This is a genomic window from Curvibacter sp. GW821-FHT09D12 (genome assembly GCF_059416245.1).
On record NZ_JBWKOU010000015.1, the window covers coordinates 1 to 111,881 of the forward strand.

Below are 111,881 nucleotides of genomic sequence, written 5' to 3' on the forward strand. Positions count from 1 at the left end.
GAAGGTCTGCGTTTCGCCATCCGTGAAGGTGGCAAGACTGTGGGCGCCGGCGTGGTTGCGACCATCATCGAGTAATTCTTGATAAGAAAATAAGGAGAATTACCATGTCTACCAAGCAAAAGATCCGCATCCGTCTGAAGGCTTTCGATTACAAGTTGATCGACCAATCGGCCGCTGAAATCGTTGATACTGCCAAGCGCACCGGCGCGATCGTCAAGGGTCCCGTGCCCCTGCCGACCCGCATGAAGCGCTTCGACATCCTGCGTTCGCCGCACGTCAACAAGACCAGCCGTGACCAGTTCGAAATCCGTACCCACCAACGTCTGATGGACATCGTGGACCCGACGGACAAGACGGTTGACGCTCTGATGAAGCTCGACCTGCCGGCTGGCGTCGACGTTGAAATCAAGCTGCAATAAATCCAGCTGTACTGGTATCTGCCTGCAGTGACGCGGGTGGATAGCTGATCAAATAATGCGGACTTGTCCTATGGACAAGTTCGCGTTATACTTTTGGGCTCGGCTGCATTTGTAGTCGAGAATTTATCAACTCTCTTTCACACACAAGCGTCGCGGCCAATTGAAGTCGTGGCGGTGGAAGTTTTGGAGAACTACATGAGTCTGAGCAACTCCCTCGGGTTGCTGGGTCGCAAGGTGGGCATGATGCGTCTGTTCACCGATGATGGGGATGCAATCCCTGTCACGGTGGTGGATGTGTCCAACAACCGCGTGACCCAGGTCAAATCCCAAGAGAAAGACGGCTACGTCGCCCTGCAAGTGACGTTCGGCTCGCGCAAAGCATCGCGCGTGACCAAGCCCGTTGCCGGTCACCTTGCCAAGGCAGGTGTTGAAGCCGGTGAAATCATCCAGGAATTCCGCGTGACCGCTGATACTGCTGCTCAGTATCAAGCTGGTGCTGCCGTGCCTGTGACTGCTGTGTTTGCTGTGGGCCAGAAGGTGGACGTGCAAGGTACGACCATTGGTAAGGGCTTCGCCGGCACCATCAAGCGTCACCACTTCGGTTCGCAGCGCGCATCCCACGGTAACAGCCGTTCGCACAACGTTCCGGGCTCCATTTCGATGGCGCAAGATCCGGGTCGTGTGTTCCCGGGCAAGCGCATGTCGGGTCACCTCGGCGTCGATCTGGTTACCACTCAAAATCTCGACGTGATTCGCATTGACGAAGCACGCCAACTGCTCTTGATCAAGGGCGCTGTTCCGGGCTCCAAGGGTGGCTTCGTGACGGTGCGTCCGGCGATCAAGGCCAAAGCTTCCAAAGGGGCGAACTGATGCAGCTCGAACTCCTGAATGACCAAGGCCAGGCTGCTTCGAAGTACGAAGCTCCTGAAACCGTGTTCGGCCGTGACTACAACGAAGACCTGGTTCACCAGATCGTTGTGGCTTACCAAGCTAACGCCCGTCAAGGCACCCGTGCCCAGAAGGATCGTGAGCAGGTCAAGCACTCGACCAAGAAGCCTTTTAAGCAAAAGGGTACTGGTCGCGCTCGTGCTGGTATGACTTCCTCGCCTCTGTGGCGTGGGGGCGGTCGGATTTTCCCGAACCTGCCGAACGAAAACTTCAGCCAGAAGATCAACAAGAAGATGTACCGCGCTGGTATGGCTTCGATCTTCTCGCAACTGGTGCGTGAAGGCCGTCTGGCCGTGGTGGACACCCTGAAGGTGGACGCTCCGAAGACCAAGCTGCTCGCTGCCAAGTTCAAGGCGATGAACCTTGAATCGGTGATGGTGATTGCCGACGAAGTTGACGAAAACCTGTACCTCGCTTCGCGCAATCTGCCGAACGTGCTCGTCGTTGAAGCCCGTTACGCTGATCCGCTGTCGCTGGTTCATTACAAGAAAGTGCTCGTCACCAAGGGCGCAATCGACAAACTCAAGGAGATGTTCGCATGAGCACCGTGAAGTTTGACGAAGGCCGTCTGATGCAAGTTCTCGTCGCTCCCATCGTGTCCGAAAAGGCCACCCTGGTTGCAGAGAAATCCAATGCTGTGACGTTCAAAGTGCTGCAGGACGCTACCAAGCCCGAAATCAAGGCCGCTGTGGAATTGATGTTCAAGGTTGAGGTCAAGGGCGTGTCTGTGGTGAACACCAAAGGCAAGACCAAGCGTTTTGGCAAGTCCATCGGCCGTCGCGACAATGTTCGCAAGGCTTATGTGACCCTGAAGCCCGGTCAAGAGCTCAACCTCTCTGGGGAGGCTGCGTAATCATGGCTGTCATCAAGATGAAACCCACCTCGCCTGGCCAACGTGCCGTGGTGAAGGTGACGCGTGATCACCTGTACAAGGGTGCTCCGCACGCTGCTTTGCTGGAACCTCAATTCCAGAAGGCCGGTCGCAACAACAATGGTCACATCACCACCCGTCACAAGGGCGGCGGTCACAAGCACCATTACCGTGTTGTCGACTTCCTGCGCAACAAGGATGGCATTCCTGCCAAGGTTGAGCGCGTTGAATACGATCCGAACCGCACGGCCCACATCGCTCTGGTGTGCTACGCCGACGGTGAGCGTCGTTACATCATCGCTCCCCGTGGCGTTGAAGCTGGTGCAACTCTGCTGAGCGGTTCGGAAGCCCCGATCCGTGCTGGCAATACGCTGCCGATCCGCAACATCCCCGTGGGTTCGACCATTCACGCCATTGAACTGCAACCCGGCAAGGGTGCGCAGATCGCTCGCTCGGCTGGCTCGTCTGCCACCCTGCTGGCCCGTGAAGGCGTGTACGCTCAGGTTCGCCTGCGCTCGGGTGAAGTTCGCAAGATTCACATCGAATGCCGTGCCACCATCGGCGAAGTCGCCAACGAAGAACACAGCCTGCGCCAATTGGGCAAGGCCGGTGTGAAGCGTTGGATGGGTATTCGCCCGACCGTTCGCGGTGTGGCTATGAACCCGATCGATCACCCGCACGGTGGTGGTGAAGGTCGTACCGGCGAAGGCCGTCATGCTGTCGATCCTTGGGGCAATCTGACCAAGGGTTACCGTACCCGTAACAACAAGCGCACTCAGGTCATGATCGTGTCGCGCCGTAAAAAGTAAGGGGTAACAAATGACTCGCTCTCTTAAAAAGGGTCCGTTTGTTGACCATCACCTGGTTGCAAAGGTTGAAAAGGCCGTTGCTACCAAGGACAAGAAGCCAATCAAGACCTGGTCGCGTCGTTCCATGGTTCTGCCCGAGTTCATCGGCTTGACCATTGCTGTGCACAACGGCAAGCAACACGTGCCTGTGTACGTTACCGACCAGATGGTGGGCCACAAGCTGGGCGAATTCGCCCTGACGCGCACCTTCAAGGGTCACCCCGCGGACAAAAAAGTCCAGAAGAAATAAGGAATGACCATGGAAACACGTGCAGTCCTCCGGGGCGTTCGTCTGTCGGTCGATAAAGGCCGTCTGGTGGCCGACCTGATCCGCGGCAAGAAGGTGGATCAGGCTCTGAACATCCTGACGTTCACGCAAAAGAAGGCCGCTGGCATTGTCAAGAAGGTTCTTGAATCTGCCATCGCCAACGCCGAACACAATGACGGCGCCGACATTGACGAACTCCGCGTCAAGACGATCTACGTTGAGCAAGGTGCCACGCTGAAGCGTTTCACTGCTCGCGCCAAGGGTCGTGGCAACCGCATCAGCAAGCCCACGTGCCATGTGTACGTGACGGTTGGCAACTGAAAGGCTGGTCAGAAATATGGGACAGAAAATCCATCCTACTGGCTTCCGCTTGGCGGTCAGCCGTAACTGGGCCAGCCGCTGGTACGCGAGCAACCGTGACTTCGCTGGCATGCTGGCTGAAGACATCAAGGTTCGCGAGTACCTGAAGGCCAAGCTGAAGAATGCCGCTGTGTCGCGCATCCTGATCGAGCGTCCTGCCAAGAATGCCCGCATCACGATCTTCTCGGCTCGTCCGGGTGTTGTGATCGGCAAGAAGGGCGAAGACATCGAGAACCTCAAGAAGGAACTCGCAACTCGTCTGGGCGTGCCGGTTGCTGTGAACATCGAAGAAGTGCGCAAGCCTGAAATCGATGCCAAGCTGATCGCTGACTCGATCACCCAGCAGCTCGAAAAGCGCATCATGTTCCGTCGTGCCATGAAGCGTGCCATGCAAAATGCCATGCGTCTGGGTGCTTTGGGCATCAAGATCATGTCTTCGGGTCGTCTGAATGGTATCGAAATCGCTCGTTGCGAGTGGTACCGCGAAGGTCGCGTGCCTCTTCACACCCTGCGTGCGGACATCGATTACGGCTTCTCTGAAGCCAAGACCACCTACGGCGTCATTGGCGTCAAGGTGTGGGTGTACAAGGGTGACACGCTGGGTCGCAATGATCTGCCCGCCGTGACTGAGCCCCGTGCTGAAGAAGAGCGTCGCCCCCGTGGCCCGCGTCGTGATGGCCGCCCAGGCGACCGTCCCGGTGCTGATCGCCGTGGTCCCCGTCGTCCGGTCGGTGGCAATACTGCCCCAGCCGACGGCAGCGACAAGCCTGCTGAAGCCGGTGGTGCTGATGCTAAATCTGCCGTTAAGCGCGTCCGCAAGGTCACCGCGCCCGCTACAGCAGCGGACGGTAAAGGAGAATAACTATGCTGCAACCTGCTCGCCGCAAATATCGCAAGGAGCAAAAGGGTCGCAACACCGGTATTGCCACCCGAGGTAACTCGGTGGCTTTCGGTGACTTCGGCCTGAAATCCACGGACCGTGGCCGTTTGACGGCCCGCCAGATCGAGGCTGCACGTCGTGCAATCTCCCGTCACGTGAAGCGTGGTGGCCGCATCTGGATCCGCGTGTTCCCCGACAAACCAATCTCCCAAAAGCCTGCTGAAGTGCGTATGGGTAACGGTAAGGGTAACCCGGAGTACTACGTGGCTGAAATCCAGCCCGGCAAGGTGCTGTACGAAATCGTTGGCGTGCCCGAAGAGCTCGCTCGCGAAGCGTTCCGTCTGGCCGCTGCAAAGCTGCCCTTGCGCACCACGTTCGTGGCACGCATGCTCGGCCAGTAATTCAGGAGAAATCGAAATGACGAAAGCTGCTGAACTGCGCCAAAAAGACGTTGCCGGCCTCGAAGCTGAAGTGAAGTCCTTGCAAAAGGCCCACTTCGGTCTGCGTATGCAAAAAGCCACGCAACAACTGAACAACACGTCGACTCTGCGCACGACCCGTCGTGACATTGCTCGTGCCAAGACCATTCTTGCTGAAAAGCAAGCCGCCAAGTAAGGAGCCAACATGACGGAAGCTAAAAAATCCCTCAAGCGCACCTTGATCGGCAAGGTTGTCAGCGCAAAGCGTGCCAAGACCGTGACTGTGCTGGTTGAGCGTCGTGTGAAGCACGAGCTCTACGGCAAGATCGTGGGCAAGTCGAGCAAGTACCACGCTCATGATGAAGCTGGTACTTATCAACTGGGTGACGTGATTGAGATCACTGAAAGCCGCCCCATCTCCAAGACCAAGAACTGGGTTGCTACCCGTCTGGTTGAAAAGGCTGGCATCGTTTAAGTCTTATTTGACTTTGACGGTGAGAGTTTGAGAAACGACCCACAATGTGGGTCGTTTTTCTTTTTGGGCCGTGTTTTCATGGCCTCCCCCCAGCGCTTAAGGAGCAAGCATGATCAAAGTTGGCGATACCCTGCCGTCCACCACATTGATGGAGTACTCGGAAGTCGAAGGAGAAGGCTGCAGCATCGGTCCGAATCCGGTGGACGTTGCGAAAGCCGTTTCGGGCAAGACCATTGCCCTGTTTGCACTTCCTGGTGCCTTTACGCCGACCTGCTCGGCCAAACATGTTCCCGGTTACGTGGAATTGGCAGATGATTTCAAGGCAGCAGGTGTCGATGAAATTTGGTGCCTCAGCGTCAACGATGCATTCGTCATGGGCGCATGGGCGCGCGATCAGAAGGTGGCCGGCAAAGTTCGCATGCTCGCCGATGGCAGTGCCGACTTCGCCAAGGCCACTGGCTTGACATTGGACTTGACCGGCCGCGGCATGGGGCTTCGTAGCAATCGCTATTCGATGCTGGTCAAGGATGGAAAGGTCCAGACTTTGAACATTGAAGCACCTGGAAAATTCGAAGTCAGCGATGCGCAGACCCTGCTCGGTCAGGCCAAAAACTGATAGCTTTCAAAGCGTTGCGACCCTCCAAGTCCGCAATGAAAAAGGCGCCTATCGAAAGATAGGCGCCTTTTTTCTCTCAAGATGCCTCAAAGATCTGCCTTGAGATAGTGAGACCCGGCAATAGGGTTGTGATAGTACGGTGGGATTTCGATGAAACCGAGCTCTGCGTAGAGCGCCCTGGCGGACTCCATGTCATCCAGAGTGTCCAACAAGACACAGGCGTAAGCAAGTTGGCGGGCGCTGTCCATGATGGACTCTGCCAACATTCGTCCGAGACCGAATCTACGAAATGCCTTGCGAACGTACAAACGCTTCATCTCTGCTGCGTTAGGGTAGTCTGCTGCATCCAGCGGGCGAAGCGCACAGCAACCAGCGATCGAGCCTTCTACCAAGGCCAGTAGAAGCGTGCCACGAGGTGCTGCGTACTCACCCGGAAGGTTCAGCAGCTCTTGCTCGAAATTCTGAAAGCAAAGATCTACAGCCAGGCTCGCCGCATACTCGCGAAAGATGTCACGAGCGCACTCGATTTGCTGTGGAGTTTCGCAGACGATGATCTGGATATCGGGACGATTCACGGACGGCGCATCAACAAGCTTTGTTGCATGCATTATGACTTGGAGGACCGACGCGGTCTTCGGTGTCCCGCACACTTGCGAGTGGCCTGTGCGGGCGATAAGGTGTCAGAAACGCGTTTTCAGGCCTCGATCAACAACTTTTCGATCAGCTGTTGAAGCTCATTGAAATCTGGCTCACCGATGTAGCGCTTGACGATCTGCCCCTGTTTGTTGACCAGATAAGTGGTGGGCGTCAGTTGCACATCGCCCCAGGCTTTGGCGATGGAGCCGGTGTTATCGATGGCTACTTGAAAGGGTAGTTGCCGTGTTTGCGCAAAATTCACCACATAGGCTGGCGGGTCATAACTCATGGCCACGGCCATCGTGTTGAAGCCTTGAGGATGGTATTTCTGGTACGTCGCAATCACCTTGGGCATCTCCGCGACACACGTGGTGCAACTGGTTGCCCAAAAGTTCACGAGAGTGACCTGTCCCTTGAGGGAGGACGAACTCTTGCTACTACCATCCAGCAGAACAAAAGTGGATTCGGGTGCTTGAACGGGCTTGGCACTCCACCAAGTAGCGCCGATGGCCAACGCCAAAGCGAAGGCGCCAGCCGTCACAAGAATAGCCTTTTTCATATTAAGGATGAACTCCATGCATCGTCGACAGTTTAATTCCAACGCGTCAGCCATGCTTGTCTTGGCACTTGCCGGCGTCTCGGATTTGGCGCAGGCCATCAATCTCTCGGGGCTGAGCAATGCGGATGCTACGGCTGGCCTGAAGGCGACCTTGGAGAAGGGGGCCAGTGCTGCCATCAGTTTGCTCGGTCAAGAGGATGGATTCATGGGCAACCCGAAAGTTCGAATTGGTTTGCCAAAACCTTTGGATGAGGTCGCTGGCATGCTGCGCCGATTTGGCCAAGGCCGCCAACTTAATGAACTGGTCACGGCCATGAATCGCGCGGCCGAACAGGCCATCCCACTTGCCAAAAGCCTGTTGCACGACACCATACAGTCGCTGTCCATCCAGGACGCCAAAAGCATTTTGAGTGGCGGCGACAATTCGGTCACCCAGTTTTTTGAAAGCAAGACCCGTGAGCCCCTCAGTCAGCGCTTTTTACCTGACGTGAGCAAGGTGACAGCCAGGGTCGGGGTCGCAGAGAAATACAAGCAAGTGGCAAGCAAGGCTGCCAGCGTTGGCTTGCTGAAGCAGGAGGATGCCCAGCTTGACACCTATGTCACCGCAAGAGCGCTGGATGGTCTGTATTTGGTGATTGGTGAGAAGGAGCGGGAGTTTCGCAGCAATCCCTTGGCAGCAGGCAGCGCCGTGATCGAAAAGGCCCTGGGTGCGCTCAAACCCTGACTGATGACGCAGGGCGGCGTGTCATGTGTTCTTGCTGAGCAACCTGGCAAGTACAGAAGGCAGCTTGTTGGTGAGGTTGTCCCTGTTGATGCGTTCAATCGCATCGTCAGCCCAACTGGTCATCGTGAGGGAGTGCTGATCATCCGTCACCTCAAGTACCGGCATCTGCGGGTCTGCTGCTAGCAGCTGTCGCCGGATGCTTTCAAGGCCCACACCGTTCAAGCGTTGGTCGAATATCAGCATTTGCGGGCGCTCGGCTTCACAGCGAGCCTTGGCTTGTTCTGGTGAGCTGACGCTCTCGAGGATGACTTGGCCGGAGCGGCACAAGGGGGTCATGACGTCCACCAAACCGGCGTCTGCGGTGACCAGGAGAATGCGTTGACCCGCCGGGAGTCTGGAATGGCTGCTGGCCCAGGAGTCCATGCCGCTGCTCAGGTCCACGGGGTTGGCCTTTTCCAATTGTTTCACCGTGCGCCTGAACTCTAGGACCAAGCTGAGGCTCTGCGCCGACTCGGTGTGTTGAATTGGAATCTGAGCCAGGGACGCCGACTCCACCAGAAGCCACCAGCTCAGACGATAAGGCGCGGGCGCATGGGTATGCTCAGGGTTTGAGTCCGACACCGTGGGGCGGGCTTTGAAGCTCAAAAGTGCATGTTCGGGCATGCTCTGCATTTCAAGCGTGATGTTCAGTCTGTAGCCGGGGCGCGCCATCCATGAAAGCGCTGCGTGCAACACAGTTTCGAGAAGGCTGGGGTCCAGAATCACCTCCACGGCCTGCAATCGATGCACCAGATCGACCGCCCGGCTTTGCAGCATGCCTGCGTTGTCGGCCAGTGCCTGGCGCAATCGGGCGTCGAGTGCCACATGCTCGTGGGATTGCCTGATCGGACTGTGTGCCAGGTGGTCCAACAATTGACTCTGAGCTGCAATGCGCCTGGCCGTGCCCAACGAGCTCATCAACGCATTGACTTGCGGTCGAGACAATTTACCCGTCGTAAGCAATTGCTGGACGATGTGCTCCATTTCAAGCAAAGGGCCAGACAGCTCCGCACCGATGGAGGCTGCCAGCAGGTACTCTGGCCGTGGTGGTGGCGTGGCTCCTGCGTTGGCTTGGGGGGGGCTGCTTTTGACGGGTTCCATTGAAAACGAGCGGTTGGGTCGGCCAGGAAAGGACGGCATCGATCAAGGGTGTCTGGCCGCAGGTTTCAAGGCCAAGCGCTTCCATCATCGGGCGTATCCTTCACCGATCAAGTGAACGGTAACACCGATTCTGATCGTTGGGTTTGTGCCATTTGGCAATCTGCACGTCAAGCGCTTGAAACAGCACATTCCTGCAGCACTGCCGTCAACTCCTCGGGTGCACTGATCATCGGGTCGTGACCCGTGGCCATGTCGACACGTCGTGATCCAGGCAGCCAGGCGCCATCCCAAAAGCGAGGATCTTGCACACGGGTACGAATCACATCGATCGTGGCCAGTGTGGGGCGAGTGCAGTTGATGAAGGTTCTCGGCGTTTGAGCCACTCGTTTCGCATCGAATTGCAACGGTGCTTCGTAGGTGTGCCCGGGATGGGGTGTCTGGCGCCGCTTGACCCACTGATAGTCAGCATCTGCCAAGCCGAAAATCGCCGGATCGGGTGCCGGAAAACTGTAATCTGGATGGCTCTGCGCAGCGACCAGTCTGGCCTGTCGCGTGGCGCTGGCGTGGGTCGAACTCCAGCTTTCGCCCACTTTGGGCACCACCGCATCGACGTACACCAGGTGTTTGAGTCGGTGCGGCAGGCGATCTGCCACCGCCGTTCCAAGCATGCCCGCATAGGAGTGCACGACCAACACCACGTCATGCAATTCCTCGGACTCCATGGCGTTCACCACGTCGCTGATGTGGGTCTCCAGGGTGATGGCGGGTGACATCAGATGCGCGCGTTCCCCCAGGCCCGTCAAGGTGACTGCGTGCGCCCTGTGCCCATCGCGAATGAGGGCTTGCGTCACGTGCTGCCAGCACCAGGCGCCATGCCAGGCGCCGTGAACAAGTAAGAAGTGGGCCATGGGTCGATCTCCTGAGCGTCAAAAGAGTGCGTTGCAAACACTGCTTTGCTGAGCAGTGCACCAAGCTGGTGGTGCGGCTGATAATGATGACATGAGTTCACTGAAGTCGATCTGGCCCTTGGGCGTGTTGATGTCGTTGCTGGCCTGCAGCCCGGCCCTCAATTGGCGCAGTGTGCGCATCGACGACCTGTCGCTGCAGGCAGCGCTGCCTTGCAAGCCAGAGCGAGCCGCTCGGCAAGTGCCGTGGGCCGAGCAAGCCGTTGACATGAAACTCGTCGGCTGTGAGGCGCGGGGGGCGATGTGGACCATTGCGTCTATGGCGCTACCCCAGAACATGTCTGTCGGCGAGGGCTTGGCCCATTGGAGGCAAATCACGCTGGCGCATCTGCGATCCGACGCTGCCGCAGCAAGCCGTTCGTTTGTGCCCCGGGGCGCCTTGGAGGTACCACAGTCAACAAGGGTGCATGTGCGAGGGCAAACGCCCGATGGGGCCGCACTGGAGGTTGATCTGGCCTGGTTTGCCCGGGTCTCGTCGGGCGGGGCCTATCTTTACCAGGCGGGGGTCTATGCGCCAGCGTCTGAGGCGGAAGGTGCGGAGACGCTTCTGGCCGGACTGCATTTCGAGTGAGGTGCTCTTGAACACAGCACTCAAGCGCGGTCGCTTGATCGCCATCTTCCTGGCATTCGCATTTGCGTATTTTTTCTCGGCACTCATCCGGGCGGTCACGGCCACTTTGTCGCCGGTGCTCACCCAGGAACTGGCTTTGCAGGCGCGTGATCTGGGGCTGCTTGCCGGTGGCTACTTTCTGGGCTTCTCCGTGACCCAGCTTCCCCTGGGTGCCTGGCTTGATCGGCATGGACCACGCAAGGTCATCTTGTGCTTTCTTTCCCTGGCCGTATTGGGTTGTCTGGCCTTCTCCATGGCGACCAGCTTCTCGGGCTTGATGGCCGCCCGTGTGTTGTGTGGCGTGGGTGTCAGCGCCTGCCTGATGGCACCGCTGACGGGCTTTCGGCGCTGGATGGCGCCTCAAACCCAGTTGCGGGCTAACTCGTGGATGCTGATGACGGGATCATTTGGCATGGTGGCCTCCACCTTGCCTGTTCAGTGGTTGCTGCCGCAAATCGGTTGGCGGCCTCTGTTCTGGGGCCTCGCCGCATTGACCGCTCTGGGCATGGCCTTGATCGCTTGGCTGGTTCCTCATTGGCACTCAGGCCAGCTCATCAGGCCGGTTGAGGTGGGGGCTCAGCCGCCTGTCATGCCGAAGGGCTACGCAGCAGTTTGGTCAGATCCTTATTTCAGAAGAATGACCCCCATCGGCTTCTTCAGTTACGGCGGCATGGTGGCCATTCAGACGCTGTGGGCGGGCCCCTGGATGGTGAAAGTGGCTGGCTACAGTGCGGCCGAGGCCGCCACGGGCTTGTTTGCGATCAATCTGTGCATGCTCTGCACCTTCTGGTCTTGGGGCATGTTGACCCCCTGGCTGTTTTCAAGGGGCGTTTCGGTAGACCGGCTCATCACCTTTGGACTGCCGGCCAGCCTGCTGACCTTGTCGGGCATTCTGTTGGCGGGTGAGCGTGCCGGGGCTGCGGCCTGGGCTTTGTTCTGCGTCACTTCAACTGTGATTTCGTTGGCCCAGCCGGCCGTGGCTTTGGCGTTTGCACCGGCATTGGCGGGGCGTGCGCTGTCCGCCTACAACCTGGTGGTCTTTGCCGGCGTCTTTGTCTTGCAATGGGGGATTGGCCTGGGGGTGGACCTGTTCTCCTCGCTGGGCTTTTCATCAGTCGATGCATTTCGTGCTGCCATGGGGGTATTCCTGTCCCTCAGTGTCCTGAGTTACGGCTACTTCCTGGCCCTGAAAAGCCATAATGCACGGCAACCAAATTCCCCATGAGCAACAGTATTCTGATCATCGCCCACGCGCCCTTGGCCCATGCCTTGCGTCAATGTGCGCTGCACGTGTTTCCAGACTGCGAGCGTGACATCGTCGCCGTCGACGTGCAGCCCAACATCTCTCCGGAAGAGACCTTGGCTACTGCGCGCATCGCGATGACTGAGCTTTCAGCCCGTGACACGCTGGTGCTGACGGACGTGTTCGGTGCCACGCCTTGTAACGTGGCCCAGCGGCTGGTGGATGGCGTGCATTCCCGGCTTGTGGCCGGTGTCAATTTACCCATGCTGCTGCGCACGGTGACGTATCGGCATGAATCCCTGGATGCCCTGGTGTCACGGGCCGTGGTGGGTGGCACGCAGGGCGTCCTGCAGGTGGCCATCACGGCGCCCCAGAACCAGGCAAGGAGAAGAAATGATCAAATCCACCACGACCATCAGCAATAAGCTCGGCCTGCATGCGCGGGCCTCGGCCAAGCTCACCAAGCTCGCAGGCAGTTTCCCCTGCGAAGTCTGGATTTCCAAAGGTGAGCGCCGCGTCAATGCCAAGAGCATCATGGGTGTGATGATGCTGGCAGCCGGTCTGGGCAGCACGGTCAGCCTCGAAACCGAGGGGCCGCGAGAGCAAGAAGCCATGGACGCCTTGTTGGCGTTGATGGCCGACAAATTCGGGGAAGGCGAGTGAGCTGCCCGGGGCATCTCCCGGACTCACTTTCCCTGCAACGGAGACATCCATGACATTCACCGTCCATGGTCTGGCTGTGGCCCGGGGCATTGCCATCGGGCGGGCGGTGCTGGTGGCATCCAGCCGCATCGATGTGGCCCACTACTTCATCGATGCGTCGCGCATACCTGAAGAAATCGACCGCATCCGCGTCGCCCGCAACGCGGTGGTGGATGAGTTGCAGCGACTGCAACAAGGCCTGTCCCAGATGGGGCCCAACGATGCGCCGCAAGAACTGACGGCCTTGCTGGACGTGCACCTCATGTTGCTCCAGGACGAGGCCTTGACCTCGGGTGTGAAACACTGGGTGACCGAGCGCCTGTACAACGCCGAGTGGGCCTTGACCACCCAGCTTGAAGTGATCGGCCGCCAGTTTGATGAGATGGAGGACGAGTACCTGCGCGAACGCAAGGCCGACCTGGAGCAGGTGGCCGAGCGCATCCTGCGGCACATGAAAGGGGCCGCGTCACCGGTCTCGCCGCCCCCGCCCTCGCCGCGTCGCAATCAGCAGGAACTGCTGCTCGACGACACCGTCGACGTGCCGCTGGTGCTGGTGGCCCATGACCTGTCGCCGGCGGACATGCTGCAGTTCAAACAAAGCGTGTTCGCGGGTTTCGTCACCGATGTGGGGGGCAAGACCTCTCACACGGCCATCGTCGCGCGAAGCATGGACATCCCGGCCGTGGTGGGGGCCCGCAGTGCCAGCCAGTTGGTGCGCCAGGACGACTGGGTGATCATTGATGGCGACGCCGGTGTGATGATCGTCGACCCTTCGCCCATCATTCTGGCTGAGTATGGTTTCAAACAACGCCAGGGTGAGCTTGAACGTCAGCGCCTGTCGCGCTTGCGGCACACCCCTGCCGTCACCATGGATGGTGAAAAAGTCGAGTTGCTGGCCAACATCGAGATGCCCGATGATGCGCCCGCCGCGCTGGCTGCCGGGGCACTGGGGGTGGGGCTGTTCCGCAGCGAATTTCTGTTCATGGGCCGTCAGGGCAAGCTGCCCGGCGAAGAAGAGCAGTACCAAGCCTATCGGCGTGCCGTCGAGGGCATGCAGGGGTTGCCCGTCACCATCCGCACGGTGGATGTAGGGGCTGACAAGCCCCTGGACTATGCCCACCGCGATGACGCTCACCTCAACCCGGCGTTGGGTTTGCGGGCCATCCGCTGGAGCCTGGCAGACCCCGCCATGTTCCGAACACAGTTGCGCGCCATCTTGCGGGCCGCCGTGCATGGCAAGGTGAAATTGCTGATTCCGATGTTGGCCCACGGTTCCGAGATACGCCAGGCCCTGGCGCAGATCGACCACGCCCGTGCCGAACTCGACAACCTGGGGGTGGTTCATGGGCCGATTCAACTGGGGGCGATGATCGAGATACCGGCGGCCGCGTTGTCGGTGCGCATGTTCCTCAAGTACTTCGACTTTCTGTCCATCGGCACCAACGACCTCATCCAGTACACGCTGGCCATTGACCGTGCCGACGAGTCGGTAGCGCACCTCTACGATCCCCTGCACCCGGCGGTGCTCAAGCTGGTCGCCGAGACCATTGCCGAGTGCCGGGCACAAGGCAAGGACGTGAGTGTGTGCGGTGAAATGGCGGGCGATGTCAGCGCCACGCGTTTGCTGCTGGGCCTGGGCCTGCGCAGCTTCTCCATGCATCCTTCGCAGATCCTGGCGGTCAAGCAAGAGATCTTGCGCAGCGATACGCGCAAGTTGGCAAGCTGGGCTCAGGCCGTGCTCAACGACGATGAGCCGTCACGCTTGATGCCCAACTGATTTTCGTCGCCAGCGCCGCTGCCACGCCCATTGCGGGTGGGCAGGGCGGCCTGGCGTTTCAGGCCTTGGATTCGAGCACGTGCCCGGCTTGCTGGTCTGCGTGGTAGCTGGAGCGGACCATGGCCCCCACAGCGGCGTGGCTGAAGCCCATCTTGTAAGCCTCGGTCTCGAACATTTTGAAGGTGTCCGGGTGCACGTAGCGGCGCACCGGTAGGTGGCTGTTCGTGGGGGCCAGGTATTGGCCGATGGTGAGCATGTCGATGCCGTGTTCGCGCATGTCGCGCATCACTTGCAGAATTTCTTCATCGGTCTCGCCCAGACCCACCATCAGGCCGCTCTTGGTCGGCACGTTGGGGTGCAGTGCCTTGAACTTCTTGAGCAAGTTCAGGCTGAAGGCGTAATCCGAGCCTGGACGGGCTTCTTTGTAGAGGCGCGGCACGGTTTCCAGGTTGTGGTTCATCACGTCCGGCGGGGCGGCCTTGAGGATTTCTAGCGCCCGGTCATCACGCCCGCGGAAGTCGGGCACCAGGATTTCGATCTGGGTGGTGGGGGACAGCGCCCGGGTCTGACGGATGCACTCCACAAAGTGGCCGCTTCCGCCGTCGCGCAAGTCGTCCCGGTCCACGCTGGTGATCACCACGTACTTGAGCTTCAGGCGGGCAATCGTCTTGGCCAGGTTTTCGGGTTCGTTGGTGTCCAGAGGGTCTGGCCGGCCATGACCCACGTCGCAAAACGGGCAGCGACGTGTGCACTTGTCGCCCATGATCATGAAGGTGGCCGTGCCCTTGCCAAAACACTCGCCGATGTTGGGGCAGGAGGCCTCCTCGCACACCGTGTTGAGTTTGTTCTCGCGCAGGATCTGCTTGATCTCGTAGAACCGGGTGGTGGGGGAGCCTGCCTTGACTCGGATCCATTCCGGCTTTTTCAGCACCTCAGCCTGCTCGACCTTGACAGGGATGCGGGACAGCTTGGCCGCAGCTTTCTGCTTGGCCAGCGGGTTGTAGGCGTCTACGCCCTGTGCTTCTCGAACGACTTCGTTGGTGCTCATCTGATTACGGCGCGAGGAAGGTCTGGAGCTTCTGGCCCAGGACCGCTGCTGCGTCTTCCCAAGTGGATTGAACCCCGATTGTAGAAAGGTCCACGGTTTGCAGACCCGCGTAGCCACAAGGGTTGATGCGTTGATAGGGCGACAGGTCCATCGCCACATTGAGTGCCACGCCATGGTAAGTGCAGTGGCGGCTCACCTTGATCCCCAGCGCCGCGATCTTGCCCAGGCCCCGGAAAGGGTCGTGCTCGGGCATCGGGCCGTTCAGTGCCGCATGGCTGAAGGGGTCATCCAGGCGCACATAGATGCCCGGCGCTCCGGCAACCCGGTGCCCTGTTACACCGAAGTGGATCAAGGTGCGTAGCACGGCCTCTTCGATGCGGTACACATACTCCTTGACGTAGTAGCCCGCCCGCCTGAGGTCGATCAGCGGGTAGGCCACCACCTGGCCCGGTCCGTGAAAAGTGACCTGCCCCCCGCGGTTGGTGGCTACCACGGGGATGTCGCCCGGGGCCAGCAGGTGGCTGTCCAGCCCTGCCAGTCCTTGGGTGAAGACAGGGGGGTGTTCGCACAGCCACAGTTCATCGGGCGTGCTCTCAATGCGGCCGTCCGTGAAGGCGCGCATGGCCTCCAGCGTCGGTTCGTAGGGTACCTGACCCAGGGGGCGCAGCTGCATGGGGTCTCAGAGCACGTATTTGGCCAGGGGGTGGGCGGTCAGTGCCCGGTACAGGTTGTCGAGTTGCTCGCGGCTGGTGGCCGTCACGGTCAGGGTCACGCTGAGGTACTTGCCCCCGGAGCTGTCGCGCAGTTGCACGCGCGTCATCTCAAAGCTGGGGTCGTGCTCGGTGGCGATCGCGGTCATGGTCTCGACAAAGCCTTCCACTTTCGGCCCCATCACCTTGATCGGAAACAGGCTGGGAAACTCGATCAGTGATTCCTGTGCAGGAGGCGTGACGGCGGTTGGGGCTGCCGGCACTGCATCGATGGCGGGCGCCGCAGGGGCGCCTTGCTTGGCGCGTTGGTAGCCGGCATAGAGCTGGGCGTACACCGGCCCAGGGCGACCGCTGCCCACTGGTTGGTCGTCAAGGCGTGACACCGCCAGCACCTCCTTGGTGGCCGACGACAGCAGTACCTCGTCGGCGTTGCGCAATTCAGCCTCGCTGATGCGACGCAGTTCGAAGGGGATGTTGGCTTCTTTGCACAGGGTCTCGATCAGACCGTAGCGGATGCCTTCCAGTACCAGGCCATCGCGGGGCGCGCCCAGCACACGGCCATCCTTCACCACCCAGACATTGCTGGACGAGGCTTCGGTGAGGTAACCGTCCCGTAACAGGATGGTCTCGGTGGCGCCGGCTTCGACGCTGATCTGGCGCGCCAGCACGGCGCTGAGCAGGCTGGTGCTCTTGATGTGCCCTTTCTTCCAGCGGAAGTCTTCGGCTGTCACGCATGTCACGCCGTTTTCGCGGGCGGCGGCTGATTGAGCTTTCAGCGGGTTGATCATGGCGAACACCGTAGGGGTGATGCCTTGGGGCATGGCGTGATCGCGCGGAGCCACACCTCTGGAGACCTGGATGTAGACGGTCTCTTCGCCTGTGGCACTTGCGGCGTTGCGTTCGACCAGCGCATCTGCGATCTGGCGCCACTGTTCAGGCGTGTGGGGGTTGGGAATTTGCACCTCGGCCAGCGAGCGGAACAGTCGAGCCAGGTGTTCATCGAAGCGGAACAGGCGGCCCTGATAGACCGGAATGACCTCATAGATGCCGTCGCCAAAAATGAAGCCTCGGTCAAGCACGCTGATGCGGGCATCTTGGAGGGCGGTATAGTCGCCGTTGAGGTAGCAGAGGGTGTCGGGTAGTGCTTGCATGGTGAAATTATCCCCGCAGGCCTGAGGCCGTGCAGACGTGGCTGACCCAAGCTTGCCCATTCGCTCGACCTAAGTCAAAACACCTTTGACCTAGGGCCTTTCCCGAGTGGACTGCTTTACAAGCGTTGACGTTGCGGGTTTTTACTTATAATCAATGGCTTTGCTGAAATTCAGGCGTGTAACCCTGGCGTAACCAAGAATGAACACAATCGCGCCAGTTCCTGAAGATGAGGCGGAAGAGTCTGATTTCAAGCCGCTGACTGCTGAAGAAGCGCAGCAGCTTCGTGCAAGAATTGCGCCCGTTTCATTGGGGCGTGTTCTGGCGGTTCAGGCTCTGGTTGGGTGTCTGGTGGCAATGGCCGCCTGGGGCCTGACTGGACGGCCAGCAGCCGGTTGGACTGCTGCCTACGGCGCGATGGCGGTGGTGATTCCTGCCGCACTGTTCGCCCGAGGGGTGCGCAAGCACATGTCGTCTGGCAATCCGGGTACTGCGGTCACCGGGTTGTTTGGGTGGGAGCTCGTGAAGATCGTCCTGACGGTGGCCTTGCTGGCTGCTGCACCTTGGGTGTTGCCTGAGGTGGTCTGGCTGGCGTTGTTGGCCGGCATGGTCGTCACGCTGAAAATGTACTGGCTTGCACTGTGGGTGCAGACCAGGTCTGTTAAACCGACTTGACTCTTCGTTTGAAGAGTCAAAAGAAAGAGTTGAAAGATGAGCGCAGCAGAACACGGTCCGACAGCGAGTGAGTACATCGTTCACCACTTGCAGCATCTGCAGAACGTCCAGCAGAAGGCGATTGTTGATTTTTCAGTGATCAACTTTGATTCGTTGATCGTGGCCGGTCTGTTGGGCGTCGTCGCGCTGATCTTGCTCTTGACTGCTGCGCGCAAGGCCACCTCGGGCGTGCCGGGCCGTTTTCAAGCTGCTGTCGAAATCCTGGTTGAAATGGTCGACAACCAGGCCAAGGCCAACATCCACAGCGCCGAAAGCCGCAAGTTCATCGCTCCCCTGGGTCTGACGGTTTTTGTCTGGATCTTCCTGATGAACTTCATGGACATGCTGCCGGTCGATTTGCTGCCCGCACTTTGGGGCAAAGTCTACGAAGCCAATGGCGGTGAAGCCCATCATGCTTTCCTGCGCATCGTTCCCACGGCCGACCTCTCCACCACCCTGGGCCTGGCTTTTGCCGTCCTGCTGCTGCGCTTCTGGTACAGCATCAAGATCAAGGGCGCCGGCGGCTGGGCTCACGAACTGGTGTCTGCGCCTTTTGGCACCAGCAAGAACCCCATCTTTGCCCTGGTTCTGGGCGTGATCAACCTTTTGATGCAAATCATCGAATACGTCGCCAACACCGTGTCTCACGGCATGCGACTGTTCGGCAACATGTACGCTGGCGAGCTGGTGTTCATGTTGATCGCCTTGATGGGCGGCGCCGCTGCGCTCTCGCTCTCTGGTGTTCTGCTGCCTGTCGGCCACATCATCGCCGGCACCATCTGGACGCTGTTCCACATCCTCGTGATCACGTTGCAAGCCTTCATTTTCATGATGCTCGCGCTGATCTACCTGGGTCAGGCGCACAACGCCCACTAAGCGCTCACCAGGCGCCCTCTGATTTCGTTTCGTTTTTTCTTTCCTCAACCATCCGTTTCTTAATTAGGAGTCATCATGGAAAACATTCTCGGTCTCGTCGCTCTGGCTTGTGGTCTGATCGTTGGTCTGGGCGCTATCGGCGCTTCTATCGGCATCGCCCTGATGGGTGGCAAGTTCCTCGAATCGTCGGCTCGTCAGCCTGAACTGATCAACGAACTGCAAACCAAGATGTTCATCTTGGCCGGTCTGATCGACGCAGCCTTCCTGATCGGCGTGGCTATCGCTCTGCTGTTCGCCTTCGCCAACCCGTTTGCTTCGACCTTCTTGGCCAACCTGCCCAAGTAATTCCCGTTCAACGCCACTCTAGAAAGGTGTTGCCGTGAGTATCAATGCGACCCTGTTCATTCAGGCCATCGTATTCCTGATCTTGGTGTGGTTCACGATGAAATTCGTGTGGCCCCCGATCGCGAAAGCGCTGGATGAACGTGCCCAGAAAATCGCCGATGGTCTCGCTGCTGCCGACCGTGCCAAAACCGAACTCGCCGCTGCAGATCAGCGCGTGAAGAAGGAATTGGCCGCCGCCAGCACCGAAACTGCATCGCGTCTGGCTGATGCCGAGCGTCGTGCTCAGGCCATCATCGACGAGGCCAAGGCCCGTGCCACCGAAGAAGGCAACAAGATCGTTGCCGCTGCCAAGGCTGAGGCTGAGCAGCAATCGGTCAAGGCCCGCGAGGCCCTGCGTGAGCAGGTCGCCGTGCTGGCCGTCAAGGGTGCCGAGCAAATCCTGCGCAAGGAAGTCGATGCCGGCGTTCACGCCGATCTGCTGAATCGCCTGAAGACTGAGCTGTAAGGAGCAACCATGGCTGAACTCGCCACCATTGCCCGTCCTTACGCCGAGGCCTTGTTCAAGGCCAGCACTTCGACCGCAGGCGTTGATCTCAACGCCACGGCCGGCTGGCTGGACGAGCTGGCTGCGATTGCAGCCGACGCCCAGCTCAAGCAGTTTGCCGAGAGCCCGAAGGTCAGTGCCCAGCAGGTCTTTGACCTGGTGGCCGGCCTGACCAAGTACGTTCTGCCCGATCAGGGCAAGAACTTCCTGCGAACGGTGATCGACAACGGTCGTCTGCAGGCACTGCCCGAAGTCGCTGCCCAGTTCCGCAAGCTGGTCAATGCCCAGAGCGGTTCGTCGGATGCCGTTGTGTACAGCGCATTCCCGATCGATGGTGCTGCCCTGGCAGACCTCGCCGCCTCGCTCGAAAAGCGTTTTGGCCGCAAGCTCAACCTGACCGTCGAAACCGACAGCACCTTGATTGGTGGTGTCCGTGTGGCAGTGGGCGACGAAGTGCTCGACACCTCGGTCAAAGCGCGCCTCGAACAAATGAAAGCGGCCCTGGCCGCGTAACCGCGGCCTTGTGCCTCGGCTAAACAAAGAAAGAAGGAAAGAGTCATGCAACTCAATCCCGCAGAAATTTCTGAATTGATCAAGAGCCGCATCGAAGGGCTGGCTGGCAGCGCTGACATCCGCAACCAGGGCACCGTGGTGTCCGTGACCGACGGTATCGTTCGCGTGCATGGCCTGTCTGACGTGATGCAGGGCGAAATGCTCGAATTCCCGGCCAACGCTGAAGGCGTGCCTTCGTACGGTCTGGCCCTGAACCTGGAGCGCGACTCCGTCGGCGCCGTGATTCTGGGCGAGTACGAGCACATCTCCGAAGGCGACACCGTGAAGTGCACGGGCCGCATTCTGGAAGTGCCCGTGGGCCCCGAACTGATTGGCCGTGTGGTGAACGCCCTGGGCCAGCCTATCGACGGCAAGGGTCCGATCAACGCCAAGATGACCGACGTGATCGAAAAGGTGGCACCTGGTGTGATCGCCCGTGAATCCGTGGGTCAACCGCTGCAAACCGGTCTGAAGTCCATCGACTCGATGGTGCCCGTGGGCCGTGGTCAGCGCGAGTTGATCATTGGCGACCGCCAGACCGGCAAGACGGCCGTGGCCATCGACGCCATCATCAACCAGAAGGGCCAAGGCGTCACCTGCGTGTACGTCGCGATTGGTCAGAAGGCTTCGTCCATCAAGAACGTCGTGCGCTCTCTGGAGCAGGCAGGCGCCATGGACTACACCATCGTGGTGGCTGCCTCGGCTTCTGAATCGGCTGCCATGCAGTACGTGTCGGCCTACTCGGGCTGCACGATGGGCGAATACTTCCGCGACCGTGGTGAAGACGCGCTGATCGTTTATGACGATCTGTCCAAGCAAGCTGTGGCTTACCGTCAGGTTTCGCTGCTGCTGCGCCGTCCCCCAGGCCGTGAAGCTTTCCCTGGCGACGTGTTCTATCTCCACAGCCGTCTGCTCGAACGCGCCGCTCGCGTGAATGCCGACTACGTGGAAGCCTTCACCAAGGGCGAAGTCAAGGGCAAGACCGGTTCGCTGACCGCTCTCCCCGTGATCGAAACCCAAGCTGGTGACGTGTCTGCCTTCGTTCCGACCAACGTGATCTCGATCACTGACGGCCAGATCTTCCTGGAAACCAGCCTGTTCAACGCCGGTATCCGCCCCGCCATCAACGCCGGTATCTCGGTGTCGCGCGTCGGTGGTGCTGCCCAGACCAAGCTGATCAAGAACCTGTCCGGTGGTATCCGTACCGACTTGGCCCAGTACCGTGAACTGGCTGCCTTCGCGCAGTTCGCTTCCGACCTGGACGAAGCCACCCGCAAGCAGCTCGACCGCGGTGCCCGCGTGACCGAATTGCTCAAGCAGGCTCAGTACAGCCCGCAGCCCATTTCGCTGATGGGCGCTACGCTGTTCGCGGTCAACAAGGGTTTCCTGGACGACATCGACGTCAAGAAGGTTCTGGCCTTCGAACACGGCCTGCACCAGTTCCTGAAGACCAGCCATGCTGCCCTGCTCGCCAAGCTCGAGAAGGACAAGGCCATGGACAAGGACGCCGAAGCTGAAATGACCGCCGCCATTGGTGCGTTCAAAAAGTCGTTTGCTTAAGTAGCTCTCCAAGCACCCAACAAACGCTTTAGGAGCACATATGGCAGCAGGCAAGGAAATACGCGGCAAGATCAAATCGGTGGAAAACACCAAGAAGATCACCAAGGCCATGGAAATGGTGGCCGCATCCAAGATGCGCAAGGCGCAGGACCGGATGCGTGCTGCCCGTCCTTACAGCGAAAAGATCCGCAACGTTGCCGCCAACCTGGGTCAGGCCAATCCCGAGTACACGCACGCGTTCATGAAGACGAACGATGCGAAGACCTCTGGGGTGATCGTGGTCACGACCGACAAGGGTTTGTGCGGTGGCATGAACACCAACGTGTTGCGTGCCGTGACGACCAAGCTGCGCGAACTGCAAGGTGCAGGCGTGTCGGTGGAGGCTGTCGCCATCGGTAACAAGGGTCTGGGTTTCCTGAACCGTGTTGGCGCGAAAGTGGTTTCGCACGTCACGGGTCTGGGTGATACCCCGCATCTGGACAAGTTGATCGGCCCCGTGAAGGTGCTCTTGGATGCCTACGCAGAAGGCCGCATCAATGCGGTCTACCTGGGTTACACCAAGTTCATCAACACCATGAAGCAAGAGTCGGTGCTGGAGCAGCTGCTGCCCCTGTCCGCCGACCAGATGCAGGCTGAAAAGACCGAACATGGTTGGGACTACATCTACGAGCCCGATGCTCAGGCCGTCATCGACGATCTGCTGGTTCGGTACGTTGAATCCCTGATCTACCAGGCCGTGGCAGAAAACATGGCATCCGAACAGTCGGCGCGCATGGTGGCCATGAAGGCCGCGACCGACAACGCGGGCAGTGTCATCGGCGAATTGAAGCTGGTCTACAACAAGACCCGTCAGGCAGCGATCACGAAAGAACTTTCGGAAATCGTCTCCGGCGCGGCTGCGGTTTGACCCTCGTCGTCGTCACGGTTTAAAAATTTTTGGAGCAAAAAATGGCTCAAGTTCAAGGAAAAATTGTTCAGTGTATTGGCGCTGTGGTTGACGTGGAGTTTCCGCGTGACCAGATGCCCAAGATCTACGACGCTCTGAAGCTCGAAGGATCTACACTGACCCTGGAAGTTCAGCAGCAGCTGGGCGACGGCGTGGTGCGTACCATTGCGCTGGGTTCGTCCGACGGTCTGCGTCGTGGCCTGATCGTGACCAACACCCATGCACCCATCACGGTGCCTGTGGGCAAGGCCACTCTGGGTCGCATCATGGACGTGCTGGGCGCGCCTATCGACGAACGTGGTCCTGTCAGCCAAGAGCTGACCGCCTCGATCCACCGCAAGGCACCCGCTTATGACGAGTTGTCGCCTTCGCAAGAACTGCTGGAAACCGGCATCAAGGTGATCGATTTGGTCTGCCCGTTCGCCAAGGGCGGCAAGGTGGGTCTGTTCGGTGGTGCCGGCGTGGGCAAGACCGTGAACATGATGGAACTCATCAACAACATCGCCAAGGCTCACTCGGGTCTGTCGGTGTTCGCTGGTGTGGGTGAGCGTACCCGCGAAGGGAACGACTTCTATCACGAAATGGCCGATTCCGGCGTGGTGAACCTGGAGAACCTCGGCGAGTCCAAGGTGGCCATGGTTTACGGTCAGATGAACGAGCCCCCGGGCAACCGTCTGCGCGTGGCCCTGACCGGTCTGACCATTGCTGAATCGTTCCGCGACGAAGGTCGTGACGTGCTGTTCTTCGTGGACAACATCTACCGCTACACGCTGGCCGGTACCGAAGTGTCCGCTCTGCTGGGTCGTATGCCTTCCGCCGTGGGCTATCAGCCGACGCTGGCTGAAGAAATGGGCCGTCTGCAAGAGCGGATCACCTCGACCAAGGTGGGCTCGATCACTTCCATCCAGGCCGTTTACGTGCCTGCCGATGACTTGACCGATCCGTCGCCTGCCACCACCTTTGCCCACTTGGATTCCACTGTGGTGCTGAGCCGTGACATTGCCGCCCTGGGTATCTACCCCGCCGTGGATCCGCTCGATTCGACCAGCCGCCAGCTGGACCCGAACGTGGTGGGTGAAGACCACTACAGCACGGCCCGTGCCGTGCAGGGTACGCTGCAGCGCTACAAGGAACTGCGCGACATCATCGCGATTCTGGGTATGGACGAACTGGCACCAGAAGACAAGCTGGTGGTGGCCCGTGCTCGTAAGATCCAACGTTTCCTGTCGCAGCCTTTCCACGTGGCTGAAGTGTTCACCGGCTCGCCCGGCAAGTACGTGCCCCTGTCTGAAACCATCCGTGGTTTCAAGATGATTGTGGCCGGCGAGTGCGACCACCTGCCCGAGCAGGCCTTCTACATGGTTGGCACCATCGACGAAGCCTTCGAAAAGGCCAAGAAGATCTAAGGCCTTCTGTCATCGGAGAGTCGGGTTTGAAAAAGCCCCTCTCCGGTGCAGTCAAGCCTCCAGAAAAGGATTGCCATGGCAACCATTCATGTTGACGTTGTGAGTGCCGAAGAGTCGATCTTCTCGGGTGAAGCCAAGTTTGTGGCTTTGCCTGGTGAGGCAGGCGAACTCGGTATTCTGCCGGGCCACACGCCGCTCATCACCCGTATCAAACCCGGCTCGGTGCGCATCGAGACGGCCGATGGCGGTGAAGAATTCGTGTTCGTGGCCGGTGGCATTCTTGAAGTGCAACCGAACTGCGTGACCGTCCTGTCTGACACCGCGATCCGCGGCAAGGACCTCGACGAAGAAAAGGCCAAACAGGCCCGCGCTGCGGCCGAAGAGGCCATCAAGAACGCCAAGAGCGACATCGACTTGGCCCGTGCCCAGTCCGAGTTGGCCGTCATGGCTGCTCAGATTGCGGCACTGCGCAAGTTCCGTCAGAAGCGCTGAAGCGCCCCGGCTTTCGGCCATGCCCTGGTGCATGGCTCGGGCCTCGCATCAACCCCGTGCCCTCAACTGCACGGGGTTTTGTTTTTGGGGCGATTGACCGGCAAACTGCACCGCTTGCCCAAAGCGCGGCAGAATAAAGGCCCACAGCGAACCCGAGCCCATCGTCATGCCCAAAGCCAAACTTCAGGCCATCACCGTAGGCGGTTCCGCCGCTGAAGTTGAAGTGGCGTTTTACGACGCCTTGCAAAAAGGGGATGTCGGCCAGTTGATGGCATGCTGGGCAGACGAGGACGACATTGTTTGCGTGCATCCTGGGGGGGCCCGCCTGATTGGGGCCGGAGCCATCCGAGCCGCTTTTGAATCTCTGTTGGCCCAAGGCGCCGTGCCCATTCATCTGGAGCATGTGCAATGTGTGGAGGCGTTGGCCAGTTCGGTGCACAGTGTCATCGAACGCATTGAAATTGACACACCGGCGGGCCGGCACGAGGCCTGGGTGATCGCGACCAACGTTTACCACAAGACAGCTCAGGGATGGCGCATGGTGGCCCACCATGCCAGTCCCGGAACCCCACACAAGCCCTTGCCCTTGACGGATGGCCCTGCCGTCCTGCATTGAGGGGCCATGCAACTTGGCCGTGTTGATGAATTATGTCGCCCCCGCCTGGGTGCCAGGTGGCAATCTTCAAACCATCTGGCCGGCGCTCTTTTCCCGCCGCGTCTTTGGTCATGCGCCTCGGTACCGGCGAGAGCGTTGGAGCACGCCGGATGCCGACTTCATCGATGTCGATTTCCTGGAGCCTGGCGTGGGACCGGAGTCCGCAGCCTCGGCCCCCATGCTGGTGCTGTTTCATGGGCTGGAGGGGTCTTCCGGCAGCCACTACGCTGAGGCCTTTGCCGACTACGCCCGCGAGCGTGGCTGGGCCTACGCCGTGCCGCACTTTCGAGGTTGCAGTGGTGAAATCAACCTCGCCCCTCGCGCTTACCACTCGGGTGACCATGAAGAGATCGGTTGGGTGCTGTCTCGCGTGAAAGCCGCCCACAGGGGCCCCGTGATCGCCGTGGGGGTCTCATTGGGTGGCAATGCCTTGCTGCGCTGGGCCGAGGAAGCCGGCAGCACAGCGGCTCAGGTCGTGAAGGGCGTGGCCGCGGTCTGCTCACCGATTGATCTGGCCGCGGGTGGGTGGGCCATTGGGAGGGGCTTCAACCGGCTGGTGTACACGCGCATGTTCCTCAAGACCATGAAGCCCAAGGCCTTGCAGAAATTGGCGCAGTTTCCAGGCCTGTTTGACCCACAGGCCCTGGCCGAGGCGCGGGATTTGTACGAGTTTGACAACGTGTTCACCGCCCCTTTGCACGGCTTCCGCAGCACCGAAGATTATTGGGCGCGCGCGTCTGCCAAACCGCATCTGGCCAGCATTCGTTTGCCCACCCTGGTGGTCAACGCTCGCAATGATCCCTTTGTGCCGGCTTGGTGCCTGCCCGGTCAGGGTGAGGTTGGCCGGCACGTGACCTTGTGGCAACCCGCACACGGGGGGCACGTGGGCTTTCCGCATGGGCGGCTGCCGGGGCATGTACGCGGCATGCCCGACGCCGTGGGCGGCTGGTTGGCAGACCACATTTGAATCAGGAAGCGATATGGATGACATCGTTCGACAGGCCATGGCCAAGTGGCCCAACGTGCCTGACTGCTATGGTTGGCTGGGCCTGGATGCGCGTGGCCAGTGGTACATGCGTGACGACCGTGCGCAGGCCCTTGGCAGCTTCGCCAGTGGCCAACCGGGTGCCCGTGGCTCCGTGTTGCGGCACGACAAACTGATCGACTTCATTCAGCGCAATTACGAGCCCGATGCCCGGGGCTGCTGGTATTTTCAGAACGGGCCTCAGCGCGTCTATGTTGAGCTGGAAGCCACGCCATGGATCTGGCGCATCAATGACGCTTTGCAGGTCAGCAGCCACTCGGGCCGCGAGGCTCAGGTGCAACACTGTCTGCTGGACGAACAGGGCCGGGTCTACCTGGGGACTGATCTGGGCCTGGGGCTGGTGCACACCCTCGATGTGGGCCATGTTGCCAATGCCGTGGAGGCGGGCCTTTGGACGCCGACGGAAGTGGCCTCAGACAGCCTGCCCACCCGCTTTGGCTATGTCCTGAGCCCCGCTGCGGGCAGTACCGCGCCGTGATCCATGAATGCTGCCGTCGCGGCAGAGCCAAAGACAGATGCAGAAATGAAAAAGCCGGCTCATGAGACCGGCTTTTCACACTGGCAGCCCGAGGGCTACGGCAGGATGCCTTATTTGGCTTCTTCGGCGGCTGGCGCCTTGGGTTCGGGGAAATTGGCACCGCCATTGTTGGCCATGTAGGCCACGCCACGCGCCACTTCAACGTCAGAGAAATCGCCGCCGCCCTGAGCGCCCATGGCACCCTTGCCCTTGAGGGCAGAATTCACCAGCGATTCGAAACCGGTCTTGATGCGCGGAGCCCAGGCCGCTGCGTCGCCAAACTTCGGCGAGCCTGCTGCACCCGTGGCGTGGCAGGCTGAGCATTGGGCTTTGAACACTTCTTCGCCAGAGCGCAGAGGGCGGTTGGCATCGCGAATGTCCACTGCGCCCACCTTTTGAATGCGTTCGGCCAGAGCCCGCTCTTCATTGCCGGAACCCACCGCCGGCTTGTTGCCCGAGGTGACATACGCGACCAAGCCGATGATCAGAAACACCGGGATGACAAACGAAAAAATAACCGCCACCAGCAGTTGCTTGGGGTTTTTGATCGGGCCGGTGTGTGCGTCTTCGTGGATGTCGCTCATGGCGTCCTCAATGTTGTGGTAAGGCTTGAAACTTAACTTTTGATTATAACGACGGGGCACCCTTGGCTGACCAGGGGCTTGCCCCGAGGGTGTTGCATGCAAGCCAAGTTGATCGCTTGTGTCGGGCCTGATTCGCTGCGGCGTGCGTGAAGGTCATGCGTCCGTCACATCTGCCGCTTACGCTCAAACCCGTGAACCAGTCGGGCTTGGCACGCACCTGAACTTCGGTGCTGGTGCCGCTGGGCCAGCGGTTGAATGAGGGGGGGCGCCACCTGCGCTTGGGCGCAGGCCGGGGTGCTCCATTGCGACGGGATGGCGCCGGAAGGCGCCGTCCCGCTTTTTTGGGCCTGTCTTTCGGCTGCTCATGTCGGATCCGATGAGCGCCGGTCCGCGCGCCAGTGGCCGCCGAGCACCTGATAGACCGAAACCTGGTTTTGCAGCCGATTGAGTTGCGCCTGCACCCGTTGCTGTTTCTGGCTCAGCCAATTGCGTTGGCTGGCCAGCCAATCGAGTCGGCTGCTCACGCCCATCTCCAGGCTGCGTTCGGCCAGGTTCGCCTGGGCCTGCGCCGCCGTGGTCTGACGCTCGGCCGCATCGAGTTGCTGCACAACGGCCTGACGTTCGGCCAGTGCGTCTGCCACCTCGCGGAAAGCCGATTGGATGGCTTTTTCGTACTGGGCGGTGGCGATGTCGCGGCCCACTTTGGACGCGTCCACCTGGGCTTGGTTCTGCCCCGCATCCAACAGCGGCAGACTGGCCTGGGGTGCCAGTGTGAAGCCCTGCGAGCCGCTCTTGAACAGCCCCGAGAGTTGGGGGCTCAGACTGCTGACGCCGGCGGTCAGGCTGATGCGGGGGAACAGGGCAGCCCGGGCTGCGCCCACATTGGCATTGGCGGCGACCAACGCCTGCTCGGCCTGGGCCACGTCGGGCCGCCGCAGCAGCAGTTCGGAGGGCAGGCCTGGCGCCAGGTCGGCCCAGGGGGACACATCCAGGGTGCTGGCGTCCAGGCTGTCGTGCAGGGGAACCGAGTCGGGCAGACCCAGCAACAACTGCAGCGCGTTTTCATCGCGTTGGTGCTGCAGCTCACCCTGGGCCAGGGCTGCACGTGCGGCCTGGGTCTGGCTTTCGGCCTGCAGCAAATTCTGTCGCGCCAACGTGCCGTGCTGCGCTGCGCGCTGGGTCAGTTGCAGGGTGGCTTCCAGGTTGAGCATCGTCTCGCGCAGCAAGGCCAACTGGGCCTCATCGGCCAGCAAGGTCAACCAACCCGTGGCCACACTGGCAATCAGGCTCAGGCGGGCACTTTCGTAGGCCTGGGTACTGCCCAAGTATTGGGCCAGGGCCTGTTCCTTCAGGCTGGCCACACGCCCGAAAAAGTCGAGTTCGAAGGCCGTCACGGTCAACCCGACCGAGTAGCTGCTGCCTTGCACCGTGCCCATGGTCGTGGCCACGGGCGCACGTGACCCGCCTGCCGATCCATTCAAGGTTGGCCACTGATTGGCGCGGCTGATCTGAAACTGGGCCCGGGCCTGTTCCACCTTGAGGGCTGTCACCCGCAGGTCACGGTTGTTGGCCAAGGCCTGGGCGATCAAGGGCTGCAGCCGGGCGTCGCTGAAATAGTCCGCCCAGTCCCCGTTGCGGACAGGCCCTGCCGAGTCCTGCGCCGATCCCGAGGCAGGCCACTGCGCCGGCAGCGACACGACAGGCCGCTGGTAGTCCGGCAACTGGCTGCAGGCGGCCAGCAGCCAGGGCAGGGCCAGAAGATGCAGGCGCTGAGGCAGACGCAGGCGCACGGCAGGCAACGCTGGTTTGGTGGGGTGGAGCAAGGGCTCAGTCATGCGGGACTCCAGGCAAAGGATGGGCCGCTGGTTGGGCACGCCTGGGCTTGAACAAGGTGCGTACCACCACAAAAAACACCGGCACAAAGAACACGGCCAGCGTCGTACCGACCAGAATGCCACCCAGCACCCCGGTGCCAATCGCGCGCTGGCTGGCAGCGCTGGCGCCATGGGCAATGGCCAGTGGCAGCACTCCCAGCCCAAAGGCCAGCGAGGTCATGATGATGGGGCGAAAGCGCAGTCGCACGGCTTCCAGCGTGGCCTCCAGCAGGCCCTTGCCGGCGGCCTGGGTGTCTTTGGCGTACTCCACGATCATGATCGCGTTCTTGGCCGACAGACCGATGATGGTGATCAGGCCCACTTGAAAGTACACGTCGTTCGAGTAACCGCGCAACAGGGTGGCCAACACCACCCCCAGCAAGCCCAGGGGGACCACCAGGATCACCGACAGCGGGATCGTCCAGCTCTCATACAAGGCGGCCAGACACAGAAACACCGACAGCAGCGCGAAGCCATACAGCACCGTCGACTGCGATCCCGCCTGGCTCTCCTGCAAGGACTGTCCGGTCCACTCGTAGCCGAAGCCCTCGGGCAACTCGCCCGCCAGGCGTTGCATCTCGGCCATGGCCTCCCCGCTGCTGTGGCCCGGGGCTGCACTGCCGCTGAAGCGCACGGCGTCGTAGCCGTTGTAGCGCACGGCCTGCATGGGGCCGTTTTGCCAGTGGGTGGTGGCGAAGGTGGACAGCGGCACCAAAGCGCCCGTGTTGCTGGGCACCTGGAACTGCAACAAGTCTTCACCCTGCATCCGGTGCGCCGCATCAGCCTGCACCACCACGCGCTGCATGCGGGCCTTGCTCGGGAAGTCGTTCACATAGCTGCTGCCCAGCAGGGCTGACAAAGCGGCGTTGATGGCAGAAAAGCTCACGCCCTGGGCCTGGGCCTTGTCGCGGTCGATCTGCAGGTGCAGTTGCGGGGCATCGTCCAACCCGTCCACCCGCACCTGTGACAACAGCGGGCTCTTGGCCGCTGCGGCCTGCAATTGGGCGCGTGCGGCCATCAAGGCCTCGTGGCCTTTGCCACCGCGGTCCTGTAGCCGGAAGGTGAATCCGGTGGAGTTGCCCAATTCGGGAATCGGGGCTGGGTTCAGTGGCAGGATGAAGGCGTCGCGCACCTGCATCAGGGCCCCGAAGGCCCGCCCGACCACGGCCTGCGCCGAATGTTCCGGGCCTTGACGATCCGACCAATCCTTGAGCGTGACGAAGGCGAGCCCGGCATTTTGTCCGCTGCCTGAAAAGCTGAACCCCAGCACGCTCACCATGCTCTTCACCTCTGGCTGCGCGAGCACGTAGCGCTCCACGTCCTGCATCACCTCCAGCGTGCGGTTTTGCGAGGCCCCGGCCGGCAGTTGGGCGTTGATCAGGATGCTGCCCTGGTCTTCATCGGGCAGAAAGGCCGTGGGAAGACGCTCAAAGACCAGCAGGGCGGCACCGATGAGCGCCCCATACAGCACCAGATAGCGTGCGCTGCGTTGGAGCAGGCGCGTCACCGTGCTCTCATAGCCCGAGGCGGTGCGCGAGAAGCCCCGATTGAACCAGCCGAAGAACCCCTTGCGCTCGTGCTGGGTGCCCGCGGGAATCGGCTTCAGCATTGAGGCACACAGTGCAGGCGTCAAGGTCAGCGCCAGAAAGGCCGAGCAGGCGATCGAGGACACCATGACCACCGAGAACTGGCGATAGATGTTGCCCACGGCGCCGGCAAAAAAGGCCAGCGGCACAAACACCGAGATCAGCACCACGGTGATCCCCACAATGGCACCGGAGATCTGGCCCATGGCCTTGCGGGTGGCTTCCATCGGTGCAAGCCCTTCGTCGGCCATGATGCGCTCGACCGCCTCAACCACCACGATGGCGTCATCCACCACGATGCCGATCACCAGCACCATGGCAAACATGGTCAGCACGTTGATCGACAGGCCCATCACCAGCATCGTGGTGAACCCGCCCAGCAGGGCCACCGGCACCACGATGGCCGGGATGATTGTGTAGCGCACGTTCTGCAGAAACACGAACATCACCACAAATACCAGCACCAGGGCTTCGAACAGCGTTTCGGTCACCTGGCTGATGGAGATTCGCACAAAGTTGGAGGTGTCGTAGGGAATCGCCCACTTCATGCCCTTGGGAAAGTAGTGCTCCAACTCGCCCATCTTCTGGCGCACTGCGGTGGCCGTGGCCAGGGCGTTGCCGGTGCTTGACAACTGCACGCCCAGGCCCGAAGCCGGCACCCCGTTGAGCCGGGCCGAAGTGGCATAACTGGAACCGCCCAGCTCGACCCTGGCCACGTCGCGCAGGCGCACGGTGGAGCCATCGGGGTTGGCACGCAGCACGATGCGGCCAAAGTCTTCGACCGAGGCCAGCTGACCACTGACCACCACGGTGGCCGAGATCTCCTGACTGGGCAATTGGGGCAGGTCACCGATCGCCCCCGAGGCCACTTGCGCGTTTTGCGCCGCGATGGCGGCGTTCACGTCGGCCGGCGACAGCTTGTAGCTGACCAGCTTGGCCGGGTTGAGCCAGATCCGCATGGCGTGTTCGGCACCAAACTGCTGCACCTGCCCGACGCCCGCCAGGCGCTGGATCTCGGGCACCACGTTGCGGGCCACGTAGTCGCCGATCTCGATCGGACCGAAGGCCGGGTCGTCTGAAGACAGCAGGGCAAACAACAAAAAGTTGTTCGACGCCTTGGACACCACCACGCCTTGCTGATTCACGGCCGCAGGCAGGCGTGGCGTGGCCCGGCTCAGGCGGTTCTGCACATCCACCTGGGCCAGTGCCGGGTCGGTGCCCGGCTCAAAACTCAGGGTGAGGGTGCCGGTGCCATCGGCTTGGGCCACCGACTCCATGTACATGAGGCCGGTCGCACCGTTCATTTGCTGTTCGATCACACTGATCACGCTGTTCTTGAGCGTTTCGGCCGACGCCCCCGGGTAGCTGGCGTTGAGCACGATGGTGGGGGGCGCCACCGTGGGGTACTGGGCAATCGGCAGTTGGGTCAGGGAGACACAGCCCAGCACGACCACGAACAGCGCAATCACCCAAGCGAAGATGGGTCGGCTGATGAAGAAATTGGACATGGCGCAGCTTTCTCAGGGCTTGACGCCCGGGGCGGGCGGCGTGGCTGCCGGGGGCGCTTTCCAGGGCACGGGCTTCACTGGGGCGTTGCCGCGCAATTTCTGGAAGCCGTCCACCATCACCTGTTCCCCCGCCTTCAGCCCGCTCAGCACCACCCATTGGCCCGACACGGCCTGGGCGATCTGCACGGCTCTGACACCGACGGCCCCATCGGGGGCCACCACCATGACCGTGTTGCCGGTCTGGGTGCGGGTCACGGCCTGTTGGGGCAGCAGCAGGCCATCGCTGGCGCGTGCTTGCTCCAGCCTCACACGCGCAAACAGCCCGGGCATCAGCAAGCGATCGGGGTTGGGCACTTCAGCGCGAAGCGTCACCTGGCCCGAGCTGGCGTCCACGGTAACGCCTGAGAAAAACAGCTTGCCCGGGCGTGGATACTCACTGCCGTCAGGCAGCACGATGCGCACGCTGGCGGCCTGGGTACCTTGGGCGCGCTTGAGCTGCCCCTGGGCCAGGCTGCGTTGCAGGCGCAGCACCTCGTCGGCCGACTGAGTGAAGTTGACGTACACCGGATCCAGTTGCTGCACGGTGGTCAGGGGCGTGACCTGGCCCTGGCCGACCAGCGCGCCTTCGGTCACCAGGGTCTGGCCCACGCGGCCGGCAATCGGGCTGCTGACCCGGGCATAGCCCAGGTTCAGGCGCGCGGTTTGCACACCGCTTCGTGCGCCGGCCAGATCGGCCGTGGCCTGCTGTACCGCCAGCCGCGCAGCGACCAGGGCCTGCTGGCTCACGGCGCCGTCCTCGGCCAGGGGCCCGTAGCGTTGCAGCACATCCTGAGCCTGGGCCAGGGCTGCTTCGGCTTTCAGCACATTGGCCTGCGCGCTGTCGTGTGCCAGTTGAAAGGGCTCGGGGTCGATCTGGTAAAGCGCTTGTCCGGCCTGCACCTCGCTGCCTTCTTCAAACAGGCGCGCTTGCAGGATGCCCGCCACCCGTGCCCCGATCTGTGCCACCCGGTACGGCTCGATGCGACCGGGCAATTCGGTCTGCAAGCCGACCGGCCCTGGCTCAACCACCACCACACCTACCTCGGGCGGTGGCATCGCGCCCTGCGGCGGAGATTTGCCGGCGCGTTCACAGGCGCTCAACAGGGTGGTCAAGGCCAGGCACAGGGCCAGCGGGAGTGCGGGCCACCTGGCTTGCACCAAGGCACGGCTGCGTGCAGGCTGTCGGGTGGCCGCGGGGGGCGTTTCGGGCATGGCTGTCCTTCGGGGGCGAGGGGGGGCGAACGGGGTTCGCCGCATCATCCGCCGGGGTCAGGGCTCGTAAATGCAACAAGTGCAAGCCTGGCTTGCGGCTTTGTGGGCATTTGTTGCCGAAAGCCAGGCCGCCAAAAAGAAAGGCCCCGAGCCGGGGCCTTAAGCGCGTGTTGAATGTCTCGCACGATCCGTGGAAGACTTTGAGCCCGCTCTCAGGGGGCAGGGCGGTGGTGACCGCCGCTGCAGGGGGCTCAATGCGTGGGCTGTTGGGGGGCCGCGGCCACCCCATCGGTCCAGCCCCCCCCGAGCACCTTGTACAGGGTGACCTGGGTTTGCAACTGGCTCAGGCGTGTCTGCACCAGGGCCTGCTGGGCGGTGAACAGCGAACGCTGCGCGTCCAGCAGATCGAGGTAGCTGGCCACGCCATTGCGGTAGCGCAGGTCCGACAACTCGGTCTGCCGCGTGGTGGCTTTCACCAAGGCCTGCTGGGCCCGCAGTTGGTCGCCCAGGGTGTCACGCCCGGCGAGGGCGTCGGCCACCTCGCGGAAGGCTGTCTGGATGGCTTTCTCATACTGTGCCACGGCAATGTCGCGGGCGGCCTGCGCCGTTTCCACGCCCGCCTGGGTGCGGCCGGCATTGAAGAGGGGCACCGACAACTGGGGCGAAAGGGTATAGCCCCAGGAGCCGCTCTTGAACAGGCCCGACAAGGCGCTGCTGGCGCTGCCGATGCCGGTGGTCAGGCTGATGGTCGGGAAAAACGCCGCGCGTGCCGCACCGATGTTGGCGTTGGCCGCGATCAGCGACTGTTCGGCCTGGCGGATGTCCGGGCGCTTGATCAGCAACTCAGAGGGCAGGCCCACGGGCACCTCGGGCAGCGTTGCCTGACTCAGGTGGGCCTGGCGCAGGGCCTGGCGTGCATCGTCGGGCAGGCCCTGGCCCAAGACCAGCACCAGGGCGTTTTCGTCCTGGGCGCGCTGGCGCACTTGTTGGGCCAGCGTGGCGCGGGCGCTCTCCACCAGCGATTCGGCCTGACGCAAGTCCAGCTCGGAGGCCGAGCCCTGGTCAAAGCGCAGCCGGGTCAGCTTGAGTGAGTCTTCCCGCGTGGCCAGGGTGCGGCCCGACAGGTCGAGCAACTCCTCGTCGGCCACCAGGGCCAGCCAGGCGTTGGCCACCGTGGCCACCAGGCTGATCTGGGCTGCCTTGCGGGCCTCGCCCGTGGCCAGGTACTGGGCTTGAGCCTGCTCCTTCAGCGCCTGCAGGCGGCCGAAGAAATCGATCTCCCAGGACGATACCAGCAGGCCACCGGTGTAGACACTGGTGGTACCGCCGCTGGTGTTGGGGGTGCGCGAGCCCGAGATCACGCCGTTGACCGCAGGCAACTGGTTGGCCCGTGCGATCTGCAGCGCGGCGCGGGCCTGTTCGATGTTGAGCACTGACACGCGCAGGTCGCGGTTGTTGTCCAGCGCCAGGGCGATCAGACGGCGCAGCGCCGGGTCGCTGAAGTAATCCTGCCAGGCCAGGTCGGCCGCGGCCTTGTTGCCGGCGGCCTGGGCTACATCGGCCTTCAGCGCCGGAAACTGTTCGGCCACCGGGGCGGCCGGGCGCTGGTAGGCCGGGATCATGCTGCAGCCGCCCAGCAGGGCGCTCAGGGCCAGCGCCACGGGCGCCAGGGGCAGGCGGAGTCGCCAGCTTGGGGTTTTACGCATGGTCTTGGCCTCCTGCGGCTTCGGCCACACCGGCCTGTCGAGCATGTTCTGCATAGATCTGGCGCTGGCGCTCGCTGCCCTTGAACAGCTTGCGCACCACCACAAAGAAGATGGGCACAAAGAACACCGCCAAGGCGGTGCCGGTGATCATGCCGCCCACCACGCCGGTGCCAATGGCACGCTGGCTGGCCGAGCCGGCGCCCGTGGCGATGGCCAGCGGCACCACGCCCAACATGAAGGCCAGCGAGGTCATCACGATGGGGCGGAAGCGCAGGTGCGCCGCCGCCAGGGCCGACTCGATCACACCGCGGCCCTGCGCTTGCAGGTCCTTGGCAAACTCGATGATCAGAATCGCGTTCTTGGCCGACAGGCCGATGATCGTGATCAGACCCACCTGGAAGTACACGTCGTTCGAATACGCCCGCAGCCAGGTGGCCAGCAGCACGCCCAGCACGCCCAGCGGCACCACCAGAATCACCGACAGTGGGATCGACCAGCTTTCGTACAAGGCGGCCAGGCACAGGAACACGGCCAGCACGGCAAAGCCGTACAGGATCACGGCCTGCGAGCCGGCCAGCTTCTCCTCACGCGACTGGCCTGTCCATTCGTAGCCAAAGCCTGCCGGGAGTTGTGCGGCCAGCTTCTCCATCTCGGCCATGGCCTCGCCGGTGCTGCGTCCGGGCGCTGCACCGCCGCTGATGCGCACGGCCGGGTAGCCGTTGTAGCGCACGGTCTGCATGGCACCGTTCTCCCAGCGGGTGCTGGCAAAGGTGGACAAGGGCACCAATTGACCGGCACTGTTGAGCACGCGCAGTTGCAGGATGTTGTCTGGCTGCATGCGCGCTGGCGCATCGGCTTGCACCACCACGCGTTGCAGACGGCCCTGGTTCGGGAAGTCGTTCACGTAGGTGGAACCCAGCGCGGTGGACAGGGCCGAGTTGATCGCGTTGAACGGCACGCCCAGGGCCTGGGCCTTGTCGCGGTCGATGTCGATCTGGAGCTGAGGCGCGTCTTCCAGGCCGTCGGGGCGCACCTGGGTCAGCACCGGGCTCTTGCTGGCCATGCCCAGCAACTGGTTGCGCGCATCGATCAGGGCCTTATGGCCCTTGCCGGCGCGGTCCTGCAGGCGGAACGTGAAGCCGCTGGCGTTGCCCAACTCAGGGATCGGTGGCGGGCTGAGCGGAAAGATGAAGGCATCGCGGATGCCCATCAGCGCGCCGAAGGCACGGCCGGCCAAAGCCTGGGCCGAGTGCTCTTCGCCATGGCGCTCGTCCCAGGGCTTCAGGGTCACAAAAGCCAGCGCGGCGTTCTGGCCCTGGCCCGAGAAGCTGAAGCCCAGCACGCCGACCATGCTCTTCACCTCAGGCTGCTTCAGGATGAAGCCTTCCACCTGTTCCATCACGCTGCGGGTGCGTTCGACTGTGGCGCCCGGGGGCAGTTGCACGTTCACCAGCATCGTGCCCTGGTCCTCGTTGGGCAGGAACGAGGTGGGCAGGCGCATGTAAACCACCACGGCAGCCGCACCGATGGCGACATAAATCAGCATGAAGCGGCCGGCCCGCTTGAGCAGCTTGGCCACCCAGCCTTCATAGCCCTTGGCGGCCCGGCTGAAGCCTCGGTTGAACCAGCCGAAGAAGCCCTTCTTCTCGTGGTGATGCCCGGCCTCGACCGGCTTGAGCAGCGTGGCGCACAGCGCCGGCGTGAGCGACAGCGCCAGGAAGGCCGAGAAGGCGATCGACGACACCATCACGGCCGAGAACTGGCGGTAGATGTTGCCCACCGAACCGCTGAAGAAAGCCAGCGGCACGAACACCGAGATCAGCACCACGGTCACGCCGATGATGGCGCCCGAGATCTGGCCCATGGCCTTGCGCGTGGCCTGCAGCGGGGGCAGGCCTTCCTCGCTCATGATGCGTTCGACGTTCTCCACCACCACGATGGCGTCGTCCACCACGATGCCGATCACCAGCACCATCCCGAACATGGTCAGCACGTTGATCGAGAAACCCAGGGCCAGCAGTGTGGCAAAGGTGCCCAGCAGGGCCACGGGCACCACGATGGTCGGGATCAGGGTGTAGCGCCAGTTCTGCAGGAACAGGAACATCACCAGGAACACCAGCACCACGGCTTCGACCAGGGTCTCGGCCACCTGAGACAGCGAGATCTTGACGAAGCCCGAACTGTCATACGGAATGGCGTAGGACACGCCGGCCGGGAAGTAGCGCTGCAGGTCTTCCATCTTGGCCTTCACCGCCTTGGCAGAAGCCAGGGCGTTGCCCGAGGGGGTCAGCTGGACACCGATGCCGGTGGCCGGCTTGCCGTTCAGGCGGGCCGAGGTGGCGTAGGTCTGGGCCCCCAGCTCGATGCGGGCCACATCCTTGAGGCGCACGGTCGAGCCGTCGCCATTGGCGCGCAACACGATGCGGCCGAACTGCTCCACCGAGGCCAGTTGGCCCTTCACCACCACCGTGGCGGCAATGCCCTGGCCGGTGATGTTGGGCAGATCGCCGATGGCGCCAGAAGACACCTGGGCGTTCTGGGCCGTGATCGCGGTGTTCACGTCGGCGGGCGCCAGGCCATAGCCGGTGAGCTTGGCCGGGTCGATCCACACCCGCATGGCGCGCTCGGTGCCGAACAACTGGGCCTGGCCGATGCCGGGCAGGCGCTGGATTTCGGGGATCACGTTGCGCGAGGCATAGTCGCCCAGCGCGATCGGGTCCAGTGCGCCGTTGTCCGACGACAGCATGATGAACAGCAGGAAGTTGCTGCGTGACTTGTCCACGCGCACCCCCTGTTGCGTCACTGCTGCCGGCAGGCGTGGCGTGGCGCGCGAAAGCCGGTTCTGCACGTCCACCTGGGCCAGGTCGGGGCTGGTCGAAGGGTCAAAGCTCAGCGTGATCGTGCCGGTGCCGTCCGCCTGGCTGACCGACTCCATGTAGAGCAGCCCCGGAGAGCCGTTCATTTCACGCTCAATCACACTGATCACGCTGTCTTCCAGCGTCTGGGCCGAGGCCCCTGGGTAGCTGGCGCTGATCACCACCGAGGGCGGTGCCACCGGTGGGTATTGAGAAATGGGTAGCTGGGTGATGGACACCCCGCCCAGCACCAGGATGAACAGAGCGATCACCCAGGCAAAGATGGGCCTGTCAATGAAGAATTTCGCCATGAATCAGGCTCCTCAGGACTTGGCGGCCGGGGCCGCGGCGGGGGCCGCGCTGCCCGGTGCCTGCCAAGGCACGGCCTTCACGGGCGCATCGCCACGCAGCTTCTGGAAGCCGTCCACCATCACCTGTTCGCCGGCCTTGAGGCCGTCCAGGATCACCCATTGATTGCCCTTGCCCGCCGCCACCTTGACCGGGCGCGGGCTGACCTTGCCTTCGGGGCTGACCACCATCACCACGTCACCTTTTTCGCTGCGGGTGACCGCCTGCTGGGGCAGGGTGATGGCATCGCTGGCCTGGGCCTGCTCCAGGCGCACCCGCACATACAGGCCCGGCAGCAATTGGCCGCCCGGGTTGGGGACCTCGGCACGCAGCGTGATCTGGCCGCTGGTGCTGTCCACCGTCAGGTCCGAGAACAGCAACTTGCCGGCCTTGGGGAACTCGCTGCCGTCATCCTTCACCAGGCGCACGCTGGCTGCTTCGGCACCAGGTGCCCGCTTCAGTTGGCCATTGGCCAGCGCATCGCGCAGCTTCATCACCTCGGCGGCCGACTGCGTGAAGTTGACATACAGCGGGTCGATCTGTTGCACCAGCGCCATCTGTGTCGCCTCGCTTTGGCCCACCAGCGCCCCCACGGTCACCAGCTCGCGGCCGATGCGGCCCGAGATCGGCGACGTCACCGTGGTGTAGCCCAGGTTGATCTTGGCGGTCTGCAGGGCCGCCTTGGCCGAGGCCAAGTCGGCTTCGGCTTGTTTCTGTGCCGCTTCGGCGTTCACGTAGTCCTGTTTGCTGATGGCATTGGCCTCCACCAGCGGCTTGTAACGGGTCAGTTGGGCGCTGGCCTGCATCAGCGTGGCTTCGGCCTTGGCCACGGCGGCCAGGGCGCTGTCATGGGTGGCCTTGTAGGGCGCTGCATCGATCTGGAACAGGGGCTGGCCTGCCTTCACGTCGCTGCCTTCGCGGAACAGGCGCTCTTGCACGATGCCGGCCGCACGTGCCCGCACCTGCGCCACGCGCGAGGCCTCCAGGCGACCCGGCAACTCGGTTTGCAAACCCACCACGCCCGGGGTGACCGTGACCACGCCCACTTCGGTGGGCGGCATGCCGCCACCCGGGCCACCGGCCCCTCCCTGCGCACCCGAAGGACCGCAAGCGGCAAGAACGGCACTTAGCGTGCCCACAGTCATGAAGAGAGGCAGGCGGCTCAGCAAGGGCCGGCGCTGCGGTGCGGCGACTGCCGCAGGTTGGGATTCGGTCATGTCCGTTTTCCGGTGTGAGTGTGTTGGTATCGGGTAAGACTTGCTAGGGTCAACCCGTACTGTGTCTTGTTCATGTAAAAAACGAAAGGGCAGTATACATACATTCGTGAATGTATGATGTGGGCTGCAATTCATACCCACAACAGGAGACGCCATGGCCCGCCGAACCAAAGAAGATGCCCTTGCCACCCGGCACAGCCTGCTGGACGCGGCCGAGCGCGTGTTCTCTGAAAAAGGGGTTTCGCGCTCGTCGCTGAATGACATTGCCGTGGCGGCAGGCACCACGCGCGGCGCCATCTATTGGCACTTCAAGGACAAGGCCGATCTGTTCAACGCCATGATGGACCGCGTCACTCTGCCCATGGAGGAGGCTTTGCAGCAGATGGGGCGTGAGCCCGGGCGAGACCCGCTGGACGACCTGCGCCGCGCCACCCTGGACGTGTTGCGCAAGATGACGCAAGACCCCACAACCCAGCGGGTTTTCGAGGTGGCCAGTTACAAGGTCGAGTACGTGGGCGAGGCCCTGGCCATCAAGGGCCGGCACCTGGAGGCCCGCAACGACTGCCTGGCTGAAATGACCCGCAGCCTGCAGGCCGCAGCGCAATTGCGGGGGGTGACATTGCACCTGCCGGTGCAGGCCGCGGTCATCGGCCTGCATGCGCTGCTTGATGGCTTGATCCAGAACTGGCTGTTGTCACCCGAAGAATTTGACGTGGTGACCATCGGTCAGCAGGCCATGGACACCTACCTGGCCGGCCTGGGCTTCAGCCATCCCGCGCCATGAAACCCAGCAATGCCACTTGATGGCGCTGGCGCCGTTGCATCGCAAGCCCTCCGGCCCGTGCCATAATCCGCGGATCGTTTGCCTGTCATCAGGCACGCGGCTGTAGCTCAGTGGATAGAGTATTGGCCTCCGAAGCCAAGGGTCGTGGGTTCGATCCCCGCCAGCCGCACCAAACACGTTCAAGCCCTTGATCTTCAAGGGCTTTTTCGTTTCTGGGCTGTTTGCTGCATCGCCTTGCGGCAAAGATCGAACGTGGTGGTGGCCATCTGTCACAAGGCCAGGGTTTGGGCCGTCTAGGGACTACCATGACCTGTCTTCGCACTTGCCCCTCCCTTTTTCCAGTGTCTGACGCCGATACCGACACCTTTGTGGCCTTGCGGCCGCGGCTCTTTGGCATGGCCTATCGCATGCTGGGCACGCGTGCCGACGCCGACGATGTGCTGCAGGAAGCCTGGTTGCGCTGGCATCGCACGGATCGGGCCGCGCTTCAATCGGGCGAGGCCTGGCTGGTGACGGTGGTGACGCGTCTGTCCATCGACCGCCTGCGTGCGGCCAAGGCCGAGCGCGAGGCCTATGTGGGCTTCTGGCTGCCCGAGCCCCTGGTGGCCGTGGACGATCAGGGACCCGAGGCCGTGGCCGAGTTGGCCGACGATCTGTCGATGGCCTTGCTGCGGGTGCTGGAGCAACTGTCGCCCGAGGAGCGGGCGGCCTTTTTGCTGCGCCAGGTGTTTGATCACGATTACGCTGACATCGCTGCCACCCTGGGCAAGAGTGAGGCGGCCTGCCGTCAATTGGTGCACCGAGCGGGCCTGCGCGTGAAGCAGCCCCACGGTGGGCCGCCGCCGCGGTTCACGGTGCCCCGGGCGCGTCACCGCGCTTTGCTTGCCCGCTTCATGCAAGCGGCCCAGAAGGGCGATCGCGCCAGCCTGCAGGCTTTGCTGGCCGACGATGTGGAACTGATGGGCGACGGCGGCGGTCGCGTGGCATCGGTTGCGCACGTGCTGCGCGGTGCTTTCCGTGTCACGAATCTGTACTGGGCCGTGGCGCGCCGGCTGGGGGACCAGATCCGTTATCGACAGGTGCTTGTCAATGGCGAGCCGGGGCTGTTGCGCTATGTGGGTGGGCAGCTTGAATCAGCCCAGGCCTTTGTGTTGGATGGCGAGCGCATCGTGGCGGTGTATGTGGTGCGCAACCCTGACAAGTTGGCGGGCATTGCCTTGCAGGCTTGAGGCGTGTTGTCACAAGTGGCCAGCCCCGGGCGTCTAACAGGGGAGAGGCCGCATCGGGTGGCCTCCGAACTGAACAGAAAGCCCATGCCATGCAGACCCCTGCTGCCCGTGTCCCCTACATCCAACTGGCCCCCAAGGCCTTTCAAAGCCTGCTCGACCTGTCTCAAACACTGAAGAAAGGCCGCCTGGGCGAGCGGCTGATCGACCTGGTGTGGCTGCGTGTGTCGCAGCTCAATGGCTGCGCCTACTGCATCGACATGCATGGACAGGATCTGCTGCGCCAGGGCGTGACGCCGCGCGAACTCAATGCGGTGGCCGGCTGGCACGAGGCGCCTTTTTTCAGCGAGCGTGAACGCGCCGCGCTGCGCTGGGCGGAGATCATCAACGCCACCCCGAATGGCGATGCCAGCGATGCCGAATTTGACCGCCTGGCTCAGCAGTTCTCACCTGCCGAGATGGCTGAGTTGGGCTTTGCCATCGCCACCATCGCCGCCTGGAACCTGCTCAACGTGGGGTTTCGCCAGCCCCTGCCGATTTGAAGCGCCCGAGCGGGAAACTGACAGTTACAACTTGGCGCACGAGAGGTCATCGACGGTTGAAACCGGGGCGTTGAAGGTAGCAACCAGGCCTTTTGCCTGGGGCTCAACGAGAGAAAAGGGCTTTGCCATGAACAAGCTGTTCGCCATCCTTCCCGCCGCCGTGCTGTCTGCTTGCGTCTCCATGGGCGCCTGGGCCCAGGCCCCGGCGGCCGCCACTGCCGCCACTGCCGCCACCCCGGTCACACCGGCGGTCGCGGCTTCTGCGGCAGGGGTGAAACCCGTTGAGGTCAAGCCTGCGGTGGCCAGCACCGTGGGCCCTGCCGCCACACCCTCCGCATCGGACAAGGTGAGCCCCACCCAGGCGGCGCCAGCACCGACCGCCAAGGCCAAGTCGCCCACCCCCCTGCATGCCAAGGCAGGGCACAAGACCGTGCACCCCAAGGCCGCCAAGGCCAGTGTGAACAGCGGTGCCTCAATCAAGTGAGTGCGGGCGCGTCAGGCTCTGAGAGCGCCTGACGCATCCAAGTTCTTCACTGGGCAAGTGTTCAGCACGGAACCAACTCAGACGGCATCGCTCACAGTGAGCCTGCCCGGATGGGTTCCTGTCGATCCGGTTCGGCCCCGTCGTTTCACGGCGGGGCTTCTGTCGTTTGTTCCTCTTTGTTCTTGACCGATGCTGCTGCGCCTTCTTCTCCCCATCCTCCTGCTGTCTCCTTTGTTGCTGCCCTTGGGCCAGGCCCATGCCGAAGACGGCGACGGTGATCTGGCCCAGCGTTATGCCGATGTGCAACGCTGCATGGCGCGCGGCCTGGGGCCCCATTGGGATCGCACTTACCAAATCGACCAGGTGCGCAACCGCTGGGGCGGGCTGGAGCCCAAGGCGCAGTCGCTGGAGAGTGCGCCACAGGGTGTGCGCATCACCGAACTTCGTTGCCGCTACCAGGCTGGCCTGCAGGACGCAGAACGGCCTTGAGCGGGCTCATCGTCGTCAACCGCAAGAGCCGAGGTAGCCGCAATGGGTGCAGAACTCGCAGCCGTCCTTCTTGACCAGCGCATGGGCGCCACATTCGGGGCAGGGCTTGCCCGGCGTGACCTCCATGTGCGGCAGCATGGCGGGTTCGCCTGGCGCCGGCGCTGGGGCCTGGCCCGGGGCCGCAGCCCGCGACGCCTGTTGGCGCAGCGCCGGGATCACCCGGCCTTCGTCGTCGAGAAAGCCACGTCGGTACAGGATCTGTTGCACCGCGTAGGCGATGGCCGCCACTTCCGAGCTGTGAAAGCGTGGCACCCGGGTGCCGTCGGCCTTGCGGTAGTAGCCCGAGCGCACGGGGCCTTTGTCCCAGGTCACCTTGCGCAGATCGGCCAGCGCCTTGGGCAGTCGCCCATCGCGGGCCGTCAGCGACAGTACCCGGGCCACAGCGGTCACCCATTGCTGGGCCTCGTCGTTCTGGCCCGCCGGGATGAACACCTCCAGCGGGCGCTCCACCGTTACCCTTTGGCCATCCAGAAAGCCTTCCACGCTCACGAAAGACACCACCAGGTACAGCGACTTCTGGCCTTCGGAGGTGTGGTAGACCAGTTTCTCGGTCACCGCCGGGGTCTCACCTTCGGGGCGCTTTTCGATGCTGATGCGCAGCGGGTCCATGTCCAGCGGGGCCGGCGCGGGGCTGGGGCTGGCGCCGGAGGGATTGGCGCCGGCTGCTGCGGTGGCAGGTACTTCCAGCACCGCGCCCAGGGTGTCGTTGGGGCGGTAGGTGGCACAACCCTTCAGGCCATAGGCATGGGCGCGCAGGTACAGCTGTTTGAAGTCCTCGAACGGGTAGTCGGCCGGTACGTTGACGGTCTTGCTGATGGCCGTGTCGATGAAGGGCTGCACCGCGCCCATCATCGCCAGGTGCTCATCGCAGGACATGGCCAGCGCGGTCACCATCGAGTTGGGCAGCACCTGGCTCACGCGCAGGCGCTGGCCTTCGTGGCTGAACTCATCCTGATAGCGGCACACGGCGTCCAGCACGGCGTTGCCAAAGGCCGGCTCCAGCGTGCCCAGAAAAACCCGCAGGCCGTGGTCCACCACGGCAAAGGCCTGGGTGCCGCCTTCTGGGGTGCGCTTGTTGCGCGTGTAGGCGAGCGAGAAAGGCGGCTCGATGCCGTTGCTGGCGTTGTCGGCAAAGGCCAGGCTCACGGTGCCGGTGGGGGCGATCGACAGCAGGTGGCTGTTGCGGATGCCGTGCTCACGGATGCGTGCCTTCAGGGCCTCGGGCAGGCGCGATGCAAAGGTACCGGGCGCCAGATAGGCCTCGGCCTGCAGGGCCGGGAACGGCCCGCGTTCGATCGCCAGGTCGATCGAGGCGGCGTAGGCCGCGTCACGCATCAACTCGGCGATGTGGGCGGCCTGACGTCGGCCGGCCTCGCTGTCGTAGCGCAGGTTCAGCATGGCCAGGGCATTGCCCATGCCGGTGAAGCCCACGCCGATGCGCCGTTTGGCCATGGCCTGTTCCTGTTGCTCTTTCAGCGGCCAGGGCGTGGCATCCAGCACGTTGTCGAGAAAGCGCACCTGCAGTCGCACCGAGGCGACGAAGCCGGCTTCATCGAAGCGCGCCGCCGGCGTGAAGGGCTGCTGCACGAAGCTCGGCAGGATGATTGGGCCCAGATCGCAACAGCCATAGGCACACAGCGGCTGTTCGCCGCAGGGATTGGTGGCGACGATCTCTTCGCAGTAGCGCAGGTTGTTGTCTTCGTTGACCCGATCGAGAAAAATGATGCCCGGCTCGGCGTAGTCGTAGGCCGAGCGCATCACGCGGTCCCACAAGGCGCTGGCACTCACCTCCTGGTACACCCACAGGCCATCGTCGCGTTGAAAGGCGCCTCGCTCGATCAGGGCCCGTGTCGGGCGCGCCTTGTGCACCAACTGCACCTGGCCTTGCGCGGCCAGTGCCTGCATGAAGGCCTTGGTCACCCCCACCGACACATTGAAGTTGTTCCAGCGCCCCTTGGTGCGCTTGGCTTCGATGAACTCCTGCACGTCGGGGTGGTCGATGTTCAGGATGCCCATCTGCGCGCCCCGCCGCGAGCCGGCCGCCATCACCGTGCGGCACGAGGCGTCGAACACATCCATGAAGGTGCAGGGGCCGGATGCGTCGGAGTTTGTGCCTTTCACCAAGGCGCCTTTCGGGCGAATCGCCGAAAAGTTGTAACCCACACCGCCACCGCGGCGCAGGGTTTCGCTGGCCTGCGACAGCGCCGTGTAGATGCCAGGCACGCCATCTTCGTCGTAGCCGACCGCCGCATCGCCCACGGGTTGCACAAAGCAGTTGATGAAGGTGGCGTTGTGGCCCGCGCCGGCCGACGCCATGATGCGCCCGGCGCCAATGGCCCCGGCCAACATGTTGAGGCGGAACTTCTCGCCCATCTCGGCGCGCAATTCGGGGGTGCGCTCGACCGAGGCCACCGCCCGCGCCACGCGCTCGAACACCTGGCCGGCCGAGGTTTCACCCAGTTCTGCCTGACAGTATTTCTCCTGCAGCACCTCGGTGGTGATGCTTTGAGGGGCGAGCGCCGCGGCGGTGGCGGTGACAGCAGTGTCCATGGGTATTCCTTGGGTGGCGGGGCACCGAAAAGAACGCAGCATAGGCCCGACTTGAGTGCTGTGCTTGACCCTGATCAGCAAGAGGTCTCGCCTCCTGTTGATCATGGGAAGCTGTGTCAGGAGACAACCCAGGCATGTGCCTTGCTTGAGATGACTGTGATGAGTGCAAATCTAAAACAATGTTTTTTAAGTGAAACGGATCCCGGTGCTTCCGCTTGGCGGGGGGCGTCGCGCACTGTTTTGGCCCTTGGGTGCACCCCGCTGGCTCGGCCTGGCGCCGAAGCGCCGCACTGAACCCGGAGACACCATGCGCATCCCGCATCTGCAAGATCCCAGTACCCCGTCGGGGGGCCGCTTCCATCCAGCCCCAGACACCGCACCCCGTCTCAAGGCCACGGTGGACGATGGCTCGATCCGGGCCACGGCCATTTTGCTGACTCAGCAAGGCCTGGCCGAAGCCCTGCAGGGCGGCGGTGACTGGGCCGAAGCCGCCCCCTTGACCCTGGTCGAGACCGAGCGCGGCGTGCTCACCCTGTGGGCCTTGGTGAAAGACGTGGTGGCCCGGCCCCAGGCCGAGGCCGTCTTGGCGTCGCTGCTCAGCCAGGCGCTGAGTCTGCGTCTGCGCGGCGTGGCCGAAGGCCTGGCCCTGCTGGGGCGGCAGGCGCTCGAACCGCTGGCGCCGTCACCGGTGCGTTGAATCGTCAGGCCTGGCCCGGTATTTCAAGCGCGGCCCATGCCACGGGCAAACCATTGGCGTGCCAGTCGGTCCCAGAAGGTGGCGCCCAGGCCCAGGATGTCGTCATTGAAGTCGTAATGCGCGGCGTGCAGGTTCACACCGGTCTGGCCAGTGGCTGCGTTGCCGATCCAGCCATAGGCGCCGGGCACCTGCTCCAGCATGAAGCCGAAATCTTCGGCGGTCATTGCTGGCAGCACGTCGGTGTGGGCCTGCTGCGGGCCGACCACCTCAGCCATCACCTCGCCCATGAAGCGGGCCTCGCGGGCGTGGTTCACGGTGCAGGGGTAGCCGGGCTTGATGATCACGCGCGCGGTGCAGCCATGGGCTTCGGCCACGTGGGTGGCGATGCGTTCGATGCCCGCCACCAGCCGTTCCAGCGTCTCGGGCTGCAGGGTGCGGCAGGTGCCGTACAGGGCGGCCTCGTCGGGAATGATGTTCTCCACTGTGCCGCCTTCGATCTTGCCGACCGTGAGTACCGCACTGTCCAGCGGGTCGGTCTGGCGTGACACCAGCAACTGCAACTGGCCCACGATGGCGCAGGCCACCGGGATCGGGTCCAACGCAGCGTGCGGCTGGGCAGCGTGGCCGCCACGCCCCGTCACGCGGACCTCGAAGCGGTTGGCCGAGGCCATGATGGGCCCCACCCGCACACCCATCTGGCCGGCTGGCAGGGCGGGCCAGTTGTGCAGTGCAAACACGGCCTGCATCGGAAAGCGCTCGAACAGGCCCTCCTGCATCATGGCCCGGGCGCCGGCACCGCCTTCCTCGCCGGGCTGGAAGATGAAGTGCACGGTGCCGTCAAAGTCGGCTTGCCGTGCCAGCAAGGTGGCCGCCCCCAGCAGCATGGTGGTGTGGCCATCGTGACCACAGGCGTGCATGCGGCCCTCATGCTGGCTGGCGTGGCCGAAGGTGTTGAGCTCCTGCACCGGCAGCGCGTCCATGTCGGCGCGCAGCCCCACCGCCGGCCCCGGGTTGGCGGCGTTGCGGCCACGGCCGTGCAGCGTGGCCACCACCCCGGTCTGCGCCAGGCCCCGGTGCACCGGCAGGCCCAGGGCCTCCAGGTAGGCCGCCACACGGGCGGCGGTGCGCTGCTCTTCGTATTTCAGCTCGGGGTGGGCATGCAAGTCGCGGCGAAAGCCGATCAACTGACCCAGGTAGGGGGTGATGTCGGGGGTGAAGGGGGCGAGAGTCATGGGGTAACAGCCTGATGGAGGCCTGATTCTGCTCCGTTTGGCGCCGGGCGTCAGGGGTCATCAGGCCTCGCCCACCGGTAGCCGCACCTCCGACTTGACCTCGTTGAGCACGATGCTGGAGCGCACCTGCGACACCCCTGGCAGTCTGAAGATGGTGCCGTGCAAGAGTTGCTCGTAGTGCGCCACATCGCGCGCCATCACGGTCAGGATGTAGTCGGCCTGCCCGGTCGTGCTCAGGCAGCGCACGATATGGGGCGAGACCGCCACCTCGCGTTCGAACTGGCGAACCGTGGTCTCGGTGTGCTGGCTCAGGTTCACCTCCACCACCACCAGCAGGTTCAGGCCCACCTTGCTGCGGTCTACCAGGGCTGTGTAGCCCCGGATCACCCCGGCCGCCTCCAGCTCCTTGATGCGCTTCCAGCACGGCGTGGTTGACAGGCCGACCTTGGTGGCGATCTGCTGCACGGTCTGGCGCGAGTCGCGTTGCAGTTCCTGCAGAATCAGCAGGCTGGCGGCATCAAGTGTGAAATTCTCATGCATGGCTGATTTTAGGAATGAAATTCTCGAATCTACGCAATTGACCAAAAACTAAGAATCAAATTCTCACGCGCCTCCGGCAAGCTCATGGCTTCCCCAAAGCCCTGCGGGGCGCGAGAAGAACATGGAGACATCCACCCCCCTGATGGCGCCGCCAGCCCCTGTGTTGCGCCCTGATTTCAAACTGTCCGACAACCTCTGGGCCGAGCGCGGGCAGGTCTTTCTCACCGGCACCCAGGCCCTGGTGCGTCTGCTGCTGATGCAGCGCAACCGCGATGCGGCCCAGGGCCTGAACACCCAGGGTTTTGTCAGTGGCTACCGTGGCTCGCCGCTGGGCATGCTCGACCAGGCGATCTGGAAAGTCGGAAAAAAATTCTCCGATCATGGCGTGCGCTTCGTGCCTGCCGTCAACGAGGAACTGGGTGCCACCCAGGTGCTCGGCACCCAGCGCGTCGAGTCTGACCCTGAGCGCACCGTCGATGCCGTCTACGCCATGTGGTACGGCAAGGGACCGGGCGTTGACCGCGCCGCCGATGCGCTCAAGCACGGCAATGCCTATGGCTCGTCACCGCGTGGCGGCGTGCTGGTGGTGGCTGGGGACGACCACGGCTGTGTGTCGTCCTCGATGCCGCACCAGAGCGATCAACTGATGCAGGCATTTCACATGCCCGTGGTCTCGCCGGCCAATGTGGCGGAATACCTGGAGTTTGGCCTGTATGGCTGGGCCCTGTCACGCTACAGCGGTAACTGGGTCGGGCTGACCGCCTTGTCCGAGGTGGTTGAAAGCGGGGCCACGGTCAACCTCGATGAGGTCAACGCCCGCGTGGCAAAGTGGCAGGGTGCCGAGACGGTGCGCACCCTCACCGGCCACCAGCCCCCAGCCGACGGTCTGCATTACCGCTGGCCTGATCTGCCCTCGCTGCGCATCGAGTCGCGGCTGGCCGACAAGCTGGCCGCGGTGGCGGCTTTCGCCCAGGTCAACAGCATTGACCGCCACATCATCGAGTCGCCCCATGCCCAGGTCGGCATCATCACTTGTGGCAAGGCCCATTACGACCTCATGGAAGTGCTGCGCCGCCTGGAAATCAGCCCGGCCATGCTCGCGACGGCTGGTGTGCGACTGTACAAGGTGGGCTTGTCGTTTCCGATCGAGACCACCCGGGTGCGTGCCTTTGCCCAGGGCCTGCGCGAGATCCTGGTGATCGAGGAAAAAGGGGCGGTGGTCGAGCAGCAACTGCGCGAGCTGTTCTACAACGCCCCGCCCGAAACCCGCCCGGCCCTGGTCGGCAAGCACGACGCACAAGGCCGGCCCCTGGTCTCGGCCCTGGGTGAACTGCGGCCCTCGCGCCTGATCGAGCTGATGGCCGACTGGCTGCTGCGTCATTTTCCGGACAACAGCACCTTCAACGATCATCGCCGCCATGTGGTCGACTTTGTGCCCGCACCGTTGTTGGCCAACAGTGCCGACAGTGTCAAGCGCCTGCCCTACTTCTGCGCAGGCTGTCCGCACAACACCTCGACCGTGGTGCCCGAGGGATCGACCGCACGGGCCGGCATCGGCTGCCACTTCATGGCCAACTGGATGGAGCGCGACACCGCCGGCCTGATCCAGATGGGGGGCGAGGGGGTGGACTGGGTCTCGCACTCGATGTTCACGCGCACGCCTCATGTGTTCCAGAACCTGGGGGACGGTACTTACTACCACTCGGGCTATCTGGCGATCCGGCAGGCTGTGGCCGCCCAGGCCACCCTGACCTACAAGATCCTGTTCAACGATGCTGTGGCCATGACCGGAGGGCAGCCCGTGGATGGCGTGATCAGCGTCGACGCCATTGCCCGCCAGGTCGAAAGCGAGGGCGTGAAGCAGGTGGTGGTGCTGTCTGACGACATCGACAAATATGCCGCGCAGCGCGATCGGTTTCCGACCGGGACCGAGTTCCATGACCGCAGCCAGCTCGACGCGGTGCAGCGCCGCCTGCGCGAGGTGCCTGGTGTCACCGTGCTGATCTACGAGCAGACCTGCGCCGCTGAAAAGCGTCGGCGTCGCAAGAAGGGCCAACTGGCTGACCCGTCGCGTCGACTCTTCATCTATGACGCCGTCTGCGAAGGCTGTGGCGACTGCTCGGCCCAGAGCAACTGCGTGGCCGTGTTGCCCCACGAAACCTCGATGGGCCGCAAGCGCCGCATCGACCAGAGCAGCTGCAACAAGGACTATTCCTGTGCCAAGGGCTTCTGCCCCAGTTTTGTCAGCGTCAGCGGCGGCCAGCCTCGCCGCAAGATGGGGGCCTTGCAGACCGCCTCGGCAGCCTTCGAGCAGCATGTCGCCGCACTGCCGCACCCCACGGCCCATGTGTGGGAGGCCCCCTACGACCTGCTGGTCACCGGTGTGGGGGGCACGGGCGTGGTCACCGTGGGCGCCGTGATCGCCATGGCCGCCCACCTCGAGGGCAAGAGCGCCAGCGTGCTCGACTTCATGGGCTTTGCGCAGAAGGGTGGTTCGGTGCTTTCCTTTGTGCGCCTGGCCGATGTGCCCGAGCGCCTGAACCAGGTGCGCATCGATACCCAGCAGGCCGATGCCGTGCTGGCCTGCGACATCGTCGTGGCGGCCTCACCCGAAGCCTTGCAGACCGTGCGCCGCGGCCGCACCCGGCTGCTGGTCAACACCCACGAAGTGCCTGTGGCCGAATCCATTCGCAACCCCGACGCCAGCCTGCAGGTCGATCAGCTGATCGACAAGTTGGAGTTCGCGGCCGGTCCGGGCCAGCTCGAAACCTTTGACGCTCAAGCCCTGGCCGAAGATTTTCTGGGCGACACCATCGTCGCCAACATCCTGGCCATGGGCTATGCCTGGCAACGCGGGCTGGTGCCCTTGAGCCTGGCCGCCATGCTGCGCGCCATTGAGCTCAATGGCGTGGCCGTGCCCACCAACCTGCTGGCCTTCTCCTTGGGGCGCCTGGCGGCGGCCCGACCCGAGCTGTGCCAAAGCCTGCTGGAAGCCCCGGCACAGGGTTCGGCCCTGCAGGTGCCGGGCGATCTGGAGGCCTTGCGTCGGCAGGCGGGTGAGCTGCTTGGTGCCTACCAGAATGCAGCCTATGCCCGTCGGCACGATGAACTCGTGCAAGCCGTGCTGGCACGCGAGCAGGCCCTGGGCTTGTCCCCAGGCGGTGCCCTGAGCCAGACGGTGGCACGCAGCGCGCTCAAGCTCATGGCCTACAAAGACGAGTACGAAGTGGCCCGCCTTTACAGCACGCCCGCCTTTCGAGAGGCTCTGGCCCAGCAGTTCGAGGGTGAGTTGCAGCTGGCGTTCCACATGGCCCCACCGCTGCTGGCGCGGGGGCGCAACGGTCAGCCCCCGGCCAAGCTGCGACTCGGCGCCTGGATGTTGCCCGCCATGCGCCTGCTGGCGCGGGGCAAGGCTTTGCGCGGCACCCCGCTCGACGTGTTCGGGTACACAGCCGAGCGCCGCATGGAGCGCGCACTCATCCAGGCCTACGAGGCCCGGGTGCATGAACTGCTGCCCCTGATCAACGCCGAGCGACTGCCCTTGGCGCTGGAGCTGCTTGCCCTGCCGCTGTCCATGCGTGGCTTTGGCCACGTCAAGGCGCGCAATGTTGAGCGCGCCCGCCGCCGCGAGGCCGAACTGCTGCACCGCCTGGATCCACAGCGCTACCCGCGCCCGCAAGGCGGACCGCAGGCCGGCCAGTTCAAAGGCATCGAGGTGCGCGCGGCCTGACCCGCTTGACCCGCCAGCGCCTACGCTCAGCCTGCTGGCCCCGAGGGGCCAGCCGCTGGCGCATCACCATGGGGCTTTCCAAACCGAGGGCACCCGCCCTCATGCCAGGGAGCCCCCATGAAAAAGGAAGTCATTCACCAACTTCACAAGAACTTTGAGGACTGTGCGCGTCGGAAAGACGACGTGGAGTATTGGCTGGCCAGAGAGCTGCAGACCCTGCTTGGCTACAAGGAATGGCGCAATTTCGAGCTCGTGATCGACAAGGCCAAGGTGGCTTCCCAAAACGCTGGACAAGCTGTGTCCGATCATTTTGTTGACGTCAACAAGATGATCGAAGTCGGCAAGACAGCTGAGCGCGAAGTGAGTGACATCGCGCTGACCCGCTATGCCTGCTACCTCATCGCCCAGAATGGCGATCCACGCAAGGATGCTGTCGCCTTTGCCATGACCTACTTTGCGGTACAAACCCGAAAGCAGGAACTGATTGAGGTTCGAATGGCCGAATGGGAACGCCTTCGCGCCCGCGAGAAGCTGACGCTCTCGCAAAAGGAGTTGTCGGGCGTCCTGTTCGAGCGCGGCATCGACAGCCCCGGCTTCAGTCGCATTCTCAGCCGAGGCGATGCGGCCTTGTTCGGCGGCCTGAGTACCCACGACATGAAGCAGCGCTTGGCGGTGCCTGACAGCCGGCCCCTGGCCGATTTTCTCCCTACCATCACCATCAAAGCCAAGGACTTCGCCAACGAAATCACCAACACCCAGGTCAAGCAACAGGACCTGCACGGCGAGTCCGGCATCAGCCGCGAGCACATCAAGAACAACCGCGATGTGCGAAAACTGCTGACCCAGCGCGACATCGTGCCCGAGGACTTGCCGGCCGCTGAAGATGCCAAGAAGCTGGAGCGTCGCCTGAAATCCGAAGCCCAGAAGCTCCCGGGCCTGACCCCTAAGCTGGGTCGCAAGCGCCGTTGAGGCGCTGCTGAACCGCCATCACCGTTGCCGCAGTTTCGTCTGTTCCGACGATGCCAGCGCAACCGTGGCTGAACCATCATGGCGACAACAACAGCCGCCGCTGTGGCGGCAGGAGACGCACATGGCCGGTCCACTGCAAGGGCTCAAGGTGATCGAGATGGCCGGTCTGGGGCCGGGGCCTTTTTGTGCCATGTTGCTGGCCGACATGGGGGCCGAGGTGTTGCGCATCGAGCGCCCGGGCACACCACACACGCCGCACGACATCCTAGCCCGGGGCCGCACCCACCTCGCGCTGGATTTGCGCGCCGCCGGGGCGGCAGACCCAGTGCTCAGTCTGATCGAGCGGGCCGATGTGCTGATCGAGGGCTTTCGCCCGGGTGTCATGGAGCGCCTGGGCCTGGGGCCCGAGCCCTGCCTGCAACGCAACCCGCGCCTGGTCTATGGCCGCATGACCGGCTGGGGCCAGCACGGCCCACTGGCCCAGGCTGCGGGGCACGACATCAACTACATCGCCCTCAGCGGGGCCCTGCATGCCATCGGCCGCAGCGGCGAGGGGCCGGTGCCGCCGCTCAATCTGGTGGGTGATTTCGGGGGCGGTGCCATGCTGCTCGCCTTTGGCGTGCTCAGTGCGCTGTACGAGGCGCAGCGCTCGGGGCAGGGCCAGGTGATCGACGCGGCCATGACCGATGGCGCAGCCCTGCTGTCCGCCATGATGTACGGCTTCAAGGCGGCCGGTCGCTGGAGCAACCAGCGCGGCGAAAACCTGCTTGACGGGGGGGCCCACTTCTACGCCACCTATGCCTGTGCCGACGGGCGCTACGTCGCCATCGGCGCCATCGAGCCGCAGTTCTATGCCCTGCTGCGCGAGCGCTGCGGCATCGCCGACGACCCGGCCTTCGATGCCCAGATGGACCCTGCGGCCTGGCCTCTGCTCAAGCTGCGGCTGGCCGATGTGTTCCGCACCCGCACGCGAGACGAGTGGTGTGCCCTGCTCGAGGGCAGCGACGCCTGCTTTGCCCCCGTGCTGGACTGGGACGAAGCCCCTCAGCACCCCCACAACCAGGCCCGCGGCACCTTTGTGACGGCCCAGGGCCTGACCCAGCCCGCACCGGCGCCACGCTTCAGCCGCAGCGTCCCCGAGCAGCCTGGCACCCGGTCGGCCCCCGCAGCCAGCGAGCTGTTGCGTCGGTGGGGCCTTGATGAGCCCGCCCTGAAGGCCGTTCTGCCCCCCGGAGGCCCCCGTGCATGAGGCCGTTTTGCAGGTGCGCGAAGAAGGCGCCGTGGCCTGGCTCACGCTGAACCGGCCCGAGCGCCTCAACGCCCTCAACCCTGCGCTGGTGCAAGCCCTGCTGGCCTACTTTCAGGCCTTGTATCGCCGCACTGAACTGCGGGTGGTGGTGCTGCAAGGCGCTGGTACCGCCTTTTGCAGCGGCCTGGACCTGAAAGAGGCCCCCGATGCCCGTGCCCTGGGGGTGCCTGGCATGCTGGCGGTCCAGCGCGACCTGCGCGACATCATGATCGCCATGCGGCGTTGCCCGCAGCCCATCATCAGCCTGGTGCAAGGGGCGGCCAGCGGCGGCGGCTTTGCCTTGGCACTGGCCTCCGACATTCGCCTGGCCACCCCTGATGCTCGCTTCAATGCGGCCTTCATTCGCATCGGCCTGTCGGCCTGCGATGTCGGTGTCAGCTACTTTCTGCCCCGCATGGTGGGCAGTTCGGTGGCCGCGCACTACCTGCTCACCGGGCGCTTCATGGACGCGGCCCAAGCCCAGGCCCTGGGCTTGGTCAGCACTGTGGCGCCGGGGCCCGAGTTGCAGGCAGAGGCACAGGCACTGGCCGACGACATGCTGCGTGCCAGCCCCCTGGGCCTGCGCCTGACCAAGGACGCGCTGGGGCACGCGGTGGACGCCGCCGGCCTGGACGCCGTGGTGGCGCTGGAAGACCGCAACCAGATCCTGTGCAGCCAGACCGACGACTTTCAGGAAGGCATTGCGGCCTTTCTGGGCCGACGCGCACCACGTTACAGCGAGCGCTGACTCGACCCTGCCAACCCTCGGAGCCTGCTCATGACCCTGGACGACCTGATCTACCAACCTGGCCTCATGACCGGCCAACGCATCCTGGTCAGTGGCGGAGGCACCGGCCTGGGCCGCGTCATGGCTGAGGCGCTGCTGATCCTGGGCGCCGAGCTCTACCTCTGCGGGCGCCGCGGCAGCGTACTGGAAGCCACGGCCCACGATTTGATGTCGGCCCACGGAGGCCGCGTCGTGCCCCTGGTGTGCGACATCCGTGACGAGGCGGCCATCGCGGCCATGGTGCAGCAGATCTGGGATGACGGCGGCGCGCTCACCGGGCTGCTCAACAACGCGGCAGGCAACTTCGTCAGCCGCACCGAAGACCTGTCCCCGCGCGCCTTCGATGCCATTGCCAGCATCGTGTTCCGCGGCAGCTTCGTGCTCACGCTGGAGTGCGGCAAACGCTGGCTGGCGGCAGGGCAGAAGGCGTCGGTGCTGTCCATCCTCACCACCTGGGTCTGGAACGGCTCGCCCTACACCGTGCCCTCGGCCATGGCCAAGGCCGGGATACATGCCATGACCCAATCGCTGGCGGTGGAGTGGGGCGGGCGCGGCATCCGCTTCAACGCCATCGCGCCAGGCCTGTTCCCCACCGAAGGCATGAGCGCCAGGCTCAACCCCCAGGGCGGCGAGCACCAGGCGGTGGGCAATCCCATGGGCCGCACCGGCCGCATGCCCGAGCTGGCCAATCTGGCGGTCTTCTTGCTGGGCCCGGGGTCTGAGTACCTGACGGGGCAGACGATTGCCATCGACGGCGCCCAGTTCCAGGCCACCGGCGGCAACTTTGCCCGCATGGCCAGTTGGACTGACGATGACTGGGAGCAGGCGCGCCGCAACATCCAGCAGCGCAACGCCGAAGACCGACGCCAGCGCCAGCCTGAAGATTCGGCTTGAGTGCCGCCAAGGCCACTCAGGGTGGGATCAGCTTGAGGCGCCGCGCCAAGGCCACCGCCTGCGTGCGGCTGTGCGCCCCCAGCTTGGCATTGATGCTGCGCAGGTGGGTGCGCACCGTACTGTCGGACACGAACAGCTTCTCGGCCATGGCGCTGTTCGAGTAGCCCTCCACCAGCAGTTGCAGCACGTGCAGTTCCTTGCGGGTGAGCGGCTCCACCAGGTTGCGCGCAGGGGTGTCAGGGTGCTCTGGGGTGCTGTCGGTCTCGCTGGGCAGGGGGCCAAAGGCCTGCAGCAGGCGTTGCAGGTAGTCGCCCAGAATCGGATCGCGCACCGTGCCGCTGTCGTGCAGCGCCTGGTAGCGCTGAACCAGGGGGCCCACGGCGGGGCCCTCGTCCAGGATCAGGCGCATGAAGCCCTCGGCACTGGCCTGTTGCAGCACCTGGCCGATCTGGGCCACCGCGGCCGGGGCGTCACCGCTGCGGGCCAGGGCCAGGCTGCGCAGCACGCGCAGGCTCAGCACCCGGCGGTTGCGGGCCACGGCCTGGGCCGCCGAGATCTCGCGCTCCAGGGTCGGCAATGCCTCACCGGCCTGGCCTGCCGCGATCTGCCAGCGCAGCCGCGCCAGGCCCAGGTACTCGATGTCGTGCGCCAGCAGGCGCAGCCGCTCTTCGCGGGCCCACACGGTGGGGTCTTCGGCCCGGTGCAGCTCGTCACGTGCGGCCGCCGTGTTGCCTTGCCTCAGCAGCAGTCGGGCGCGCTCCAGCTTGGCGCCCACCACCACCCTGGGCAGTTTGCGTTGGTGGCCCAGGTACTCCAGCTCGGTCAGGGCCAGCGAGGCCGCGTCCACGTCGCCGCTCACGAAGGCGATGCGCGAGCGCATCGCATGGCTCAGGATCATGTGGTCGGGCAGGCCCACATCGCGTGCCAGTGGCAGGTACACATTGAGCAGGTGATCGGCCTGGTCCAACTGATTGGTCTCGTACACCGCGCAGGCGTAAAACACGCCGGCCCAGGCATTGCCATGGGTGTGGTTGTAGTTCACGGCGTGGGTGGCATCCACGGCCAGTCGGAAACGCGCCGTGGCCTGGCGCAGCCGGCCCTGCTGCAGGTCCATGAGGCCTTCGGTCGACTCGGTGTACATGCGGTGGAAGGTGCTGGCGCTGCCCTGCTCGCGTCGCGCCGCATCCAGCAGTTGCTGGGCCTCGCCCGGGTCGCCCATCACCGACAGGATGTGGGCCATCGCATTGAGCAGGGTGCTGTCGGCAAAGGGCAGGCCGGTGGGCAGGCGCTTCAGGCTCTCACGGCCGATTTCCAGGGCCTGTTCACTCTGATCCTGCATGGCCAGCAGCATCGGTCGCATGCAGGCGGCCTGGGCCTGCACCAGGGGGTCGTCCGGGTGGCGCTGCAGGGCCTGTTCCAATTCTTCGCCCGCAGCCCAGGGCCCGCGGGTGAAGCAGGTGGCCCACAGGGCCACCATCTCCAACGCCGGGCGCTGGTGCAGCAGGGGCGCGGGCACGGCGGCAAGCCAGCGTGCCAGCAAACGCATGCGCCCGGCCCGCAGAAACGACTCGGCGTGCAGGTCCAGCAGATTCAGCGCCAGCGGGTGGTCGCCACCCTCGATGGCGTGGTCAATGGCGGGCACGGGGCGGCCCTGGGCCTCGTACCAGCCCGCCGCCGCCAGGTGCAGCCGGGCCACCTCGTCGGGCCACTCACGCTGCAGCTCCTTGCGCAGGTAATCGGCAAACAGGCTGTGGTAACGCCAAGTGCGCTGCTCACTGGACACGGGGGTCAGAAACAGGTGGGCCTCATCCAGGCGGGTCAGCAGGCGTTGGCAGTCGGCGCGCGGCATCAGGGCGGCGCACACTTCGGCATCCAACTGGCGCAGGATGCTGCTGCGCAGCAGAAAGTTGCGCACTTCGGGCGGTTGCTGCTGCAGCACGTCTTCGGCCAGGTAATCAGCCACGGCCCGGTCCGAGCCCGAAAAGCGGGCCACGAACTGCTCCACCGCCTGCGCATGCTGACCTTGTCGTTCCAGCGCCAGCGAGGCCAGCCAGAGGGCGGCAATCCAGCCCTCGGTCTTCTCGTGCAGCCGGTACAGCAGATCGGCCCCCAGGCCTTGCGGCAGGCTGCGCGCCAGAAAGGCGGCGGTGTCGTCCAGGCTGAAGCGCAGGCGCTCGGCATCCACCTCGATCAACTTGCCGCGCGCCCGCAGCCGCCCCAGCCCCAGGGCGGGCAGGCTGCGCGAGCCCAGCACCAAGTGACCGCGTCGCGGCAACTGCTCGATGATCTCGCGCACCAGGCCCAGCACGGCGGGTTCGTGTACCGCCTCGAAGTCGTCCAGAAACAGGGCAAAAGGCTCGTCAAACAAGGCCAGCGCACGCAGCGCATCGAGCCTCGAACCCGTGCCGACCGCTGCGGCCCCCAGGCGCTGGATCGCCTCGTCCAGCCCGCCCAGAAAACGCGACACATCGTTGTCCGATCGGTCCAGCGTGAGCCAGGCCGTGCTCACGCCCTGGGCCTCGAATCGGGCCTGGGCCTGCACCATGGCCGTGGTCTTGCCAAAGCCCGCCGGGGCACGCACCAGCACCAGTTGGCCGGCGCCTTCGGTGATCCGCTGACAAAGGCCCTCGCGTACCACTTGGGTGGCCGTGGGGGCGGGGGGGGGCAGCTTGGTCTCGAAAGTGCGCGCCGGCGGTGCGGGCTCGGGGTGCGGGGCGAGGGGAGCGGCATCCATGAGGGGGTTCGGGTGGGCTGGGGGCGTGGGGCATTCTGCGACACAAGTCCAGCGGCGGGAGTCACCTCGGTGCCGTCAGCCGCGACAGGGGCATTTCGTCGTTTCAGACGATGCATCAGTGCCCCCGGATTTCTAGACTTCTCTTCCATCAACCCCCTAAGCCCTACTTGTCCCGGAGCCCCACCATGCAACTCGATTCCAGCATTGCCGCCGTCGTCACCGGAGGGGCCTCCGGTCTGGGCGCAGCCACCGCCCGGCGCCTGGCCAGCCATGGCGTGAAGGTCGCCCTGTTCGACCTCCATGCCGCCCAGGGCGAAGCGCTGGCCCGCGAGATCGGTGGGGTGTTCTGCCAGGTCGACGTGACCTCTGAAGAGCAGGTGGATGCCGGCTTTGCCAAGGCCCGTGCTGCCCATGGCCAGGAGCGCGTGCTGGTCAACTGCGCCGGCACCGGCAATGCCGTCAAGACCGCCAGCCGCGACAAGGCCACGGGCGAGATCCGGCACTTTCCGCTGGCCAATTTCGACCGCATCATCCAGATCAACCTGGTGGGCACCTTCCGCTGCATTGCCAAGTCGGCCGCCGGCATGCTCAGCCTGGCGCCGCTGGCGGACGGTGACCGGGGTGCCATCGTCAACACCGCCTCGGTGGCCGCGCAGGACGGGCAGATGGGCCAGGCCGCCTACACCGCCTCCAAGGCGGGCATCGTGGGCATGACCTTGCCGATCGCGCGCGACCTCATGAACGAGGGCATCCGCGTCAACACCATCCTGCCCGGCATCTTCGACACTCCCTTGCTGCAAGGCGCGCCCGAGCACGTGAAGGCAGCCTTGGCCGCCTCGGTGCCCTTCCCCAAGCGCCTGGGCCAACCCGCCGAATACGCCCAACTGGCCGAAAGCCTGATCCTCAACGGCTACCTCAACGGCGAAAGCATCCGTCTCGACGGCGCGATCCGCATGGCGCCGCGCTGAGGCCTGCCCCCCCCTCAATATCGTCTGTTCCGACGACGCCCCGGCGTGTCGGGCGGGCGAACAATCCAGCCATCCCATCCCCTGTTTTTGAGGAAGCCCGCCATGTCCGAAGCCTATGTTGTTGCCGCTGTCCGCACTGCCGGGGGGCGCCGCGGTGGGCGTCTCGCCGGCTGGCACCCGGTGGAGCTGGCGGCCCAGGTGATCAATGCCGTGCTCGACCGCACCGGCATGGACCCGGCGCTGGTGGACGACGTGTTCATGGGCTGCGTCAGCCAGGTGGGTGAGCAGTCCACCAACGTGGCGCGCAATGCGGTGTTGGCCTCACGCCTGCCCGAGTCGGTGCCGGGCACCTCGATCGACCGGCAGTGCGGCTCGTCGCAGCAGGCGCTGCACTTTGCCGCTCAGGCCGTGATGTCGGGGGTACAGGACATCGTGCTGGCCGGGGGCGTCGAGTCCATGACCCGGGTGCCCATGTTCAGCCCCTCGGCCCTGGCGCAGAAGGCGGGGCTGGGCTTCTACCAGAGCGAGAGCGTGAACCGCCGTTACCACGATGTGGCGTTCAGCCAGTTCACCGGCGCCGAGATGATGGCTCACAAGTACAACCTGCGCAAAGACGTGCTGGACCAGTTCGCTCTGCTGAGCCACCAGCGCGCCATCGCGGCCACCGAGGCCGGGGCCTTTGCCGACGAGATCGTGCCGGTGCCCGTGCGGCGGGCTGATGGCGACCAGGGTGGCGACCAGGACGGCAGCCTGCACAGCGTGGACGAAGGCATCCGCTTTGATGCCACGCTGGCCGGCATCCAGGGCGTCAAGCTGCTGCAGGAGGGCGGCGTGATCAGCGCCGCCAATGCCAGCCAGGTGTGCGACGGTGCCACCGCCGCACTGGTGGTCAATGAGCGGGGCCTCAAGGCGCTGGGCCTGAACCCGCTGGCCCGCGTGCACCACATGAGCGTGCTGGGCCACGACCCGGTGATCATGCTCGAAGCCCCGATCCCTGCCACCGAGCGGGCCCTGCGCAAGGCTGGCCTGAACATCGCCGACATCGATCTGTACGAGGTCAACGAGGCCTTTGCCTCGGTGCCTCTGGCCTGGCTGAAGGCCCTGGGGGCCGACCCTGAACGCCTGAACGTGCACGGCGGGGCCATTGCGCTGGGCCACCCGCTGGGTGCCTCGGGCACCAAGCTCATGAGCACCCTGATCCATGCCCTGCGGCGGCGCGGCGGGCGCTATGGCCTGCAGACCATGTGCGAGGGGGGTGGCATGGCCAATGTCACGATCATCGAACGGCTCTGAGCCCGGCATGAGCACCGGCCAGCCCCTGCTGTCTGTCGAAGAGGTCACGGTGCGCTTCGGCGGCATCGTGGCCCTGGATGGCGTGTCCTTCGAGGTGCGGCGCGGCGAAATCTGCGCCCTGATCGGCCCCAACGGTGCCGGCAAGAGCACCTTGTTCAATTGCCTGTCGCGCCTGTATGAATGCAGCGCCGGGCGCATCTGCTTCGAGGGGCAGGACCTCAGCCGCTTGCCGCGGCACCGCATGGTGCGCCTGGGTATCGGGCGCACCTTTCAGAACCTGGCCCTGTTTCGCAGCATGACCGTGCGCGACAACGTGCTGCTGGGCTGTCACAGCCGACACCACGCGGGTCTGTGGCGCAACGCCCTGCGCTGGCCCGGGGTGGCGGCGCTGGAGTCGCGGGCGCATGAGCGGGCCCAGCAACTGATCGATTTCGTGCAACTGGGGGCCGACGCCGACCGCCCCGTGGCCGACCTGCCTTTTGGCACCCAAAAGCGCGTTGAGCTGGCGCGCGCCCTGGCGGCCGAGCCTCAATTGCTGCTGCTGGATGAGCCGGCCTGCGGCCTCAACCATGAAGAGCTGCAGGGCCTGGGCGACTTGATCCGCGACATCCGCGACCGCCTGGGCGTGACCGTGCTGCTGGTCGAGCACCACATGGGCCTGGTGATGGGTCTGTCCGACCGGGTGGTGGCGCTGAACTTCGGCCGCAAGATTGCCGAAGGCCGGCCGGCCGAAGTGCGTCAGCACCCCGAGGTGATCCGCGCCTACCTGGGCGACGAACTCGAAGACCCCCGGCAGGAGGCCGCATGACACCCCGAGCCCTCGCCCCCGCCGGCGCCGACACCCCTTTGTTGCAGGTGCGCGGCCTGCACGCCCGCTATGGCAACACCCCGGTGCTGCACGGCCTGGACCTGGACCTGCCACAGGGCCAGGTGACCGCGCTGCTGGGCGCCAACGGCGCAGGCAAGACCACCACCCTGCGGGCCTTGTGTCGCCTGTCGGTGCAGACCTTGGGGCGGGTGGCGCTGGGTGGCCAGGCCATCGAGGCCTGCAGCACCGAGCAGATCGCTCGCCTGGGCGTGGGCCATGTGCCCGACGGGCGAGGCACGTTCCTGGGCCTGAGCACCGAAGAGAACCTGCGCCTGGGCAGCCATGCCCGTGCCAGCCAGCAAGGCGCAGAGGCCGACATGGAACGCATCTATGCCTACTTTCCGCGCCTGCGTGAGCGGGCACGTCAACAGGCGGGCACCCTGTCGGGGGGCGAGCAGCAGATGCTGGCCATCGGCCGTGCGCTGATGGGCCGCCCGCGCCTGCTGTTGCTTGACGAGCCCTCGTTCGGCCTGGCGCCGCTGGTGGTGAAAGACATCTTTTCGATCATGCGGCGCATCAACCAGGAAGAGGGCGTGACCATCCTGCTGGTCGAGCAGAACGCACGCCTGGCCCTGGCCCTGGCGCACCAGGCCTACCTGCTGGAGACCGGCCGCGTGGTGCTGTCGGGCACGGCGGCCGAGCTGCGCAGCAACCCGGCCGTGCAGCGGGCCTACCTGGGCGAATGAAGCGAGAAAACCCATGAACGAGTTTTTGCACCAGATGCTGGCCGGCCTGGCCACCGGGGGCATCTACGCCAGCGTGGCACTGGCCCTGGTGATGATCTACCAGGCCACCCATCACATCAATTTCGCCCAGGGCGAAATGGCCATGTTCTCCACCTTCGTGGCCTGGGCGCTGATCGATGCGGGCCTGCCGTACTGGGGCGCCTTCGCCCTCACGGTGCTGCTGTCGTTTGTTGTGGCTGCGGCGGTCGAGTTCGTGGTCATCCGGCCCATGCACCGGGCGCCTGAGCTGTCGGTGGTAGTGGTCTTCATCGGCCTGCTGGTGATTTTCCACAGCCTGGCGGGCTGGTTGTTTGGCTACACCATCAAGCCTTTTCCGAGCCCGTTCCCGCGCGACGCCTGGTACGGCTCGACCCTGATGTCGGCGCACGAGGTGGGTGCCATCGTGGTGGCCCTGCTGATGGTGGCCTTGCTGTTCAGCCTGTTCCGCTTCACCCGTGTGGGGCTGGCGCTGCGCGCTGCGGCGCAGAACCCGGTGTCGTCGCGCCTGGTGGGCATCTCGGTGGGGCGCATGCTGATGCTGGGCTGGGGCCTGGCCGGCGCCATCGGTGCCGTCGCCGGCATGATGGTGGCGCCCGTGGTGTTCCTCGACCCGAACATGATGACCGGCGTGCTGCTGTATGCCTTCGCGGGCGCCCTGATCGGGGGCATCGACAACCCCGTGGGCGCCGTGCTGGGGGGCTTCATCGTTGGCGTGCTCGAGAACCTGATCGGCACCTACGTGGTGGGAACCGAACTCAAGCTATCAGTCGCCCTGGCCCTGATCATCGGCGTGCTCATCGTGCGCCCCCAGGGCTTGCTGGGGCGCCGTGTGGTCACCCGGGTCTGACCCCCCGCAGACTGAATCCCCGACCCTGAAAGACCCTCATGCTGAATGCGCCCAGCCCCTCCGGTTTTCTGCGCTCACGCGGGCTGTGGCTGGCCGCCTTGGCGCTGGCCCTGAGCCTGCTCTGGGTGCTCAAGGGCTACCAGTTGTTCCAGGCCACCCTGGTGCTGTCGTATGCCATGGCCTTGCTGGGCCTGAACATCCTCACCGGCTACAACGGCCAGATCTCGCTCGGCCATGGGGCCTTCTTTGCGCTCGGGGCCTATGCTGCCGGTGCGCTGATGGAGCACGCAGGCCTGCCGTACTGGGCCACCGTGCCGGCGGCCTTCTGTGTTTGCGGCGGGGCCGGCTACCTGTTCGGGCGCCCCGCGCTCAAGCTCGAAGGGCTGTACCTGGCCCTGGCCACATTTGCGCTGGGCCTGGCCATGCCCCAGTTGCTCAAGTACAAGCACCTGGAGGCCTGGACCGGCGGTGCCCAGGGCCTGGTGTTGATGAAGGCCGACGCCCCCTTCGGCCTGCCCCTGGACCCGGACCAATGGCTGTACCTGTTTTCGCTCGTCGTGGCCCTGCTGTTGTTCTGGCTGGCCCACAACCTGCTGCGGGGCAGCTGGGGGCGGGCCTGGCGCGCCATCCGAGACCACGCCATGGCGGCCGAGGCCATGGGCGTGGACCGCAGCCATTGCAAGGCCACGGCCTTTGCGGTGTCGGCCGCCTACACCGGGGTGGGCGGGGCCCTGTCCGCGATTGCAGTGCAGTTTGTGTCGCCCGATTCGTTCTCGCTGTTCCTGTCGATCTCCCTGCTGGTGGGCATCGTGGTCGGCGGCGTGGGCACCCTCTGGGGGGCTTTGTACGGCGCGCTGTTCATCCTGTTTGTGCCCAACCTGGCCGAGAAGGTCTCCAAGGCCGCACCCTGGGCGGTGTACGGCGTGGTGCTGATCCTGCTGATGTTCGTGCTGCCAGGTGGCGTGGTCGGCGGTCTGCGCCGACTCCAGGCGCTGATGCAGCGCAAGCCTTGATGACGCCGAGCGATGCAAAGGAGACTCCATGAACACCGCCCCCGATCCCGTGCTCGAAGAACGCCACGGCGCAGTGGCCCTGCTGCGGCTGAACCTGCCCCAGCGCCTGAACCCGCTGGCCTTGTCACTGCAGTTGGCGCTGCGCGAGCACCTGGCTCGCCTGGCCGACGACCGCAGCGTGCGGGCCCTGGTGCTCACCGGGGCAGGCAAGGGCTTTTGTGTGGGCGCCGATCTGGGCAGCATGCAGGCACCGCCCGCTGGCCAGAGCCTGGGTAAGCAGACCGCCACGGCCATGGAGGCGCTGTCCAACCGACTGATCGAAGACCTGCGCAGCATGCCCTTCCCGGTGCTGAGCGCTGTCAACGGTCCCTGCGCGGGGGCCGGGGTGGGCCTGGCGCTGGCGGCCGATGTGGTGCTGGTGGCGCGTTCGGCCTATTTCTACCTGCCCTTCATGCCGCGGCTGGGCATCGTGCCCGATCTGGGCTGCACCTGGTTTCTGGAGCGCCTGCTGGGCCGCTCGCGGGCGGTGGCCCTGTCGCTGCTGGGCGAGCGCCTGTCGGGCGAGCAGGCGGCTCAATGGGGCCTGGCCTGGGCCTGTGTGGACGATACCGACCTGGGCGAACAGGCGCTGGCCCTGGCGCAGCGCCTGGCCCGCCTGCCAGCCCATGCCGCACGCGAGATCCGCAGTGTGTACGAGCACGCCGCCAGCCACAGCCTGAACGAGCAGATGCGCCATGAGGCCGAGCGCCAGCGCGAGTTGATCGACCGGCCAGAATTCGCCGAGGGTGTGCAGGCCTTCCTGGCCAAGCGCGAGCCGGTGTTTGCCCCGCGCCGCTGAGGGCCCCGAGAGCCTCAGCCCTCGACCTGAAGCCGGTAGCCCACGGCGGTCTCGGTCAGCAGGTGGCGCGGCTGGGCCGGGTCTTGTTCGAGCTTTTGCCGAAGGTGGCCCATGTAGATGCGCAGGTAGTGGCTTTGCTCGGTGTGCGAGGCCCCCCACACCTCGCGCAGCAGTTGCCGGTGGGTGAGCACGCGGCCCGCATGGGTGACCAGCACCGACAGCAGCCGGTACTCGATCGGGGTCAGGTGCACCAGCTGGCCATCGCGCCGCACCAGCCGGGCCACTCGGTCGATTTCCACGCCGCCGAAGCGGAACACCGGATCGCTGGCCTCGCCGGGCTGGCCGGCCTCGGGCGGCAGGCCGCGGGGGCGGCGCAGGTTGGCACGCACCCGGGCCATCAGCTCACCCACGCCGAAGGGCTTGGCCAGGTAGTCGTCGGCGCCAGCGTCCAGCGCCGCAATCTTGTCGGCCTCGTCGCTGCGCGCCGACAGCACCACGATGGGCACCTGGCTCCAGCCGCGCACATCGCGGATCAGCTCCAGCCCGTCGCCATCGGGCAGGCCCAGGTCCAGCACGATCAGATCGGGCTTGCGCGTGCCGGTCTCGATCAGGCCCCGGCGCAGGCCTTCCGCCTCGTGCACCAGCCAGCCCTCGGCCTCCAGCGCGGCGCGCACGAAGCGGCGGATCTGCGGCTCGTCTTCGATCAGGATGGCGGTGGGGCTGGGCATGGCAATCAGGTCACTCGGTGGGGTCGATGGCGGGCGGGGTGGCGCGCGGCAGGCGCAGGGTGAATTCTGCACCGCCGCCGCGCTGCGACAGATCGGTGGCGGTGATCTGGCCGTGGTGGGCCTCGACGATGGCGCGGGCAATCGCTAGGCCCAGGCCCATGCCCGGGGTGGCCGACTCGCGCTCGCCCCGGGTGAAGAGGTCGAACAGCGCGTGCTCGCGTCCGCGCATGGCCGCAGGCAGGCCGGGACCATGGTCACGCACCGTGACCCACAGCGCCTGGGGCTCGGTGCCGGCGTGGATCTCGATCGGTGGCTGGCCGTACTTGGCCGCGTTCTCCAGCAGGTTCACCAGCACCCGCTCGATCAAGGTGGCGTCAAACTCCACCAGCGGCAGTTCGGCCGGCAGCTGCACCTGCACGGGGCGGCCCGCCAGGGCCGGGCCGGCCTGGCGGATGGCCGCCCCCACCACTTCTTCGACCGATTGCCAGTCGCTGCGCAGCTTCACCGCTCCGCTTTGCAGCCGCGCCATGTCCAGCAGGTTGCTGACCAGGGTGTGCAGCTGGCGGGCTTCGTCGGTGATCGCCTGGGCCATGCGACTTTGCTCGGCATCCAGCGCGGGGCGCGAGGCCCGCAAGGATTCGGCCAGGCCGATCAGCGCGGTGAGCGGGGTGCGCACATCGTGTGAGATCGAGGCCAGCAAGGCGCTGCGCAGGCTCTCGGACTCCATCTGCACCAGGGCCTGCTGGGCCACTTCGACGTAGTGAACCCGCTCTTGCGCGATGGCGATCTGGCGCGCCAGGGTGTCGAGTTGCTGCAACTGCTCGGGGATCAGCAGCCAGCGGGCCTGTGCCGGCTGCAGGGCCAGCACGCCACGGATGCGCATCGGGGCTTTCAGCGGCAGGTAATGCCAGGCGCTGGCCGACAGCGTGCTGGTGGCCAGCCCGGCCGGCTGACCGTTGCGGAAGGCCCAGTCGGCCACCGCCAGGTCAAAGCCTGGTGGCAGCTCGGGCGGTGCCGGCAGGTGGTCGTCGGCATCGCTGAGCAGCACCCGCACCTGGCCGCCAAAACTGGCCCGCACCGCGGCCTCGCCGATGTCGGCCACCTGCTGGCTTTGCAGGGCCGACGACAGCTCGCGCGTCAGCTCGAACAGCGAGCGCGCCCGGCGTTCGCGCCCGGCCGTGATGCGCGCCTGAAAGCGCAGCCCGGCGGTCAACTGCCCGGTCAGCAGGCCCACGGCCAGCATCACGGCAAAGGTCAGCAGGTACTGCACGTCACTGACCGCAAACGAAAAGCGCGGCGGCACGAAGAAGTAGTCGAAGGCCGCCACATTGAGCACGGCCGACAGCGCTGCCGGCCCGCGCCCCAGCTTGACCGCCACCCCCACCACGCCCAGCAGGAACAGCATCACGATGTTGGCCAGGTCAAACCAGCCGATCAGGGGCGTGGCCAGCACCGCGGTGAGCACCGACACCGCCAGCGCCGTGGCGTAGCGCAGCCAGCGGCGCGGCAGCCCGGCCGGGGTCTCGTCCTCCAGTTCACGCGGCAGGGCGCTGGGCAGGCGGCGCGAGGCCGGGCTGCGGCCCACTTCCACCAGGTCCAGCTCGGGGGCGGCGTCGGCCACGCGGCGTGCCAGCGGGGCGCGCCAGCGCGGGCGGCGGCGCGGCCGGCCCAGCACCAGGGTGGCGCAGTTCTGCTGGCGCGCCAGCTTGAGCAGCTCGGCCGCGATGTCGTCGCCGGCCAGCACCGAGGTGATGGCCCCCATCTCTTCGGCCAGCTTGAGCACGGCCAGGATGCGGTCGCGCTCGGCCGAGGGCAGGCGCTGCAGGCGCGGCGTCTCGACATAGGTGGCCAGCCAGCGCGCGTTGAGTTGCCCGGCCAGCCGGGCTGCGGCGCGCACGGTCTGCTCGGCACCCTCCAGCTCGTCCACGCCCACCAGCAGCGAACCCGAGGTGTTCCACACGGGCTGGGGCCCCTGCGACTGCTGCACCCGGTAGTGACGCACATCGTCTTCCACCCGCTCGGCCGTGCGGCGCAGGGCGATCTCGCGCAGCGCGATCAGGTTGCCTTTGCGAAAAAAGTTCTGTGCCGCCCGCTCGGCCTGTTGGGGCAGGTAGACCTTGCCGGCCTTCAGGCGCGTCAGCAGCTCGTCGGGCGTGACGTCGACCAGGATGATCTCGTCGGCCCGGTCCAGCACGGTGTCGGGCACGGTCTCGTGCACGCGCACGCCGGTGATGGCGCCCACCGTGCCATTGAGGCTTTCCAGGTGCTGCACATTGAGCGCGGTCCAGACCTCGATGCCGGCCTCCAGCAGCTCGTTCACGTCCTGCCAGCGTTTGGGGTGGCGGCTGCCTTCCACATTGGCGTGGGCCAGTTCATCCACCAGCAGGATCTGGGGCCGGCGGGCCAGCGCGGCGTCGAGGTCGAACTCGCCCAGCACGCGACCGCGGTAAGGCACTTCTTTCAGGGGCAGGCTGGGCAGGCCAGCCAGTTGGGCCGCGGTGTCGCCGCGGCCATGGGTCTCGATCACGCCCACCACGACATCGCGCCCGGCCGCCAGCTCGCGCTGGGCCGCGCTCAGCATGGCGTAGGTCTTGCCCACGCCGGCGCTGGCACCGAAATAGATGCGCAGCCGGCCTTGCGTGGCGCGCACCTCGGCACCGCGGATCTGGTCCAGCAATTGGTCGGGGTCGGGGCGACCGTCAGCGTCTAAGGCCAAGCAGAACTCCTTTGGGGGCTCATTTTGCCCGGCCGATCAGCCACCAGGCCAAGGCCATGGGCAAGGCCAGCACCGCCAGGGCCAGCAGGGCCATCGCGAGGTCTTCCAGCATGGTGCCCTCAGTGCAGCGCGTCCAGCGCCAGGTTCAGGGTCAGCACATTGACCCTGGCTTCGCCCAGGGCGCTCAGCAGGGGTTGCTCGGTGTGCTGTTCGATGAGGGCTTGCAATCGCGCCGGGTCCAGGCGGCGTGCCTTGGCCACGCGGGGCAACTGATAGGCCGCCGCCGCCGGGCTGATGTGGGGGTCCAGCCCGCTGGCCGAAGCCGTCACCAAGTCCACCGGAACCGGACTTTTCTGATCGGGGTCGGCCTCGCGCAGGGCGGCGATGCGGGCCTTCACCGCTTCCGTCAGGGCGGGGTTGAGCGGGCCCTGGTTGGCGCCGCTGGAGGCGCTGGCGTTGTAGGCCATGGGGCCGGTGGCCGAGGGGCGGCCCCAGAAGTGGGCCGGGTCGGAGAAGTTCTGCCCGATCAGGCGCGAGCCCACGGGACGGCCCTCGCGCAGCAGCAGGCTGCCCTTGGCCTCGTCGGGGAACAGGGCCTGACCCAGGCCGGTGACGGCCAGGGGGTAGAGCACGCCGGTGAACACGCTCAGGGCGATGAAAAACACCAGGGCGGGTCGGACCAGGGGAGGCATGGAATGAGACATGGCGATTCTCGTGTCAGGGTTGGATGAGGTTCAGGCGAGGTGCAGCGCCACCAGGAGCAGGTCGATCAGCTTGATGCCGGCAAAAGGCACCACCAGACCGCCCAGGCCGTAGATCAGCAGGTTGCGGCGCAGCAGGGCGGCGGCGCCGATGGCGCGGTAGCGCACCCCTTTCAGGGCCAGTGGGATCAGGAACACGATCACCAGCGCGTTGAAGATCACCGCCGACAGAATGGCCGAGCTGGGGCTGGCCAGCGCCATGATGTTGAGCGCCCCCAACTGCGGGTAGGTCACCACGAAGATGGCCGGGATGATGGCGAAGAACTTGGCCACATCGTTGGCAATCGAGAAGGTGGTCAGCGAGCCGCGCGTCATCAGCAGGGCCTTGCCGGTCTCCACCACCTCCAGCAGCTTGGTGGGGTTGGAGTCCAGGTCGACCATGTTGGCGGCCTCTTTGGCGGCCTGGGTGCCCGAGTTCATGGCCACGGCCACATCGGCCTGGGCCAGGGCCGGCGCATCGTTGGTGCCGTCGCCGGTCATGGCCACCAGCCGGCCTTGTTGCTGGTATTGCCGGATCAGCGCCAGCTTGGCTTCAGGGGTGGCTTCGGCCAGGAAGTCGTCCACCCCGGCCTCGGCGGCGATGGCGGCCGCCGTGAGCGGGTTGTCGCCGGTGATCATCACGGTCTTGATGCCCATGCGGCGCAGGGCCTCGAAGCGTTCCTTGATGCCCGACTTGACGATGTCCTTGAGCTCGACCACGCCCACGGCCACCGCGCCGTCGGCCACCACCAGCGGCGTGCTGCCGCGGCGGGCCACTTCTTCGGCGGCGCGCACCAGCTCGGGTGGCATGCGCCCGCCCAGGGCTTCCACGTGGCGGCGCACGGCGTCCACCGCTCCCTTGCGCAGCACGCGGGTGTGGCTGCCCTCTGGCAGGTCCACGCCGCTCATGCGGGTCTGCGCGGTGAAGGGCACGGCCTCGGCTTGGCCCAGGCCGACCTGCAAGCGCTCCAGGGCCGGCGCACTCAACTTCTGCGCCGCCAGCGTCACGATGCTGCGGCCCTCGGGGGTCTCGTCAGCCTGCGAGGCCAGCCAGGCCACCTGGGCCAGGGCGGCCTCGGTGTGGCCGATGCCGGGCAGCAGGGTGGCGGCCTGCCGGTTGCCATGGGTGATGGTGCCGGTCTTGTCGAGCATCAGCACGTCCACGTCGCCCGCCGCTTCGACAGCACGGCCCGAGGTGGCGATCACGTTGGCCTGCATCATGCGGCTCATGCCCGCCACGCCAATGGCGCTCAGCAAGCCGCCGATGGTGGTCGGGATCAGGCACACCAGCAGTGCCACCAGGGCGGTCATGGTGACCGGAGCACCGCTTTGCGCCGCCTGCACGCTGAACACCGAGTACGGCAGCAGGGTCACGGTGACCACCAGGAACACGATGGTCAGCGCCGCCAGCAGGATGTTGAGCGCGATCTCGTTGGGGGTCTTCTGGCGCTTGGCGCCTTCCACCATGCTGATCATGCGGTCGATGAAGCTTTCGCCCGGGTTGACGCCAATGCGCACCACCAGCCAGTCGGAAAGCACCCGGGTGCCCCCTGTGACGGCCGAGAAGTCGCCGCCCGATTCGCGGATCACGGGGGCGGATTCGCCGGTGATGGCCGACTCGTCCACCGAGGCCACGCCTTCGATCACCTCACCGTCGAGCGGGATCACATCACCGGCTTCCACCAGCACCACGTCCCCCTTGCGCAGCAGCGGCGACTCCAGCGGCAGCCAGGGGCTGCCATGCCGCGGGTGCTGCAGCTTCTTGGCCCAGCCGGTCTGCTGGAGGTTGCGCAGCGAGGCGGCTTGCGCCTTGCTGCGCCCCTCGGCCAGGGCTTCGGCGAAATTGGCGAACAGCACGGTGAACCACAACCACACTGCCACGCTGAAGATGAACAGGGGCGAGGCCTCACCGTGACCGCCCAGGGCCTGCAGGCCCAGCACGGTGGTGAACAGGCTGCCCACGTAGACCACGAACATCACCGGGTTGCGCCATTGCACGCGCGGATTGAGTTTGGCAAAGGCCTGCCCGATGGCGGGTTTGACCAGTGCCGGGTCGAAGAGTGCGAAACCGTTGGATTGACTCATGATTTTGGTTCCTTCTTGGGCGGATTCAATGGGTGGGCCAGAGCATGAAGTGCTCGACCACCGGGCCCAGTGCCAGTGCGGGCACATAGTTCAGCAAGCCCACCAGCAGCACCGTTCCGACCAGCAGGACGACGAACAAGGGCCCGTGGGTGGGCAAGGTACCGGCACTGGCCGGCAGGCGCTGCTTGCGGGCCAGCGCACCGGCCATGGCCAGCACCGGCACGATCACGCCAAAGCGCCCCAGCCACATCGCCAGGCCCAGCGTCAGGTTGTAGAACGGGGTGTTGGCCGACAGCCCGGCAAAGGCGCTGCCGTTGTTGTTGGCCGCCGAGGTGAAGGCGTACAGGATCTCGCTGAAGCCGTGTGCACCCGGGTTGGCCACGCCAGCCCGGCCAGCCTCGGCCAGCACGGCCACGGCGGTGCCCGCCAGCACCACGATGGGCGTGACCAGGATGGCGATCGAGGTCATCTTCATCTCGTAGGCCTCGATCTTCTTGCCCAGGTACTCGGGCGTGCGGCCGATCATCAGGCCGGCGATGAACACCGCCAGCACCGCGAACACCAGCATGCCGTAAAGGCCTGTGCCCACGCCGCCGAAGACCACCTCGCCGAGCTGCATCATCACCAGCGGCACCATGCCGCCCAGGGGGGTGAGCGAGTCATGCATGGTGTTCACCGCGCCGCAAGAGGCGGCGGTGGTGATGACCGCGAACAGCGCACTGGCGTTGACGCCGAAGCGCGTCTCCTTGCCTTCCATGTTGCCGCCAGCCTGTTGTGCGCTGGCCAATTGGTCGACCCCCAGGGCGCTCAACTGGGGGTTGCCGGCCTGCTCCGCGGGGGTGATCACCAGCACGGCGGCCACAAACATCAGCGTCATGGCGGCCAGCACGGCCAGACCCTGACGCCGGTCACCCACCTCGATGCCAAAGGCCAGGCACAGGGCCGCCGGGATCAGGAAGATGGCCAGCATCTGCAGCAGGTTGCTGAAGGCGCTCGGGTTTTCGTAGGGGTGGGCCGAGTTGGCGTTGAAGAAGCCGCCCCCATTGGTGCCCAGCATCTTGATGGCCTCTTGCGAGGCCACGGGGCCCATGGGCAGCAGTTGGGTGTCGGTGCTCTGGGCTTCTTGCACCGGCTGGCCCTGGGCGTCGAGCACGGGCTGGCCATCGGCCCCCAGCTTGGGCTGGGTGTAGGCCTGGGTTTCCAGGGTGTGCACTTCCTGGTAGGGGCTGAAGTTCTGGATCACGCCCTGGCCCACCATCACCAGCGCCAGCAGCAGTGACAGGGGCAGCAGCAGCCACACGGTGGCGCGCATCAGGTCGACCCAGAAGTTGCCGATGGCCTGGACCGAGCGTGCAGCAAAGCCCCTGATCAGTGCAAACACCACCGCGATGCCGGTGGCGGCCGAGACAAAGTTCTGCACCGTCAGCGCCAGCATCTGGGTCAGGTAACTCATGGTCGATTCACCCGAGTAACCCTGCCAGTTGGTGTTGGTGACGAAGGAAATGGCGGTGTTGAAGGCCGAGTCGGGCGACACGGCGGCAAAGCCCTGCGGGTTCAGCGGCAGCCCGCCCTGCAGGCGCTGCAGGGCATACACCGCGAAAACGCCCAGCAGGTTGAAGGCCAGCAAGGCGTAGGCGTAGTGGGTCCAGCGCATCGGTGCGTCGCTGCCCCGGCCACCCAGTCGCAGCAGCGCGGCTTCGGTGCGCAGCATCCAGGCGGGCAGGCGCCCGGCACACAGGGCGGCGAGGTAGCGTCCCAGCGGCCAGGCCAAGGCCAGCAGCAGTACCAGGTACAGGGCCAGCAGGCCCCAGGCGGATGACGTCATGCCCATTCAGAACTCCTCGGCGCGGATCAGCGCCCAGATGAGGTAGGCCAGCAGGCCGACAGCGAGCACGGCGCCCAGGCCGTAAAGCCCTTCGGCGGCGCTCATGACGGTGCTCCGGTGCGGGGTTCGAGGGCCTGCAGGCCCCGGGTGAGGGCGGCCATCAGGCCTCCCAGCAAGGCTGCGCAGGCGAGCCAGGCGATGTCCATGTCGACGCTCCATCGAGGTGAATAACGATGGGCCAAGCGTAGGATTTCAGCCGTAAAAAGCGGGTTGAATTGCGTCTGGGGGCCGTATAAAAAGCGTAAAAATCCAGCCGTTGAGCGCCTGAACCTCGCACCGGCACTAGCCGCCGTGAGTCGAACGTGAGCAGGTCGTGGCCCTGAATGGGGGCCTGACAGACGACGGGCTCTGTACAAACAAGGCTGCTTCGCGCCATGATCATGGAGCCCCCCAGCCAGCACCCTTGCTGAGAGGGGCAGGGAGCCGTCACTTGTCCTACCTTTCCACCACATCCTGGCCCGCGGGTCAGGCGCAGTCGCCTCCTCGGGCCTCAGAGCCGGTCCCCGGACCGGCGCGGGACGCCCGTCGCATCCGGTACTGGCAATTGCAGGCCGTGGCCGCGCTGCTCTGCCAGATCGGCGGGATCCTGTTCATGGTCATTGCGGCCCGCCTGGGTCATGCCGCCTGGGCCTTTGTGCTGGTGTGGGCGCCGTTGTCGATGGCGCTCACCCTGTGGGTGCTGCTGGGCCTGTCGCTGGGGTTCGGACTGCGCTGGCGCGACCCCACCCTGACCGTGCCGCAGATCGCCTACTCGTCGGTATCGGCTGTGGCATGCTATGCCGCCGTGGGTCCGATGCGAGGCCCCTCGCTGGCCATGGCCTGCCTGGCACTGGTGTTCAGCATCTTTGCCCTGTCGGCGCGCCAGGTGCGCTGGTTGACCGCCTTTGTGGTGTCGCTCTATGCCGTGGCCATGGCCCTTCTGCCTCACTGGCAGCCCAGTCGCTACCCGGCCGGCGAAGAGCTGGCCAACTTCATCATCGTGTTGACCGTGCTGCCCGCCTTTGCCTTGCTGGCGGGGCGCCAAAGCACCTTGCGTGCCCAGCTCAGCCAGCAGAAGTCCGAATTGCAGCGTGCCCTGGCGCGGTTGGACGAGCAGGCCGGCCAGGACGAACTGACCGGCCTGATGAACCGTCGCCGTGCCGCGGAAAAGCTGCAGGAGCGCTGCGCCCAGGCCCGTCGGGGGGGCGGCTTTTGCGTGGCGCTGGCCGATCTCGACCACTTCAAGGCGGTCAACGACCGGTGTGGCCATGCGGTCGGCGATCTGGTGCTGCGCCGTTTCGCCTCCGAGCTGGTGCCGTTGCTGCGCGAGGGCGATGTGCTGGCGCGCTGGGGAGGCGAGGAATTCCTGCTCTTGCTGGGCGTGTCCGATGCGGTGCAAGCCAGTCAGGCCCTGGAGCGCCTGCGCCAGCATGTCGAGTCTCTGACCGTGCCTTTGCCGGACGGCCAGACGCTGCGCTTCACGGTGTCTTTTGGCCTGACCGAATACCGCCCGCCCGAGGAAGGCAGTGAAGCCGTGGCGCGGGCCGACACCGCCCTGTACCAGGCCAAGGCCCAGGGGCGAAACCGGGTGGTGATGGCCGATCCGGGGGGGCCGGCCGCTGCGGCCATCCCGGAGGCTTGAGCATCCGGAGCCTGATGCCTTTGCGGTTGCTTGCGCCGAGGCGACGGTCGCACCGGGCCAGCGTTGGGCTGCGTGGTCCTGGATACCGACGCAGCGGTGTCAGCGCTCGGCGATGTAGTGCGACATGTGCACGCTTTCGCCCGGCGCCAGGTGCTGACGCACCTCGGCCTCCAGGGCCTGGTCGGCCAGTGTGGAGCGGGCGCGTTGGTGCAGGTAGTCGGCCCAAGAGCTGACGATGAATCGCTCCACATAGCGCGAGGGTTCACCCAGGTCCTTGTAGACCCGCCAGAAGGTGGCGCCGTCGCGCTTGCGATGGGCCTTGAGTTGGGCTGCGGCGTCCAGAAAGGCCCGATCCTGGCCGGGCAGGATGCGATAGCCCAGCTCCACCGCCACCGGGCCGGCATTGGCCTCGGGTTCATGGGCCACGAACAAGTCTTCCCAGGGCGTGGCCTGGGTCACCTCATGTTGCTCTCCCATGCGCAGCGGCATCGGCCGTGCCAGCAGCAGGCTGGCCGCCATGGCCACCGCCGCGGCCGTGAGCGCTGCATTGAGCCCGGCCATCTCTGCCGCGGCCCCCCAGAAAGCCGAACCGATGGCAAACGCCCCCAGTGAGGCCACGATGTGCAGGGCCACCGCCCGCGAACGGACCCAGGGCGGTGCGCTGGCCTGGGTGGCGCTGTTGAAGGTGGACAGGGCGGCCATCCAGGCGGCCCCGCCAAACGCCATGGCGATGTACACCACGGCCGACTGGCGCACCCAGGCCGCCAGCAGCATGGCCGCGGCGAACACCGCGCTGCTCAGCGCAATCAGGGGGTCCAGGCCGAAGCGGGCTCGCACCCGCCCGATCACCAGCCCGATCAGCACCGCCCCTGTGCCCATGCAGCCCATCAGCAGGCCAAACCCCTGAGCGCCGGTGCCCAGCTGGCGCTGGGCAATCACGGGCAGCAGTGCCCACAGGGCCGAGCCGGCCGCGCTGTAGGCCATCACCCGCACCAACTGGGCCAGCACCATGCGCGAATGCCAGGCAAAGCGCAGCCCGCTCAAGGTGCCGCCCCACAGCCGTTCGGGCGGCAGGCGGGAGGGAGGATGCTGGCGTGGCGGCCAACGCCGGATCGACTCCCACATCACCGCCGTGCAGGCGACCGTGAACACAAACACCCAGCCGGCACCCAGCTGCGTGAACACCAGGCCGGCCAACGTGGGCCCGATGGCGCGTGCCGCGTTGTAGGCGATGCTGATGGCGGTGATGGCCTGCGGCCACTCTTCGCGCGGGACCGGGTCGATCACCGAGGAGTTCCAGGCCGGCGTCAACACCGCCAGGCAGCAGCCACAGACCAGAATCAGCAGCAGCACCGAGTGGGGGCCACCCCAACCGCCCAGCACCAGCATCGCCAGCAGCGCCGAGGCGGCGGCCAGCGCGATCAGTGAACCCGAAATCAGTCGCTGGCGGTCGGTGGTGTCGGCCAGCACGCCGGCCGGCAAGGCCAGCAAAAACATGGGCAGGAACACGGCGGTCTGCACCAGCGCGGCCAGAAATGACGAGCCGGTCAGCTCGACCATCAACCAGGCCGCGGCCATGGACTGCATGCCGCTGCCAATGAAGAAGATGCCGCCACACAGGCACAGGCCTCTGAACGCGGGTTGGCGCAGAGGCGCCCAGATCGAAGTGGAGGCAGCAGCAGTCATCCGGGTCATTATTCCCCAGCATGGCGTTTTCTGTGCAGTGTGGGCCGCGCGTGTGAGCCCCTGTCTTGGGGCCGGCACCGCGGCCCGGGGGCCCTTGGCAATATCGTCAGTTCCGACGATGTGAGTGCTTGAGCCGGCTTCTACGATGCCCGCAGACTGTCCGCAGGGCGCCCTGGCCCCGGCCTGCCCACAACACCTCGGAGACACCTCATGCTCACTCGCTTCCAAGCCGGCCTGCGTCGGCATTTCAAGCTGGCCGCCGCAGGCGTGCTGCTGGCCTGTGCCTTGCCCCTGGTGGCGCAGGCGCAAAAGAAATACGACCCCGGCGCCAGCGACGCCGAGATCAAGATCGGCAGTCTGTCGCCCTATTCGGGGCCGGCCTCGGCCTATGGCACCGCCGGCAAGGCCATGGCCGCCTATTTCGATCGGCTCAACGCGGCCGGCGGCATCAACGGACGCAAGATCAACTTTCTGGCCCAGGACGATGCCTACAACCCGGCCAAGTCGGTCGAGCAGACGCGCAAGCTGGTCGAGCAGGACGAGGTGCTGCTCATGTTCGCCTCGCTGGGCACGGCGCAGAACATGGCGGTGCAGCGCTACCTGACGGCCAAGAAGATCCCTCAGCTGTTTGTGAACACCGGCGCCACGCGCTTTGGCGATCCGAAGAACTTCCCCTGGACCATGGGCTGGCAGCCCACCTACCAGGCCGAGGCTCGCGCCTACGCGCAGCACATCCTGGCCACCAAGCCCAATGCCCGCATTGCCGTGCTGATGCAGAACGACGACTTCGGCAAGGACTTCATGAAGGGCTTCACCGAGGCCCTCGGCGACAAGGCCAAGACCTTGATCGTGCAACACCTGACTTACGAGGTGACCGATCCCACCATCGACAGCCAGATGGTCACCTTCAAGTCATCCGGGGCCGACGTGTTCTTCAACATCAGCACGCCCAAGTTCGCGGCCCAGGCCATCCGCAAGGCCGCCGAACTGGGCTGGAAGCCCACGCAGTACCTGGTCAGCGTGTCGCAGTCCCTGAGTTCGGTGCTCAAGCCGGCGGGCCTGGACAACGCCACCGGCGTGATTTCGTCCACCTATCTGCTGGCCCCCTCCGATCCGGCGGCCAAGGGCGTGAAAGAGATGGTCGAGTACGTGGCGGTGATGAAGCAGTACTACCCGGCGGGCGACCCCGACGACACCCTCAATGTGCTGGGCTATTCGGTGGCCGCCACGATGGCCCAGGTGTTGCGCCAGGCCGGCGACAACCTGACGCGCGAAAACATCATGAAGCAGGCCGCCAGCCTCCGCTTCACCCCGCCGGGCCTGTATCCCGGCATCGAGGTCAAGACCGGCCCCGATGACTTCTACCCGATCGAGAAGAAGGTGTTGCAGCGTTTCAACGGCAAGGAATATGAAGCCTTTGGCGGCCTGTACGGCGGTTGAAGCAGCGAACCCGGAGGATCCCCCATGCAAGGACTGATGCAAGACCGCCCGTTGCTGATCTCGTCACTGATCGAGCACGCCGCCACCTTCCACCCCGACACCGAGATCGTCTCGCGCCTGCCCGAGGGGCCCACCCACCGCACCACCTGGCGTGGTCTGCGGGATCGCGCCCGCCAGGTGGCCCAGGCCATGGAGGCGCTGGACATCCGCCCGGGTGACCGGGTGGGCACGCTGGCCTGGAACTCGCACCGGCACCTGGCGCTGTATTACGGGGTGTCGGGCATGGGGGCGGTGTTGCACACCGTCAACCCACGCCTGTTCCCCGAGCAGATCGACTACATCATCAACCACGCCGAAGACCAGGTGCTGTTCTTCGACATCGGCTTTGCGCCCCTGGTGGCGCAACTGGCGCCCCGGCTCCCATCGGTTCGTGCCTTTGTCGCCATGACCGACCGGGCCCACATGCCCGCGATCGAGGTACCCCATCTGCTGTGCTTCGAAGACCTGCTCGATGCCCAGAGCGGCGACTACGTCTGGCCTGAGTTCGACGAGAAGTCGGCCTCCTCGCTGTGCTACACCTCGGGCACCACCGGCAACCCCAAGGGGGTGCTGTATTCGCACCGATCCACCGTGCTGCACACGCTGATGGAGCTGGCGCCCGACACCTTCGGCATCAGCTCGTCCGAAACGCTGCTGCTCATCGTGCCCATGTTCCATGCCAATGCCTGGGGCACGCCCTACGCCGCGGCCATGGTGGGTGCCAAGCTGGTGCTGCCCGGGCCGCACCTGGACGGGCAGAGCGTCTACACCCTGATGCGCGACGAGCGCTGTACCTTCTCGCAAGGCGTGCCCACGGTGTGGCTGATGCTGTTCCAGTACCTGGACGCCAACCCGCAGATCAAGCCGCGCGAGCTGGGGGTCAAGCGCATCGGCATCGGTGGGGCGGCGGTGTCCCGTGCGGTGCTGGAGCGCTTCGAGAACGACTTTGGGGCCGAGGTGGTGCAGGGCTGGGGCATGACCGAGACCAGCCCCATCGGCGTGATCAGCAAGCTGCTGCCCAAGCATGCCGAGCTGGACCCCGATTCGTTGCTCAAGGTCAAGCTCAAGCAGGGCCGGGGCGTCTGGGGGGTGGACCTGAAAATCGTCGACTCGGCCGGCCAGACCCTGCCCTGGGATGGCGTGGCCTACGGCCACCTGCATGTGCGCGGCCCCTGGATCTGCAGCGGCTACTTTCGTGGCGAGGGCGGCGAGGTGCTGGATGCCGAGGGTTACTTCCCGACCGGCGACGTCGCCACCATCGACCGCGATGGCTACCTGCAACTGGTGGACCGCGCCAAGGACGTGATCAAGTCGGGGGGCGAGTGGATCTCGTCCATCGATGTGGAAAACGCGGCCTGCTCGCACCCGGGCCTGCTGGAGGCCGCGGTGATCGGCCTGCCGCACCCCAAGTGGCAGGAGCGCCCTCTGCTGGTGGCCGTCAAACGCCCCGGCGCCGAGGTCGATGCCGCGTCGGTGCTGGCGCACCTGGGCGAGCGCATCGCCAAATGGTGGCTGCCCGACGACGTGGTGTTTGTCGACAGCCTGCCGCACACGGCCACCGGCAAGCTGCTGAAGACCCGATTGCGCGAGCAGTTCAAGGACCATCGCCTGCCCACGGCCTGAGCGGCCGGACCCGGTCAGCCGCCGCGGCTCAGAAGCCGATGAACTCGACCACCTCGGACAGAGGTGCGCGCGCGGTCTGCAGGCGGTTCACGGGGTGTTCCGGATTGGCGTAGCCGATGGCCATGCCGGCGAACAACAGGCGCTCGGGCGGCAGCTTCAGGGTCTGAGCCACGGTCTGGGGGTAGCGCGCCCAGCATTCCTGGGCACAGCTGTCCAGGCCTTCCGCGCGCAGCAGCAGCATCACGGTCTGCAGCAGCATGCCCAGATCGGACCACTGCGGCGGGCCCATGCGACGGTCCACGCTGCAGAACAAGGCCAGCGGGGCCCCGAAGAAGGCGTAGTTGCGGGCAAACCAGCGCAGCCGGCCGGCCTTGTCCTCACGCGGGATGCCCAGCTCGGCATACATGGCCTCGCCCACCTGGAAGCGGCGCTCGCGGTAGGGCGAGACGAGATCGGGCGGGTACACGGTGTACTCGCCAGGCTCGGGCGCAGCCGTGCCCGCGGCCTCGTCTTGCAGGCGCTGCTGCATCTTGGCCTTGAAGTTCGCGAGCGGCTCGCCTGTGAGCACATGCAGGTGCCAGGGTTGGAGGTTGCCGCCCGACGGGGCGCGCAAGGCGTGCTCCAGCACGCGGCGGATCAGCGCCTCGGGGACGGGGGTGTCCAGAAAATCGCGCACCGAACGGCGCGTGGCGATGGCGTCATGCAGGTTCATGGGATCTGTGGGGCAGGTTGGGGGTGGAGTGGGGTGGCATCCATCATCGAGGATCGGCCCCCAGCGTGCCTGTCCTGCGCACGACTTTCAATCGTCGGAAGTGACGATGTGGGCACTTTGAGGGCGGCCACTCCGGTGCCGGTGCGACACAATCGGGCCTCATTCAAAAAGCAGCGGCAGCCTTCAGGAGGAAATCACCATGGCCTTGGAAATCGAGCGCAAATTCAAACTCAGGACCCCGGCGATCCTGGAGGGCCTCAGCGGCTCCCATTTTCTGCAGGCCTACCTGGCCAAGGGCGCGGTGCTGGTGCGGGTGCGGGTATCTCAGGACCGGGCCTGGCTCACACTCAAGAGTGCACCGCTGAGTGCCGCCACCCGGCACGAATGGGAGTATGAGATCCCGGTGGCCGATGCCCAGCAGATGGCGCGTCAACCCGGCGCCTATGCCCTGGAGAAGACGCGCTTCTTCATTGAGCACCAAGGCCACACCTTCGAGGTGGACCGCTACCACGGCGGTCTCGAGGGCCTGTACACGGTGGAGGTGGAGTTGCCCAGCGAACAGACGGCCGTCGACCTGCCCGACTGGGTGGGCGACGAGCTGACGGGGCGCAAGGGTTGGGACAACGAGTCGTTGGCAAGGGTGGGGTGGCCTGAATAAATGGCCCCCACGGTCGTGCACTGCGTGTCACTCCCTGCCCCCCAAGGGGGCCGCAGCCCGCCTTCGGGCGGCCGGGCGGCGGGCTGACCTCTTCGTTTTGAGCCGGCTGAATTGAGAAGGGGGCCTGAAGGCCCCCTCAGTTCGTGTCGCTCCCGCGTGCGGCCGCGAGACGCGGACGCTCTTCGCCCTGTCCAGCCCTGCGCAGGCAGGCCCGGCGCCGGCCTGACCTCTTCGTTGCAGGCCTGCTGAATGAAGAAGGGGCCTTGCGGCCCCTGGGGTATCCCTGCTCCTTTTTGGGGGCGTTCACGGCCTGTCTTCGGGGGTATGGCAGGCGACGGAGAGTTTGTTGCCGTCGGGGTCTTTGAAGTAGGCGCCGTAGTAGTGGGCGTGATAGTGCGGGCGGGGGCCGGGGGGGCCGTCGCAGGTGCCGCCGTGGGCCAGGGCGGCGGCGTGGGCGGCGTGGACTGCGGCGCGTGTGGGTGCCAGGAAGGCGGTCATCTGGCCGTTGCCGGGGGTGGGGAACTGGCCGTCGTGGGGGCGGGCGATCACGAACAGGGGGCGTTGGCCGCCGGCGCTGTGCCAGCCGGCCCAGGGGCGCTCGGGTTCGCAGAAGCGTTCTTCGATGCCGAGGCTGGCCAGCACAGGGCGGTAAAAGCGCAGCGCGCGTTCGAAATCGGTGATGCCGATGAAGATGTGGGACAGCATGCAGGTCTCCAGAGAGGCTCGGGGTGTCAAAGGTGTTGCCAGGCCTGGGCCTGCAGCCATCCGGCGCACCAGCCGGGCAGGTTCTGGGCGGGCATCGGGCGGGCGATGCCATAGCCTTGTACGCAGTGGCAGCCCATCTGGCGCAGCCGGGCGCCATGCTCCAGGGTTTCCACGCCTTCGGCGATCACCTGTCGGTGAAACACCCCGGCCAGCTGGATGACGCTTTGCACGATGCGCAGGTCGTCGGGGTCGGTGAGCATGTCGCGTACAAAACTCTGGTCGATCTTCAGCGTGTCCACGGGCAGCTGGCGCAGGTAGGTGAGCGAGGAGTAGCCGGTGCCGAAATCGTCGAGTGAAAAATGCACGCCCAGCGCGCGGCAGTTGCGCAGAATGTCGACAGCCTGGCCCATGTCGGCGATGGCGGCACTTTCCAGCACCTCCAGTTCCAGGTGGGCTGGGGGCACTTCGGGGTGGCAGGCCAGGGCCTCGCCCAAGCGGGCGCAGAACTCGGGCCTCAGCAGGTGGTTGGCGCTGATGTTGACGCTCACCTTCATGTTCAGCCCCTGGCTGTGCCAGCGGCTGAGTTGCGCCAGGGCGCTGGCGATGACCCATTCGCCCAGTGAGGGCTCCAGCGTGCTGCCCTGGACCAGGGGCAGGAACTCGCCTGGGGGCAGCAGGCCGCGCTCGGGGTGCTGCCATCGGATCAGCGCTTCGGCGCCGATGACCTCGCCCCCGTCAAGGTCCACCTTGGGTTGGTAATGCAGCACGAACTCGCCCTGGGCCAGGGCCCGCTCCAGGGTCTCCAGGCTTTGCCGGTGGGCCTGGGCCAGGCGATCGCTTTCAGGGTCGAACAACTGATAGCGATTCTTGCCGGCCTGCTTGGCCAGATACATGGCCTGGTCGGCATGGCGCAGCAGGGTGTCGGGGTCGGCGTTGTCCGCGGGGTACAGGCTCACGCCAATGCTGGCGCTCACGCTCAGAGACAGTTCGGGGGGCAGTACAAAGGGCTGGCGCACCGCCAGCAGCAGGCGGTCAAGGATCAGCGTGCACTCTTCGGTGGACCCGACCTCGGACAGCACCAGCACAAATTCGTCGCCCCCTGCGCGGGCCAGCGTGTCCTCGGCCCGCAGCACCTGTTGCAGGCGGGTGCTCAGCCCGATCAGCAATTGGTCACCCACCGTGTGACCATGCCGATCATTGATGTGTTTGAAGCCATCGAGGTCCAGCACACACACCGCGCTGGGATGCCCGCTGCGCTGCGAGCGCCGGATCGACTGGCTCATGCGGTCAGACAGCAGGTGCCGGTTGGGCAACCCGGTGAGCAGGTCGTAATGCGCCACCCGGTCCAGTTCGGCCTCGTGCGCCTTGAGCTGGCTGATGTCGGAAAACACGCCGATGTAGTGCAGCACCTTGCCTTGAGGGTCGCGCACCACCGAGATCGTCTCCTGGGCCACGTACAACTCACCGTTCTTGCGCCGGTTGCAGATCTCGCCGCGCCAGAAATCGTGTTGATGCAGCGAGCGCCAAAGCTCTTGGTAGAACGGCTCGCCATGCTGACCCGAGGCCAGCAAGCGGGGCGAGCGGCTGCTGACCTCGGCCTCCGAGAAGCCTGTGATGCGCGTGAAGGCCGGATTCACCTTGGTGATCAGCCCGTTCGGGTTGACCATCATGATGCCCTCGTGGCTGCTCTCGAACACCACGCTGGCCTCGCGCAGCGCCCGTTCGGATTGCTTGCGCTCGGTGATGTCGGTGTGAGTGCCCGCCATGATCAGGGGCTGCCCCGACTCGCTGCGTTGCACGATGCTGCCGCGCGACAGGATCCAGCGCCAGTCGCCTTGCTTGGTGCGGCAGCGGATCTCCACCACATGGGCGTCGCTCTCGCCTTGCAGATGGCGTTCGATCGAGCTCATGGCGGTCGGCAGGTCTTCCGGGTGCACGATGTCGGGCCATCGGTGGGTGCTGACGTCCATCTCGCCCGGCTCGAAGCCCAACATGGTCTCCCAGCGCGCACTCACCACGAAGCTGTTGCTGGGCAGGTGCCAGTCCCAGTAACCCTGATCGGAGCCCTGCAGCACCCGGGCCAGTTGCTGTTCGCGCTCGCGCAGGGCGGCTTCGCTCGTCTGCAGGCGTTCCTGGTCGGCTTTCAGGTGGGTGATGTCGCGCGCAATGCCGAACAGCCCGCTGACCGTGCCGGCCTCGTCGACCACGGGGCCCTTGGTGACCATGAACACCCGCTGCTGGCCGTCCAGCGTGGTCAGGCCTTCCTCGTGTGTTTGCACCTGGGCGCTTTGCATCACCTGCTGGTCGAGTTCACGCAGGTGTTTGGCCGATGCCGTGTCGAAAAGCTGTGCATCGGTCACGCCCAACATGCTGGCCGGCGCCCGGTGGACAAAGGCCCCGGCGGCGGCATTGGCCAGCAGGTAGTGCCCCTGGCGATCTTTCACGAACACGGCATCCGACGTGCCGGTGACGACCGAGTTGAGCAGCCGGCTGCTGCGTTGCAAGCGCAGGTTGGCGCGCCGCAGGCGATCACTGAGCAGGCTCAGCACCAGGCCGTTGACCAGCAGCAGGCTCCAGCGAAACTGGTCCTGGGGCGAGGCGGCCAGGCTGTGCAGCGCGGGTTGTGACATCAGGTCAGTGCCGACCAGCGCCACCAGGGTGGCCATCAGCCCCGGACCGAGGCCGCCCACCAGCGCGCTCAGGGCGATGGGCAGCACGAACAGAATGAATTGGGGGTGACCCGTGTCCATGGGCTTCATGGCCTGGTGCACCAGCAGCATGCACCCGGTGATCAGCAAGGCAAACCCGTAGCTGGGCCAGCGCTGACGCAGCCTGGCCTGGGTTGCGGGATCGGGCAGCCCGGCAGCGTTGACCGCTGCCTTGTCCCCCGGTACGGAGCGCAGCGCCATGAACAAGGCCGCCGCTGAGGCCAGCACGAAAAAGATGCCCTTGGCGGCCGAAAGTGCGGCCAGATCGAGCGGGTCGGTCAGCGCCAGCAACACCCGGTCCGACAGCACGATCCATCCCAGCCCGAAGAGCAGGTAAAACGCGGTTGCCCGCAGGATGTAGCCGCTGCGGCTGGGCTCACTCATTCGTCTCCTTCTGCGGGCCGAGAGGCCTGCCTGGACCCATTTGACCTGCGATGGCTTGCTCGGAAATGACGGGTTGGACGCCAGTCCATTGTCAGCACCTCAATCATCGGTGATCGTATGACCTTGATGCGGAGCGGGGCTTCGTTGCGGTGGTTGGGGTTCACTCAGCCTGTTCTGACGTGCGCATTCTGTCTGGAGCTTGTTCAGGGCCTCGTAAAGCCCTTGTCGTTCGCTCGGGCTGAGCACACGCAACATGGCGGCTTGGCGCTCGCGCGCGATGCGGATCATCTGATCGTGCAGGTCCAGGCCGGCGGGGCTGAGGCGGCACAACAGTTGGCGGGCCCGACCGCGTCCGCTGGCCTGCAGCAGTGCCAAGCCACGTTGTTCCAGCAGCTTGAGTGTGCGGCTCACCAGGGCTTTGTCGGTGCTGGAGCGCTGGGCCAGTTGAGACAGCGACAGCCGCCCTTCGTGGGCGATGAAGGCCATCATGCGCCATTCGGCCACGCTGACCCCAAAGGGCTCGGCATAGCTCAGCGTCAGGGTGCGGCGCAGCGCGTGGCTGATTTGGTTCATCCAGGAGGTGATGAAGTTGTCAACGGACAGCCCGCTGCCGTGCTCGTCCAGATCGACCCAGGGACTGGCGAGATCCGCGGTTTGAGGTTGTTTTGCAGAGGGCGTGAGGGGGCGATGACGGGGCACGTGGCTGGACACTGGCGGCGACAAAAGCCTGATTCTTTCACAGGCCAGGAATGCCTTGGGCGCAAAAAAACCTGCCGGACCCGGGGGAAACCCCGGGCCATGGCAGGCCAAGTCAACCTAGGAGAAACCTCGGATCAGAAGAAGTGGCGCATGCCCACTTCGTAGCCACTGGAGGTACCGCCCAGCGAGGTGCCGGCGGCGCCCAGGCCCTGGATGTTGATGGCGCGCTGGGCGCCGGCCTTGTTGCTGATGTGGCCGTAGCTGGTGTAAAGCTGGGTGCGCTTGGACAGGTTGTAGCCATAGCCCAGGGACACCTTGGTCCAGTCGGCGTTGTTGCCCGACGTGTCGTAGCGGCCCACCGAGGCGCGCAGTTCGCTGGCGCCGATCGGGGCGCTGGCGCCGATCTGGAAGGCCGTGATCTTGGCGGCCGCGGTCTTTTCGCTGGCCCAGATGAACGAGGGCTTGACCACGCCGAAGTCATACCAGCCGGCGATGTTGTTGGCGGTCACGTCGGCGGCGGCGGTGGCGCCCTTGAGCTTGCCGGTGGCCAGTGCCACATGGATCGGGCCCTGGCGATAGCCCCCGCGCAGGCCGCGGTAGTCACCCAGGTTGGGGGTGCTCGAGTTGGAGGCCTGGCCGCCAAAAGCCACCTGGGCCTGGCCATAGAAGCCGCCCAGGTTGGCCGGCAGGAAGTAGCTGACCGCATTGCTGATCTGGATCGGGGCACCATTCATGACAAAGGTGCCGGTGCCGCCCACGCCGTTGGTCAGGAAGGGGTCGAAGATCAGGGTGTTCAGGAAGGTGGCCGAGTCGTCGCGACCGATGCGCACCTCGCCGAAGGCGCCCATCAGGCTGGCGGTGGCGCGGCGGTTGAAGCTGAAGGCGCCGCTGCTCTTGCCCGCGCCGGTGTTCACGTCCAGGCCGCCTTCGAGCCAGAAGCCGGCGGCCAGGCCGCCGCCCAGGTCTTCGGTGCCCCGAAAGCCGATGCGGCTGATGTTGGCGCCGCTGGTGGACAGGCCGGTGCGGGTCAGGGTGTCGCCCGAGACGCGGGCCAGGCCCACGTCAATGGTGCCGAACAGGGTGACCGACGAGCTGGGTGCCGTCTGGGCCGAAGCGCTGCCAGCGGCAGCCAGGGCCGCCAGAACGATGAGGGATTTTTTCATGGGCTTCTCCTCCAAGAGATGTGCCGTTTGATGGAACGAAGCGCTGCTTCGTCGTGGGGAGGTCCGGCCAGGGCGGCCCTGGCCGGGCGGGGGAACCAGCGTGGGGCGGGGCTCAATCGGCCTGGATGCCGAAGTCCTTCACTACCTTGCCGAAACGGGCCAGATCGGCCGCATTGCTCTTTTCGAGTCGGGCCGGCTCGCCACCCAGTGGCAGGCCGCCAAAGGTGCCGACTTTGCTGACCACATCGGGCATCTTCAGGATGTCGTTCATGTGGGTGTTGAGCGTCTTCACGATGTCGGTGGGCAGGCCTTTGGGGCCGAACAGGCCTTGCCATGCGGTGAGTTCGATGTCCTTGTAGCCCTGTTCGGCCAGGGTGGGCACGTCGGGGGCCAGGGTGGAGCGGTGGGTGTCGGCCACGCCCAGCAGCTTGACTTTGCCCGTGCTCAGGTGCGGCGCGACGGGGCCCAGGGTCATGAAGGTCAGGGGCACATGGCCACCCAGCACATCGTTCACGGCCGGGGCCACGCCGCGGTAGGGCACGTGGGCCAGGTCGGCGCCGCTGGCCTTGGTGAACATGGCGGCCAGGATGTGCATGGGCGAGCCGCTGCCCGGGGTGGCATAGGTCAGGGGCTTGGCCTTGGACTGGGCCACCAGTTCCTTGATGTCCTTGATGCCGCTGGCGCCCGAGGCGGCCACGAACATGGGCATGGTGACGGTCTGGATGATGGGCGTGAAGCCGTTGAGCACGTCATAGCCCGAGCCTGGGCCGGTCTTCATCACCAACTGCGCGATCGAGAAGGTGCTGGGCGCCAGCAGCAGGGTGTAGCCATCGGCCGGCGCCTTGGCGACAAAGGCGCTGCCGATGATGCCGCTGGCGCCGGGGCGGTTGTCGACCACCACGGGCTGGCCCAGGCGGCCTTGGAGCTTCTCGGCGAACAGGCGCGCCATGGCATCGGTGTCGCCACCGGCCGGGTAGGCCACCACCAGGGTGATGGGCTTGTTGGGGTAAGAGCCCTGGGCCAGGGCCGGCTGGGTGGTGGCGCACAGACCGAGCGCGGCGGCGGCCAGGGCCAGGGTGTGGCGGCGGGTGAGGGCGATGCAGGGGAGGGCAAAACGGGGGGACGTGGGCGCGGGCATGGGATGGGTCCTAGTGGATGTTGTGGGGGTGGGTCGGGGAGGGGGCTTGGTGAGGACGGCCTGTCACTGGGCTTCGATCTTTCGGCTCTTGATGACGGGCAACCAGGTGGCTGTCTCTTTTCGGATGACGTCGCCGAAGGCGGCGCCTGTGGTGATCCACACAAGCAGGCCCTGTTTTTCGAGCTGGGCTTTGTTGCTTGGGCTGTTCAGAATCTGGCTGATGTCGCTGGCCAGTTGGGTGCGAACGGCTTCGGGCGTGCCTTTGGGGGCCATCACGCCGTACCACGAGGTGACGGCCACGCCACTCACGCCGGCTTCGGCCAGGGTGGGCACGTCCGGCAGCAGCGGGGCACGCATCGGGTCGGTCACGGCCAGGGCGCGCAGCTTGCCTTGCTGGATGTGCGGCAGCAGCGTGGGCAGGTTGCCCACAATCACGGGCACGGTGCCGCCCAGCACATCGTTGAGTGCGGGGGGCGAGCCTTTGTAGGCCACATGCAGCAAATCGGCGCCGCTTTGCTGCTTGAACAGTTCGCCAGCCAGGTGCAGGCCCGAGCCCACCCCCGGGGTGGCGTAACTCAAGGTGCCCGGGTGGGCCTGGCTGAGCGTGATCAGTTCGCGGACGGTGCGCGCCGGCACCGCCGGGTTCACCGCCAGCACGTTGGGGGCCTTGGCCAGCGAGGCCACCGGGCTGAAGTCGGTCTCCACGTCATAGCCCAGGCGGGGCATCAGCGTGGGGTTGATGGTCAGGTTGCCGGCCGGCACCACCAGCAGGGTGTGGCCCGTGGGGGCGGCGCGCTTGACCGCTTCGATCCCGATGTTGCCGTTGGCGCCGGTGCGGTTGTCCACGATCGCGGGTTGTTTGTAGCGCTCGGACAAGCCGTTGGCCAGCATGCGGGCCAGTGTGTCCACCGGGCCCCCGGCCGGGAATGGCGCCACCAGCGTGAAGGGCGCTGTCGCCAGACTGCGCTGGGCCTCCAGCGACTCGCCCTGGGCCGCGTGGCACAGACTGGATGTGCCCAGCACGGTAAGGCATGCCCCTGTCCAACGACGGGCCAGCGCCAGGATGGGGTACCTCATGCCAAACCCCTGCCGCAGCGGGAGCGCGGGCGAAAGAGAGCAACAGATCCGTGGGTGAACATGACTGCCTTTCGTTTTATATACGAAACAGTGATCAATAGATGAAACTATTTGAGTGAGAATACGGAGTACCCCCTGTTTGTCAAATAAGTAAAAATACGTATTCATGGGGTCGTCATGTCTGTGGTGTTGATCTGGCGCATGGACAAATGCCCCTGGCGGAAGGCTGCAAAAGCAGGTTTTGAAGTCCTGATGGGTGTTTCAAAAACCCTGTGAGATAGTCGGGATAAGGGCTGGATTGTGGGTTGGTGACACAATTGCGATTCAAATACGAATCAACGTTTCATAAGTGAGACCAAAAAGAGCCGAGCAAAAGCCCGATCACCAGGATGGGGCGGTGCACGGCAGACACAGGAATCGAAGCATGAATCAGACCAGCGTTCCCTCTCTCGAAGGCCACCGCATCCTCATCACGGGCGGTGCCCGTGGCTTGGGCGAGGCCTTTGCCCGCGCCTGTGTGGCCGCCGGTGCCCGGGTCGCCCTGACCGATGTGCTGCATGAACGGGGCGAGGCCCTGGCGGCCGCGCTGAACCAGGGCTTGGCCCAGCCCGTGGCGCATTACCTGCCCATGGATGTGTCGGACCCGCAAGCCATCGAGCAGGCCACTGCCACGGCGGCTGAACGCCTGGGTGGCATGGATGGCTTGGTGAACAACGCCGCCATCACCAATTCGGGCGGCAAGGACATGGGCGACATCACGGTGGACACCTGGGACCGGGTGATGGCCGTCAATGTGCGCGGCCCTTGGCTGGTGACGGTGGCGGCGCAGCGCTGGCTGCAGGCCTCGGGTCGGGGCCGGGTGGTGAACATCGCCTCCGACACCGCGCTGTGGGGCGCGCCCCGTCTGATGGCCTACGTGGCCAGCAAGGGCGCCGTGATGTCCATGACGCGCTCGATGGCCCGCGAACTTGGCGCCCACGGCGTGACCGTCAATGCAGTGGCGCCGGGGCTGACCCTGGTCGAGGCCACCGAGTACGTGCCCGAGGCGCGCCACCGCCTGTACAGCGAAGGCCGGGCCATCAGCCGGGCCCAGGTGCCTGACGACGTGGTCGCCACCGTGCTGTTCCTGCTCTCCGACGGCAGCGGCTATGTGACCGGCCAGGTGCTGCCGGTCAATGGCGGCTTCGTCATGAACTGACCCCCCATCCCATCCCATCGCCCTGTTTTGCAAGGAGTCCCCATGAGCGCACCCCACACCCCTGCGGCCAATGAGCCGGTGTTCAACGAACGTGGCCTGCAGGATGCCCGCATCCCGCCCGAGGCTGAAATCCAGCAGGCCATGATGCAGGCCCCGGGCCAGAGCTTTGCCGAGTGGATGGAGTCGCGCGTGGCCCGCCGCTCCACCCGGCGCTACGACTGGGATGCCCTGAAGTTCCAGGCCGATTTCGACCCCAAGTACCGTCGCGCCCAGATGCGTTACGTGGGCACCGGTGGCACTGGCGTGTCCAGTGACAACAACACCGTGCCCTCGGCCCACTTCACGTTCTCGACCATGGTCATCCCGGCGGGCAACATCGGCCCCTCGCACATCCATTACGACGTGGAAGAAATCTTCTTCGTGATGCGTGGCGCCATGAAGGTGATCTGCGAAAAGGACGGCCAACGCTGGGAGACCGTGGTCGGTGAACGTGACCTGATCTCGGTGCCCCCGGGGGTGTACCGCGAGGAGCACAACATCGGCGACGAAGATGCCCTGATGTGCGTGATGCTGGGCTCGCCCAAGCCGATCACCCCGGTCTACCCGCCTGATTCGCCCCTGGCCAAGATCAAGCGCGATCTGGGTCGCTGAAGCAGGCGCCAAGAACATGACCTTGCAAGAAATGGCTCAGCAGTGGCCTGTCCAGGTCGTCTCGACCGCCGGGGGCGATATCGCCTACCGTCGGGCGGGCCAAGGCCCCTTGCTGGTGCTGTTGCACGGCATTGGGTCGGGCTCGGGCAGTTGGCTGCGCCAATTGCAAGGCCTGCAGAGTCGCTTCACCGTGCTGGCCTGGGACGCCCCAGGCTATGGCCAGAGCACCCCGGTCGAGGCCGATTGGCCGACGGCCGCCGACTACGGCACGCGGGTCTGGCAATGGCTTCAGGCCCTGGGCCTGGCGCAGCAGCCGATCCGTCTGGCCGGCCACTCCCTGGGCTGCCTGATGGCCGCTGCGGCAGTGGCACAAGGCCCGGATTCGGTCGAGCGCCTGACCCTGCTCTCACCAGCCCTGGGCTATGGCCTGGCCGATCCCGCCGTGCGCGACAGCAAGCTGCGCGATCGGCTGGCCAACCTGGCGCGCCTGGGCCCGGCCGGCATGGCCGAACACCGGGGGGCCGCCATGCTGTCGGCCCAGGCCGATGCGTCGCTGGTGGCTTACGTGAAATCGATCATGGCGGCCATCAACCCCGCCGGCTACACCCAGGCCGCGCGACTGCTCGCCCAGGCCGACCTCGACACCCTGCTGGCTGCGGTAACCTGTCCGGTCACCGTGGCCAGTGGCAGCGCTGACACCATCACCCCGGCGGCCGCCTGCGAAGGCCTGGCCAATCGGGTCGGTGCTCCCTATCTCTCACTGGGCCCGGTGGGCCATGCCTGCGCGCTGGAGGCCGCCGATGCGGTCAATGCCTTGCTGCAGGCCACCCCCTGAACACAGATCGAGAGACCAGGAGAACCAACACATGAACAACGCAAGCGACCGCTACCTCGTCCCGGGCCTGGCCCGTGGCCTGCAATTGCTGGGCTGCTTCACCCGTCAGGAGCCGCAGCTCACCGGCGCCGAGCTGTCGCGCCGCCTGGACGTGCCGCGGGCCTCGGTGTTCCGCCTGCTGCAGACCCTGGAGCAGATGGGCTTTGTCGAACGTGTCAGTGACAGCCCCAACTACAAGCTGAGCATCGGGGTGCTGCGCCTGGGCTTTGAGTACCTGGCCTCGATGGAGCTGACCGAGCATGGCATTCCGATCATCGAGGGCCTGCGCGACCAGAGTGGCTATTCGGCCCACCTGGTGGTGCGCGACGGGCGCGAGGTGGTGTTCGTCGCCAAGGCCATGGGCCGCCAATCGGTGTTCCATTCGATCCAGGTCGGCGCGCGCTTGCCGGCCCACGCCACCGTGCTGGGTCGCCTGCTGCTGTCCAACCTCGACATGGCCGGCCTGTCCCAGCTCTACCCCGAGCCCCAACTGCACGCCTACACACCCAAGACGCCGACCACCCTGGTGCAGCTCAAGGCCCTGATCGACCAGGACATGGCCAATGGCTATGGCATCAGCCAGGGCGGCTTCGAAACCGGTATCTCCACCATCGCTGCCCCCGTTTTCAATGACCGCCACCAGGTGGTGGCCGCGGTCAGCATGACCGTGCCGGCGCAGCAGATCGAGGCCGATCAGGCGCGCACCCTGGTTCAACTGGTGCAGCAAGCCGCTGCCCAGGTCACCCAACGCATCAGCCATCTGCCCCAGCGCAGCGGTTGACCGTCAACCCCGTCCCACCCCCCACACCATGACCACAGCAGCCCCTCATCGCATCACCGTTGGCGAACTTGCCGCCCGATTCCTAGAGCAATGTGGTGTTCGCGCCGCCTTTGGCGTGATCTCGATCCACAACATGCCCATCCTCGACGCCTTCCACCGGCGTCAGAAGATCCGATTCGTGTCGGCACGGGGCGAGGCCGGCGCCTGCAACATGGCCGATGCCTACGCCCGGGTCAGCGGCGCCCTGGGGGTGTGCGTGACCAGCACCGGCACCGGCGCGGGCAATGCCGCCGGCGCCATGATCGAGGCCCTCACGGCCGGCACCCCGATGCTGCACCTGACCGGGCAGATCGAGTCGCCCTACCTGGACCGCGACCTCGGCTACATCCACGAAGCGCCGGCCCAACTGGCCATGCTGCAGTCGGTGGGCAAGGCGGCTTTCCGCATCCGCAACGCCGAAACCGCCCTGGCCACCCTGCGCGAGGCGGCCCGCCTGGCCTTCACCCCGCCCTGCGGGCCCGTGAGCATCGAAATCCCCATCGATGTGCAGGCCACCCTGCTCGCCCTGCCGGCCGACCTGCGTCCGCTGCCGCTGCGCCCGTTGCTGCCCGAAGCCGAGAGCGTGCAGGCCCTGGCCGATGCCCTGGCTGGCGCCAAGCGCCCCCTGCTGTGGCTGGGCGGCGGCGCACGCGGCGCCAGTGCCGCCGTGGCCCGCCTGGTGAAGATGGGCTGGGGCGTGGTGACCTCCGTGCAGGGCCGCGGCATCCTGGCCGAGGACCACCCGGCCAGCCTGGGTTCCTACAACCTGCAAAAGGCCGCCGAAGACCTGTACCAGACCTGCGACGCCCTGCTGGTGGTGGGCTCACGCCTGCGCAGCAACGAAACCCTGCGCTACAAGCTCAAGCTGCCGGCATCGATCTACCGCATCGACGCCAATGCCCTGGCGCACAACCGCGGCTACAACAGCCAGTACTTTGTGCAGGGCGATGCCGAGCTCACGCTGAACGCACTGGCCGACCTGTTGGAAGGCCGCATGCAGGTCGACCCGCAGTTGGTGCCCGACGTGCAAAAGGCACGGGCCGCCGCCGCCGCCCATGTGGACGACACCCTGGGCGCCTATGTCGAACTCAAGAACCAGGTGGGCGCCGCGGTTGGCAAGCAGCTCTGGTGGGTGCGCGACATCACCTTGTCCAACAGCATGTGGGGCAACCGGGCTCCGGTGCTGGACCACCCCCGCGCCGGCGTGCACGCCCTGGGCGGGGGCATCGGCCAAGGCCTGGCCATGGCGATCGGTACCTCTGTTGCCAACACCGAGCACCAGTTGGGCCGCAAGACGGTGGCCCTGGTTGGCGACGGTGGCTTCATGCTCAATGTGGGCGAACTCGCCTGCGCCGTGCAGGAGAACGCCGACCTGGTGGTGCTGCTGATGAATGACAGCCGCTATGGCGTGATCAAGAACATCCAGGACGACATCTATGGCAGCCGCCATTGCTACGTCGAGCTGCACACCCCCGATTTTGCGAACTTCTGCGCCAGCCTCAAGGCCCGCCATTTCCTGCTCGACAGCCCGGCGCGCGCCGCCGAGGTGCTGGGCCAGGCACTGGCCGCCAAGGGCCCGGTGGTGGTCGAGGTCGACATGAAGGCCTGGGGCCCGTTCGCCGCCAAGTTCGCCGGCCCCATCCTCAAGAAGGAGGCTGCATGAGCCAAGCCACCACCCAAGCGATCACCCAGGCCCACCCCGGGCGGGAGACCCAGCCTGTCACCCTGATCGGCTTTGGCGCGATCGGACGATCCATCTTTCAGCGCCTGGCCGGCCACACCGGCGTGCGCATCACCCACATCGTGGTCCAGGCTGCCGGCCTGGATGAGGCGCGTGCCGTGGTGGGCGATGCCGCCACCGTGACCACCAGCGTGCCCGCCGAGGCCACGCTGGTGCTGGAATGCGCCGGACACGCGGCGCTCATCGAGCATGTGGTGCCTGCATTGCAGCGTGGCGTGGAATGCGCTGTGCTGTCGATTGGCGCCTTGTCGGGCCCGGGCATGGCCGAGCAACTGGCCGCGGCTGCCGAGCAGGGCGCCACCCAGCTGCACCTGCTGTCGGGTGCCATAGGCGGCGTGGACGCCATTGCCGCCGCGCGCCTGGCCGGCCTCAGCGAGGTGCGCTACACCGGGCGCAAACCGCCTTCAGGCTGGCGCGGCACCCCGGCCGAAGACGTTTGCGATCTGTCCGCCATCACCGAGCCCACCGTGATTCTGGAAGCCACGGCCCGTGAGGCCGCCCAGTTGTATCCCAAGAACGCCAATGTGGCCGCCACCCTTTCGCTGGCGGGCCTGGGCCTGGATGCCACCCGGGTGTGCCTGATCGCCGACCCCACCGTGAGCGAGAACATCCACCAGATCAGCGTGCGCGGCGAGTTCGGCGAGATGGAGCTGACCATGCGCGGCAAGCCTCTGGCCGACAACCCCAAGACCTCGGCACTGACCGTGCTGTCCGGGCTTCGTTTCCTGCACAACCGCGGCGCCGCCGTCACTGTCTGAGACCCTCCATGACCGAAAAACTGCAAACCTTGCTGGCCGGGCGTTGGCGCGATGCCTCCGGCCCCGAGTACGCCACCGAATACCCGCACGACGGCAGCACCGTCGCCACCCTGCATGCGGCCACCGCCGCCGATGTGGACGAGGCGGTCCAGTACGCCGAGCGTGCCCGTCAGCAACCCGCCTGGGCGGGGCTCAAGCGGCATGAACGGGCGGCCATCCTGCACCGCATCGCGGCCGGTATCCGTGAGCGCGGTGAAGAGCTGGCCCAGCTGCAGCGCCTGGACAACGGCAAGCCGATCAAGGAAACCCGAGCCCTGGTGGCCAGCGCGGCAGGCACCTTCCAGTTCTTTGCGGCGGCTTGCGAAACCTGGGAGGACCAGCTCACCCCGGCGCGTGGCGACTACTTCACCCTGAGCGCGCACGAGCCTCTGGGCGTGGTCGGGGCCATCACCCCCTGGAACTCCCCCATCGCCAGCGAGGCCCAGAAGCTGGCCCCGGCGCTGGCAGCCGGTTGTGCCGTGGTGTTCAAGCCCGCCGAGATCACCCCGCGCATGGCCATCGAGCTGGCCCGCATCGCTGAGCAGGCCGGTGTGCCCGAGGGCATCATCAGCGTGCTGCCGGGCAAGGGCTCGATCGTGGGCGATGCCCTGGTCAAGCACCCGTTGATCAAGCGCATCGCCTTCACCGGCGGCACCACCGTCGGCCTGGGCATTGCCCGCCTGGCGGCTGAAAAGCTCATGCCCACCTCGCTGGAGCTGGGGGGCAAGTCGCCCACCATCGTGTGCGCCGACGCCGATCTGGACCACGCCGTGGCCGGGGTGCTGTATGGCATCTTCAGCTCTTCGGGCGAGTCCTGCATTGCCGGCTCACGCGCCTTTGTGCATGAAAGCGTCTACGCCGAGTTCAAGGCCCGCCTGCTGGCCGGCGTGAAGGCGCTGCGTGTGGGCAATCCCTCCAGCGAAAGCACCCAGATGGGGCCCCTGGTCAATCAGGGCCACCGTGCCTCGGTCGAGCGCTACGTGCAACTGGGCCTGGACGAAGGCGGCCAGTTGCTGGCCGGCGGCGTGCGGCCCGAGGGCGCTTTGTTCGAGCGCGGCAGCTACTACACCCCCACCGTGATCGAAGGCCTGCCCAACAGCGCCCGCATGTGCCAGGAAGAAATCTTCGGCCCGGTGCTGGCCCTGCTGCCCTGGCGTGACGAGGCCGACCTGGTGGCCCAGTGCAATGACAACGTGTTCGGCCTGGCCTCAGGCATCTGGACGCGCGACTACAAGACCGCCTGGCGCCTGGGCCAGGCCCTGCAGACCGGTACCGTCTGGGTCAACACCTACAAGGTGTTCTCGGTCAGCACGCCCTTCGGTGGCGTCAAGATGAGCGGCACCGGGCGCGAAAAAGGCCGCCTCGGCATCCTGGAGTACACGACCCAGAAGAGCTGGTACTGGGGCCTGAACGAGTCGCCCATGCCCTGGGCCACGGCCTGAAGCAGCCACCACGCTAAGCAAGGAGTAGCGAGTCATGGATCTGGGAATTTCGGGCCGCAAGGCCCTGGTGTGCGGCGCCAGTTCAGGCCTGGGCCTGGCCTGTGCCGCCGCGCTGGTGCGCGAAGGTGTGCAGGTGGTCATCGTGGCCCGCACCGAAGGGCCCCTGCGCGAAGCGGCCGAGCGTCTGAACGCCCTCGGACCCGGCCGGGCCGACTGGGTGGCGGCCGACGTGGCCAGCGCCGAAGGGCGCGCCCGCATCTTTGCAGCGCACCCCGACTTCGACATCGTGGTCACCAACGCAGGCGGCCCACCGCCAGGCGACTTCCGCCAGTGGCAGCGCGAGGACTGGATCAAGGCCCTGGACGCCAACATGCTGGCGCCCATCGAGCTGATCAAGGCCACGCTGGACGGCATGATGGCGCGCGGCTTTGGCCGCATCGTCAACATCACCTCCAGCGCCGTGAAAGCCCCGGTGGATGGGCTGGGCCTGTCCAATGGCGCCCGCAGCGGCCTGACCGGCTTTGTGGCCGGGCTGGCGCGCAGCACCGTGGCCCGCGGCGTCACCATCAACAACGTGCTGCCCGGCACCTTCGACACCGTCCGCCTGGCCGGCAACTTCGAAGCCCAGGCGCGGCGTGAAGGCAGCACCGCCGAGGCCGTGCGCGCCGCCCGCATCGCCCGCCACCCGGCGCGTCGCCTGGGTCAGCCCGACGAGCTTGGCAACACCTGCGCCTACCTGTGCAGCGTGCATGCGGGCTACATCAATGGGCAGAACGTGCTGTTGGATGGGGGGTCTTACCCGGGGACGTTCTGACTTCTGCCCTGGGACCGGGCTTGGGTCTTTGGGGGCGCGAGTCTGAGCTGGGCAGCCCGATGGGCCGCGCAGTCATTTGCCAGCCCCCTTGATCCTGTCGGGCCTGAGAACCATGGCGAGCGCATGCGTTGGCAGCCACAGACTCCTTGCATTCTTGGACGATCGCCCAGCAAGGAGCAAGCGCATGAAACAAGTGCCCGCCTCGGACTCTGTATCCCTGTCAGGTCTGCTGGACGTGTTGCGGGACGCCATTCACCGCGGGCGCCGTCAAGCGCTGCGGGCGGTGGACGTGGTGCAGGTGACGACCTGTTGGGAGATCGGGCGCCACATCGTTGAATTTGAGCAAGGTGGCACCTCTCGGGCCGCGTATGGCCAAAGGTTGCTGCCCCGGTTGGCTGAGACCCTCAGCCGCGAGTTTGGTAAGGGCTTTGACGTCTCCAACCTCAGACACATGCGTGGCTTCTTTCTGGGCTTCCCAATTCGCGACGCACTGCGTCGCGAATTGAGTTGGACCCACTACAGAATGCTCTTGCGCGTGAGCGATCAGAAAGCTCGCCGTTGGTACATGACAGAAGCGGCCAGCCAGAATTGGAGCTCACGGGTCCTTGATCGGCAGATCGATACCCTTTACTACGAGCGACGTTTGCTCGACACCGATCAAGTCATGGCCCCCGCTGATAACGGGCCCGCCCCCGCGCCAGAGCCCAGACCGCGGGACTTTGTGCGAGATCCTGTGATGTTGGAGTTCTTGGGCTTACCTGGGTCGGGCCGGTTGCTGGAGTCCAGCCTAGAGCAGGCCTTGATGGACAAGTTGCAATCCTTCTTGCTGGAGTTGGGGCAAGGATTTGCCTTCGTCGCACGTCAGCAGCGGGTGAGCACTGATTTTCAGGATTTCTATATTGATCTGGTGTTCTACAACTACCTGCTCAAGTGTTTTGTACTGATCGATCTGAAAACCGGTCGATTGACCCATCAGGACATTGGGCAGATGGACATGTATGTGCGCATGTACGACGAACTCAGGCGTGGACCTGCCGACAACCCGACTGTTGGCATTCTGTTGTGCGATCAGAAGGATCTGTCGGTGGCACGGTATTCCGTCTTGAAGGGCAGCGAGCAGATCTTCGCATCCCAGTACAGATTGGTTTTGCCGTCGGAAGATGAATTGCGCGAGGCCATCGAACAGGAGCGTGCGAGCTGGGAGGACATGGCGCCCAGGACGCGCAGGCCGCCCCGTCGCGAGACCTGAGTCACCTCGGGCTCCCATCATGGGGCACGTTGTCGAAACGTGCCCCGCCGAGGATGCGCAGGCCCGTGCGATCCTCTTGCATCACTTCAAACGGTTGGCTGAGGCACGCTCAAAGATCCAGCACCAGGCGCTCGCTCTTGCAGCCCGACACGCAGATCATCATCACCTTGTTGGCCGCGCGTTCCGCGGTGCTGAGCACCGAGTCGCGGTGGTCGGGCTGGCCCTCCAGCACGCGGGTCTCGCAGGCGCCGCAGATGCCTTCTTCGCAGCTGGTCACGCAATTGATCTTGGCGGCGTTCAGGGCCTGCAGCAGGCTTTGGCCGGCCTCGACGGTGATCGACTTGCCCGAGCGCTTGAGCTCGACCGTGAAGCTTTGGCGCGCATCGGAGGCGGCGGCCACCTCGACGGCAGTGAAGCGTTCGATGTGGGCGTTGGCGTAGCCCAGCTCGGCGCAGAACTTTTCAAAGGCGTCGAGCATCACGGCGGGGCCGCAGGCGTAATAGTGGGTGTCCGCCTGGGCGGGCCGGGCGGCCAGCAGGGCTTTCAGGTCAGGAGGGCCGCTCTGTTCGTCGTCGAAGTGCAGGTGCAGCGGTGCGCCCAGGGCCTGCAGCTCGGCAATGAAGGCCGCGCTCTTGCGCGAGCGGGCAAAGTACAGCACTTCGAATGAGCGACCCAACTGCTTCAGCCGGGTGGCCATGCACAGGATGGGCGTCACCCCGATGCCGCCCGCCACCAGCACCGAGTGGCCTGCGTCTTCGTGCAGCGCGAAGTTGTTGCGCGGTTCGCTGATGGCGATGGTCTGGCCCACGCGCAGGGCTTCGTGCACACAGCGGGAGCCGCCGCGGCTGCGCCGGTCTTTCAGCACGCCCAGCACATAGCGGTGGCGCTCGCCGGCGGCGTTGAGCAGCGAGTAGCTGCGCACCAGCCCGTTGGGCAGGTGCAGGTCGATGTGGGAGCCGGCGGCGAACTCGGGCAGTTCACCTCCGCCGGCGCGCCGCAGTTCGACGCTGTGGATGTCCTCGGCCTCGTAACGAAGCGCGTGGATGTAGGCATTGAGTAGATTCGACATGGCCGTGACGGGGGCTGTGGGTGGGGTCGGGAGGGCTTGAGTTTAATGTCGGTCACAGAGCGTTGCGCCCCCGAGGCAAGCTGGTAGCCAGGGCTTGCCAGGTGCGGTCGGGGGCGCTTGTCAGTCGCTTTGAGAGCGTGCCGGGCGGTTCAGGCCGCTTGCGCTCAGGCCGGGGTGGCGGTGCGGTCGATCTGGGCCTGGGCCAGGCCCTTCAGGTGACGGCGCAGGCGCACGATGCCCATGTCGTGGGCGTACAGGAACTCGCGCTGGTTGGCATCGGGCTCCATGGTCTCGACGGCCACACGGTCTTGCTCCAGCACATTCCAGTGGCGTTGCTCCAGGCGGTTCTTGTACAGGAAGCGCCAGGTGTCGCGCTGCCAGCCGTCCACCTTGCGGCAGCGCCAGTGGAACACGCCCGAAGCCTGGCGGCTGATGGGGGTGTAGCTGCCGATGATGGCAAAGTTGCCGCCAGGGCCGCCGGTCTTCGGGTACGGGATCTCGAGGCGCATCAGGTGGATGCCGGTGTCGATCCACTCGGTCCAGTCGAAGTTGACGTTGCGCTGGCCCTTTTTCTCGAACACGAAGCCGGTGTCGGTGTCGCGGATGTGGAATTCGGCCGTCACATCGCCTTCGTACATGGTGTGCGACTGCTTGTGCAGGAAGGTGCCGTGCATGGGGTCGATCACGTTGTCGATCACATAGCGGTAGTCGCAGCCCCACTCGGTGTAGCAGAGGAACGAGGACCACTCGGGCGAGGTCAGCTCTTCAGGCAGGCGCAGCGGCGGCGGGGTGTCGATTTGCGGCTCGGTCGAGTTGAACAGGAAGATCGCGCCATTGCTTTCGACCGCATGGAACATGCGGGTGGTGCGCGAGCCTTCCAGCTTGCAGCCGGGCATGGCGGGCACGCTGGTCACGGTGCCGTCATGGCTCACTTCCACGCCGTGGTAGGGGCAGGCGATGCGATCACCCAGGATCACGCCCAGCGACAGCGGGGCGCCGCGGTGCGGGCAGTGGTCTTCGAGCGCGTGGACCTTGCCTTCATGGTCGCGCCACAGCGCGATCTTGTAGCCCATGCGGCGCAGCGAGATCGGGTCCTTCTTGAGGAAGGACGAGGGGCAGATCGGGAACCACAGGTCTTTCAGGCCCACGGCCAGGGCGGCGTCGACCGGGTCTTGCTGGAAATAGACGTTGGACGTTTGCATCTTGAGGTGCTCCAGGGTGAGGGGGGGTCAGGCGCCGAGGCGGGCCATTTCGGCCTTGAAGGTCTCAACCGTCCAGGGCTGGCTGTTGGGGCCGGCGGGGCCGGCCTTGTTCAGGTAGTCGATCAGGGCTTCGATTTCGTGCAGGCCTTGCGCGAAAGCACGTTCGATCGAGTCGCCCAGCAGGGTCTCGTAGGCCGTGGGCGGCGCTTCGCGGTGCTGGTGGGTTTCGTTGTAGAGAGGGGGGGTGGCGCTCATCAATAACCTCCGGAGGGTTCGTGGGGTGATCTGAGGGAATCAGTCTTTGGGGCGATCGGTCATGAAGCGACCGCTCGGTGCATCGGCGTTGACCTGGCGTCGTGTCTGGCCGTCGATGCCCCCCTTGATGGCCCATTCCGCAAACACGGTGGGGCCGGGGGTGAAATCGCGGGCCTGCCAGTCGGCGGTCAGCTCGTCTTCGTCGGTGTAGTACTCGACCAGGGCACCGGCCGGGCTGATGAAGTACCAGAACAAGGCCGACGAAATCGGATGCCGGCCCGGGCCGAGCTCGGTGCTCCAGCCGCAGCGCGACATGTGCATGCCGCCGCCAATCACTTCGTGCAGGTCACGCACGGTGAAGGCCACGTGGTTCAGGCCGGCGCGGGGCTCGGGCAGTTGCAGCAGGAACAGGTCGTGGTGGCCGCCCTCGGGGGCGCAGCGCATGAAGTGGCCGCGACCGGGGTAGCGGTCGGACACCACGAAGCCCAGGTGTTGTTCATAGAAGGCGGTGGTGGCTGCGAGGTCTTTCACGAAGAACACCACGTGGCCCACTTCGACCGGCGTGGCGCGGTCGTAGGCCGGGCTGGGCTGGTTCACCCGGCCGCGTGTGGCCCAGGTGTTGGTCTGCGCGCAGGGCAGGTCCAGCACGCGCTTGCGCGTCACCTGCACCCGCACGGCCAGGCCGTTGGGGTCGGTGCAGCCGATGCGCTGGCCATCGTCGACGTAGCCGGGCTGGCCGGCCAGGCGCGAGCGCAGCACGTCCAGTTCGGCGTTCGAGCCCACGGCCCATACCACTTCACGCAGTGTGGGGTCGGCCTCGATGCCGGCGGGCAGGCCAGGCTTGTCGGAATGGGCCACCTTCACGCGGCAGCCGTTGAGCGACTCGAACACCAGCTCTTGCGGCTCCTCGGACACCAGGTGAAGGCCCCAGTCGCTGAAGAATTGGCGGCACTTGGCCAGGTCCGCCGCACCGAAGGTGATTTCGTCAATGCCCTGAACACTCATGTTGTTTCCTCGTGGGTGGCTGGCCAGGGGCTCAGCGCTTGACCTTGGCCAAGGGGTGGCTGGGCGGGTAGGTGGGGGTCACCGGCTTGGGGTTGCCGATCATCACGCACATCAGGGCTTCTTCGTCACCGATGTTGATCACGCCGCGGTACACGCCCACGGGCCAGGAGATCAGGTCGCGTTCGCCGGCTTCCATTTCCCAGGTTTCGCCGTTCAGCTCGGCAATCAGCTTCACGCGGCCGCGCATCACGAAGAACACTTCTTCGGCATCGGTGTGAATGTGCAGCGGGCCTTCGGCGCCGGCCGGCAGGATCATGGTGGAGAAGGTGAAGTGCTCGGCCACCACCGTGTTCTCGTCGCTGTCCACGCCGGTGGCACCGGTGCCGATGTAGCGCATCTGGGCACGGGCGTACTTGGGGTCGAAATCAGCCTGGAACTTCAGGGCCTCCCAGTCGTAGCGGCGGGTGGCGCGCGTGGCCACACGCGACTTCAGCCATTGCCCCAGATCCATGCCCTCAGGCGGTTGGTACGCGGTTTGCACGCCTTCGGCGGCCGCAGATGCACTCATGACGTTCTCCAATCCGGTTCGTTTCTTAGGTAAAACATAGTTTCGTGATTGAAACGAGCCAAGTCTATAGCAGAGTGGCCGAAATTCAAAGAATTTCAGATCAATGCTTGAGTGGAAAACTCGGGGCCTGGGCCGCGCAGCCGGTGGGCGGGCTCAGGCCTGTCGGGGGGATCGACAGGAGGTGGGCGCGTGGCGCCCGGGGCGGCTCAGCCCTGTCGGGCCGCTGCGGCAATCTCCAGTGAGCGCAGGCGCAGGGTGGGATCGAACACGTCGCTGACGAGCATGAATTCGTCGGCCTGGGTCAGGTCGGCCAGCCGCGCCAGGCCCTCACGCACGGTGCCAGGTCCGCCCACCACGGCGGCGGCCAGAAAGTCGTCGACCGCGGCGCGTTCTTGGGGTGCCAGCTGGGCACGGAAATGCGGCAGCGGGGGCTGAAGGCGGCGTCGGTCACCGGTCAGGATGCCCAGCACCCTTTGGTAGGTGCTGCTGGCGAGGAATTCGGCCTCTTCATCGGTCGGGGCTGCAATCAGCGGCACGCCAATCACCACATACGGCTTTTCAAGCGTGGCCGAGGGCTTGAACAGGCGCCGGTACAGGTCCACCGCCTGCAGCAGCAGGCGCGGCGCAAAGTGCGAGGCAAAGGCATAGGGCAGACCGCGCTCGGCCGCCAGCTGGGCCGAAAACAGGCTGGAGCCCAGCAACCAGATCGGCACCTGGGTGCCGGCGCCCGGCATGGCGATCAGGCGCTGGCCGGGCTGCACCGGGCCCAGCAGGCGCTGCAGTTCGGCCACATCGCGTGGAAAGTCTTCTTCGGTCTCCACCCGGTCCCGGCGCAGCGCCCGCATGGTCAGCCCGTCGGTGCCCGGTGCGCGGCCCAGGCCCAGGTCGATGCGGCCCGGGTAGAGCTCGGCCAGGGTGCCGAAGGCCTCGGCCACCACCAGCGGCGCATGGTTGGGCAGCATCACGCCGCCCGAGCCCACGCGGATGCGCTCGGTACCGCCAGCGATGTGGCCCACCAGCACGGCGGTGGCCGAGCTGGCGATGCCACTCATGTTGTGGTGCTCGGCCAGCCAGTAACGCTTGAAGCCCAGCTTTTCGGCGTGCTGGGCGGTGCGCAGGGCGATGGACAGCGCGTCGGCCACGGTGCCGCCTTCGCGAACCGCCACCAGATCGAGCATGGACAGGGCAATGTCTTGCAGTGATTTCATGCCGTCCATTGTGCGACGCTCGCATGACCTGCGCACGGAAGGTGAATTGCCTGGTGATTTGTTCATTCAAATCGAATAAATATGGATAAACATTCGGCGTTAAGGCTTGGAAGATAGCGCAATTCACCGAATCCAAGGAGCCTCGCCATGTCAGTCCGTCCGCCCCTCAGTGCCGATGCCGACACCTGCATCCCTTTCCAGCCGTTCACGCCAGGCCTGCTGTCAGCGGACCCGCTGCGGGCTGCCATCACCGCAGCCTGGCGCCGGCCCGAGACCGAGGTGGTGCCCGAGTTGCTCAAGCAAGCCCGCCTGCCCCAGCCCTTGGCCGACGCCACCCAGCTACTGGCCCAGCGTCTGGCTCGCCATCTGCGCGAGCGCAAGAGTGCCGGCGGCCGGGCCGGCCTGGTGCAGGGCCTGCTGCAGGAGTACGCGCTGTCGTCCCAGGAGGGGGTGGCCTTGATGTGCTTGGCCGAAGCCTTGCTGCGCATCCCCGATGCCGCCACCCGCGATGCCCTGATCCGGGACAAGATCGCCCATGGCGAATGGGCACGCCACCTGGGCAAAAGCCCTTCGTTGTTCGTCAACGCAGCCACCTGGGGCCTGCTGCTGACGGGCAAGCTGGTTTCCACCCACAGCGAAAGTGGCTTGGGGGCGGCGCTGGGGCGGCTGACCGCGCGCGGCGGCGAGCCCCTGATCCGCAAAGGGGTGGACATGGCCATGCGCATGATGGGCGAGCAGTTCGTGACGGGCGAAACCATCGCCCAGGCCCTGCGCCATGCCGCCACCCTGGAGCCCCAGGGCTTTCGCTACTCCTACGACATGCTGGGCGAGGCCGCACTCACCACCGCCGATGCCCAGCGCTACCTGCGTGACTACCAGCAGGCCATCGAAGCCATCGGCCGGGCCTCGGCCGGGCGCGGCGTGTATGAAGGCCCCGGCATCTCGATCAAGTTGTCGGCGCTGCACCCGCGCTACAGCCGGGCCCAGCACGACCGCGTCCATGCCGAGCTGTACCCCGTGCTGCGCCAGTTGGCGCTGCAGGCGCGTGGCCAGAACATCGGTCTGAACATCGACGCCGAAGAAGCCGACCGCCTGGAGCTGTCGCTGGAGTTGCTTGAGCGCCTTTGCTTCGAGCCTGCTCTGGCGGGCTGGAACGGCATCGGTTTCGTGATCCAGGCCTACCAGAAGCGCTGCCCGCAAGTGATCGACTGCGTGATCGACCTGGCCCGGCGCAGTGCTCACCGCCTGATGGTGCGCCTGGTCAAGGGCGCCTACTGGGACAGCGAAATCAAGCGTGCCCAGCTCGATGGCCTGAGCGACTACCCCGTGTACACCCGCAAGGCCTATACCGACGTGTCCTACCTGGCCTGCGCCCGCCGCCTGCTGGCTGCGCCCGAGGCCATCTACCCCCAGTTCGCCACCCACAACGCCCACACCCTGGCCGCCATCTACCAGTTGGCCGACCCGGCCCGCTACCAGCCCGGTCAGTACGAGTTCCAGTGTCTGCACGGCATGGGCGAACCCCTGTACGAGCAGGTGGTGGGCCCGGAAACGGCGGGCCGTCTGAACCGGCCCTGCCGCATTTATGCGCCCGTGGGCAACCACGAAACCCTGCTCGCCTACCTGGTGCGCCGCCTGTTGGAGAACGGTGCCAACACCTCGTTCGTGAACCGCATTGCCGACACCAGCCTGCCGCTGGACGAACTGGTCCAGGACCCGGTGCAGACCGTCGAGCAGATGGCGCTGCGCGAAGGCACGCTGGGGCTGCCCCACCCATCGATCGGTACACCGCCCGAGTTGTACGGCGCGGCCCGCCGCAACTCCAAGGGCGTGGACCTGGCGTGCGACACCGCGCTGCAGGCCCTGCAGGCCGACCTGTTGCGCAGCGCCCACGTCGAATGGCAGGCCCAGCCGCTGCTGGCCGGACCTGAGGCCCAGGCCGAGTGGGCCGAACCGGCCCAGCCGGTGCTCAACCCGGCTGATCTGCGCGACCCCGTTGGCCGGGTGCAGGAAACCACCCTGGCCGGCGTCGAATGGGCGCTGCAGGCGGCCACCGAGGCCGCACCCGGCTGGGCCGCCACGGCCCCGGCTCGGCGGGCCCTGGCCCTGGAGCAGGCCGCTGACCTGATGGAGCAACAGCTGGGCGTGCTGATGGGCCTGCTGGTGCGCGAAGCGGGCAAGACCTGCGCGAATGCCGTGGCCGAGGTGCGCGAGGCGGTCGATTTCCTGCGCTATTACGCCGCCCAGGCGCGCCGCGATCTGGCCGATCTGCCGCACCGTCCGCTGGGCCCCGTGGTCTGCATCAGCCCCTGGAACTTTCCGCTGGCCATCTTCACCGGCCAGGTGGCCGCCGCCCTGGCCGCCGGCAACCCGGTGCTGGCCAAGCCGGCCGAGCAGACCCCTTTGCTGGCCGCGCAGGCCGTGCGCCTGCTGCGCCAGGCCGGCGTGCCCGACGCCGTGCTGCAACTGCTGCCCGGCCGCGGTGAAACCGTGGGGGCCACCCTGGTGGCCGACGAGCGGGTGCAAGGGGTGATGTTCACGGGCTCCACCGAGGTGGCGCGCCTGCTGCAACGCCAATTGGCCGGCCGCCTGAGCCCGAGCGGACGCACGATCCCGCTGATCGCAGAGACCGGCGGTCAGAACGCCATGATCGTGGACTCGTCCGCCCTGGTCGAACAGGTGGTCACCGACGTGCTGGCCTCGGCCTTTGACAGTGCGGGCCAGCGCTGCTCGGCCCTGCGCGTGTTGTGCGTGCAGGAAGAGGCCGCCGACCGCGTGCTGCAGATGTTGACTGGCGCCATGGCCGAGTTGCGCCTGGGCCGCCCCGATCAGCTGCACACCGATGTGGGCCCGGTGATCGATGCCGAAGCCCGGGCCGGCCTGCTGCGCCACATCGATGCCCTGCGTGCCCAGGGCCGCCGGGTGCAGCAGCCCCTGGGTCGGGGCGGGTTGGACGACACCCGGCACGGCCATTTCGTGCCGCCCACCGTGATCGAACTGAACAGCCTCAGCGAACTGCAGCGCGAGGTGTTCGGCCCCGTGCTGCACGTGCTGCGCTACCGCCGCGAAGCCCTGCCCGAGTTGCTCGACCAGATCAATGCCACCGGCTACGGGCTGACCCTGGGCCTGCACACCCGCATCGATGAAACCATCGAGCGCGTGGTCGCCGGGGCCCATGCCGGCAATGTGTATGTGAACCGCAACATGGTGGGCGCGGTGGTGGGCGTCCAGCCCTTCGGTGGCGAAGGCCTGTCGGGCACCGGGCCCAAGGCAGGCGGTCCGCTGTACCTGTACCGCCTGCTGGCCCAGCGCCCTGAGGCGGCTCTGGCGAGCAGCCTTGACGACGAGGGCGCCACGGTGTCGGCGGACCCCGCGTCGGCTGCACTGTTGGCGCCTCTGCAAGCCTTGGCCGAGTGGGCCGAACGCAACGCCCAGCCGGCCGTGGCGGCGGCCTGCGCGCAATGGGGGGCGCAGGGCCAGACCCGCCGTGCGCGTTGTCTGCGTGGCCCGACCGGCGAGCGCAATGTCTACAGCCTGTTGCCGCGTGAGTCCGTGCTGTGCCTGGCCGATCAGGACAGCGACCGCCTGTGCCAACTGGCTGCCGTGCTGGCCGTGGGCAGCCAGGCGGTCTGGCCTGACAGCGCCCAGGCTCTGTTGCAACGCCTGCCCGAAGAGGTGCAAGGCCGGATCGTGCTGTGCAGTGACTGGACCCGCCCGGAAACCCACTTTGATGCCGTGCTGCACCACGGTGAGCCCGCTGCCCTGCGCCAGGTGGGCTTGCGAGTGGCCCAGCGCCCGGGCCCTATCGTGGGCATCACCGGTCTGCTGCCGGGCGAGGCCGCGATCCCCCTGGAGCGGCTGTGGGTCGAGCGAGCCCTCAGCGTCAACACCGCGGCGGCCGGCGGTAACGCCAGTCTGATGACGCTGGCCTGAGCCCCCGGAGGGGAAGGCCCTCGGGCGCCTCCCTTTGACCCTTGGAGTCGCCGGGCGGGCTTGCGGATTTCGTATCGGATTGTTACATTCGAAGGGCTTTTCGGCTCATTTGTCGCCAAGCCGTCTCAGACGGTAGATCCGGCCGCTGAAGGGCTGACAAGCATGCAGGGAAGAATGTGGGCGCCGATGGGCCGCCCCGGGTCGTCGTCCGGAGTCGCGCCAGCGAATCTTCGCTGTCCGGAATGACCGATCCTGGGGTGACACCGGTCTGCTGCGGCAGGGCGGTCAAAGCCCCTCAGGCGTTGGATGCTGGTTGATTGTTACGCAATACCTTTTCAACTCCAGTTTGGAAAACCCGGCAGCCGCCGGGTTTTTTTTCGCCTGTGCACTGGGCTGCAGCCTTCTGGGGCCCCACGCCCCCGATCGGTGCATGGGGCCTCGCCCCGCCCCATTGGCCCCCCGGGAAGAACCCCATGCGGCAGGCCTGTAAATTGCTTTACAGTATTTCAGTTCTCTGAAAACTTTTTTACAAACCTCGCCTTCCACCATGTCCCGTGACCTCGCCCATGCTGATTGGACCGGCCGTTTTGCCGGCCTGCCCGTGCTGCAGCATGTGGCCAGCCAGGCGCCGGCCCTGCCGGCGGCACTGCAACGCATGGCGCGGGCCGTGTTGGCGCACCCTTTCCGGGCCGCCACGCTGAGCATCGAGGAATTTGCGCGCGAGACCGAGGTCTCTGTGGCCAGCGCCAACCGGCTGGCCCGGGCACTGGGGTTTGCCGGCTACCCGCAATTCCGGGCCGAGCTGGCCCGCGGCTTCGAATCGGTGCTGGCACCCGTTGAGAGCTTGCGCAGCAACCTGCAGCAGCCTGCCGGCACGGTGCAGACCATGGCGGCCTCCTTGCAGGAAACGCGCGACAACCTGGACCGCACGCTGCAAGCCCTGCAGGACCAACCTTGTGAGCAGGCCGTCGAACTGCTGCTGCAAGCCGATCAGGTCATGACCCTGGGTTGGGGCAGCAGCGCCTTCCTGGCCGGCCTGCTGCAGCACGAACTCGAACCTTATTGCAGCGGCGTGAGCTGCCTGGCCCAGGCCGGCGGCCCTTCGCATGCCGCGCGCCAACTGTTCCGGCGCGGGCCACGCGACCTGCTGATCACGCTGGCCTTTCCGCGCTACGTCAGTGACACCGTTGAGCTGACCCGGCTCGCGCGTGAGCGCGGTGTGCGCATCCTGGCCCTGACCGACAAGCCCGCCTCACCTCTGGTGGCGCTGGCCGACTGCACCTTGTACGCCCACATCCAGCGTCAGGTGGCCGCCACCTCGAACGCCACCGCGTTGGCGCTGATCGAGGCCCTGGTGGCGGCCGTGGCGCGGCGCAGCGATGCGGCGGTGCAGCGCCAGCATGAGCTGACCCAAAGCGTCATGCCCTGGCTGCACCTTGACGCTCTTGCCGAAGGGCGTGACCGGCCCCGCGGGCCCGCCCGCCCTGGCACGCCGAACGACTGACTTAACGACCGACCGACGGAGCAGACCCTCGCCCATGCTGTCCACAGCCCACCCCACTTCTTCCCGCCCGACCCCCGTGCTGGTGCTGCACGGCGGCGCGGGCACGCTGACCCGTGGCGCCATCACGCCCGAGCAGCAGACCCGCTACCGCAGCGCGCTGAACGACATTCTGTTGGCCGGCCAGGCCCTGCTGGCCCAGGGTGCCGACGCGCTCGATGTGGTGACCGAAACCGTGCGCCTGCTGGAGGAGTGCCCTTTGTTCAACGCCGGGCGCGGCGCGGTCTATACCGCCGATGCGCGCCATGAGCTGGACGCTTGCGTGATGCGTGGCAGCGATCTGGCCGCCGGTGCGGTGGCGGGTGTGCGCCGTCTGCGCAATCCGGTGCTGGCGGCGCGCGCCGTGCTGGCCTCGGCCAGCCCGGTCCTGCTGATCGGTGAGGGGGCCGAGCGCTTTGCCATCGAGCGGGGGTGTGAAACCGTGGCGCCCGACTGGTTCGACACGCCGGAGCGCCTGGCCCAGTTGCGCAGTGTGCAGGCGGCGCCTGGTGGAACAGCGGCACTCGACCACGATGCCCAGAACCTGCTGGCGGCCAAGGCGCCGTTGGACGAGCGCGCCAAGATGGGGACGGTGGGCGCGGTCGCCCTGGATGCGCAGGGCCACCTGGCCGCGGCCACGAGCACCGGCGGTGTCACCAACAAATTGCCTGGCCGGGTGGGCGATTCGCCCCTGGTGGGCGCAGGCAACTATGCCAACGACCGCACCGTGGCCGTGTCGTGCACCGGCATGGGCGAGGCCTTCATCCGGGGCATGGCCGCCTATGATGTGTCGGCCCTGATCGAGTACGCCGGCCTCGGCCTGGCCGAGGCCTGCCGTCGCGTGGTGCACGACAAGCTGCCGCCCCTGGGCGGGCGCGGTGGTCTGATCGCGGTGGACGCGCAAGGGCAGGTGGCCTTGCCCTTCAACACCGAGGGGATGTACCGCGGCTGGGTCCGTCCGGGCCAGCCTCCGGTGGTGGCCATCTACGCTGACGAAGACGACCGGAGTCCTGCATGAGTGCAATGCCCATCCCCCCCGCCGAGAGCGCACGTCGCGTGCTGGAGGTGCAGGACCTGCGCGTCAGCTTCAGCACCGAGCAAGGCCCCCTGCAGGCCGTCAAGGGCCTGAACTTCCACGTCGATGCGGGTGAGACCCTGGCCATCGTGGGCGAGTCGGGCTCGGGCAAGTCGGTGTCTTCGCTGGCGCTGATGCGCCTGATCGAGCAGGGCGGTGGCGTCATCGACAGCGGTCGCATGTGGCTCACGCGCCGCAACGGCGAGCGCGTGGACCTGGCCCAGGCTGGCGCCCGCCAGATGCGCAGCCTGCGCGGCGCCGACCTGGCCATGGTGTTCCAGGAGCCCATGACCAGCCTGAACCCGGTGTTCACCGTGGGCGAGCAGATCGCCGAGTCGATCCGGCTGCACCAGGGGCTGAGGCGCAGCGCAGCGCTGGCCGAGGCCCTGCGCATGCTCGATCTGGTGCGCATCCCCGAGGCGCGCAACGTGCTCACGCGGCACCCGCACCAGCTTTCGGGCGGCATGCGTCAACGCGTGATGATCGCCATGGCCCTGGCCTGCAAGCCCGCCTTGCTGATTGCCGACGAGCCCACCACGGCGCTCGATGTGACCATCCAGGCCCAGATCCTCACGCTGATCCAGCAGCTGCAGCGCGACCTGGCCATGGGCGTGATCTTCATCACCCACGACATGGGCGTGGTGGCCGAGGTGGCCGACCGCGTGCTGGTGATGTTCCGAGGTGACAAGGTCGAGGAGGGCGCCTGCCAGCCGCTGTTCGCCCAGCCCCAGCAGCCCTACACCCGGGCCCTGATGGCGGCTGTGCCGCGCCTGGGCGCCATGCAGGGGCACGCCCTGCCGGCCCGCTTTGCCCTGCCGGGCCAGGAGGCCAGCGACAGCGTGGCCAGCCTGACGGCGGTCGACACGGTGCGCCGCGATCAGCCCCCGGTGCTGCAGGTCGAAGGCCTGGTCACGCACTTTCCCTTGCGCGGCGGCTGGCTGGGCCGGGTCACGCGCCGGGTCCATGCGGTGGAGCAACTGAGCTTCAGCCTGCAGCCAGGCGAGACCCTGTCGCTGGTGGGCGAGTCGGGCTGTGGCAAGTCGACCACGGGCCGCTCGCTGGCGCGCCTGCTTGAGTTCAGCGCCGGCCGTGTGCAGGTGGCGGGGCGTGACATCGCCGGCCTGCAG

104 protein-coding genes, 1 tRNA gene and 1 pseudogene (1 of these 106 running past the window's edge) are annotated in these 111,881 nt (G+C 65.5%); 67 read left to right on the top strand and 39 right to left on the bottom strand.

The features are described from left to right. The 13 genes from AC07PT_RS21115 to AC07PT_RS21175 all read left to right on the top strand — a co-directional run. Positions 1-75, top strand: a 75-nt coding sequence (locus tag AC07PT_RS21115) for an EF-Tu C-terminal domain-related protein (RefSeq protein WP_494658062.1), incomplete at its 5' end; no start/stop codon positions are given. Positions 76-104: 29 nt separating this feature from the next. After that, positions 105-419, top strand: coding sequence for a 30S ribosomal protein S10 (gene rpsJ / locus AC07PT_RS21120; RefSeq protein ID WP_019575636.1), 315 nt, complete (start codon positions 105-107; stop codon positions 417-419). Between the two features lie 195 nt (positions 420-614). Beyond that, positions 615-1,289: a 50S ribosomal protein L3 gene (gene rplC, locus AC07PT_RS21125; RefSeq protein WP_492349588.1), complete on the top strand. Its 675-nt coding sequence runs from the start codon at positions 615-617 to the stop codon at positions 1,287-1,289. Then, positions 1,289-1,909: a 50S ribosomal protein L4 gene (rplD, locus tag AC07PT_RS21130; RefSeq protein WP_019575638.1), complete on the top strand. Its 621-nt coding sequence runs from the start codon at positions 1,289-1,291 to the stop codon at positions 1,907-1,909. Before rplC ends, rplD begins: the two co-directional genes overlap by 1 nt. Continuing rightward, entirely contained in the window at positions 1,906-2,220 is a 315-nt protein-coding gene (gene rplW, locus AC07PT_RS21135) for a 50S ribosomal protein L23 (RefSeq protein ID WP_019575639.1), read from the top strand. Before rplD ends, rplW begins: the two co-directional genes overlap by 4 nt. 2 nt (positions 2,221-2,222) lie before the next feature. Next, the gene (rplB, locus tag AC07PT_RS21140; protein ID WP_492349589.1) at positions 2,223-3,047 is read left to right on the top strand and encodes a 50S ribosomal protein L2; all 825 of its coding nucleotides are present in this window, start codon (positions 2,223-2,225) and stop codon (positions 3,045-3,047) included. Positions 3,048-3,057: 10 nt separating this feature from the next. Continuing rightward, positions 3,058-3,336, top strand: a complete 279-nt coding sequence (rpsS, locus tag AC07PT_RS21145) for a 30S ribosomal protein S19 (protein ID WP_027476201.1) — start codon at positions 3,058-3,060, stop codon at positions 3,334-3,336. Between the two features lie 9 nt (positions 3,337-3,345). After that, positions 3,346-3,675, top strand: a complete 330-nt coding sequence (gene rplV, locus AC07PT_RS21150) for a 50S ribosomal protein L22 (RefSeq protein ID WP_019575642.1) — start codon at positions 3,346-3,348, stop codon at positions 3,673-3,675. Between the two features lie 16 nt (positions 3,676-3,691). Next, on the top strand, positions 3,692-4,576 hold the full coding sequence (gene rpsC, locus AC07PT_RS21155; RefSeq protein WP_019575643.1) for a 30S ribosomal protein S3: 885 nt from the start codon (positions 3,692-3,694) through the stop codon (positions 4,574-4,576). A gap of 2 nt (positions 4,577-4,578) precedes the next feature. Next, positions 4,579-4,995, top strand: a complete 417-nt coding sequence (gene rplP / locus AC07PT_RS21160; RefSeq protein WP_019575644.1) for a 50S ribosomal protein L16 — start codon at positions 4,579-4,581, stop codon at positions 4,993-4,995. A gap of 16 nt (positions 4,996-5,011) precedes the next feature. Further along, positions 5,012-5,209 (top strand): 50S ribosomal protein L29, encoded by a 198-nt coding sequence (gene rpmC / locus AC07PT_RS21165; protein ID WP_273925273.1) that lies wholly within the window; start codon positions 5,012-5,014, stop codon positions 5,207-5,209. Between the two features lie 9 nt (positions 5,210-5,218). Then, a complete protein-coding gene (gene rpsQ / locus AC07PT_RS21170) occupies positions 5,219-5,488 on the top strand; it encodes a 30S ribosomal protein S17 (protein ID WP_019575646.1) in 270 nt (89 codons plus the stop codon). 109 nt (positions 5,489-5,597) lie between these two features. Continuing rightward, positions 5,598-6,104: a peroxiredoxin gene (locus AC07PT_RS21175; protein ID WP_494657995.1), complete on the top strand. Its 507-nt coding sequence runs from the start codon at positions 5,598-5,600 to the stop codon at positions 6,102-6,104. 86 nt (positions 6,105-6,190) lie between these two features. Here the strand turns inward: AC07PT_RS21175 and AC07PT_RS21180 are convergent, their stop codons facing one another. Further along, the gene (locus tag AC07PT_RS21180; RefSeq protein WP_492349591.1) at positions 6,191-6,679 is read right to left on the bottom strand and encodes a GNAT family N-acetyltransferase; all 489 of its coding nucleotides are present in this window, start codon (positions 6,677-6,679) and stop codon (positions 6,191-6,193) included. 119 nt (positions 6,680-6,798) lie between these two features. Then, complete coding sequence (locus AC07PT_RS21185) at positions 6,799-7,299, bottom strand: TlpA family protein disulfide reductase (protein WP_492349706.1); 501 nt, start codon at positions 7,297-7,299, stop codon at positions 6,799-6,801. Positions 7,300-7,315: 16 nt separating this feature from the next. On the opposite strand from AC07PT_RS21185, the gene AC07PT_RS21190 reads away from it, so the two are divergent. Beyond that, a complete protein-coding gene (locus AC07PT_RS21190) occupies positions 7,316-8,023 on the top strand; it encodes a DUF4197 domain-containing protein (protein WP_494657996.1) in 708 nt (235 codons plus the stop codon). Positions 8,024-8,044: 21 nt separating this feature from the next. Here the strand turns inward: AC07PT_RS21190 and AC07PT_RS21195 are convergent, their stop codons facing one another. Next, on the bottom strand, positions 8,045-9,046 hold the full coding sequence (locus AC07PT_RS21195) for a hypothetical protein (protein ID WP_492349593.1): 1,002 nt from the start codon (positions 9,044-9,046) through the stop codon (positions 8,045-8,047). 284 nt (positions 9,047-9,330) lie between these two features. Continuing rightward, on the bottom strand, positions 9,331-10,071 hold the full coding sequence (locus AC07PT_RS21200) for an alpha/beta fold hydrolase (protein WP_492349594.1): 741 nt from the start codon (positions 10,069-10,071) through the stop codon (positions 9,331-9,333). Between the two features lie 91 nt (positions 10,072-10,162). On the opposite strand from AC07PT_RS21200, the gene AC07PT_RS21205 reads away from it, so the two are divergent. The 5 genes from AC07PT_RS21205 to ptsP are packed head-to-tail and all read left to right on the top strand — an operon-like array spanning position 10,163 to position 14,460. Continuing rightward, complete coding sequence (locus AC07PT_RS21205) at positions 10,163-10,699, top strand: hypothetical protein (protein WP_492349595.1); 537 nt, start codon at positions 10,163-10,165, stop codon at positions 10,697-10,699. Positions 10,700-10,706: 7 nt separating this feature from the next. Next, on the top strand, positions 10,707-11,963 hold the full coding sequence (locus tag AC07PT_RS21210; RefSeq protein WP_494657997.1) for an MFS transporter: 1,257 nt from the start codon (positions 10,707-10,709) through the stop codon (positions 11,961-11,963). Then, positions 11,960-12,406, top strand: coding sequence for a PTS sugar transporter subunit IIA (locus tag AC07PT_RS21215; RefSeq protein WP_019575655.1), 447 nt, complete (start codon positions 11,960-11,962; stop codon positions 12,404-12,406). The genes AC07PT_RS21210 and AC07PT_RS21215 overlap by 4 nt, the downstream gene beginning before the upstream one ends. Further along, entirely contained in the window at positions 12,375-12,644 is a 270-nt protein-coding gene (locus AC07PT_RS21220; protein WP_019575656.1) for an HPr family phosphocarrier protein, read from the top strand. Before AC07PT_RS21215 ends, AC07PT_RS21220 begins: the two co-directional genes overlap by 32 nt. Before the next feature lie 49 nt (positions 12,645-12,693). Next, the gene (gene ptsP / locus AC07PT_RS21225) at positions 12,694-14,460 is read left to right on the top strand and encodes a phosphoenolpyruvate--protein phosphotransferase (RefSeq protein WP_492349597.1); all 1,767 of its coding nucleotides are present in this window, start codon (positions 12,694-12,696) and stop codon (positions 14,458-14,460) included. A gap of 58 nt (positions 14,461-14,518) precedes the next feature. On the opposite strand, the gene lipA is transcribed toward ptsP, so the two are convergent. From lipA to AC07PT_RS21245, 4 genes and pseudogenes are all read right to left on the bottom strand, one after another. Further along, complete coding sequence (gene lipA / locus AC07PT_RS21230) at positions 14,519-15,508, bottom strand: lipoyl synthase (RefSeq protein ID WP_492349598.1); 990 nt, start codon at positions 15,506-15,508, stop codon at positions 14,519-14,521. A gap of 4 nt (positions 15,509-15,512) precedes the next feature. After that, on the bottom strand, positions 15,513-16,181 hold the full coding sequence (lipB, locus tag AC07PT_RS21235) for a lipoyl(octanoyl) transferase LipB (RefSeq protein WP_492349599.1): 669 nt from the start codon (positions 16,179-16,181) through the stop codon (positions 15,513-15,515). 6 nt (positions 16,182-16,187) lie between these two features. After that, the gene (locus tag AC07PT_RS21240) at positions 16,188-16,481 is read right to left on the bottom strand and encodes a YbeD family protein (protein WP_492349707.1); all 294 of its coding nucleotides are present in this window, start codon (positions 16,479-16,481) and stop codon (positions 16,188-16,190) included. Between the two features lie 30 nt (positions 16,482-16,511). After that, a pseudogene (locus AC07PT_RS21245) lies at positions 16,512-17,369 on the bottom strand (D-amino acid aminotransferase); the annotation flags it as partial. 199 nt (positions 17,370-17,568) lie between these two features. Here AC07PT_RS21245 and AC07PT_RS21250 point away from each other — a divergent pair. The 12 genes from AC07PT_RS21250 (at position 17,569) to AC07PT_RS21305 (ending at position 26,980) form a co-directional block, all read left to right on the top strand. Further along, on the top strand, positions 17,569-18,042 hold the full coding sequence (locus tag AC07PT_RS21250; protein ID WP_494657998.1) for an ATP synthase subunit I: 474 nt from the start codon (positions 17,569-17,571) through the stop codon (positions 18,040-18,042). A gap of 36 nt (positions 18,043-18,078) precedes the next feature. After that, entirely contained in the window at positions 18,079-18,957 is an 879-nt protein-coding gene (atpB, locus tag AC07PT_RS21255) for a F0F1 ATP synthase subunit A (RefSeq protein WP_492349601.1), read from the top strand. 75 nt (positions 18,958-19,032) lie between these two features. After that, positions 19,033-19,302, top strand: coding sequence for a F0F1 ATP synthase subunit C (atpE, locus tag AC07PT_RS21260; protein ID WP_007847749.1), 270 nt, complete (start codon positions 19,033-19,035; stop codon positions 19,300-19,302). Positions 19,303-19,336: 34 nt separating this feature from the next. Further along, positions 19,337-19,807 carry a F0F1 ATP synthase subunit B gene (locus AC07PT_RS21265; RefSeq protein WP_019575664.1) on the top strand — a complete coding sequence of 157 codons (471 nt, stop codon included), beginning with the start codon at positions 19,337-19,339 and terminating at the stop codon, positions 19,805-19,807. Positions 19,808-19,816: 9 nt separating this feature from the next. Then, a complete protein-coding gene (locus AC07PT_RS21270; protein WP_019575665.1) occupies positions 19,817-20,359 on the top strand; it encodes a F0F1 ATP synthase subunit delta in 543 nt (180 codons plus the stop codon). A 45-nt stretch (positions 20,360-20,404) separates the two neighbouring features. Beyond that, on the top strand, positions 20,405-21,958 hold the full coding sequence (gene atpA, locus AC07PT_RS21275; protein WP_492349602.1) for a F0F1 ATP synthase subunit alpha: 1,554 nt from the start codon (positions 20,405-20,407) through the stop codon (positions 21,956-21,958). Between the two features lie 40 nt (positions 21,959-21,998). After that, complete coding sequence (gene atpG / locus AC07PT_RS21280) at positions 21,999-22,865, top strand: F0F1 ATP synthase subunit gamma (RefSeq protein ID WP_492349603.1); 867 nt, start codon at positions 21,999-22,001, stop codon at positions 22,863-22,865. Between the two features lie 41 nt (positions 22,866-22,906). Further along, positions 22,907-24,310, top strand: coding sequence for a F0F1 ATP synthase subunit beta (gene atpD / locus AC07PT_RS21285; protein WP_492349604.1), 1,404 nt, complete (start codon positions 22,907-22,909; stop codon positions 24,308-24,310). 75 nt (positions 24,311-24,385) lie between these two features. Beyond that, positions 24,386-24,802, top strand: a complete 417-nt coding sequence (locus tag AC07PT_RS21290) for a F0F1 ATP synthase subunit epsilon (protein WP_492349605.1) — start codon at positions 24,386-24,388, stop codon at positions 24,800-24,802. Between the two features lie 166 nt (positions 24,803-24,968). Then, on the top strand, positions 24,969-25,418 hold the full coding sequence (locus AC07PT_RS21295; RefSeq protein ID WP_492349606.1) for a YybH family protein: 450 nt from the start codon (positions 24,969-24,971) through the stop codon (positions 25,416-25,418). A 25-nt stretch (positions 25,419-25,443) separates the two neighbouring features. Beyond that, positions 25,444-26,424, top strand: coding sequence for a YheT family hydrolase (locus AC07PT_RS21300; RefSeq protein ID WP_494657999.1), 981 nt, complete (start codon positions 25,444-25,446; stop codon positions 26,422-26,424). Between the two features lie 13 nt (positions 26,425-26,437). Next, the gene (locus AC07PT_RS21305; RefSeq protein WP_494658000.1) at positions 26,438-26,980 is read left to right on the top strand and encodes a DUF2946 family protein; all 543 of its coding nucleotides are present in this window, start codon (positions 26,438-26,440) and stop codon (positions 26,978-26,980) included. Between the two features lie 110 nt (positions 26,981-27,090). Here the strand turns inward: AC07PT_RS21305 and AC07PT_RS21310 are convergent, their stop codons facing one another. From AC07PT_RS21310 to AC07PT_RS21340, 7 genes are all read right to left on the bottom strand, one after another. Then, the gene (locus AC07PT_RS21310; RefSeq protein ID WP_494658001.1) at positions 27,091-27,603 is read right to left on the bottom strand and encodes a c-type cytochrome; all 513 of its coding nucleotides are present in this window, start codon (positions 27,601-27,603) and stop codon (positions 27,091-27,093) included. A 362-nt stretch (positions 27,604-27,965) separates the two neighbouring features. Next, on the bottom strand, positions 27,966-29,438 hold the full coding sequence (locus AC07PT_RS21315) for an efflux transporter outer membrane subunit (protein WP_492349610.1): 1,473 nt from the start codon (positions 29,436-29,438) through the stop codon (positions 27,966-27,968). Continuing rightward, positions 29,431-32,571 (bottom strand): efflux RND transporter permease subunit, encoded by a 3,141-nt coding sequence (locus AC07PT_RS21320; protein ID WP_492349611.1) that lies wholly within the window; start codon positions 32,569-32,571, stop codon positions 29,431-29,433. The genes AC07PT_RS21315 and AC07PT_RS21320 overlap by 8 nt, the downstream gene beginning before the upstream one ends. Before the next feature lie 12 nt (positions 32,572-32,583). Further along, a complete protein-coding gene (locus AC07PT_RS21325; RefSeq protein ID WP_494658002.1) occupies positions 32,584-33,822 on the bottom strand; it encodes an efflux RND transporter periplasmic adaptor subunit in 1,239 nt (412 codons plus the stop codon). A gap of 251 nt (positions 33,823-34,073) precedes the next feature. After that, the gene (locus AC07PT_RS21330; protein WP_494658003.1) at positions 34,074-35,528 is read right to left on the bottom strand and encodes an efflux transporter outer membrane subunit; all 1,455 of its coding nucleotides are present in this window, start codon (positions 35,526-35,528) and stop codon (positions 34,074-34,076) included. Continuing rightward, positions 35,521-38,694, bottom strand: coding sequence for an efflux RND transporter permease subunit (locus AC07PT_RS21335; RefSeq protein WP_492349614.1), 3,174 nt, complete (start codon positions 38,692-38,694; stop codon positions 35,521-35,523). The genes AC07PT_RS21330 and AC07PT_RS21335 overlap by 8 nt, the downstream gene beginning before the upstream one ends. Positions 38,695-38,706: 12 nt before the next feature. Then, positions 38,707-39,948 carry an efflux RND transporter periplasmic adaptor subunit gene (locus AC07PT_RS21340; RefSeq protein ID WP_492349615.1) on the bottom strand — a complete coding sequence of 414 codons (1,242 nt, stop codon included), beginning with the start codon at positions 39,946-39,948 and terminating at the stop codon, positions 38,707-38,709. Between the two features lie 154 nt (positions 39,949-40,102). Between AC07PT_RS21340 and AC07PT_RS21345 the strand changes: the two genes are divergently transcribed. The 6 genes from AC07PT_RS21345 to AC07PT_RS21370 all read left to right on the top strand — a co-directional run bounded on the left by AC07PT_RS21345 (position 40,103) and on the right by AC07PT_RS21370 (position 43,473). Then, positions 40,103-40,732: a TetR family transcriptional regulator gene (locus tag AC07PT_RS21345; RefSeq protein ID WP_492349616.1), complete on the top strand. Its 630-nt coding sequence runs from the start codon at positions 40,103-40,105 to the stop codon at positions 40,730-40,732. A 96-nt stretch (positions 40,733-40,828) separates the two neighbouring features. Beyond that, positions 40,829-40,904: transfer RNA gene (locus AC07PT_RS21350), tRNA-Arg, on the top strand. A gap of 133 nt (positions 40,905-41,037) precedes the next feature. Further along, positions 41,038-41,961, top strand: a complete 924-nt coding sequence (locus AC07PT_RS21355) for an RNA polymerase sigma-70 factor (RefSeq protein ID WP_492349617.1) — start codon at positions 41,038-41,040, stop codon at positions 41,959-41,961. An 89-nt stretch (positions 41,962-42,050) separates the two neighbouring features. Continuing rightward, the gene (locus tag AC07PT_RS21360; RefSeq protein ID WP_492349618.1) at positions 42,051-42,500 is read left to right on the top strand and encodes a carboxymuconolactone decarboxylase family protein; all 450 of its coding nucleotides are present in this window, start codon (positions 42,051-42,053) and stop codon (positions 42,498-42,500) included. A gap of 127 nt (positions 42,501-42,627) precedes the next feature. Next, the gene (locus tag AC07PT_RS21365) at positions 42,628-42,984 is read left to right on the top strand and encodes a hypothetical protein (protein WP_494658004.1); all 357 of its coding nucleotides are present in this window, start codon (positions 42,628-42,630) and stop codon (positions 42,982-42,984) included. A gap of 189 nt (positions 42,985-43,173) precedes the next feature. Continuing rightward, positions 43,174-43,473 (top strand): hypothetical protein, encoded by a 300-nt coding sequence (locus AC07PT_RS21370; RefSeq protein WP_492349620.1) that lies wholly within the window; start codon positions 43,174-43,176, stop codon positions 43,471-43,473. A gap of 15 nt (positions 43,474-43,488) precedes the next feature. Here the strand turns inward: AC07PT_RS21370 and AC07PT_RS21375 are convergent, their stop codons facing one another. Then, on the bottom strand, positions 43,489-46,083 hold the full coding sequence (locus AC07PT_RS21375) for an adenosylcobalamin-dependent ribonucleoside-diphosphate reductase (protein WP_494658005.1): 2,595 nt from the start codon (positions 46,081-46,083) through the stop codon (positions 43,489-43,491). Positions 46,084-46,390: 307 nt separating this feature from the next. On the opposite strand from AC07PT_RS21375, the gene AC07PT_RS21380 reads away from it, so the two are divergent. Continuing rightward, positions 46,391-46,780, top strand: coding sequence for a hypothetical protein (locus AC07PT_RS21380; RefSeq protein WP_492349622.1), 390 nt, complete (start codon positions 46,391-46,393; stop codon positions 46,778-46,780). A 23-nt stretch (positions 46,781-46,803) separates the two neighbouring features. Here AC07PT_RS21380 and AC07PT_RS21385 read toward each other — a convergent pair whose 3' ends face one another. Continuing rightward, positions 46,804-48,012, bottom strand: coding sequence for a M20 aminoacylase family protein (locus AC07PT_RS21385; protein ID WP_494658006.1), 1,209 nt, complete (start codon positions 48,010-48,012; stop codon positions 46,804-46,806). 60 nt (positions 48,013-48,072) lie between these two features. Then, positions 48,073-48,552, bottom strand: a complete 480-nt coding sequence (locus AC07PT_RS21390) for an Lrp/AsnC family transcriptional regulator (RefSeq protein ID WP_492349624.1) — start codon at positions 48,550-48,552, stop codon at positions 48,073-48,075. A gap of 121 nt (positions 48,553-48,673) precedes the next feature. On the opposite strand from AC07PT_RS21390, the gene AC07PT_RS21395 reads away from it, so the two are divergent. From AC07PT_RS21395 to AC07PT_RS21415, 5 genes are all read left to right on the top strand, one after another. Continuing rightward, positions 48,674-52,282 carry an indolepyruvate ferredoxin oxidoreductase family protein gene (locus AC07PT_RS21395; RefSeq protein WP_494658007.1) on the top strand — a complete coding sequence of 1,203 codons (3,609 nt, stop codon included), beginning with the start codon at positions 48,674-48,676 and terminating at the stop codon, positions 52,280-52,282. A gap of 117 nt (positions 52,283-52,399) precedes the next feature. Beyond that, the gene (dinD, locus tag AC07PT_RS21400; RefSeq protein ID WP_492349626.1) at positions 52,400-53,251 is read left to right on the top strand and encodes a DNA damage-inducible protein D; all 852 of its coding nucleotides are present in this window, start codon (positions 52,400-52,402) and stop codon (positions 53,249-53,251) included. A 121-nt stretch (positions 53,252-53,372) separates the two neighbouring features. Next, complete coding sequence (locus tag AC07PT_RS21405) at positions 53,373-54,500, top strand: CaiB/BaiF CoA transferase family protein (RefSeq protein WP_494658008.1); 1,128 nt, start codon at positions 53,373-53,375, stop codon at positions 54,498-54,500. Next, positions 54,493-55,287 carry an enoyl-CoA hydratase/isomerase family protein gene (locus tag AC07PT_RS21410; RefSeq protein WP_494658009.1) on the top strand — a complete coding sequence of 265 codons (795 nt, stop codon included), beginning with the start codon at positions 54,493-54,495 and terminating at the stop codon, positions 55,285-55,287. The genes AC07PT_RS21405 and AC07PT_RS21410 overlap by 8 nt, the downstream gene beginning before the upstream one ends. A 30-nt stretch (positions 55,288-55,317) precedes the next feature. Continuing rightward, on the top strand, positions 55,318-56,220 hold the full coding sequence (locus AC07PT_RS21415) for an SDR family oxidoreductase (protein ID WP_494658010.1): 903 nt from the start codon (positions 55,318-55,320) through the stop codon (positions 56,218-56,220). 16 nt (positions 56,221-56,236) lie between these two features. On the opposite strand, the gene AC07PT_RS21420 is transcribed toward AC07PT_RS21415, so the two are convergent. Further along, positions 56,237-58,954: a winged helix-turn-helix domain-containing protein gene (locus AC07PT_RS21420; RefSeq protein ID WP_494658011.1), complete on the bottom strand. Its 2,718-nt coding sequence runs from the start codon at positions 58,952-58,954 to the stop codon at positions 56,237-56,239. A gap of 185 nt (positions 58,955-59,139) precedes the next feature. Here AC07PT_RS21420 and AC07PT_RS21425 point away from each other — a divergent pair, with 185 nt between their 5' ends. The 7 genes from AC07PT_RS21425 to AC07PT_RS21455 all read left to right on the top strand — a co-directional run bounded on the left by AC07PT_RS21425 (position 59,140) and on the right by AC07PT_RS21455 (position 65,506). Then, positions 59,140-59,922: an SDR family NAD(P)-dependent oxidoreductase gene (locus tag AC07PT_RS21425; protein WP_492349631.1), complete on the top strand. Its 783-nt coding sequence runs from the start codon at positions 59,140-59,142 to the stop codon at positions 59,920-59,922. Positions 59,923-60,024: 102 nt separating this feature from the next. Continuing rightward, positions 60,025-61,215 (top strand): acetyl-CoA C-acetyltransferase, encoded by a 1,191-nt coding sequence (locus AC07PT_RS21430; RefSeq protein ID WP_494658012.1) that lies wholly within the window; start codon positions 60,025-60,027, stop codon positions 61,213-61,215. A 7-nt stretch (positions 61,216-61,222) separates the two neighbouring features. Then, a complete protein-coding gene (locus tag AC07PT_RS21435; protein WP_494658013.1) occupies positions 61,223-62,023 on the top strand; it encodes an ABC transporter ATP-binding protein in 801 nt (266 codons plus the stop codon). Continuing rightward, entirely contained in the window at positions 62,020-62,769 is a 750-nt protein-coding gene (locus AC07PT_RS21440; protein WP_494658014.1) for an ABC transporter ATP-binding protein, read from the top strand. The genes AC07PT_RS21435 and AC07PT_RS21440 overlap by 4 nt, the downstream gene beginning before the upstream one ends. Positions 62,770-62,782: 13 nt before the next feature. Continuing rightward, entirely contained in the window at positions 62,783-63,655 is an 873-nt protein-coding gene (locus AC07PT_RS21445; protein WP_494658015.1) for a branched-chain amino acid ABC transporter permease, read from the top strand. 38 nt (positions 63,656-63,693) lie between these two features. Then, on the top strand, positions 63,694-64,668 hold the full coding sequence (locus AC07PT_RS21450) for a branched-chain amino acid ABC transporter permease (protein WP_494658016.1): 975 nt from the start codon (positions 63,694-63,696) through the stop codon (positions 64,666-64,668). Between the two features lie 28 nt (positions 64,669-64,696). Further along, the gene (locus tag AC07PT_RS21455; protein WP_494658017.1) at positions 64,697-65,506 is read left to right on the top strand and encodes an enoyl-CoA hydratase-related protein; all 810 of its coding nucleotides are present in this window, start codon (positions 64,697-64,699) and stop codon (positions 65,504-65,506) included. A 14-nt stretch (positions 65,507-65,520) separates the two neighbouring features. Here the strand turns inward: AC07PT_RS21455 and kdpE are convergent, their stop codons facing one another. The 6 genes from kdpE to kdpF all read right to left on the bottom strand — a co-directional run bounded on the left by kdpE (position 65,521) and on the right by kdpF (position 73,705). Beyond that, positions 65,521-66,234, bottom strand: coding sequence for a two-component system response regulator KdpE (kdpE, locus tag AC07PT_RS21460; RefSeq protein WP_494658018.1), 714 nt, complete (start codon positions 66,232-66,234; stop codon positions 65,521-65,523). A gap of 10 nt (positions 66,235-66,244) precedes the next feature. Beyond that, on the bottom strand, positions 66,245-68,950 hold the full coding sequence (locus AC07PT_RS21465) for a DUF4118 domain-containing protein (protein ID WP_492349639.1): 2,706 nt from the start codon (positions 68,948-68,950) through the stop codon (positions 66,245-66,247). A gap of 119 nt (positions 68,951-69,069) precedes the next feature. Further along, on the bottom strand, positions 69,070-69,642 hold the full coding sequence (kdpC, locus tag AC07PT_RS21470) for a potassium-transporting ATPase subunit KdpC (RefSeq protein WP_494658063.1): 573 nt from the start codon (positions 69,640-69,642) through the stop codon (positions 69,070-69,072). A 42-nt stretch (positions 69,643-69,684) separates the two neighbouring features. Beyond that, positions 69,685-71,775 carry a potassium-transporting ATPase subunit KdpB gene (gene kdpB, locus AC07PT_RS21475; protein ID WP_494658019.1) on the bottom strand — a complete coding sequence of 697 codons (2,091 nt, stop codon included), beginning with the start codon at positions 71,773-71,775 and terminating at the stop codon, positions 69,685-69,687. A 25-nt stretch (positions 71,776-71,800) separates the two neighbouring features. Next, on the bottom strand, positions 71,801-73,600 hold the full coding sequence (kdpA, locus tag AC07PT_RS21480; protein WP_494658020.1) for a potassium-transporting ATPase subunit KdpA: 1,800 nt from the start codon (positions 73,598-73,600) through the stop codon (positions 71,801-71,803). 6 nt (positions 73,601-73,606) lie between these two features. Next, complete coding sequence (gene kdpF, locus AC07PT_RS21485; RefSeq protein WP_492349642.1) at positions 73,607-73,705, bottom strand: K(+)-transporting ATPase subunit F; 99 nt, start codon at positions 73,703-73,705, stop codon at positions 73,607-73,609. A 385-nt stretch (positions 73,706-74,090) separates the two neighbouring features. Here kdpF and AC07PT_RS21490 point away from each other — a divergent pair, with 385 nt between their 5' ends. Further along, positions 74,091-75,281: a GGDEF domain-containing protein gene (locus tag AC07PT_RS21490; protein ID WP_494658021.1), complete on the top strand. Its 1,191-nt coding sequence runs from the start codon at positions 74,091-74,093 to the stop codon at positions 75,279-75,281. A 99-nt stretch (positions 75,282-75,380) separates the two neighbouring features. Here AC07PT_RS21490 and AC07PT_RS21495 read toward each other — a convergent pair whose 3' ends face one another. Then, positions 75,381-76,967, bottom strand: coding sequence for an MFS transporter (locus tag AC07PT_RS21495; protein WP_494658022.1), 1,587 nt, complete (start codon positions 76,965-76,967; stop codon positions 75,381-75,383). A 210-nt stretch (positions 76,968-77,177) separates the two neighbouring features. Here AC07PT_RS21495 and AC07PT_RS21500 point away from each other — a divergent pair, with 210 nt between their 5' ends. Further along, positions 77,178-78,407 (top strand): ABC transporter substrate-binding protein, encoded by a 1,230-nt coding sequence (locus AC07PT_RS21500; RefSeq protein ID WP_494658023.1) that lies wholly within the window; start codon positions 77,178-77,180, stop codon positions 78,405-78,407. A gap of 24 nt (positions 78,408-78,431) precedes the next feature. After that, positions 78,432-80,069, top strand: coding sequence for a 3-(methylthio)propionyl-CoA ligase (locus AC07PT_RS21505; protein ID WP_494658024.1), 1,638 nt, complete (start codon positions 78,432-78,434; stop codon positions 80,067-80,069). 28 nt (positions 80,070-80,097) lie between these two features. Here the strand turns inward: AC07PT_RS21505 and AC07PT_RS21510 are convergent, their stop codons facing one another. After that, a complete protein-coding gene (locus AC07PT_RS21510; protein ID WP_494658025.1) occupies positions 80,098-80,781 on the bottom strand; it encodes a nitroreductase in 684 nt (227 codons plus the stop codon). 199 nt (positions 80,782-80,980) lie between these two features. Here AC07PT_RS21510 and AC07PT_RS21515 point away from each other — a divergent pair, with 199 nt between their 5' ends. Further along, positions 80,981-81,439, top strand: a complete 459-nt coding sequence (locus AC07PT_RS21515; protein ID WP_494658026.1) for a CYTH domain-containing protein — start codon at positions 80,981-80,983, stop codon at positions 81,437-81,439. Positions 81,440-81,742: 303 nt separating this feature from the next. Here the strand turns inward: AC07PT_RS21515 and AC07PT_RS21520 are convergent, their stop codons facing one another. The 6 genes from AC07PT_RS21520 to AC07PT_RS21545 form a co-directional block, all read right to left on the bottom strand. Next, positions 81,743-82,144, bottom strand: coding sequence for a VOC family protein (locus AC07PT_RS21520; protein ID WP_494658027.1), 402 nt, complete (start codon positions 82,142-82,144; stop codon positions 81,743-81,745). A gap of 26 nt (positions 82,145-82,170) precedes the next feature. Next, positions 82,171-85,236, bottom strand: a complete 3,066-nt coding sequence (locus tag AC07PT_RS21525) for an EAL domain-containing protein (protein WP_494658028.1) — start codon at positions 85,234-85,236, stop codon at positions 82,171-82,173. 99 nt (positions 85,237-85,335) lie between these two features. Then, positions 85,336-85,809, bottom strand: a complete 474-nt coding sequence (locus AC07PT_RS21530) for a MarR family winged helix-turn-helix transcriptional regulator (protein WP_494658029.1) — start codon at positions 85,807-85,809, stop codon at positions 85,336-85,338. Positions 85,810-86,069: 260 nt separating this feature from the next. Further along, a complete protein-coding gene (locus AC07PT_RS21535) occupies positions 86,070-87,098 on the bottom strand; it encodes a porin (protein WP_492349651.1) in 1,029 nt (342 codons plus the stop codon). A gap of 112 nt (positions 87,099-87,210) precedes the next feature. Next, a complete protein-coding gene (locus tag AC07PT_RS21540) occupies positions 87,211-88,236 on the bottom strand; it encodes a Bug family tripartite tricarboxylate transporter substrate binding protein (protein WP_494658030.1) in 1,026 nt (341 codons plus the stop codon). Between the two features lie 63 nt (positions 88,237-88,299). Then, positions 88,300-89,313, bottom strand: a complete 1,014-nt coding sequence (locus AC07PT_RS21545; protein WP_494658031.1) for a Bug family tripartite tricarboxylate transporter substrate binding protein — start codon at positions 89,311-89,313, stop codon at positions 88,300-88,302. A gap of 424 nt (positions 89,314-89,737) precedes the next feature. Between AC07PT_RS21545 and AC07PT_RS21550 the strand changes: the two genes are divergently transcribed. From AC07PT_RS21550 to AC07PT_RS21590, 9 genes are all read left to right on the top strand, one after another. Continuing rightward, the gene (locus AC07PT_RS21550; protein ID WP_494658032.1) at positions 89,738-90,511 is read left to right on the top strand and encodes an SDR family oxidoreductase; all 774 of its coding nucleotides are present in this window, start codon (positions 89,738-89,740) and stop codon (positions 90,509-90,511) included. 141 nt (positions 90,512-90,652) lie between these two features. After that, a complete protein-coding gene (locus AC07PT_RS21555; protein ID WP_494658064.1) occupies positions 90,653-91,162 on the top strand; it encodes a cupin domain-containing protein in 510 nt (169 codons plus the stop codon). A 16-nt stretch (positions 91,163-91,178) separates the two neighbouring features. Next, positions 91,179-91,997, top strand: coding sequence for an alpha/beta fold hydrolase (locus AC07PT_RS21560; protein ID WP_492349655.1), 819 nt, complete (start codon positions 91,179-91,181; stop codon positions 91,995-91,997). A gap of 31 nt (positions 91,998-92,028) precedes the next feature. Then, positions 92,029-92,817 carry an IclR family transcriptional regulator gene (locus AC07PT_RS21565; protein ID WP_494658033.1) on the top strand — a complete coding sequence of 263 codons (789 nt, stop codon included), beginning with the start codon at positions 92,029-92,031 and terminating at the stop codon, positions 92,815-92,817. Positions 92,818-92,845: 28 nt separating this feature from the next. Further along, entirely contained in the window at positions 92,846-94,519 is a 1,674-nt protein-coding gene (locus tag AC07PT_RS21570) for a thiamine pyrophosphate-binding protein (RefSeq protein ID WP_494658034.1), read from the top strand. Further along, positions 94,516-95,355: an aspartate dehydrogenase gene (locus AC07PT_RS21575; RefSeq protein ID WP_494658035.1), complete on the top strand. Its 840-nt coding sequence runs from the start codon at positions 94,516-94,518 to the stop codon at positions 95,353-95,355. Before AC07PT_RS21570 ends, AC07PT_RS21575 begins: the two co-directional genes overlap by 4 nt. An 8-nt stretch (positions 95,356-95,363) precedes the next feature. Beyond that, entirely contained in the window at positions 95,364-96,836 is a 1,473-nt protein-coding gene (locus tag AC07PT_RS21580) for an aldehyde dehydrogenase (RefSeq protein WP_494658036.1), read from the top strand. Between the two features lie 34 nt (positions 96,837-96,870). Further along, positions 96,871-97,650, top strand: coding sequence for an SDR family oxidoreductase (locus AC07PT_RS21585; protein ID WP_492349660.1), 780 nt, complete (start codon positions 96,871-96,873; stop codon positions 97,648-97,650). Positions 97,651-97,834: 184 nt separating this feature from the next. Further along, positions 97,835-98,899, top strand: a complete 1,065-nt coding sequence (locus tag AC07PT_RS21590; RefSeq protein WP_494658037.1) for a PDDEXK nuclease domain-containing protein — start codon at positions 97,835-97,837, stop codon at positions 98,897-98,899. 109 nt (positions 98,900-99,008) lie between these two features. On the opposite strand, the gene AC07PT_RS21595 is transcribed toward AC07PT_RS21590, so the two are convergent. The 6 genes from AC07PT_RS21595 to AC07PT_RS21620 all read right to left on the bottom strand — a co-directional run bounded on the left by AC07PT_RS21595 (position 99,009) and on the right by AC07PT_RS21620 (position 104,215). Continuing rightward, the gene (locus AC07PT_RS21595; RefSeq protein ID WP_494658038.1) at positions 99,009-99,968 is read right to left on the bottom strand and encodes a PDR/VanB family oxidoreductase; all 960 of its coding nucleotides are present in this window, start codon (positions 99,966-99,968) and stop codon (positions 99,009-99,011) included. A 164-nt stretch (positions 99,969-100,132) separates the two neighbouring features. Next, positions 100,133-101,170 carry a Rieske 2Fe-2S domain-containing protein gene (locus AC07PT_RS21600; protein WP_494658039.1) on the bottom strand — a complete coding sequence of 346 codons (1,038 nt, stop codon included), beginning with the start codon at positions 101,168-101,170 and terminating at the stop codon, positions 100,133-100,135. 27 nt (positions 101,171-101,197) lie between these two features. Beyond that, positions 101,198-101,425 carry a recombinase-like helix-turn-helix domain-containing protein gene (locus tag AC07PT_RS21605; protein WP_492349664.1) on the bottom strand — a complete coding sequence of 76 codons (228 nt, stop codon included), beginning with the start codon at positions 101,423-101,425 and terminating at the stop codon, positions 101,198-101,200. A 39-nt stretch (positions 101,426-101,464) separates the two neighbouring features. Next, positions 101,465-102,430 (bottom strand): VOC family protein, encoded by a 966-nt coding sequence (locus tag AC07PT_RS21610; RefSeq protein WP_494658040.1) that lies wholly within the window; start codon positions 102,428-102,430, stop codon positions 101,465-101,467. A gap of 31 nt (positions 102,431-102,461) precedes the next feature. After that, a complete protein-coding gene (locus AC07PT_RS21615) occupies positions 102,462-102,941 on the bottom strand; it encodes a cupin domain-containing protein (protein WP_492349712.1) in 480 nt (159 codons plus the stop codon). A 263-nt stretch (positions 102,942-103,204) separates the two neighbouring features. Continuing rightward, positions 103,205-104,215, bottom strand: coding sequence for an LLM class flavin-dependent oxidoreductase (locus AC07PT_RS21620; RefSeq protein WP_492349666.1), 1,011 nt, complete (start codon positions 104,213-104,215; stop codon positions 103,205-103,207). Positions 104,216-104,353: 138 nt separating this feature from the next. Between AC07PT_RS21620 and putA the strand changes: the two genes are divergently transcribed. From putA to AC07PT_RS21640, 4 genes are all read left to right on the top strand, one after another. Beyond that, positions 104,354-108,139: a trifunctional transcriptional regulator/proline dehydrogenase/L-glutamate gamma-semialdehyde dehydrogenase gene (gene putA / locus AC07PT_RS21625; protein WP_494658041.1), complete on the top strand. Its 3,786-nt coding sequence runs from the start codon at positions 104,354-104,356 to the stop codon at positions 108,137-108,139. A gap of 547 nt (positions 108,140-108,686) precedes the next feature. Beyond that, positions 108,687-109,643, top strand: a complete 957-nt coding sequence (locus AC07PT_RS21630; RefSeq protein WP_492349668.1) for a MurR/RpiR family transcriptional regulator — start codon at positions 108,687-108,689, stop codon at positions 109,641-109,643. Between the two features lie 34 nt (positions 109,644-109,677). Beyond that, positions 109,678-110,697: an isoaspartyl peptidase/L-asparaginase family protein gene (locus AC07PT_RS21635; RefSeq protein WP_492349669.1), complete on the top strand. Its 1,020-nt coding sequence runs from the start codon at positions 109,678-109,680 to the stop codon at positions 110,695-110,697. Then, on the top strand, positions 110,694-111,881 hold the 5' portion of the coding sequence (locus tag AC07PT_RS21640; protein ID WP_494658042.1) for a dipeptide ABC transporter ATP-binding protein. It continues 684 nt past the right edge of the window; only the first 1,188 of its 1,872 coding nucleotides appear in the window; its start codon is at positions 110,694-110,696; the stop codon falls past the right edge of the window. Before AC07PT_RS21635 ends, AC07PT_RS21640 begins: the two co-directional genes overlap by 4 nt.

What these genes read in the sequence shown, in the direction of transcription:
- AC07PT_RS21530 (WP_494658029.1), bottom strand. Translation starts at nt 85,809, where the DNA reads ATGAACCAAATCAGCCACGCGCTGCGCCGCACCCTGACGCTGAGCTAT.
- AC07PT_RS21315 (WP_492349610.1), bottom strand. Translation starts at nt 29,438, where the DNA reads ATGACTGAGCCCTTGCTCCACCCCACCAAACCAGCGTTGCCTGCCGTG.
- AC07PT_RS21320 (WP_492349611.1), bottom strand. Translation starts at nt 32,571, where the DNA reads ATGTCCAATTTCTTCATCAGCCGACCCATCTTCGCTTGGGTGATTGCG.
- putA (WP_494658041.1), top strand. Translation starts at nt 104,354, where the DNA reads ATGTCAGTCCGTCCGCCCCTCAGTGCCGATGCCGACACCTGCATCCCT.
- AC07PT_RS21370 (WP_492349620.1), top strand. Translation starts at nt 43,174, where the DNA reads ATGCTGCTGCGCCTTCTTCTCCCCATCCTCCTGCTGTCTCCTTTGTTG.
- AC07PT_RS21205 (WP_492349595.1), top strand. Translation starts at nt 10,163, where the DNA reads ATGAGTTCACTGAAGTCGATCTGGCCCTTGGGCGTGTTGATGTCGTTG.
- AC07PT_RS21200 (WP_492349594.1), bottom strand. Translation starts at nt 10,071, where the DNA reads ATGGCCCACTTCTTACTTGTTCACGGCGCCTGGCATGGCGCCTGGTGC.
- rplP (WP_019575644.1), top strand. Translation starts at nt 4,579, where the DNA reads ATGCTGCAACCTGCTCGCCGCAAATATCGCAAGGAGCAAAAGGGTCGC.
- AC07PT_RS21395 (WP_494658007.1), top strand. Translation starts at nt 48,674, where the DNA reads ATGGAGACATCCACCCCCCTGATGGCGCCGCCAGCCCCTGTGTTGCGC.
- AC07PT_RS21385 (WP_494658006.1), bottom strand. Translation starts at nt 48,012, where the DNA reads ATGACTCTCGCCCCCTTCACCCCCGACATCACCCCCTACCTGGGTCAG.
- AC07PT_RS21375 (WP_494658005.1), bottom strand. Translation starts at nt 46,083, where the DNA reads ATGGACACTGCTGTCACCGCCACCGCCGCGGCGCTCGCCCCTCAAAGC.
- AC07PT_RS21525 (WP_494658028.1), bottom strand. Translation starts at nt 85,236, where the DNA reads ATGAGTGAGCCCAGCCGCAGCGGCTACATCCTGCGGGCAACCGCGTTT.
- AC07PT_RS21605 (WP_492349664.1), bottom strand. Translation starts at nt 101,425, where the DNA reads ATGAGCGCCACCCCCCCTCTCTACAACGAAACCCACCAGCACCGCGAA.
- AC07PT_RS21295 (WP_492349606.1), top strand. Translation starts at nt 24,969, where the DNA reads ATGCCCAAAGCCAAACTTCAGGCCATCACCGTAGGCGGTTCCGCCGCT.
- rplD (WP_019575638.1), top strand. Translation starts at nt 1,289, where the DNA reads ATGCAGCTCGAACTCCTGAATGACCAAGGCCAGGCTGCTTCGAAGTAC.
- AC07PT_RS21325 (WP_494658002.1), bottom strand. Translation starts at nt 33,822, where the DNA reads ATGCCCGAAACGCCCCCCGCGGCCACCCGACAGCCTGCACGCAGCCGT.
- AC07PT_RS21380 (WP_492349622.1), top strand. Translation starts at nt 46,391, where the DNA reads ATGCGCATCCCGCATCTGCAAGATCCCAGTACCCCGTCGGGGGGCCGC.
- AC07PT_RS21450 (WP_494658016.1), top strand. Translation starts at nt 63,694, where the DNA reads ATGCTGAATGCGCCCAGCCCCTCCGGTTTTCTGCGCTCACGCGGGCTG.
- AC07PT_RS21330 (WP_494658003.1), bottom strand. Translation starts at nt 35,528, where the DNA reads ATGCGTAAAACCCCAAGCTGGCGACTCCGCCTGCCCCTGGCGCCCGTG.
- AC07PT_RS21540 (WP_494658030.1), bottom strand. Translation starts at nt 88,236, where the DNA reads ATGCCCGCGCCCACGTCCCCCCGTTTTGCCCTCCCCTGCATCGCCCTC.
- atpD (WP_492349604.1), top strand. Translation starts at nt 22,907, where the DNA reads ATGGCTCAAGTTCAAGGAAAAATTGTTCAGTGTATTGGCGCTGTGGTT.
- AC07PT_RS21190 (WP_494657996.1), top strand. Translation starts at nt 7,316, where the DNA reads ATGCATCGTCGACAGTTTAATTCCAACGCGTCAGCCATGCTTGTCTTG.
- rplB (WP_492349589.1), top strand. Translation starts at nt 2,223, where the DNA reads ATGGCTGTCATCAAGATGAAACCCACCTCGCCTGGCCAACGTGCCGTG.
- kdpE (WP_494658018.1), bottom strand. Translation starts at nt 66,234, where the DNA reads ATGCCCAGCCCCACCGCCATCCTGATCGAAGACGAGCCGCAGATCCGC.
- rpmC (WP_273925273.1), top strand. Translation starts at nt 5,012, where the DNA reads ATGACGAAAGCTGCTGAACTGCGCCAAAAAGACGTTGCCGGCCTCGAA.
- AC07PT_RS21430 (WP_494658012.1), top strand. Translation starts at nt 60,025, where the DNA reads ATGTCCGAAGCCTATGTTGTTGCCGCTGTCCGCACTGCCGGGGGGCGC.
- AC07PT_RS21345 (WP_492349616.1), top strand. Translation starts at nt 40,103, where the DNA reads ATGGCCCGCCGAACCAAAGAAGATGCCCTTGCCACCCGGCACAGCCTG.
- rpsS (WP_027476201.1), top strand. Translation starts at nt 3,058, where the DNA reads ATGACTCGCTCTCTTAAAAAGGGTCCGTTTGTTGACCATCACCTGGTT.
- AC07PT_RS21600 (WP_494658039.1), bottom strand. Translation starts at nt 101,170, where the DNA reads ATGCAAACGTCCAACGTCTATTTCCAGCAAGACCCGGTCGACGCCGCC.
- AC07PT_RS21535 (WP_492349651.1), bottom strand. Translation starts at nt 87,098, where the DNA reads ATGAAAAAATCCCTCATCGTTCTGGCGGCCCTGGCTGCCGCTGGCAGC.
- AC07PT_RS21220 (WP_019575656.1), top strand. Translation starts at nt 12,375, where the DNA reads ATGATCAAATCCACCACGACCATCAGCAATAAGCTCGGCCTGCATGCG.
- lipA (WP_492349598.1), bottom strand. Translation starts at nt 15,508, where the DNA reads ATGAGCACCAACGAAGTCGTTCGAGAAGCACAGGGCGTAGACGCCTAC.
- AC07PT_RS21635 (WP_492349669.1), top strand. Translation starts at nt 109,678, where the DNA reads ATGCTGTCCACAGCCCACCCCACTTCTTCCCGCCCGACCCCCGTGCTG.
- AC07PT_RS21515 (WP_494658026.1), top strand. Translation starts at nt 80,981, where the DNA reads ATGGCCTTGGAAATCGAGCGCAAATTCAAACTCAGGACCCCGGCGATC.
- AC07PT_RS21555 (WP_494658064.1), top strand. Translation starts at nt 90,653, where the DNA reads ATGATGCAGGCCCCGGGCCAGAGCTTTGCCGAGTGGATGGAGTCGCGC.
- AC07PT_RS21495 (WP_494658022.1), bottom strand. Translation starts at nt 76,967, where the DNA reads ATGACTGCTGCTGCCTCCACTTCGATCTGGGCGCCTCTGCGCCAACCC.
- AC07PT_RS21215 (WP_019575655.1), top strand. Translation starts at nt 11,960, where the DNA reads ATGAGCAACAGTATTCTGATCATCGCCCACGCGCCCTTGGCCCATGCC.
- AC07PT_RS21445 (WP_494658015.1), top strand. Translation starts at nt 62,783, where the DNA reads ATGAACGAGTTTTTGCACCAGATGCTGGCCGGCCTGGCCACCGGGGGC.
- AC07PT_RS21615 (WP_492349712.1), bottom strand. Translation starts at nt 102,941, where the DNA reads ATGGATCTGGGGCAATGGCTGAAGTCGCGTGTGGCCACGCGCGCCACC.
- rplC (WP_492349588.1), top strand. Translation starts at nt 615, where the DNA reads ATGAGTCTGAGCAACTCCCTCGGGTTGCTGGGTCGCAAGGTGGGCATG.
- AC07PT_RS21420 (WP_494658011.1), bottom strand. Translation starts at nt 58,954, where the DNA reads ATGGATGCCGCTCCCCTCGCCCCGCACCCCGAGCCCGCACCGCCGGCG.
- rpsC (WP_019575643.1), top strand. Translation starts at nt 3,692, where the DNA reads ATGGGACAGAAAATCCATCCTACTGGCTTCCGCTTGGCGGTCAGCCGT.
- AC07PT_RS21185 (WP_492349706.1), bottom strand. Translation starts at nt 7,299, where the DNA reads ATGAAAAAGGCTATTCTTGTGACGGCTGGCGCCTTCGCTTTGGCGTTG.
- AC07PT_RS21305 (WP_494658000.1), top strand. Translation starts at nt 26,438, where the DNA reads ATGGATGACATCGTTCGACAGGCCATGGCCAAGTGGCCCAACGTGCCT.
- kdpF (WP_492349642.1), bottom strand. Translation starts at nt 73,705, where the DNA reads ATGAGCGCCGCCGAAGGGCTTTACGGCCTGGGCGCCGTGCTCGCTGTC.
- AC07PT_RS21425 (WP_492349631.1), top strand. Translation starts at nt 59,140, where the DNA reads ATGCAACTCGATTCCAGCATTGCCGCCGTCGTCACCGGAGGGGCCTCC.
- AC07PT_RS21440 (WP_494658014.1), top strand. Translation starts at nt 62,020, where the DNA reads ATGACACCCCGAGCCCTCGCCCCCGCCGGCGCCGACACCCCTTTGTTG.
- AC07PT_RS21250 (WP_494657998.1), top strand. Translation starts at nt 17,569, where the DNA reads ATGAACACAATCGCGCCAGTTCCTGAAGATGAGGCGGAAGAGTCTGAT.
- AC07PT_RS21520 (WP_494658027.1), bottom strand. Translation starts at nt 82,144, where the DNA reads ATGCTGTCCCACATCTTCATCGGCATCACCGATTTCGAACGCGCGCTG.
- atpB (WP_492349601.1), top strand. Translation starts at nt 18,079, where the DNA reads ATGAGCGCAGCAGAACACGGTCCGACAGCGAGTGAGTACATCGTTCAC.
- AC07PT_RS21620 (WP_492349666.1), bottom strand. Translation starts at nt 104,215, where the DNA reads ATGGACGGCATGAAATCACTGCAAGACATTGCCCTGTCCATGCTCGAT.
- atpE (WP_007847749.1), top strand. Translation starts at nt 19,033, where the DNA reads ATGGAAAACATTCTCGGTCTCGTCGCTCTGGCTTGTGGTCTGATCGTT.
- AC07PT_RS21340 (WP_492349615.1), bottom strand. Translation starts at nt 39,948, where the DNA reads ATGACCGAATCCCAACCTGCGGCAGTCGCCGCACCGCAGCGCCGGCCC.
- AC07PT_RS21510 (WP_494658025.1), bottom strand. Translation starts at nt 80,781, where the DNA reads ATGAACCTGCATGACGCCATCGCCACGCGCCGTTCGGTGCGCGATTTT.
- AC07PT_RS21610 (WP_494658040.1), bottom strand. Translation starts at nt 102,430, where the DNA reads ATGAGTGTTCAGGGCATTGACGAAATCACCTTCGGTGCGGCGGACCTG.
- AC07PT_RS21500 (WP_494658023.1), top strand. Translation starts at nt 77,178, where the DNA reads ATGCTCACTCGCTTCCAAGCCGGCCTGCGTCGGCATTTCAAGCTGGCC.
- AC07PT_RS21630 (WP_492349668.1), top strand. Translation starts at nt 108,687, where the DNA reads ATGTCCCGTGACCTCGCCCATGCTGATTGGACCGGCCGTTTTGCCGGC.
- AC07PT_RS21405 (WP_494658008.1), top strand. Translation starts at nt 53,373, where the DNA reads ATGGCCGGTCCACTGCAAGGGCTCAAGGTGATCGAGATGGCCGGTCTG.
- AC07PT_RS21545 (WP_494658031.1), bottom strand. Translation starts at nt 89,313, where the DNA reads ATGAGGTACCCCATCCTGGCGCTGGCCCGTCGTTGGACAGGGGCATGC.
- kdpA (WP_494658020.1), bottom strand. Translation starts at nt 73,600, where the DNA reads ATGACGTCATCCGCCTGGGGCCTGCTGGCCCTGTACCTGGTACTGCTG.
- kdpB (WP_494658019.1), bottom strand. Translation starts at nt 71,775, where the DNA reads ATGAGTCAATCCAACGGTTTCGCACTCTTCGACCCGGCACTGGTCAAA.
- ptsP (WP_492349597.1), top strand. Translation starts at nt 12,694, where the DNA reads ATGACATTCACCGTCCATGGTCTGGCTGTGGCCCGGGGCATTGCCATC.
- AC07PT_RS21195 (WP_492349593.1), bottom strand. Translation starts at nt 9,046, where the DNA reads ATGGAGCACATCGTCCAGCAATTGCTTACGACGGGTAAATTGTCTCGA.
- AC07PT_RS21565 (WP_494658033.1), top strand. Translation starts at nt 92,029, where the DNA reads ATGAACAACGCAAGCGACCGCTACCTCGTCCCGGGCCTGGCCCGTGGC.
- lipB (WP_492349599.1), bottom strand. Translation starts at nt 16,181, where the DNA reads ATGCAGCTGCGCCCCCTGGGTCAGGTACCCTACGAACCGACGCTGGAG.
- AC07PT_RS21390 (WP_492349624.1), bottom strand. Translation starts at nt 48,552, where the DNA reads ATGCATGAGAATTTCACACTTGATGCCGCCAGCCTGCTGATTCTGCAG.
- AC07PT_RS21355 (WP_492349617.1), top strand. Translation starts at nt 41,038, where the DNA reads ATGACCTGTCTTCGCACTTGCCCCTCCCTTTTTCCAGTGTCTGACGCC.
- AC07PT_RS21300 (WP_494657999.1), top strand. Translation starts at nt 25,444, where the DNA reads ATGAATTATGTCGCCCCCGCCTGGGTGCCAGGTGGCAATCTTCAAACC.
- AC07PT_RS21570 (WP_494658034.1), top strand. Translation starts at nt 92,846, where the DNA reads ATGACCACAGCAGCCCCTCATCGCATCACCGTTGGCGAACTTGCCGCC.
- AC07PT_RS21175 (WP_494657995.1), top strand. Translation starts at nt 5,598, where the DNA reads ATGATCAAAGTTGGCGATACCCTGCCGTCCACCACATTGATGGAGTAC.
- kdpC (WP_494658063.1), bottom strand. Translation starts at nt 69,642, where the DNA reads ATGCCTCCCCTGGTCCGACCCGCCCTGGTGTTTTTCATCGCCCTGAGC.
- dinD (WP_492349626.1), top strand. Translation starts at nt 52,400, where the DNA reads ATGAAAAAGGAAGTCATTCACCAACTTCACAAGAACTTTGAGGACTGT.
- AC07PT_RS21585 (WP_492349660.1), top strand. Translation starts at nt 96,871, where the DNA reads ATGGATCTGGGAATTTCGGGCCGCAAGGCCCTGGTGTGCGGCGCCAGT.
- AC07PT_RS21310 (WP_494658001.1), bottom strand. Translation starts at nt 27,603, where the DNA reads ATGAGCGACATCCACGAAGACGCACACACCGGCCCGATCAAAAACCCC.
- rplW (WP_019575639.1), top strand. Translation starts at nt 1,906, where the DNA reads ATGAGCACCGTGAAGTTTGACGAAGGCCGTCTGATGCAAGTTCTCGTC.
- AC07PT_RS21335 (WP_492349614.1), bottom strand. Translation starts at nt 38,694, where the DNA reads ATGGCGAAATTCTTCATTGACAGGCCCATCTTTGCCTGGGTGATCGCT.
- AC07PT_RS21365 (WP_494658004.1), top strand. Translation starts at nt 42,628, where the DNA reads ATGAACAAGCTGTTCGCCATCCTTCCCGCCGCCGTGCTGTCTGCTTGC.
- AC07PT_RS21595 (WP_494658038.1), bottom strand. Translation starts at nt 99,968, where the DNA reads ATGTCGAATCTACTCAATGCCTACATCCACGCGCTTCGTTACGAGGCC.
- AC07PT_RS21270 (WP_019575665.1), top strand. Translation starts at nt 19,817, where the DNA reads ATGGCTGAACTCGCCACCATTGCCCGTCCTTACGCCGAGGCCTTGTTC.
- rpsQ (WP_019575646.1), top strand. Translation starts at nt 5,219, where the DNA reads ATGACGGAAGCTAAAAAATCCCTCAAGCGCACCTTGATCGGCAAGGTT.
- atpG (WP_492349603.1), top strand. Translation starts at nt 21,999, where the DNA reads ATGGCAGCAGGCAAGGAAATACGCGGCAAGATCAAATCGGTGGAAAAC.
- AC07PT_RS21415 (WP_494658010.1), top strand. Translation starts at nt 55,318, where the DNA reads ATGACCCTGGACGACCTGATCTACCAACCTGGCCTCATGACCGGCCAA.
- rpsJ (WP_019575636.1), top strand. Translation starts at nt 105, where the DNA reads ATGTCTACCAAGCAAAAGATCCGCATCCGTCTGAAGGCTTTCGATTAC.
- AC07PT_RS21580 (WP_494658036.1), top strand. Translation starts at nt 95,364, where the DNA reads ATGACCGAAAAACTGCAAACCTTGCTGGCCGGGCGTTGGCGCGATGCC.
- atpA (WP_492349602.1), top strand. Translation starts at nt 20,405, where the DNA reads ATGCAACTCAATCCCGCAGAAATTTCTGAATTGATCAAGAGCCGCATC.
- AC07PT_RS21575 (WP_494658035.1), top strand. Translation starts at nt 94,516, where the DNA reads ATGAGCCAAGCCACCACCCAAGCGATCACCCAGGCCCACCCCGGGCGG.
- rplV (WP_019575642.1), top strand. Translation starts at nt 3,346, where the DNA reads ATGGAAACACGTGCAGTCCTCCGGGGCGTTCGTCTGTCGGTCGATAAA.
- AC07PT_RS21560 (WP_492349655.1), top strand. Translation starts at nt 91,179, where the DNA reads ATGACCTTGCAAGAAATGGCTCAGCAGTGGCCTGTCCAGGTCGTCTCG.
- AC07PT_RS21290 (WP_492349605.1), top strand. Translation starts at nt 24,386, where the DNA reads ATGGCAACCATTCATGTTGACGTTGTGAGTGCCGAAGAGTCGATCTTC.
- AC07PT_RS21550 (WP_494658032.1), top strand. Translation starts at nt 89,738, where the DNA reads ATGAATCAGACCAGCGTTCCCTCTCTCGAAGGCCACCGCATCCTCATC.
- AC07PT_RS21590 (WP_494658037.1), top strand. Translation starts at nt 97,835, where the DNA reads ATGAAACAAGTGCCCGCCTCGGACTCTGTATCCCTGTCAGGTCTGCTG.
- AC07PT_RS21435 (WP_494658013.1), top strand. Translation starts at nt 61,223, where the DNA reads ATGAGCACCGGCCAGCCCCTGCTGTCTGTCGAAGAGGTCACGGTGCGC.
- AC07PT_RS21505 (WP_494658024.1), top strand. Translation starts at nt 78,432, where the DNA reads ATGCAAGGACTGATGCAAGACCGCCCGTTGCTGATCTCGTCACTGATC.
- AC07PT_RS21360 (WP_492349618.1), top strand. Translation starts at nt 42,051, where the DNA reads ATGCAGACCCCTGCTGCCCGTGTCCCCTACATCCAACTGGCCCCCAAG.
- AC07PT_RS21455 (WP_494658017.1), top strand. Translation starts at nt 64,697, where the DNA reads ATGAACACCGCCCCCGATCCCGTGCTCGAAGAACGCCACGGCGCAGTG.